Source organism: Aquabacterium olei, assembly GCF_003100395.1.
Classification (GTDB): Bacteria; Pseudomonadota; Gammaproteobacteria; order Burkholderiales; family Burkholderiaceae_C; genus Aquabacterium; species Aquabacterium olei.
The window spans coordinates 739,996-851,839 of sequence record NZ_CP029210.1 but is presented as its reverse complement, the minus strand read 5'-3'; the positions used below and the strand labels follow the sequence as shown (position 1 = coordinate 851,839).

Here is a 111,844-nt window from a genome sequence, read left to right as displayed (position 1 = left end):
GAACGTGGTGCAGCAGGGCCTGGGGGTGGACACCGGCCTGTTCCATCCGGCAAGACGCGATCCGGCCTGGCGCCAAGAGCTCGGGCTGGCCGACGACGTCCGCGTGCTGCTGTATGCAGGCCGCTTTGCACCGGAGAAGAACCTGTCGGTGCTGGCCGATGCGGTCCGCCTGCTGGGGCCATCGCACGTGCTGGTCGCCATCGGAGCCGGGCCCTGCCCTCCCCGCGGTGACCAGGTCCGGGTGCTGCCGTTCGAGCCCTCGCAACAGGCATTGGCCCGCGCACTGGCGAGCGCCGATCTCTTCGTGCACGCAGGCGACCAGGAAACGTTCGGGCTGGCGGCACTCGAAGCCATGGCGTGCGGCTGCCCGGTGGTCGTGCGGGACCGGGCCGGCCTGGCCGAGTTGGTGAGCGACGAAGCCGGTGTGCGCGTTGCCCGGGGTCGGCATGCCGATTTTGCCGAGGCGATTGCCGCCGCCCTGCGCCACGACCGCGAGAAACAAGGGCTGGCGGCCCGCCAGCAGGCCTTGCGGCACGACTGGTCGGATGCCATGCGCGGCCTGATGGGTCATTACCTCCGCCTGATGTGCACACCATGAACCTGCTTCACCCGCCCGCTCCCGGAAGACCGATGCTCAGCGTCACCATCCACGATGTGGCGCCCTCCACCTGGCCCGCGTGCGAGCGGGTGATGGACGCGGTGCGTGCGGTGGCCGACGTACCCATGACGCTGCTGGTGGTTCCGCGCTATCACCTGCGGCCGTCGAACCACGCCTTCGAACAGCGGCTCGAAGCGCTGCAGGCGCAGGGGCACGAACTGGCCCTGCACGGCTACAGCCACCTGGACGACGGCGAGCCGGCCAACTGGGTCGACCACGTGCGGCGCCGCTGGTACACGGCCGGCGAAGGCGAGTTCTCGGCGCTGTCGCAAGACGAGGCCCTGCGACGCCTGCATGCCGGCGCCCGTTGGTTTGCCCGCCGAGGCTGGCCGCTGCACGGCTTTGTCGCCCCCGCGTGGCTGATGAGCCGTGGCACCTGGCAGGCGCTCGATCAACTGCCCCTGAGCTACACGGCCACCCTGCGCGCGGTCTACAGCCTGCCGCAGGCACAGCGCATCACGAGCGCCTGCCTGGCCTTCAGCACGCGCACCGCCTGGCGCCGGGCCGTGTCGCTGCCGCGCAATGCCTGGGTGGCCGCGCGCTGGCATGCGCAGCCCCTGGTGCGCTTCGAGCTGCACCCGCACGATGCAGACCACCGTCTGATCCGTCAGTGCTGGAGCGGCCGCCTGCGCGCGCTGCTCGCCGAGCGTGAGGCCCGCACCGTCCACGCGGCAGTGGCAACGCTGAGGCAGCACGGTCGCAACGAGCCCGCATGGGGAGCCCGGCCATGAGCACCACGCCCACCCGCACCGAGCACGACGCCCTCGGCGCCGTCGAGGTCTCCACCGACGTGCTGTGGGGGGCCCAGACCCAGCGCGCGCTGCACCATTTCGCCATCTCGACCGAAACCTTGCCGCCCGAGCTCATCCGGGCGCTGGCTTTCGTCAAGCAGGCTTGCGCCCGGACGAACGCCGCCCTCGGTGAATTGCCCACGCCCGTTGCCCAAGCCATCGAGGCCGCCACGCACGAGGTGCTGGCAGGTGCCCACGACGCGCAATTCCCGCTGCGGGTCTGGCAATCCGGATCGGGCACACAGACCAACATGAACATGAACGAGGTGCTCGCGCACCGCGCCACCGCCCTGCTGCGCAGCCAGGGCAACACAGACGCCGAGGTGCACCCCAACGACCATGTGAACCGCAGCCAGTCGTCGAACGATGTGTTCCCGACGGCCTTGCACGTGGCGTGTGCCCTGGGTGTGCAACATCACCTGCTGCCTGCGCTGGGCGCGCTGCGGGGCACGCTGCACGCCAAGGCGGCGGCGTACGGCGGGCTGGTCAAGATCGGTCGCACGCACCTGCAGGACGCGGTGCCGCTGACGCTGGGTCAGGAGCTGTCGGGTTACGAGGCGCAGCTTGCCCAGGCCGAAGCGGGGATCGTGCACGCCTTGTCTGCGGTGTGCGCGCTGGCCATTGGCGGAACGGCCGTCGGCACGGGTTTGAATGCCCCAACCGGCTTCGGAGAGGGGGTTGCGCGCGATCTGGCTCATTCATTGAGCCTGCCTTTCACCACCGCCCCCAATCGCTTCGCCGTGATCGCCGCGCACGATGCCATCGTGGCCCTGCATGGCAGCCTCAAGGTGCTGGCGGTGGCCTTGATGAAACTCGCCAACGACCTGCGGTGGCTGGCCTCCGGCCCCCGATGCGGCCTGGGTGAACTGCGTCTGCCCGCCAATGAACCGGGTAGCTCCATCATGCCGGGCAAGGTCAACCCCAGCCAGTGCGAAGCCATGCTGATGCTGTGTGTGCAGGTGCTGGGCAACGACACGGTGGTCGGCTTTGCCGGGGCCAGTGGCAACTTCGAGCTCAACACATTCAAGCCGGTCATGGCGCACAACGTGCTGCAGAGCCTGCGGCTGCTGGCCGATGGCTGCGCCCGCTTCGAAGCCCACTGCCTGCGTGGCATGACGGCCGACGAGCCCCGCATTGCCGCCCTGCGCGATCGCACGCTGATGCTGGTCACGGCCCTCACCCCGCACATCGGCTACGACCGCGCGGCAGCCATTGCGCTGGACGCCCACGCGCAGGACATCACCCTGCGCGAAGCTGCGCAGGCCCACGGCGTCGACATGGCCTTGTTCGACCACTGGGTGCGTGCCGACCGGATGGTGTGAGGACCGTGTCGTAAGCCTTACCGCGGCCGGCAAGGCTTGCCAGGGTTGCCTGTTTCTGGCTCGGCATCCGCTCCGTCATCCGCATAACGGACTCGGTACGGCGATTGCCCACCCGAAGGGGCGCCCATGCAGAGCCTGCATGCCGGCAGTCCGGATCACCCGACCCATCCATCACAAGGAGCCCACCATGAACAGGACCTTTCGCTTCACCAGCCTGATCGCCTGCCTGCTGACGGCGTCCGCCCTGCTCGGCGCGTGCAACCGACGCGACGGCCAGACTTCCGGCGACATGAGCCCTGCCAGCGCGCCCGACGGCACGGCCGGCACCATGGGCACCACCCCGGGCACGACGGGCACCGACGGCGGACTGGGCACCACCCCCGGCTCGAACAGCACGACCGGCACCCCGGGATCCGGCAGTGACGGTGTGCCGCAGACTGGCACGGGTACTGGCACAGGCACGGGCGTGGATGGCGGCACCGGCACGACGACACCGGGTGCCGCACCCGGTGCCAGCACGGTGACGCCCGGCGCCAGCAGCCAGGCCCCGTTGAATGCCCAGGATCAGGCGTTTGCCCGTGCGGCCACGGAGGCCGGTCTGTATGAAGTTGCGGTGGCCCAGCTCGCCGTCGAGAAGGCAGAGCACCCCGACGTGAAGGCGATGGCAGCCACGCTGGTGGACGACCATGGCGCGGCCAACAACCGTCTGGCTCAGGTGGTGAGCACCCGCATGACGTTGCCGAAGGACATCCCCTCGTCCAAGCGCAAGGTGATCGACCAGTTGAACAAGGCCAAGGGGCTGGCGTTCGACCGGCAGTTCATCGACCAGGTCGGTATCAAGGACCATCAGCTCGACATCGACCTCTTCCAGAAGGCCGATGGTCAGCTCAGCGATTCGGCCATGAAGGAGTACGTACAGACCACCTTGCCGACCTTGCGCCATCACCTGTCGATGGCACAGGATCTGGCGCGCAAGCTGAAGCAGACCTGAATGCCGCGGGCCACGCCCGCCTGCATGGGGGTCTTGACGGGACGGCCCACCGCGGTACGCTCTCAGGTCTTTGCGTAGAGCTCGCGGTAACGAGGTAGAGCGTGTTGGAAAAAGGCGATGCGTGGTCGCGCCTGCGCTGGTCGACGGCCTCGCTTCGGGCGCATGTTCTGGCGGTGACGCTGCTTGCCACAGTGCCCATGACGATGCTGGCAACGTGGCTGGTATCGCAGCAAGCGCTGGAAGGTCAGGCACAGATGAAGGCCGACCTCGCGCGCGCCGCGCGGGCTTTCGCGCTCACGGTCGACCGCGAGCTGGCCTCCTCGGCAGAGGCCCTGCAGGTTCTGGCGCTGTCCGAGCTGCTGCAGGAGGGCGACCTCGCGGGCGTCTTCTCGTCGATGACGGCCTTGCGCACGCCGCGGCAGAGCTGGAGCAGCGTGTTTCTGGCCGAGCTCGATGGCCAGGTCGTTTTCAACACCCACCAGCCGGCCGGACGGCCATTGGGCCGGCTCAGTGACCTCGCCGCCCTCACCCGCCTGCGCCAGACCGGCGAACCCGTGGTCACCAACCTCACGACCGGCCCCGATGGCACCGCCACCACCGGCGTGCTGGTGCCCGTGCATGTTCACGGCCGTCTCGCGTTTGCACTCGGCGCCTGGATTCCGTCCTCGAGCTGGCAGCGCCTCATCACGACCTCCACGCTGCCTCAGAACGCGTTCCTGTCCATCTTCGATCGGGAGCTCAAGCTGGTGGCCCGCAACCTCGGCGGCCCCGACGTGGTGGCCCGCCCCCTGCCGGCGCTGACCCAGGCCCATGTGCAGGCGGGCCCGATCGGCACGGGCCGCATCGGGCTGCTGGAGGGCGGCGAAGCCTACGGCGCCTGGTACCGCATCGAGCCGTCGAACTGGGGCGTGGTGATCGGCGAGCCGGCCGATCCCATCGACCGCGCCCACTGGCGTTCGGTCGGCATGGCGCTGCTGCTCGGGCTCGGGTCGCTGGCTGCCGGGCTGCTGCTCGCCATGGGCGTGGCCAGCCGGGTCACGGGCCCGCTGCGGGCACTCGCCCTGCACGGGCCGCAGCGCCGGGGCGAGCCGAGCACCGTGCGCGAACTGATCCTGCTGGAGCAGGCGCTGCAGCGTGAAGAGGCACAACGCGACATCGCGCACGACCGACTGCAGCGTCAGGCCGCCGAGTTCGAGACGCTGTTTCGCAGCAGCCCGATCGGCCTGGCCATGACGCAGGAGCGTCACTGTGGCCACGTGCTGCGCAACCCGGCGCTGGCTCGCATGCTGGGCGAGCCCACGCCCCCTGCGACCGACGAGCGTGCGGCCGACCGCAGCGGCTGGCCCGACTGCCCGATCACCGCGCACGGCGAGGCCGTGGCCGCCGACGCCCTGCCGCTCCAGAAGGCCGCCCGCACCGGCTGGACACAGAAGGACGTCGAGCTGCAATTGCGCCCTCCTCATGGTGCCGTGCGGGACATCGTGGCCCATGCGGTGCCGCTGTTCGACGGCCGGGGACTGCCGCGCGGCGCCATCGCGAGCTTCACCGACATCACCGACCGTCAGCAGGCCGAAGCCTCCCTGGCGGCGGCCGAGCGCGGGCTGCGCGCCAACCAGCAGCTGGTGGAGCTGGCCCAGGCGGCCGGCCACGTCGGCTTCTTCCAGCACAGCCGGCGTGCCCGGGTGGTGCATTGGAGCACCGGCTTTTCGCGGCTGCTGGATCTGCCGCTGTCCGAACTGCGTGGGCCCGCGCGCCGCTGCCTGCGCTGCGTCCATCCCGAAGACCGGCGGCGTGTGGTGCACGCCTTGCGGGCCGCGGCCGCCGGCCGCACCAACGCACACATGCTGGAGTTCCGCCACGACACGCCCGAGCACGAGACGCGGTGGCTGGGCGCCCGCCTGCGTTTCACCTGGGACGAGCAAGGCCGCCCCGAGCAGGTCAGCGGCGTGATCGTCGACATCACCACCATGAAGGCCATGGAGTCGGCCCGCATGGCACTGGTGGAGCGCGAGACGGCGGCCCGTCGCGAAGCCGAGGAAGCCAACCGCAACAAGGACGAGTTCCTGGCCATGCTGGGGCACGAGTTGCGCAACCCGCTGGGCGCGATCTCGGCCGGATGCGAGGTGCTGAACCGCGCCGGCACACAGGAGGATCTGGCCCGGCGTGCACGCCAGATCATCGCGCGCCAGGCGGCCCACCTCGGGCGTCTCATGGACGACCTGCTGGATGTGGCCAGCGTGCTGGCCGGCCGGCACGAGCAGCAGACCGGCGCCATCCGACTTGATCTGCTGGCTCACCGGGTGCGCCACACCCTGGAGCTGGCCGGCCAGCTGGCGCAGCACGCGTTCGAAGCCCGGCTGGAGCCCGTGTGGGTGCAGGCCGACGCCAGCCGCATGGAACAGGTGCTCACCAACCTGCTGGTCAATGCCCTGAAGTACACGCCGGCCGGCGGCCGGGTGAGCCTGACGGTGGAGCCGGTGGGCGAGGAGGCGGTCATCACCGTGCAGGACACCGGCGCCGGACTCACGCCCGAGCTGCAGAGCAAGGTCTTCGACCTGTTCGTGCAAGGCGAGCGCACGCTTGACCGCCAGCAGGGCGGGCTCGGCATCGGCCTGACGCTGGTCAAGCGCCTGGTGGAGCACCACGGCGGCACGGTGTCCGTGCAGAGCGACGGCCCCGGACACGGCGCCACCTTCACCGCCCGCCTGCCCGCGTGCAAGGCCCCCGCAGCGGAAGAGCGGGCTGCCATCGAGGGACCCATCACACCGCGGCGTGTGGTGGTCGTCGAAGACAACGACGATGCGGGCGAGGCCTTGCGCTCGATGCTGGCTCTGGATCGCCACGAAGTGCGGCTGGCCACCAGCGGCGCTGAAGGCATTGCCCTGATCCACGAAACACAGCCCGATGTCGCACTGGTCGACATCGGGCTGCCTGGCCTGGGGGGCCTTGAGGTGGCCGCCACCCTGCGGGCGCAAGGCTATGGCGGCTGGCTGGTCGCGGTGTCCGGCTATGGCCGGGCCGACGACCTGGCCCGCTCACGTGCGGCCGGGTTCGACCGGCATCTGGTCAAGCCCGTCACGGCCGCACGCATCGAGCGCCTGCTGGCCATGGCGTCACGCACGCGGCCGGCCGCGGATCAGCCCCACGATGCCCAGCAGGATCACTGCACCGACCAGTGACACCAGCACGGAGCCGATGCTGAAGACGTTGTCGTTGATGCTCGGCACGCCCACGAGGGGTGAGATGAGCCAACCTGCCAGCGCGGCGCCCACGAGGCCCACCACGACGTTGAGCAGAACGCCCTGCTGGGCGTCGGTCTTCATGATCAGGCTCGCCAGCCAACCGACGATGCCTCCCACCACCAACCACACAATCAAACTGACCATGACACGTTCCTTTCTGTTGAGAAACACTGGACACATGACCTCGTCTTGACTGCAGGGCAACGAGGTCGCCCACCCCTGGAGGGCAAGCCTCATGCCGGCTTGGGGAAGCGGCCTGTGGACCGCCCGCCCCCGATGTCAGACCGAGGCGTGCGGGGCGCGGCACGTTTTGCCGGTGGCCGCTGGAATTTGCCGATGACGCCGCGCCAGGCTGGCGATCAACAGGCCCGCACCGAAGGCCCCGTAGACCAGGGCCATGCCCTGGCGCGAGGCGCGCCGCTCGAACCCCGGGCGCAGTCTGGGCGGCACGCCGCGGGTGTCCACCAGCCACGCCAGGGTGGTGACTGCAGCGGCCAGGGCCACGGGCTTCGCCAGGTCGTGCCCGGCGGAAGCCGTCTCCGGCGCCGACCCGTGCTCGGTGCGCGAAGCAGAGGATCGGTTGTCGAGCCACCGCCCCAGCAGCTCGTACAGCGCAGCCCACCACAGCGAGCTCAGATGGTGGATCAGCATCCCCCAGAACGTGAAGCGCCAGCTCGGCATGTTGGCGCGCAGGGCCCGGTCGCCATACAGCCAGTGACTGGGGGAGTTCAGCAAGGCCACACTGCTGCCGTGACGCTGGCGGCCGTGCCAGGCCAGCGCCAGGCTCGACAACAGGCTGGCAAGGGCCCCACTCCAGAGCCATTGGTTGGAAGCGAGCGGGCGAACGGTGTGTTCTCGGGACAAGTCGGTGGGTGCGAGCATGGTGAGGATTCTTCCGTTGGGGAGATCTCCCGTCGCAGCAATCGGTGTTCCGCGCCGGGGATCAGGCAGGCGTGGCCACCTGCGCACGCAGGAAGGCCAGCAGGCCCTGCTCGTCTTCGCTGAGTCCCTGAACCGGCGCCCATGCGGCCGATGCGGGCCACTGGCGGCACTCGGCGCAGCGCAGCACGTCCGGGTGAACATAGGCCTTGCGGCACACGGCCACGGTGTTGCCCAGTGCCTTCGCCACCTCGCGCAGCGCCGGCACCAGCGGCGCGTCTGGCGCCTCGGGCGAGCGCGGTACCAGCAGCGACCACGCCAGCACGCTGCCGTGCCAGGTGCGGAAGTCCTTGGCCGTGAAGTCGCCGCCCGACACCGCCCGGATGTAGGCATTGACCTCGGCCGAACCGATTGCATGCCGTGCGCCGCCGGCATCGGTGTACTGAAACAGGGTCTGGCCGGGCAGCGACTGGCACCGGCGAAGCACGCGGGCCACCCGGCGATCCTGCAAGGCCACGTCGTGCCAGACGCCCGACTTGCCGCGGAAGTGCAGCCGCACGCGGTGGCCTTCCACCTCGACGTGGCGCTGCCGCAGGGTGCTGAGGCCATACGAGCGGTTGTCGCGCGCATAGGCATCGTTGCCCACTCGCAGGCGCGTGCGATCCAGCAGCCGCACCAGCGCGGCGAGCACGGCGGTGCGCCCGGGCGCACCACCGCCGCCCGGTGCGAGGTCTTCGTCCACCCGCGCGCGCAAGCCGGGCAGCGCCTCGCCGAACGCCGCCATCCGGCCGAACTTGTCGCTGTCACGCACCTGGCGCCAGCGGGCGTGGTAGCGGTACTGTTTCCGGCCCCGTGCATCGCGGCCGGTGGCCTGCAGGTGGCCATCGGCCAGAGGGCAGATCCACACGTCTTCATAGGCGGGCGGGATGGCCAGCGACCGAATGCGCGCCAGGGTCGCCCGGTCGGCGCTGGCTCGTTCCGTGAGCCAGTGCCCGTCCGGTGCGCGGTAAGCGAAGCCGCCACCGCGACGCACGCGCCGGATGCCCTCGTCCCGGTCGTCCACGTAGACGAGGTCGGCGGCCTCGGCGACCTCACGGGCCTCGGCGGCCGTGCGCGGTGGCTCAGCCTCGCACGGGGAGTCGCTCGGCGGCACTGAGATGCGCCCGCAGGGTGGGCAAGGCGAGCAGCACGAAGCTGCGCACCTGCTGGTCGCGCGTGTCGCGCCCGGTGCGCTCGAACAGGGCCACCGTGTCTTGCTGCGCCCGTGCACCGGCCACATGCACAAACTGCCGATCAAACTCGGCATCGCTGGCCCGGGCCAGGTCATCCAGGATGCGCTGCCTTGGCTCCGACAGGCTGGTGGGCACGGGCACACCCAGCCGGCGCGCCAGCTGCTGCAGGCTCCGGTTCATCGCCGTCTGGTCGTTCACGAGCAGGGCCGCATACGAGCGCACGGCGGTGTGCCCCGCACGCTCCACACCCAGCTGCCCGACCCGCAGATCGAAAAGCCCCGCCTCGATCGCCTGCGTCACAAAGGCCAGCTCGGTGGCGGTCAACGCCGGCGCCGTGCTGGCAGGGGGTGGAACCGGAATCCCGGCCGCAGGAGGCGCATTGGCCAGGGTGGTTTCAGGCGAGGTCGTCGCAGCGGGCGGGGGATCGACATTGCCCAGCAGCGGCCGCCCCATGTCCGTGCCCGCCGCCACGGGCGCAGCAGCACCGTAGGCCGGGGCGGGCTGCACCGTCGAGGGCACGGTCGACACGACCGGATCCGATCGGGGTGGAGAGTTGGCTTCCGCGCCCACGACACCCGACACGGGCCGGGGTGGGCTCTGCTGCCGTTCGCAGGCTGTCAGTCCCCCCAACGCCACCAGCGCGGCCGGCCAGGCGCTGCGCATCAACGCTGCCTTCGTGATCATGATTGACACCTCGTTCATGCTGAATCGTCCGCACCCGACATGGCGCGGCTTTGTGCACCTTCAGGCAGGCTGCGTGCCCGCGTCGGATGCCGATCAAGCGCGCCGCGAGGGGCGTACCGTGTGCCGGGTCATCCGGCGCTCACGCGCCCTCAGCAGCATCGTCAGGCTGGGCGCGTCGCTGCGCCCGCCTTCCAGGTAATGGCAGATGTGCCGCAAGCCACGCCGCCGCTGGCACAGGCAACGAAAGCCAAGCAGGAGCGGCACCGCCACCAGCGTGCCGGCAAAGCCCCATACCCAGCCCCACAGCATCACGGACAGGAACACCGACAGCGGGCTGAGCCGCAGGCGCCGCCCCATCACCCACGGCGACACGAGGTTGGCCTCGACGGCATGGCCTGCCAGAAAGATCGACGCGGGCAGCAGCATGGTCCACGTCGCACCGAAACTCATGCTGCCCGCGAGCAGCAACAGCACGGTCACCAGCGCGGGGCCCAGGTAGGGGATGAAATTCAGCACGGCCACCACGGCGCCCCACAGCACCGGATCCGGCAGGCCGATGAAGGCCAGCGCGATGCCGGTCACCACGCCAAGGCCGATGTTGATGAGGCCCATGGTGCCAAGAAACAGCCCGATCTCGCGCCGCGCCTGCCGGATGCCGGACAGCAGCAGCGCCCGTGCGCGAGGCCGTCTCACCCCCTCCACCGTGCGGGTCAGCAACCACGATTGCGAGGCCAGCAGAAAGTACAGCAGGATGACCGTGGCCGACGCCTGCAGGGCAAAGTGCATGGCCTGACCGAAGACCACCCGGGTGAGCAGCAGCCCCTCTGTGGCCAGCTTGTCCTGGATGGAGTCGCCACCGTGCACGGTGGGAAGCGGTTGCGCGGCCCGGCGACTCGGGGGCAACATGGCCACGCGCATGCGCTCGATGGTGTCCACCACCTGTTGCACGGTGGTGGGGGCACGCTCGGCCCACTGCGCTGCCGGTCGGGCCAGCACGCTGCCGAGCCCGATGACGCCCGTCAGCATGATGGTGACGACCACCCCGGCCCCCCAGTGCGGCGGCACGCCCAGGCGGTGCAGGCGCTCCACCGGCCCGCTGAGCACGAACATCAGGGCCACGGCCACCGCAATGGGAATGAGGATGGGAGCAGCCTCCCGCAGCAGCACGAGCCCCAGCAGCGCACCCAGCAGACGCACCACGCCAGGCGGGATGTGAAACGGCGCGACCTCGCGCTCGGCCCGGGTGAAGGCCACCACCGGCGCGGAGCGCGGTGGCGAAGGCTCGGGCAGGCGGGGACGTGCAGGCTGTTCCATGGCCCGCAGGGGCAAGTGACATGCCTGCCATGGGCGCGCGCCTTGCTGTGGTGGCGCACTGCCGTCACACCGTCTCAGGAACCGCGCCATGGCCTCTCCGCCCGTTCTGCCTCCCGCTGTGCTGCGCGCCCTGCGCCATCTGCCCGCCCCCCTGCATCCACCGCTGACGCTGTTGATGCGTGCGGGCATGCGCTGGATGGACGAAGGGGCGCCGCAACTCGGCGCGGCGCTGGCCTTCTACACGATGTTCGCGATGGCACCGCTGCTGTTGATCGCCATCTCGGTGGCGGGCGCCGTCTTCGGTGTGGAAGCCGCGCGCGGCCAGATCGTGCACGAGATCCAGGGCGTGGTCGGCAAGGAGGCGGCCAAGAGCATCGAAGCCATGGTGGAGTCGGCCTGGCGCCACCCGGACGGGCTGCAGGCGGCGCTGATCGGCGGGCTCACGTTGCTGCTCGGCGCCACCGGGGTCTTCACCGAACTGCGCCGCGCGCTGAACCGCATCATGCATGTCGAGCCCGACACCTCGGCGCTCGGGGCGCTCGTGAAGGCGCGGCTGACCGGACTGGCTCTGGTGATGGGCTTCGGCTTTCTGGCCATTGTCTCGCTGCTGCTCAGTGCAGCCTTGCAGGCCTTCAGCGCGCTCATGCCGGGCGCGGTGGTGCTGGGCACGGTGCTGACGCTGCTCGAATTTGCCGTGTCCACGGCCGTGTTGGGCCTGGCCTTCGGCGCGCTGCTGCGCTGGGTACCTGACCGCGCACCCCGTTCCGGCGCCGTGTTTGCGGGGGCCCTGACGTGTGCCGTGATGTTCAACCTGGGCAAGTTCCTGATCGGGCTCTACCTGTCGCGCGCCAGCGTGGCCTCGAGCTACGGGGCAGCTGGGTCGTTCGTCGTGGTGATGCTGTGGGTGTACTACACCGGCCAGATCCTGCTGTTCGGCGCCGCGATCACCGCCGATGCCAGCGAGGCACGGGGGGCCAGCGCCCCCTCCCCGTCGGCCTGATTGCTCACGGGAACCGCCCCACGTACCAGGGGCGGCTTGCCGTGAGGATCAGTTCGTCGCGGCGCGCACCACGATGTTGTTGCGCACGTTCTTGACGTCCGGCACGTTGAGCGCGATCTGACCCGCACGGGCCTTTTCGTCCTGGTTCGAAGCGAAGCCCGACAGCTGCACTTCACCCTTCAGCGTCTCGACGTTGATGCGCATGGCGCTGACCTGCTTGTCCTCCGCAAACTTGGCCTTCACACGCGCCGTGATCGTGGCATCGTCCACGTACTGTCCCACCGTGCTCTGGCCGCTGGTGACGGCGCAGGCACCCAGAGAGAAGACGGAAGCGAGTGCAACGGTGGTGGCGGCGATGAATGTTTTCATGGTGAGCTCCTTGTTGATGAAAAAGGCGGCCCGATGGGGCCGGCCCACAGGAGAAGGCAAGCAGGGTGCCCATCCCCCTTGAACGTGGGGTCATCCCACCACAGCCTTGCCGCCCTCGCCAGACATCACCGCGCTCACGCGCCGCGCATCGCCGCCACGCTGGGCCAGCTTGCGCAACAGCTGCGCCGTGCCAGCCACACTGTGGTCCAGCGAGAACTGATGGACCACGCGCGCGCGCGCCCGCTGCCCCATGGCGGCGGCGCGCTCGGGCTCGCGCAACAGGCTCACCAACTGAGCTGCCATCGCGTCGTAATCGCCATCGCCCACCAGCCAGCCGCTCAGGCCGTGCTGAACCAGATCCGGCACCCCCCCCACGCGCGTGACGATCACGGGCACACCGCTGGACATGGCCTCCAGGACCGCCAGCGGCATGGCTTCGGAGCGCGACGCCGACACCACCACGTCGAGTTCGGCGTAGATGTTCGCCATGTCAGACTGCAGACCGGCAAAGTGCAGGCGATCCGTCAGGCCCAGGCGGGCCACCGTCTGCTCGAGCTCGGTGCGCAGGGGCCCCTCACCGATCAGCGCGAAGTGCACATCCGGCATGACCGCGTGCGCGGCCAGGGCCGCGCGAACGAAGACATCGGGACCCTTCTCGGCCGACAGGCGCCCGACCTGGCCCACCAGCGGCGCTTCGGGCGGCACACCCAGGGCCTGGCGCAGCGGGCCGTTGCGCACGCGACGCGGCACGAACAGCGTCGTGTCGGCCCCGTTCGGAATGAGGTGGAGCTGGGATGGGCTGACACCCAGCCCGAGCGCATGGAAGTAAGTCTGTCGGCACACCACACTGAGGTGCGTGGACGCCGTGCGGTGGACTTCGAGGTCGAGCGTGCTGAGCTGGCGGCCATGGATGGTGGTGATCACCGGCTTGCTGCACAAGCGACCGACCAGCGCCGACAGCAGGTGCGCGTTGGGCAGATGCGCGTGCAGCACATCAATGGCATGGGCCTTCACCAGGGCGCTCACGGTCTGAATGGCGCTCCAGGGCGGGTTGTCCGGCATCGGCGTCACGTACACCTCGGCGCCCAGCGAGCGCAGGTGGTCCGAGAGCTCACTCTCCCAGGGAAGCAGGACCGTGATGCCGAACTGGTCCGCTGGCAGCCGCTCGATCAACCGTGAGACATAGGTTTCCATGCCACCGACGATGGCGTTGCCCAGGACCTGAAGGACCTGGACGCGCTGAGATGCATTGGGCACGCTGGGCATGATGAGGCAGAGGTGGGTTGAGTCAGCAGCACCGAGGCATCAAGCGCAGGGGCCGGTCGAAGAGCGACGAATCCGGGTCATCGTCAGAGGGGGCCGCGGGCAGGCGGGCGGGCCAGGCGGTGTGCGAGGGGGCGGGCGGGCGGGCGGTAGGCTTGGGCAGATGAGGCCCCAGCCAGGCGGCGGCGGTGCCCCACCAGATGCGCTCGCGCGCGGCCGGCTCCAGCGCCAGCTGGTCCATCAGCGCCTCCACCCACCGGCGGCGCTCGATCAGCTCGGCGGCCGGACAAGGCAGGAAGCAGTCGCTGCCGAATTGCAGCAACTCGGGCCCCAGCACATCGAGCGCCCGGCGCAGCACTTCCAGCCGATAAGGCGGAGGCGGCCCGAACGAGATGTCGAAGCGGAAGGCCACCCGGTCGGGCGGCACGCCATTGATGAGGTCGATGACGCCCACGGCGATGGCCTCGTCCGTCCAGGGCCAGCTGAGGTGTGCCAGCGTCACCCGCAGGCCCGGGTGGGCCCGCAGTGCTTCGAAGAACGTTGGCCGGCAGAAGCGTCCCGATCGACCGTCGATGAAGATGCCGCTGTGACACAGCACCGGCATGTCGAGCCGGCAGGCCTCCGCAAAAACGGGTTGAACCACCTCGTCGTAGGGGTACCAGCCGGTGGGCACCAACTTCACGCCCGCCAGGCCATGGTCTTCGCGCGCGCGCCGCAGGTCGCTCGCCGCATCGACATCCCGTGGGTCGACCACGGCCAAACCCACCAGGCGGTCAGGGTGCGCCTGCACCAGGCGGCCGAGGTGGGCATTGGCGCGGCGCAAGGAGGCCGCATCGTCCAGGCTGTAGCCCGGGCTCAGAAAGGGCGCCAGCAGCACGCCGACGTCGATGTCGGCCGCATCCAGCGCCCGCACCACGCCATCGGCCGTTTCGTCGCCGGTACAGTGGATGTGGGCGTCGATCCGCATCGGGTGCCCGTCACACCGCCCGCGCCAGCATGGGCGGCAAGGCGGCCAGTGCCTGATCGGCCGCGCGACGGCCGGCGACGAAAGCGTGGTCCGAGTTGTAGTACGCCCACTCGCTGTAGCGCCCGGTCAGCACGATGCCGGCACTGGCCAGCCAGTCACGGATGCACTGCACATTGGCCGCGCGGGCGTGGTCGTACACGACATAGGCACACGGCATGTCGACCTGGTTGGCGGTGATCAACGTGTCGTCGTCGCGCAGCATGCCGACGCGTCGGCAATCGTCCACCACGCGGTCGATCAGAGCCTGGCCATCACAGGGCAAGGGCTTGCCCGGCGCGTAGGTGATCTCGCACGTCAGGCCGAAACCGCCCGGTGGATTGCAGTGCGGGCTGGCGTTGCCCTGCACGAAGATGCGGTGGAAGACGGTGTCTTCGGGGTAGTAGATCCAGTGCTTGTCGGTCAGCGCCTCGCGCGCCACGCCGAGGTTGACGCACCGCACCGACACATGGCGCAGCGCCTGGGCGGCCTCCCGCACGGCCTGCGGGGCTTCTTCGCCACACGCGGCCACCAGCTGCGGCAGCGGCATGGTGCTGATCAGGGTCTCGAAGCGGACCGTGCGGCCGTCGTCCAGGCGCACCGTGCGGTCGCGCGGCGACACGTGAACGACGCTGGTTCGCAGCGCGATCTCGGTGCCCTGCAGGTGTGGCAGGAAGCCATCCATCAGGGCCTGGAAGCCCCCGCGCAAGGGATAGCCGAAGCGTGCGTTGGGCCCCATCGGGGCAGGCGTGGGTTCGAGCGCGCCTTCGATCATCTGCGCCAGATCGGGCAGCGGCACGCGGCCACCCAGCCACGAGGTCTCCATCTCTTCGAGCGGCACGGCCCAGAGCTTCTCGTTGTACGGCGTGGCGAAGTGCCGTGCAATCCCCTCGCCCCACACGCGGTGGATGAACTCCTTGAAGTTGGCCGGCGGCTGGGACGCCGCGGGCGCCCCCTCCCCGGACAACGGGCCGAAGCGCGCCTCGATGGCGCCGATCAGGCACTCCTTGAGCACGGCCGGCGGCAGTCCATAGAGCGAACCCTGAAAGGGGTAGCGTGTGTACACGTTCTTGCTGTAGATCCACGCCTCGCGCTGCTGCCAGTGCAGGTTGTCGCCCAGCAGCTTGTCGTACAGCGCCAGCACCTCGGGCTCGTTGGAGAACATGATGTGGCCGGCGTAATCGAAGGTGAACCCCGCATCCTGGATGGAGCGGCACCAGCCTCCTACCGTGGCCTCGCGCTCGATCAACAGCGTGTCGCCACCCCGCGCATCGAGCCCCAGGTGGTAGGCGGCCGACAGCCCGGTGGGGCCCGCCCCGACCACGATGTGGCGGACCTGCAGCGGCGCCGTGCCCGTCGACGCGGTGGCCGCCGTCATGCCGGCCGGCCTGTCATCCGGGAACAGCCCGAGCTGGTCGGCGCGTCGACCCGGCAGGGCCGCGAGGGCCTGCTCCACCGTCTCCGCAGCCTGATCCCACGAGAAGCGCGACACCGTGGCCAGCCGGTCGGCATGGCGACGCGTGCGCCGGTCCTCGTCCTCGTTCAGCAGGCGCTCGCAGGCATCGATGAAACCCGCCGCATCGGCCGCCACCTCCACCACGTCGCCATACATCGAGACCACGTCGGCCACCGGCGTGCTGACCACCGGCTTGTCGGCGGCGAGGTACTCCAGCGTCTTGGTCGGGCTGATGAAGCGGGTCGCTTCGTTGAGTGCGAACGGCAGCAGGCAGACATCCCAGCCCGCCATGATCTGCGGAAGCAGGCCGTACGGCTGGGGCCCCAGCCAGTGGATGTTGGGCGCCTGCGGCAGGCTCGCAGGGTCGATCTTCACCACCGGGCCGACCATCACCACCTGCCAGTCCGGGCGCGACTCGGCCAGGCTGCGCAACAGGGCCGTGTGCAGCCGTTCGTCGATCACACCGACAAAGCCCAGGCGCGGCCGGGGAATGTGCTGCTGCAGCGCATCGGCCTCGGCCACCCGATCGGCATGTGACAGGGCAAACGCCGGCGCGTAATGCCGGGCATCCACCGCACTGGGCAGGCACTGCACATTCGGATGAAGGCCACGCCGCGCCTCGTACAGGCTGGGCCCGCCGGCCAGAACCAGGTCGGCGCACTTGAGCAAGGCCGCCTCGCGCTGCTGCATCTGACGCGGCGCCCCCAGAAAGGCCGAGAGCTCGTCCATGCAGTCGTACACGATGGCACGGGGTCGCAAGCCACTGGCCAGCGGCAGGGCCATGGGGGTGTAGAACCACAGCGTGGGCGCCTCTCCACCGGCGGCACGCAACTCGGCCTCCAGCAGGCGACGCAGCACCGGCAGCTGGTCATCGTGGAAGCCCGGGGCCTCCACGGGCGTGTGCGGCCGCCACACCTCGATGTGCTCGCCCACCGATGTCTTCTCCAGGCGCGCAGGGCCCTCGGCGCGCATCGGTTCCTCCACGTAGATGACACGCCGCGTGCGCGCCAGCCGCGTCAACAGGTGTTGCGGCCGCTGGTACACGAAGTGCCAGCGCAAGTGCGAGAAGACGATGAGCGTGTCCATGAGTTTGTCCTTGTGTCGTGTTCAATGGGGCCCGCGCAGGCGAACCTGCCAGCGGGCCAGCGCGCTGGCATAGGCCAGATCGAGCCGACGCGGCCAGGGCTCACTTCCTGAGCCAGTGACGCAGTGGTCCCACAGGCCGCTGTGGTGCCAGTGGTCCTCACGTTCCCAGTCGGGCCGGTCGAAGATCGGGTAGAGACACAGTCCGTGCACCGGAACGCCCTCGGCGAGCGCCAGCTGCACTTCGGTGGCCACTTCATCGAGCCACTCGGCGCGCCCCACCCCGATGTGGCTGGTTTCCGAGATCAGGATCGGCCGCCGGTAGCGACGCCATACGCCATACAGCAGGCGCGACAGCGGGCGCCGTCGCGGGTCACGCAGATGCCAGTGCAGGCGCCGCTCGGTGACGACCTCCCACTGGCCGTTGTGATAGTGGTTGACGCCGATGAGGTCGAGCGCAGCCGGGCTCCCGCCCAGCTCGGGCGCCAGCCGGCCGGCGATCATGTCCCAGGCCTGCCACTGGTAGCTCGCCACCTGGTCGGCCAGCGGCTGCAGTTCGGGCTGGTCGGCCGGTGGCACCACATGCACCACGGGCTCGACGTGCAGGAAGCGGGCACGCGGGTCGGCCTCCCGGATGGCGTCGATCGCCAGCAGCACGGCCTTCACAAGGCGGCGCTTGATGCTGAAGCCATCCGCCAGCGTGCTGCCGGCCAGACTGTCCCCGGTCGCCGCAGGAGGTCCGTACGGGTGCAGCATCCGGGTCTCGGCCAGCGCCCACGACAGAAAGCTGATTTCGTTGATCGGGGTGTAGACCGGGGGCGTGTCGCTGAACGGAGCCAGCGCCGCGGCCGCCTGGCCGGCAAACCGTGCAAATCGCTCGGGGAACCGGTCGTCCAGCAGGCTGATGTCGGGCGGGGTGCCGTAATGCATCAGGGTCCACAGCACCTGCACGCCGTGGCGCTGTGCGGCCTCGGCGATCTGCAGCGCGGGCCTCAGGTCCACCTGCCCGTCGCGCTCGCACAGCCGCCAGCCCACGCTTTCACGCACGGTGCGCAAGCCCCAGTGCGCCAGATGCCGGAAATCTTCGTCGAGATGTGCACGGTGCCCGCAGGACCGCGTCATGTCCAGCGGCACACCCTGGCTGTTGAGGTGGTCCGCTCCCTCGATGCCGCCCATCCAGAAACTGTTCAGCGGGGGCATGTCCGTGGGCGCCTCGGGCCACGGAGCCGGCAGGCCGGTCGCCATCCGGTCCGGCGTCACACGCTCAGAAGGTGAGCCAGGCAGTATCGCCGTCACGCGCGACCCCGCCGATCTTACTGACGCGTGCCGTTCGCGAGGTGGGCGCGCGGCACACGGACATCGTTCAGCGCCTCGCCCCCCGGACCCAGCTCATCCATCAGCTGTTCGCGCCGCACCAGCATGTCTTCCAGCAGCTGCGGCCAGTCCATGGTCGAGCGGGTCAGCTTGCGGAACAGCCGGCTTTCCTCTTCCTTGACGTGATGGCGCACATACTCGGCCAGCACATGAAAGGTGGCGGCGTACTTGTCATCGCCCGGCTGCATGCGCTGCAGTTGCCGGATGAGGACCCGCGTGCTGTCGTGCTCCACCTCGGCTTCGTCCACCAGCTCCGTGGCCGGCAGCACCTCGCGCACCGCCGGGTAGAACACTTCTTCCTCGAGCCGGGCGTGCAACTCCAGCTGCACGCAGGTCTGCGCCACGATGCGCGCGCAATATTCAACGTCCTCGGCCGCCCAGCGCTTCTCGAACTCGCGAAAAGCCGTCTGCGCCAGGCGGTGGTCTTCCTTGAGCATGTCGAGCACTTCGTGCCGCGCCTGCGTGCCGGTGCGGCTGGCACTGCGTGTGCGGGTGGCGGGCAAGGTCGCATGGGCGGTCATGGTGGCTCCTGGCTTTGGCACGCCGGCAGCGGTGTGCCGCTCGGTCGCACCGCTGGAGCAAACCACATACCTCCCCCGCCAATGGGGGGTACGGCGCTTGCCCCTCCGTTGCATGGAGGACCTCATGAGCGCAGACACCACCCCCCGCATTCAACCCACGCCGGAACCGGGCGGCTCCCGCGGCATGCCGCCCGGCGAGACCGTCCCGGTCCAGGGCGGCGAACGCGCGCCCCGCCTGCCGCACGAGCGCGACGAATCGAGCTCGAGCCAGGAACTGGGCGAATCACGCGATGTGATCGAACAGGCCGCACGGGACATCGAAGCTGGCATTCAGGACAGCAGCCTCGGGCCACCGATGGATGCGCTCTACCAGCGCCGGTTTCGCGGCCCGGACGGTCAGGAGGGACGGGGCCAGGACGATGCCACCGCCCCGTCCGAGCGGGACGCCCGGCATGCGTCCACCGAGCAGTCGCGTGGTACGCCACGGTCCTGAGAAGCCGCAAGCAGGCTTTACGGCAAGGACGGGCCGCGATGTGTAAATCGGACCGGAACGAGGCCGTTCCCTGGGGTCGTCCCACCTTGCCGGCAAACGGCGCGCCGGGGTGTCCGGTTCCACCTACAAGCGCTTACAAAGTGCTTCTGACCGGTTCCGAATGGCGCGCGCCGCCGGGGCCTCGAAGGGAGCGTGCGGATCGGATCCGGCCCTTTGGCAGATCTGACACGCGGGCCCTGTCAAGTTGACGCCTTCCCCGCTCCGTCCCTGCCGCACAGAGGCATGGATGTTGCGAAAACAGCGGGGTCTCAACCGACTTGACGAGAAGAGGACCCATGAACACACCCATGATGCGCGTGGAGCACCGCCAGCACCAGACGCTGACGCCCCGCCTGCAGCAGGCTGTGCGCCTGCTCCAACTGTCGTCGCTGGACTTTGCCCAGGAAATACGCGATGCGATGGGCAAGAACCCGTTCCTCGAAACGGAGGACGCGGAGCCCGGCGCGGAAGAAAACAGCACGTCAGGGAGCAGCGATGTCCCGACCGCAGTCACCACGGCGGCCAACGAACCCGTGATCGACAGCGCGCCTACCACGAGTGAAGCCGAGCCCGACGTCGAATGGGAGCGTGACAGCTGGCAGCAGAGCACCAGCCCCCGCAGTGGCAGCGGCGACGGCGAAACGAGCGTGATGGACATGGTGCCGGCCGACGTCGGCCTGCGTCAGCACCTGCACGCCCAGACCGGGCTGCGCCACCTCTCGCCCCGCGAGCGGATGCTGGTCAACTGCGTGATCGAATCACTGGACGACGACGGCTACCTCCGCTCGGCGCTGTGCGACGTGCCCTGCCTGGCCGAACTGGAACCGGAGGTCACCCAGGCCGAGCTCGACGAGGCCCTGGCCTTCGTGCAACGACTCGATCCGGCCGGCGTGGGCGCGCGCAACGTGGCCGAGTGCCTGCGACTGCAACTGCACCTCATCGAATGCCCGACCACCCGCGAGGTGGCCGCTGACATCATCGAGCACCACCTGGAGCGCCTGGCTCACCGCGACAGCATGAACCTGGCACGCGTGATGGACCGCCCCGTGCACGAGGTCGAAGCCGCCTGCAACCGCATCCGGCACATGGATCCGCGGCCCGGCTGGCGCCATGGTTCGGCCGACATCCAGTACGTCACGCCCGATGTGATCGCCCGCAAGATCAAGGGCCGGTGGACGGCCGTGCTGAACCCCGCCGTGGTGCCACGGGTGCGGCTCAACCAGGTCTATGCCGACCTGTTCCGCCGGCACCGCGACGGACAGCACTCGGAACTGGCCGCCCACCTGCAGGAAGCCCGCTGGACGGTGCGCAACGTGGAACAGCGCTTCGCCACCATCCTGTCGGTGGCCGAGGCCATTCTCGAGCGCCAGCATCACTTCCTCGAATACGGCCCGATGGCCATGAAGCCGTTGGGCCTGCGCGAGATCGCCGAAGAGGTCGGTCTGCACGAATCGACCGTGTCGCGCGTGACGAACAACAAGTACATGGCGACCCCCGCGGGCGTGTTCGAGCTCAAGTACTTTTTCTCGCGCTCCATGCCGACCCAGAGCGGCGGCACCTGTTCGGCCACCGCCATCCGGGGCTTGATCAAGGACATGATCGAGGCCGAGGACGGCGCCCATCCACTGTCCGACGCCGAGATCGCGCGGCAGCTGGCCCGGCAAGGTCTCACGGTGGCGCGGCGCACCGTCACCAAGTACCGGCAGTTGCTGAAGCTGCCGGCAGTGGAACAGCGCCGCCGCCACACCTGATCCGCAGCGACCGGGCGCGGGGGCCGCCCGTGCGGCCCCTGCAGCCGGATCACTTCGACTTGCTGCTGCCCGAGGCGCTGCCGGTGGTGCCGCTGCCCGACTCCTGGTCGATGGCGCTGCCCGACTGCCCCGACGCGCCGGTCTTGCCAGAGCCACCGCCGGTGGTGGAGGCCGAAGCGCCCGCACCGGTCGCACCCAGCAGACCCTGCGTGGTGCTGCCACCGGTGGCCGTCGAGGCCGTGCCCTGCTGCTGGCCGCCGAGTGCACCGGCGCTGCGAGCACCCGTTTCCTCACCCAGCATGCCGCCCGTCCCCGGGTTGCCCGACTGACGGCCCTGACGCCACTGGCTGAACTCGTCGGAGAAACGACGGAAGCGGTCCTGGCGCCATTGCCGGTAATCGTCGTCGAAAGTGCGGAGCTGCTCGGATCGCCACTGGTGGTAGTCCGGGTCGAACTGCTCGTCGTCGTGGCTGCCCCGGTGGCCCTGCCCCCAACTGCCCTGGCCCGACTGGCCCTGGCCCCAGTTGCTGCTCTGGCCCTGCCCAACGTGGCTGCTGCCCATGGTGTGGCTGATGCCACCCAGACCGGCCCCCTGCTGGCCCATCCCCTGGCCGTGCCAGTTGGCGCCCTGGCCCCCGCCCTGCCAACCTGGATGGCCCTGGCCGCCCTGATACGACCCTTGCGGACTGCCGCCAAACGGCGAATTGCCCTGATGCTGCACCGTCGGCCCGCCATACGGACTCTGGCTGCCCTGGCCGCCAAAGCGCGACTGTCCCTGGCTGTAGTTGCTGTGCTCCTGACCGATGCCCTGGTAGACGTGCTCACTGCCGCCGCCAATGCCGCTGCTGCCCCCGAGGCCACTGCTGCCACCGGCGCTGTGGAAGCCCATGCCGCTGCCCTGCCCCGCCTGCGAGGGCCCCGGGAAGCCGTAGTTGCTGCCACTGTCATGCGAGGCCCCGTGGCCACCGGACTGCCAGCCCGTGCTGCCACCATAGTCCCCGCCCTGACTGCCCATCTGACCGCCCATTTGGCCGCCCATCTGGCCGCCGCCATAGGCACCGCCCTGCTGCCCCATGTGCGTGTCGCGGGCGCTGTGCTGGCCGCCGCCAAAGCCCGATGCAGGGTTCTGCTGCCCGAACTGTCCTTGTCCAAACTGCCCTTGTCCGTACGGGCTCTGTCCTTGGCCGTATTGCCCCTGTCCGTATTGCCCTTGCTGCGTCTGCTGGTGTTCCGGACCCTGGTATTGCCCCTGGCCGGGGGTGTTCTGGCGCTGGTTCATCATGCGTCCTTTCGATGCGATGGTTGCTGTGTCCGAGGCCGGGTCCTGTCACGACACGGCAAACGAAGTTCGGCAAGCCCTGTTCCCGTGCGTCACCGCTTCGGTGCCCGCACACCCAGGTGCTGCAGTGCCTCACGGCAACCGCCGTCGGTGGGCTGGGCCGGGTCCACCAGAGGAATCAATGCGGCCAACGGCGCCACCGCGCTGAGCGCCGCGGCGGCCAGCACCTTCCAGCCCAACGGGTCGGGGTGCAAACCCACATCCGGATCGGCAAAGGTGCCCCCGATGTCCACCGGCGTGCGCAGCGACAGCAGGCTCATCTGCCGCGGACGGCTGTCGATGCGCAGCGCCAGCCGTTCCGTCGCCAGCGACACCGCCCCACTGGCGAGGATGGTCGCGGCAGGCGTGTCGACGACGGCGACATCGGGGCGCACGATGCCTTCGCGCGCCTTGAACTGCATGGCCGCGCAATGCATGGGCAGGACCTCGTCACCGCGCACCACCAGGCCCAGCGCCTCGGCCACGTGCAGGCTCATGGCCTCGACCAGCAACCGCGAGATGCGCCCCTCGCTGATCCACATGGCACCCTGACCCTGCAGCGACCCCAGCAGCGCGGCCGTGGAGCGCCCCGTCCCGTCCACCGTCGCCCGGCCCCCCAGGCGGCCACGCAAGGCCGGCGCGGCCAGCAACCCCTCGCCCTGGTTGGCCGACGCCTTGCGCACAGGCGCCTTGCCATCGCCCTTGCGTGCCACGGGGGACGGCGGCTCGGGCTGGTTGAGCCAGCGCGCCAGGTCGATGCCCGACCAGTCGAGATCGGCGTGCCACCGCAACGTGCTCTGCCGGCCGTCGAGTCGCACATCGCCGCTGACCCTGCCACCTGCGGCCTGCGCGAGCAGGTCATCGATGCGCAGCACCCCGCCCTGCAGGGTGAGCACGCCCTTGAGCGGCGAGAGCGGCTCGGCAAACAGCGCCCCCAGTTGCACCTCGCGCACGTCGATGCGCACTTTCGCGTCCATCGCCCGCAACGAGGGGACGTCGAACTCGCGCTGCGGCAGCACCGGCTCGCCCGGTGCGCGACGACGCTGTGCCGGCTCGGTCGGTGCACCGATGGCCGGTGCCAGGTCGGCCAGGGCCAGCAGGCGACCACCCAACTCGCCCTCCAGCAGCGGCACCGCACGCCGGCGGTCGAACTGGAACCGCCCGGCCAGTTCGCTGCGCCCGACGCTCAGCCGTTTCACATCAAGCGCCCACAGCTCGCCGTCCTTGCGCAGCTGCCCATCGAGGTTGAAGCGCGCCGTGGTGGGCAGCGTCACGCCGACGGCATCGCCCACGGCCGCGAGCGACCGGCCTTTCAGCGTCAGGCGCCCGTCCAGCTGACGCAGGCTCAGCACATCGTGGCTCACGCCCTCGAACGCCAGGGCGGCCCCGCCCGTGTCGGCCCGGATGCGCACGGGCACCGCCACGCTGGCGCGCCCCTCGGACAGCAGCGGCAGCACGCCACTGGCTTGCAGGCTGATCTCGAAGGGCTGCTTGCGGTAGCGCCCCTGCCCGTCCACCGCCAGGCCGGCCGCGCCGGCGCCTGCACGCCCGCCTTCCTGTGTGGTGGCATTCACTTTCAGGTTCAGATCGAGCACGGCATCGTCGAGTTGCAACTGGCCCTCGCGCACCACCAGGCGGTCGACCCGGGGCACGCCCTCCGACTGCGCCGTCGTCTGCTGCGGGGCCCGCCCGTCGGCGCTCATCCGCCAGTTGGCACGCCCCTCGCCATCGCGCATCAGCACGGCCTCCAGCCGTGATGCGCTCAGTTCGCTCACGCGCCATTGCGGCATCGGGTGCCCACGCCAGGCGGCCCACACGGTCGAATACGGCACCGACAACACCAGGTCGCGTGCATCGAGCATCGGCTTGCCCGTCTGCCCCGAGGGTGGCTTGAACCACGCTGGCTGGGGCACGACCACATGCCCGACCTCCAGCCGGATCCGGCCGATGAGCCGCAGTGCGAATGGGGCATCCAGCGTCACGGGCCGGCCCAGCTGCGTGCTCAAGGCTTTCGCGAGCGGCGCACGGGCCATCGGCCAGCCCAGCCACTCCAGAGCGCCCACCGCCGCCACCAGCAACAGCAACACCCCCGCCACCACGTGCCACCCTCGCCACCGCCGCAACCGGCGCTCGCGGGGGGATGACGGTGGAACGGCAGCAGCAAGGGGGGGGGTGTCGGGAGTCATCCGATGGAGGCTCAACGTTGAACAGGCCGGGGGCGACAGGCCACCAGGGCAAGCCGCATGCCGCGGTAAGCCTTACCGCGAACCCCGGTAATTTCTTCGGGCGAAAGACGCCAAAGCCGCACTCCTCGACGTTTTCCCCTGGTGGCGTCAGGGATGTCCCGAGCCGGTACGCTCCATGCTACGTCCGTGGCACCTTGTCACATTCACCACGAGACGATGCGCCCAGAGACCCGCCCCGGCCCTCTCCCGACACCCGCCTGTGTCGCCGTCGGGCCTGCTTGCCCGGCGTCATCCGGGATCGCCGCGTGAAGGCCGCGGCCGCCCGCGGCTGGCGTGGCCCGTTGTCCTGCTGGGCCCTGACGGCGCTGATGCTCTGCCACACCGTCGCGCTGGCCGGTGGGGCCAGCGAGCCCGCGACCGCCGTTGCCACCATCGAGCCGGTGCTCGCCTCGCTCGACGCAGCCCGCGCGGATCACCTGCTGCGCTTTCTGGGCTATGTGGTGTTCCCGGGCACCACGCTGCCGCCTCCGGGCCAGCCCCTGGTGGTGGCCGTGGCCGGCGCCGACGAGGTGTACCAGGCGCTGGGCCCCCTGGTGGCGCAACGCGTGAGCCACCAGCGGCCGGTCGTACGCCGCCAGATCAACGAAGGCGACCCGCTTCTCGGTGTGCACCTGCTCTACATCGGCCGTCGCGTCGACCTGCAGCAGAGCCCTCTCATGCGGGCGGCGCGGGCCGCGCCCCTGCTCCTGGTGACGGAGCACCCCGATGGTCTGGCTGCCGGAGCCCTGTTCAACTTCATCACCGTGCAGGAGCAGTTGCGCTTCGAGGCCTCGCTGATCGCCGCCGATCGGGCCGGCGTCACCGTCAGTTCACGGCTGCTGGCCCTGGCCGACCGTGTTCTCGGAGGACGTTGACACCATGGGTGCCCGACTGCCCTTCACACCGGCGTGCCGGCGGCTGGCCCGCTGGTGGATCACCGTGCTCGACCGCCTGGCCAACGGCCAGCAACGCGCGACCGCCACAGACGACTTCACCGGACCGACGCTGCGTGGCAAGGTCATGCTCGTCGTGCTGTCCACCACCGGCCTGGCCCTGCTGCTCAGCGCAGCGGCACTGCTGTTCTACGAGCAGCGCGCCTACCGGCACTCGCGCGAGGCCGACCTGCAGACGCAGGCCGACATCGTGGGCCAGGCCATGGCTGCCGCCCTCTCGTTCAAGGACACGCGCGCCGCGGCCGAGAACCTGCACATGCTGCGACTGCGTCCGCAGATCACGACGGCCGCCGTCTACCTCAGCAAGGGCGAACTGTTTGCGACCTACCTGCGCCCGCCCCAGCAGGCCACCGACATCCCGCTCACCACCGGCGATCCCGGCTTCGCGGTGCGTGGCGACCGGCTCGAACTCTTTCACCCCATCCGGCAGAACGACGAACTGCTGGGCTGGCTCTACCTGCGCACCGACAATGACCTGGCCGGGCGCCTGGGTGACTACGTCATCATCCTGCTGGGCGTGATGGCCGCGAGCACCGCCGCGGCGGCCCTGCTCACCACGCGACTGCAGCGCGCCGTGACCGAGCCCATCCTGCGGGTGGCCCAGGTGGCGCGCGACGTCATGGTCCAGCGCGACTTCTCGCTGCGCGCGCCCCGCACCTCGTCGGATGAAGTGGGGCAACTGGTCGATGCCTTCAACGACATGCTGGCCGAAGTGGCCGCACGCACCCAGGCGCTCGAGCAGAGCAACCATCACCTTTCGGTGGAAATGGCCGAGCGACGCAAGGCCGAAGAAGCACTGCGCACCGCAGCGCGCAAGAAGGACGAATTCCTCGCCACGCTGGCCCACGAGCTGCGCAACCCGCTGGCCCCCATCAGCAACGCCGCGGAGATCCTGCGTCGCACGGGCGACCAGGATGCCGCCTTGCGTCAGCGCGCGCTGGACATCATGGGCCGGCAGCTGCGGCAGATGGTGCGCCTCATCGACGACCTGCTGGATGTCTCCCGCATCACCACGGGCAAGTTGCTGCTGCACCGCGAGCGGGTCGACCTGCTCAGGGTGCTGAACGACGCCGTCGAGATTGCGCAGCCCATGCTGGAGACCCGGCGACATGCCTTCGAGCAGGCGCTGCCGCCCGGCCCCATCTACATCGAGGCCGACGCGACCCGCCTGGCACAGGTGTTCGCCAACCTGCTCAACAATGCCGCGAAGTACACGCCGGATGGCGGCCAGATCCGGCTGGCCCTCGACATGGATGCGGAAGAGGTGACCGTGACCGTCGAGGACAACGGCATCGGCATCCCGGCCGACATGCAGCGCGCCGTGTTCGACATGTTCGTGCAGGGCGGGCCGCCCATCGAGCACGGCCGCGCCGGTCTGGGTGTGGGCCTCACGCTTGCGCGGCAGCTCACCGCGCTGCATGGCGGGCGCATCGCGGTGCACAGCGCCGGGCCGCAGCAGGGATCGGCGTTCTCGGTGACGCTGCCGCGCTGCCCCGACCCTCAGCGCATGGCGCCCGACACCCCAGCGCGCCCCCCCACCGAGGCCCCCATGCCAGAAGGTGCCGGCCGGCTGCACGTGCTGGTGGCGGATGACAACGTGGACTTCGCGACCAGCCTCGCGCAGATCCTCGAAGGCCTGGGCCACCAGACCACGGTCGTCCACAATGGGGAGCAGGCGCTGGGCATCGCGCTGGCGCAGGCGCCGGACGTCGTCATCCTCGACATCGGCATGCCGGGCCTGAATGGCCACGAGGTGGCTCATGAACTGCGCCAGCACCCGCAGACCCGCGATACCCTGTTGGTCGCCATCACGGGCTGGAACCAGGACAGCGACCGGGATCGCAGCCGGGCCTCTGGCATCACGCACCACCTGGCCAAGCCCGTGGACGTGAACCAGTTGCTCGAGATCCTCCAACCCCTGGCCGATTCCACCGGCAAGCTGGAACGCCGCCCGGCATAAATTGCCGTTGACAGGGCCGGGATCGCGGTTTTTCCCCGGGCACGCCACGTGCCCCTTGGTGACACCTGGAACAACCCGATGAAGAGGTGAACAATGCACGCAGAAAAGCGATCACCCTGGCCGCTGACGGCCGGAGTCTGTGCCGCCGCGGCCATCCTGGCCGGATGCGGTTCGGCCCCCGTGCCGAGGGAGCAACTGGCCGTGGGACAGGCGTCCATCCAGGCCGCGCAAACGGCCGGGGCGGGCGAACTGGCCCCTGTCGAGTTGCAGCGAGCCCGAGAGAAATACGCCATGGCCGTGGCCGCGGCCAAGGAGCGCGAGTTCGCGGCAGCACGCAAGCTGGCCGACGAGGCCGATGTCGACGCCCAGGTGGCCCGCACCAAGGCGCAGGCCGAGCGCTCACGCCGGGCCGCAGACGAAGTGCGCGCTGGCGTGCGCACGCTGCAGCAGCAGATCAACAGCAACGCACCGGGCGGCGCCGGTGCAGGCGCAGGCGGCGCGGGCACCAGCCCCGGTGGCATGCCCCGCCCCTGAGCGCAGTTCCTCGCTTTTCCTTCCGACAGCGCGGCGCCGCGGGGCGCATGCCCACCGCCGTGACATCCCGACCCGCAGAGGTCGACTTGCAAGGACATCCCATGAGCACCCGACTGCCTTCCTCTCTCCCCCCCTACCGTCCGCAACGTCTCTGGGCCGTGCTGGCCGGCGTGGCCACCCTGACCCTGGCCGCCTGCCAGACGACGCCGCCGCGCAACGCCGAGCTGGAGCAGGCCCGTCAACTCGTCCAGACAGCGAGCACCAGCCCGGACGTGGCGGCAGGCGCGCCGCTCGAGCTCGAGCGCGCACGTCGCCGACTGCAGACCGCCGAAAAGAACTGGGCCGACGAACGCGACGAACGTGAGACCCGCCACCTGGCCTACCTGGCTGCCCAGCAGGCCCAGGTCGCGCTCAACGTGGGCGCGCAGTACGCCGCCGACCGCGTGGTAGCCGGGGGGGGCACCGCACGCGCCCAGGCAGAAGCCGAAGCGCAGGCTCAACGTGCCCGTCAGGCTGAAGCGCAGGCACGCTCGGCCGGCGCCTCCGCCCAATCGGCCTCCGAGCGGGCCCGCCTGCTGGAGCAGGCTCTGCGCGAGATGGCCGCCAAGCCCACCGACCGCGGCATGGTGATGGTGCTGCAGGATGTGCTGTTCGACGTCGGTCGCGCCGAGCTGCGCGAAGGCGGCAAGGCCCGCCTGGAAAAACTGGCTCAAGTCATGAGCCAGTTTCCCGAGCGCAAGATCATTGTAGAAGGCTACACCGACAGCACCGGCAGCGACGCCAGCAACCAGTCGCTTTCCGAGCGCCGCGCCGACTCGGTCAAGCAGGCCCTGGTCGGCATGGGCATCCCCGCGGAGCGCATCGAGACCAAGGGCTTCGGTGAAGCCCGCCCGGTGGCCAACAACAAGACGCCCGCGGGTCGCCAGCAGAACCGCCGCGTCGAGCTCGTCTTCTCGCAGGAAGACGGCCGCTTCGCCAACCCGAACCGCTGACGCACAAAGGGCCACCGGACGCCTGCCCGGTGGCCCTTTCACGCAAGGGGGTCAGCCGTCCTGGCCCAGCGTGCTCTGCGGCCGCACCGGAATGTCCGGCGAAAGCTGGGCGCCGGTCAGCGGCAACCCGCCCCCCTCGTCTTCCCAGGTCTGGACGGCTTCGGGCTGCGGTTGGGCCGCCGCGGCCAGTCGCAGGCTGCGCCGACGCGGCGACGCCCACTTGGTGAGCAGCGCGTATTGGCTGACGGCCAGCGCCGACATCATGAACAACGTACGGGTTCTCATCGTGTCCTCCTTGGGTCATTCCCAGTAAACGGCAGTGCCCCAATAGGACGCCACCTCCAGCCCCATGCCGTCCACCTCGGACAGGCTGGGCCAATGGTCCTTGTCGAACCCCGGGGCCTGCTCGAAGCGCTGCTTGTCTGCATCGAGCACGAAGCACTTGCGCACCGGGTCCAGCGTCAGCGCCCGCCACGGAAGGGCAAACAGCTTGTCGCCCATCCCCAGGAAGCCGCCGCTCGACATGACCGCGTAAGCGACGCGTCCGGTCGGTACATCCAGCATGATCTCGTCGATCTTGCCGAGCGTGTCGCCGGCGAGGTTGATGACCGGATCGCCCTCGAGCGTGCTGGCGGTCATCAGCCGCGGCCCTGGTCCGCTGGGGTTGGATGTCATGGGGCTGCCGTTCGAAACAGCCTGGGCACCGGATGTCATCGCGGGATTCATCTTTGACTCCTTTTCGTGAAGACCGGCCACCCCGTGCGGCCAGCGATGTCCTGATCGCGGCAATCCCGATGCCCGTCTCGCCGCATCGATTTCGCGTGGCAGAAGACCGCCCCTCGGGCACATGGTTTGCCAAGAACAGGGCATCCCGCCTGCGCGCGGGCCTTTTCAACATGCCATGCAGCGAGGACGTCATGCGGGTTCTGTATGTGGAAGACCACCCGGTCAATGTCGAAGTGATGCGCGCCCTGTTTGCCCTGAGGCCGCAGTTGACCCTGGACGTTGCCGTCGATGGCAGTTCGGGTCTGCGCGCCGCCTTGCGGACGCCCCCCGACCTGCTGCTGCTCGACCTGCGCCTGCCCGACTGCCACGGCACCGATCTGCTGGCCCGCCTGCGGACGCATCCCTCGCTGGCAGCCGTGCCGGCCATTGCGGTGACGGCCGAAGATGACCCCGACCTCAGCGCGTCGACCTTCGCCGACACGTGGTCCAAGCCGCTCGACATCCGGGGCGTGCTGGCCCGGCTGGACCAGCTCTACACCCGTCATGCGTTGAGCCAGACCCGTCAGCCCGCCGCCATGGCAGCATGACCCTGCCAGCCGGGCCATCACCATGGTGAGCATCGTCTTCGACATCACGCACACCACCACGTACCGCTATGCCAGGCCGGTGAAGCTCGGTGAGCACCGCGTGATGTTCCGGCCACGTGACAGCCACGATCTGCGGGTGCTGGCCACCGACCTGGAGGTGAGCCCGCCGGCCCAGGACATCCGCATGATCATGGATGTCTATTCGAACTCGGTGGCCATCGTGAAGCCGGCCGACGAGGCGCAGGAGCTGCGCTTCGTGTGCACCTTCACGGTCGAGCACACGGGCTCACGCGCGCTCGATCTGCCGGTCGACCCGCACGCGCGCCTCTATCCGTTCACTTACAGCGGAGAAGACCAGATCGCGCTGGCGCCCTATCTGCCCGCCTTCTACCCCGCTGAACAGGCGCGCCTGAAGACCTGGGCCCAGGGCTTTCTGGACGAAGGGGGCGGCCAGACCGACAGCCGCGAGGTGCTCGTGCGGATGAACAAGGCCATCCGCGAAAACATGAGCTACCAGGTGCGGCATGAGGAGGGCGTGCAGAGCCCGGGCGAGACGCTGGACAAGGGCAGCGGCACGTGCCGGGACTTCGCGACGCTGATGATCGAGGCCGCGCGCGCCCTGGGCTATGCCGCCCGGTTCGTGAGCGGCTATGTGTATGGCGCCGAACTCGAGCAGGCCGATTCGGCAGGCGCCACCCACGCGTGGCTCCAGGTCTACCTGCCGGGCGCAGGCTGGATTCCGTTCGACCCCACCAACGACCTCATCGGCGGACACGAACTCATCCGGGTCGGGGTGGCACGCCATGCCAGCCTCGCCTCGCCGCTGAGCGGCACCTGGACCGGGGCCCCTGCCGACTACCTCGGCATGACGGTCGACGTGCAGGTGCGCAAACGCAGCGGCTGACCCGGCCGCTGCGCGTGGACGCCCTCAGGGCGACGTGGTGGCCGAGTGGTCCTGGTCGTCCGTCTCGCTGTCCTTCAGGGGCACGGTCGCGTACTCTTTCAGGCGGTTGTAGAGCGTCTTCAGGCTCACGCCGAGCGTGGCCGCGGTGCGCTCCTTGTGCCGGCCGAGGTATTCCAGCGTGCTGAGCGTCACCTGCCGCTCCACCTCTGCCAGCGGCGTGCCCACGCGGATCTGCAGCACGGGCGCGCCCGACATCACCGGCAGCGGCGCCTCGGCCGTGGGCAGACAGTCATCCACAATGACCGACTCCGGCGCCATCACATAGGCGCGCTGCACGATGTTGCGCAGCTCGCGCACGTTGCCGGGCCAGCGGTAGCCCTGCATCCGAGCCAGCGCCTGGGGTGACCAGCGCTTGGGCTGCCCTTCGCGCCGCGAGATCTCTTCCAGGAAGTGCTCGGCAATCAGCGGCACATCCTCGGCACGGTCGCGCAGCGGCGGCAGGTGAATCGGGAACACGTTCAGGCGATACAACAGGTCTTCGCGCAGCTTGCCGCTGCGCACGGCCTGGTCCGGCGACCGGTTGGTGGCCGCAATGATGCGCACATCGGTGTCGATCGACTGGGTCGAGCCCACGCGCATGAATGTGCCGGTCTCCAGCACGCGCAGCAGCTTCACCTGCAGATCCAGCGGCATCTCCGTGATTTCGTCGAGGAACAGCGTGCCGCCACTCGCCCGCTCGAAGAAGCCCTGATGCTGCCGGTCCGCGCCCGTGAAGCTGCCCTTCTCGTGGCCGAAGATCTCGCTTTCGATGAGGTGCGGCGAGATCGCCCCGCAGTTCACCGCCAGGAAGGGCCGGTTGCGACGGCGGCTCAGGTCGTGCACCGTGCTGGCCACCACCTCCTTGCCACAGCCGCTCTCGCCCGTGATGAACACCGTGACCGCCGTGCCGGACACCCGCAGGATCTGCTCGTAGATCTTGCGCATGGGCGGCGAGCGCCCCCACAGCTGGCCGAAGTGGCCTTCCCGCTCGAGCCCATCCAGCAGCGTCGAGGCCTCGGCCTGCAGCGTGGCGGGCTTGATGAGCCGCGACAGGATGCCCGTGAGCTGCTTCATGTTCACCGGCTTGACCAGGTAGTCGGCCGCGCCCATGCGCAGCGCCTGGATCGACGTGTCGAGACTGGCATGGCCGGTGATCAGCACCACCTCGGTGTTGGCGAGGGCCTTGGCGTCTTCGAACAACTGCATGCCGCTGCCGTCGGGAAGCATCAGGTCGAGCAGGACGATGTCCGGCTCCTGCAGGGCCAGCTGCCGACGTGCGTCTCGCAACGAGCCCGCTGTGGCCACGGTGAAGCCTTCTGTGGCGATCATGGCCGCCATCATTTCGGCGGCGTCAGCCTCGTCGTCCACCACGAGTGCATGGGGCATGGGTCGCGCTCCTTGTGTGTTTGGAAAGGCATTGTGCGGTGCCGCATCGGCAGCGGCCAATGCGCACTTTTGTCATGCTTACAGTTGGACCGGCAGGAAGCGCCGGCAGCCCTGAAGCAGAAAGGGTTGTTGGGCAGGCCCGCGCCCGCGCTGCGCCCTTGTTCGCCGGTCAAAACCGCCGTGGGAGGCCGGTGCAACCGGCAAAATTTACCCACAGGGGCCGCCCGACACCGGTTCTGACCCCCCTGGTTTCGGGGGAATTCAGGGTCGACAACCTACCCGCATGGTGAATCCGGACACGCACCGCCGGAAGCGTTTGGTTTCGCCTTTTTACACATTCGGGGGCGCCATCGTCGGGTTAATCCGGACAGATCGCGCATTGCGGAAGAAGTGCGGCAAATGCAGGACCCGCAGGGCACCTGATCGCATCAAACGGGGTGCATCTCCCGAAGGCACGAAGGGAAATGACGGCATATCGCATGCCCGACCCGTCACGAAAGCAACGCCGGACGCCGCTTTCATGCACGCAACAAATTGCTGCGGGGCACAAACGTTGCCGTTTCGGTCCCGAGCCCAGACCGGGTTCTCTTTTTTCCAACCCTTCAGGAGTCACCATGCAGATCAAGCACCTTGCCGTCATTCTGGGCACCGCACTGGCCGCCCACGCAGCTGTTGCGGCGGACATCGACTGGGGCGCCCACGGGACGCTCGAACTCGTGGCCCAGACCGTCGATCCCGGAGCCTTCTCCGACACCATCTTCTTCACCCTGCCCAAGGACACCGGGCTGGCAGCCACGGCGGTGTCCAACAACCTGCTGTCCGTGCTCGGCATCGCCGACGGCACGCTGAGCCTGTACTTCGACAAGCCGGGCCCCGACACCCTGATCGGCAGCTTCGGCTTTGACGGCACGACGGGCAGCTCTTCGCTGAGCTTTGCACCGACCCTGGCAGGCGACTACTACTACCAGGTGACCGGGACGGCCACGGGTTCGTCGGGTGGTTTCTACTCGCTGAGCTCGACCACGCTGCCGGTGCCCGAGCCCCGCACCTGGTCGCTGGCCCTGAGCGGCCTGATGGCAGCCGGTCTGGTCGCCCGCCGTCGTCGCAACAGCTGACGCCCCTGCCCCTTCGCTCCGGCGGCAAGGGCCGGGGCGAGCTTCAGGGGCATGGCGCTTGCCGTGCAGCCGGCTCATGAACCGGCTCACGAAAGGAAGCGCCCATGTGTCCCGCAGATGACCCGTCGAACACCCTGCCCCCGCAACACCAGGACACCCAGCCTGGCCGGCAGGGCGACATGCAACCGCCCCCCGAGGCCGAAGCCGAACGCTACCGAGGCAATGCCCGGCTGGCCGGCAAGGTCGCGATCGTCACCGGTGGGGACAGCGGCATCGGCCGCGCCGTGGCGGCCTGCTTCGCCAAGGAAGGCGCCCACGTGGCGGTGCTCTACCTTGAAGAAGACGAAGACGCCGAAGCAACCCGTGCGCTGGTCGAAGAGGCCGGCGTGCAGTGCCTGACGTTTGCGGGCGACCTGGGTGACCCCGCCGTCGTGGCCGGAGCCGTGGAGGCCGTGCTGCAGCGATTCGGCAGCATCGACATCCTGGTCAACAACGCCGCCGAACAGCACCCGGTCAAGGACTTCACCGAACTGCCGCTGTCGCAGGTGGAGCGCACCTTCCGCACCAACGTGTTCGCGATGTTCGAGCTGACCCGCACGGTCCTGCCCCACATGAAGGAGGGCAGCTGCATCATCAACACCACCTCGGTCACGGCCTACCGCGGCAGCCCGGGCCTCGTGGACTACGCGTCCACCAAGGGCGCCATCGTGGGCTTCACGCGCTCGCTGGCGCTGCAGCTGGCCGACAAGGGCATCCGCGTGAACGCGGTGGCACCCGGTCCGGTGTGGACGCCCCTGATCCCGTCGACCTTCACCGCCGAAGAGGTCTCGCACTTCGGCAGCAAGGTGCCCATGAAGCGTCCGGGCCAGCCGGACGAGATCGCGCCCTGCTACGTGTTCCTGGCCAGCCAGGACGCCAGCTACATGAGTGGACAGGTGCTGCACCCGAACGGCGGCGAGGTCGTCAACGGCTGATGTCGTTCTGACCGACGCCGGTCACTTTGACGGGCAGCAAGGTCCCGGAAGGCGCCCGTTTTGCGCCGATCGCGACACGGCACGTTGCTTGCCCTTCCCCCACCAGGCACACGCCGTTCATTCATCAACCAACAGGAGAGAACCATGGTCACCGACACCACCACGACAACCGGTGATGCCACCCGCGTGCGGGAAGGCGTCGACCGAGCCACGCAGACTGCGCATGACACGATCGACCGCATGGCAGCCAAGGCGGCTCCGGCGATCGAGCAACTGCAGTCGGCCGCCAGCGGCGCGGCGCAGGCCCTGCGTGACAAGGCCGCCGCCCTCGGCGAGATGGAAGAAGCCTGGGTCGAATCGGCACGCAGCTGCGTGCGCCAGCACCCGCTGGCCTCGGTGCTGGTGGCGGTGGCCGTCGGCGTGCTGATCAGCCGGATGGGCAGCGACCGGGCATGAGCACAACCGGCACATCGCCCGACAGTGCGGCGGCCGGTGTGCCGCCGCCTGGGCATCCCCCGGGCTCGGGCGCGCTTCCTGGCTCATCCGATGAGCCACCAGCGACCCTTCCGATCGGCGCCCTGCTGAACGCACTGGCGCAGGAGGTGTCCCACGGTCTGCAGGAACGCCTGCACCTGATCGTGCTGGAGGCCCGGCAGGTGGGCCTGCGCGCCACGCAGATGATTCTGCTCGCCGTGCTGGCCGCATTGATGGCCTGCAGCGCCTGGGCCACCGTGCTGGTGGCGATCTACATGGCCTGCACGACGCATGGCGTCTCGTGGCCGGTGGCGCTGCTCATCGTGCTGTTCGTCAATGTGGCGGCGGCAGCCGCAGCGGTCCGTGTCGCCTACCGGCTCAACAGCCAGCTGGGATTCCCCGCCACATTGAGGATGCTGACGCACATCGGGCACAGCCATCCCGGCCCCGAGGCCGCGGCCGAACGCCCTGGCGTGACGCCGCCCACGCCCTACCCGGTCAACCCCACCGCGCCGCGGGCCTCACCGCCCGCCTGAGCGCACTGCGAGCCATCCCCATGTCCCTGAGTGAGCAGATCCATGCGACCGAGGCAGCCATCGCCGCCAGTGACGCGCGCCTGCTGGTCTGGCGCCGCGAGGCGCGCCGCACCGTGCGCGAGCGCCTGGTGCCCGGCAAGCGGACCCTGACCATCGCCGCCGCCGTGGCCGCCGTCTCCGGCGTCGTGCTGTACCGCCGGCGTGCGGGGGTGGCTCGGGCCTGGCGCCGGCTGGGGCGTCACCCGAATCTGGTCTTTCTGTTGCGCCGCCTGCCCATTGTGGGCGGCCTGCTGCCGCTGCCGCGGCGCGCTGTGCGCGGCGCGCAGGACACGGGCTCGGGGGGCGGCTGGATGGCCGCCGTGCTGCCGCTGCTGTGGCCGGTGGCCTTGCGGATGATGGCGAACCGCTCAGCACCGCAGCCCGACCCGCGTGCGCCGCGCGGTGGTGCCCCGGCCCCCTGAACGACGCACGTGGTGCACGCCCGCGCGGCTTCGCCGCCGCCCAACTGGCGCGCCAAGGTGCAGGCCCTGCTGCAGCGCCGCTTCGGCCTTCGCCAGCTGCGGCCCGGGCAGGAAGACGTCATCCGCCACGTGCTGGCCGGGGAAGACACCCTCGCGCTGATGGCCACCGGCGCAGGCAAATCACTGTGCTATCAGGTGCCGGCACTGCTGCTCCCGGGCCGCACGGTGGTCATCTCGCCGCTGATCGCGCTGATGAAGGACCAGTACGACCATCTGCGCGCGCTCGGCATTCCGGTCGTCTTGCGCCACAGTGGACAGCTGGCAGCCGAGAACGAGAAGGCTGCCCAGGCGATGGCCGACGGCAGTGCCCGCATCGTCTTCGCCACACCGGAGCGACTCGCCTCACCGGGGTTTGCACATGAGCTCGGCGCTCATCCGGTGAGCCTGCTGGTGATCGACGAAGCACACTGCATCGCCGAATGGGGCCATGACTTCCGGCCCGCGTTTCTGGAAATCGGGGCCGCGCTGCGCAAGCTCGGCCGGCCGGTGGTGCTGGCGCTCACGGCCACCGCCACGCCCGAGGATGTCGCCGATGTCATGCGGCAACTCGACCTGGCCGACATGCAGGTCGTGCACACGGGCCTGTACCGGGGCAATCTGCACTATGCGGTCGACCATGTCGAGTCTGAAGTGGCCCAGCGTGCCCGCCTGCTCACGCTGGTCCATGGCACCCCGGGGCAGGGCATTGTCTACACCAGCACCGTCAAGGCGGCCGAAGCCGTGCATGCCGAACTGCAATCGAGCGGCGAATCGGTGGCGCTGTACCACGGCCACCTGCCCCGTGGTCGACGCCATGCGGCCCAGGACGCCTTCATGGCGGGCGAGGCCCGCGTGATGGTCGCCACGCCCGCCTTCGGCATGGGCATCGACAAGGCCGACACGCGTTTCGTGATCCACCACCAGCTGCCCGCCAGCCTGGCCAGCTACTACCAGGCCTCGGGCCGCGCGGGGCGCGACGGGCTGCCCGCTCGCTGCACGCTGCTCTATCTGGCGCAGGATCGCCGCATTCAGCAGTTCTTCCTCATCGGCCGCCTGCCCAGCGTGGCCGACCTGAGAGCCGTGCACGACCAGCTGGGGGAGGCCGCCCCCGACGCCCCGGGCTGGCGCCTGCCCGAGCTGGAAGCGGCGCTGGCGCGGCCGCGCCAGAAGGTGCAACTGGCGGTGTGGTTGATGCGGCGCCACGGCCTCATTGCACGCGACCGCACCGGCGTGCTGCGCCGGCGTGGCGACACGCTGGCCGACGAGGCGCTGGCGCCATTGCTGGAAGAACACGCGCAACGCAAGCAGCACGACTTGGCCATGCTGGAGAACCTGGTTGCGTACTGTCAGTCCGGACGTTGTCGCTGGCAAATGTTGCTGCAACATTTCGACCCGGACGAGCCGTTCTCGCCTTGCGGCCACTGCGACAACTGCGAGCGTCTGGCCGCGGCCCAGCAGCAGGCCGACCAGCAGGCCGCCGATTCATCCCTCGAAGCACCGCAACCCGCCGACGACCGTCCCCGCATTCAGGTGGGGGATGCGGTGCGGGTGCCCCGATACGGCCGAGGCCGCGTCCTGGCCATCGACGACATCGGCATCACGGTCGGCTTTCCCAACGGTCCGGACCGCAGCTTTCTGCCCCGCTACGTGCGTCCCGCCTGAGGCCCCCGGTCGGCCCGCGGCTTGCCGTGATGCGGATGGAGCCAGCCCGGCTCACATCACCGGAGACCGCCATGCCCACCCCCGCACGCCCCGCCGAACCCACCCCGCCGCTCGACGACGATCAGGACACCTTCGGCCCGAGCGGCACCAGCGACGGCCCCAGCGACGTGCGCGGTCTCACGCCGCCCGACGACCGCGTCCCGGACCAGCCCGTCGAACAGAGCGGGATGCCACCGCCAGTGCCCGACCCGGACGGCCCGCAGAAGCTCTTTCCGGATCCACCGCCCATGGACCTGCCCGAAGACGCCCCCGAGCCGCCCGTGAACGACCCGGACCCCAACAACCCCACGGGGCCGCTGCTCGACGCGGGTCTTGCCGAAGACCACGACGGCGTGCGCTGAACGGCCTGGGTACGCCGCTTGCCGTACAGGCATCGGCGCCACCCATCGGGCATGGCGATTGCCCTCTGGGCGCAGCACCACAGGAGCCTTATGACCAAGCCTCTGCGCATTGCGTTGATCAGCGAACATGCCTCGCCCCTGTCTGGCGCCGGTGGCGTGGACGCGGGCGGCCAGAACGTGTACGTCGCGCAGGTGGCGCGCTGCCTGGCCCAGGCTGGCCATCAGGTTGATGTGCTGACCCGCCGGGACCACCCCGATCAGCCGGCCATGACCGTGATGCGCCCCGGTGTGCGGGTGTTCCACATCCCCGCCGGCCCGGCCTGCTTCATCCCGAAAGAGCGCCTGCTGCCGGTGATGCCAGCCTTCACGCGCGCGGCCGAGCAGCTGCTGCGCCATGGCCCGCGGTGCGACCTCGTCCACGCGAACTTCTTCATGTCGGGCCTGGTGGCCCAGCAGCTCAAGGCCTCGCTGGGCATCCCCTATGTCGTGACCTTCCATGCCCTGGGCCTGGTGCGGCGCGAACATCAGGGTGCCGCCGACGGCTTCCCGGGGATGCGGATCGACATCGAGCGCAAACTGGTGGACGACGCCGACGCCCTGATTGCCGAGTGCCCTCAGGACGAGCACGACCTCGTTCGGCTCTACAACGCCGACCCGGCGCGCATCCGCATGGTGCCGTGCGGCTTCGACGCAGGCGAATTCGGACCGCAGCACCGCCTGCGCGCCCGCGCCGAGCTGGGGCTGGACCTCGCCCCCGATGACTTCGTCATCCTGCAGCTGGGTCGGCTGGTGCCCCGCAAGGGCGTCGACAACGTCATCCGCTCGCTGGCGCATCTTCCGAGGTCCATCCCCGCGCGGCTGCTGATTGTCGGTGGCGACGGCCCCATACCCGACGCACAGCGCACACCCGAGATCGGCCGGCTGCGGGCCGTGGCCCAGGAAGTGGGCGTCGAAGACCGCGTGCACTTCATCGGGCAACGCCCGCGCGAGGCGCTGCGGCGCCACTATGCGGCCGCCAACGTGTTCGTGACCACGCCATGGTACGAGCCCTTCGGCATCACGCCGCTGGAGGCCATGGCCTGTGGCACCCCCGTGATTGCCAGTGCCGTGGGCGGCCTGCAGTACACCGTGACCGACGGGGTGACGGGACACCTGGTGCCTCCGAAAGACCCCGAGGCGGTGGCTCAGTGCCTGAGCCACCTGCATGCCAACCCGCGCCTCGCACTCGCCATGGGCCGCGCCGGCATGCGCCGGGTGCGCTCGCTGTTCACGTGGGAGCGCGTCAGCCAGATGCTGCTCGACGTGTATGGCGAGGTCCTGGACACCGGTCGCAGGGCGGAACTGGCGCATCACATCGACCTGCACGACCGTCCGACGCTGAAGGACTTCAGCGCGGTGAATTGAACCGAATTCAGCCTTATTACAAAGAAAGGGAGGACCCTTATGCCTGAGACCGTCGACCTGAAAGACAAGGTCGCCTTCGTGACCGGGGCCGCCAGCGGCCTCGGTGCGGCCATCAGCCGACGCCTGATCGAGCGCGGGGCCCGCGTGGTGCTGGCCGATCTGGCCGGCGACAAGGCGAAGATGCTGGCCGACAGCCTCGATCCGGAAGGCGAACGCACCCTGCCCATCCGTCTGGACGTGTCCAGCGAGCAGGGGGTGAGCCATGCGGTGGGCCTGTGCCTGCAGCGTTTCGGCGCGCTCGACATCCTCATCAACAACGCGGGCACCGACGTCACGGCCTCACTGGAAGAGGTGGGTGTCGAAGCGTGGACGCGCGTGCTGAACACCAACCTGCTGGGGCCCTTCCTGCTCACCAAGCTGGCCCTGCCCGCCCTGAAGGACAGCGACGGCGGCCAGGGCGGCCAGGTGGTGAACATCACCTCGACGGCCGCCGTGCGCGCCTGGCCCAACGCCAGCGCCTACCACGCCAGCAAGTGGGGGCTGCTGGGGCTGTCGCGCGCCCTGCATGCCGAGCTGCGCAGCAGCGGCGTGCGCGTGAGCGCGCTGGTGACAGGCGGCATGCGCACGCCCTTCCTGCTCGACCGCTTCCCCGAGCTCGACCCGCAGAAGCTGCAGGACCCGGCCCGGGTGGCCGAGGCCGTGTGCTTCATGCTCGACATGCCGCGCGACGCCATCGTGGCCGAACTGACCATCGTGCCGCCCGACGAGACCTCATGGCCCTGATGCGCACCACGGCCCGGCCCAGCGAGCCGGAGCCTGCCCCAGCCCGGCCGGTACCGCGCAAGCGCGCGGTGTTCCTGGACAAGGACGGCACGCTCATCGAGGACGTGCCCTACAACGTCGATCCGGCCCTGATCAAGCTCACACCCTCGGCCATCGAGGGCCTGCGGCTGCTTCAGGCCCGCGGCTTCGTGCTCGTGATCGTGACCAACCAGTCCGGCCTGGCGCGCCGGCTGTTCGATCGCCTTCAGCTGAACCAGGCCCTGGCCGCACTCCGCGGCATGCTGTCGGCCGCGGGCGTCCACATCCTTGACGTGTTTGTCTGCCCGCACGCGCCGGCTGCGGCTCTGGCCCCCGGCTGCCTTTGCCGCAAGCCGTCGCCGGGCCTGCTGTTGCAGGCGGCCGCGGTGCACCAGATCGACCTGCGGCGTTCGTGGATGGTGGGCGACATCCTCAACGACGTGGAGGCCGGCCACCGCGCCGGCTGTCGCAGCGTGTTGATGGATGTAGGCAACGAGACCGAATGGCGGCTGACGCCGATCCGCCGACCCGACCTGCGTGCGCCCAACCTGTTCGAGGCCGCGCAGGCCATCCTGGCACTGGACACCGAGCCCGCCCCTTCTGCCCCTTCGCACACGGAGAACCCATGATCACCCTGGGCATCAACGCCGCCTTCCATGATTCGGCCGCCGCACTGGTGATCGATGGCCGCGTGATCGCGGCTGCTGAGGAGGAGCGCTTCACGCGCATCAAGCACGCGAAACGGCCACTGCCCTTCACCGCCTGGGAGTTGCCCTTCCACGCAATCGACTTCTGCCTGGCCCGCGCCGGCATCACGCTGGCCGAGGTCGACCACGTGGCCTACAGCTACGACCCCAGCCGCTTCCTCAAGGAGCGACACATCGGCGACGAGATCACCCTGCCGCTGTCGCCCTCGGCCCATCCCGCCGGCGGCTGGGAAAACGTGTGGGACCCGCTGTTCGCGTCCTACATCGTCAATGCGCCCCGGCAATTGGCCAGCGGCGCGCCGCACCACCTGAAGGCGCGCTTCCGCGGTGTGCGGCATGATGGTCCCTACCGCTTCCACTTCGTGTCTCATCACCTGAGCCACCAGGCCAGCGCCTTTCTGGCCTCGCCGTTCTCGCGGTGCGCCGTGCTGACCCTGGATGGCCGCGGCGAGGACGCCACCACCACCTACGGCGTCTACCGCGACGACACCTACACGCCGCTGGGCGCAGTGTGCATGCCGCACTCGCTGGGCATGCTGTACGAGCGCGTGACCAGCCATCTGGGCTTTCTGCACTCGTCCGACGAATACAAGGTGATGGCGCTGGCGGCACTCGGCCAGCCACGCTTTGCGGATGCGCTGCAGGCCTGCGTGCATGTGGGCGACGAAGGCCAGTACACCATCGAGCCGCTGGACCTGGTGACGCTGTGCGGCGCCCCGCGCGAGAAGGGCGCCCCCCTGGAGGCACGCCACTTCGACCTCGCCGCCTCGCTGCAGAGCGTGCTGGAAGACACCGTGCGCTCGCTGGCGGGCTGGCTGCAGCAGCGCACGGGCGAACGCCAGCTGGCCATGGCCGGCGGGGTGGCGCTCAACTGCGTGATGAACGCGCGTCTGCGCGACAGCGGGCTGTTCGACGAGGTGTGGGTGCAGCCCGCAGCCGGCGATGCCGGTACGGCCCTCGGTGCCGCGCTGTGGATCGACGCCCGCGAGCGCGATGCTCAACCCGCTCCCAAGGACCGCGCTGCGCCGACCCGGCTTGCGCCCCGCGCATGGCGGATGGAAGACGCCCTGCTCGGCCCGGACTTCGACGACGACGCCATCGGCGCCCTGCTGACCTGGGCCAAGTTGCCTGCCCGTCGGCTGGATGACGTGGAAGGCGAAACCGCTCGCCTGCTGGCCGAAGGCTGCGTCATCGGTTGGTTCCAGGGGCGCATGGAATTCGGCCCGCGCGCACTGGGGGCCCGCTCCATCCTCGCCTCACCCATCGACCCGGCCATGCAGGCGCGCCTCAATGAGCTGAAAGACCGCGAGGACTTCCGCCCGGTCGCCCCCGTGGTGCCCAGGGAGAAGCTGGCCGAGTGGTTCACCCCGGCAGAGGCCAATCGGGGGGAGTCGCCCTTCATGCTCTTCATCTACGACGTGCCTCCGGAACAGGCCGACCGCATTCCCGCAGCCTGCCACGCCGACCGCACCGCCCGCGTGCAGACGGTCGACGCGCAGCGCCAGCCGCGCTTTCATCGCCTGCTGACGGCCTTCGGGGAGCGCACCGGGGTGCCGGTGCTGATCAACACCTCGTTCAACGTGCGCGGCGAGCCTGTCGTCTGCACGCCCAAGGACGCGCTGGACGCCTTCTTCAGCACGCCGCTGGACGCGCTGGTCATCGGCTCGTGGCTGATCGACAAGCGGAGGCTCACGGCATGATCCTGTCCATGGCGGTGGTGATCCCGACCTATCGGCGCCCGCAGCTGCTGGCACGCTGCCTGGACGCCCTGACGAAGCAGTCCCTGCCGAGCCACGCTTTCGAGGTCATCGTGGTCGACGACGGGTGCACCGAGGCCACACGGCAGGTGGTGGAGGACTTCAACCGCCGTTGCCAGGGCACGCCCACGTTTCACTACCTGCAACCGCGCGGCACACGGGGGCCTGCGGCCGCACGCAACCGCGGCTGGCGGGCCAGCTCTGCGCCGCTCATCGCCTTCACCGACGACGACACCGAGCCCGACCGCGACTGGCTGCTGGAAGGCTGCAAGGCCATGACCCGTGGCGGGGTGGCCGTGGGCGGCCGGGTGGTGGTGCCGACCCAGGCCCGCCCCACCGACCACGAGCGCATGACGCAGGGACTGGAGCAGGCGGAATTCGCCACCGCCAACGCCTTTGTCTGGCGGCACGCCCTGGTCGCCGTCGGGGGCTTCGACGAGCGCTTCAAGCGCGCCTGGCGAGAAGACTCGGACCTGCATTTCTCGCTCCTGCAACTCGGCCACGTCGGGTGGGCGCCGAAGGCCATGGTGGTACACCCGGTGCGGCCGGAGCGCTGGGGCGTGTCGCTGCGGCAGCAGGCCAACGTGTTCTTCGACGCACTGCTCTTCAAGAAGCACCCGCACCTCTACCGACTCAAGATCCGGCCGACACCGCCGTGGCACTACCACCTCATCGTGTTCGGCACGCTGATCGCGCTGGTGGCGCTGTGGCAGGATCTGCCTACCGTGGCCGCGGTGTCGGGCGCGGTGGCGCTGGCTGCCCTGCTGCGCTTCATCGCGCTGCGATTGAAAGGCGCCTCGCTGGCGCCGTCGCATGTGGCCGAGATGCTGGTGACCTCGCTGGTCATCCCGTTTCTGTCACTGTACTGGCGGGTGCGCGGGGCGTTGCACTTCCGCGTGCTGTTCTTCTGAGTCACACCGATGAACCGCCCCTTGCGCATCCTGACCTGGCACGTGCATGGCAACTACATGTACTACCTCAGTCAGGTGCCTCATCAGTTCTACCTGGTGGCCGATGCCGAGCGTTCGACCCACCACAGCGGCCGCAGCGGCACGCTGCCCTGGGGCGACAACGTGCACGACGCGCCCGTCGACCGGTTGCGCGACATGGCGTTCGACATCGTGCTCTTCCAGTCGCGCGAGGCCTACGAGCAGGAGCAGCACACGCTGCTGAGCGAGGCGCAGCGGCGCCTGCCGCGCATCTATCTCGAGCACGACCCGCCCCAGCAGCACCCCACCAACACGCGCCACTGGGTGCAGGATGGCGAGACGCTGCTGGTGCACTGCACGCCCTTCAACGCGCTGATGTGGGACAACGGCGACCAACCCGTACGGGTGGTGGAGCACGGTGTGAAGCTGCTGGCCCACGCCGTCCATCACGGCGAGATGGCAGCCGGCCTCGTCGTCGTCAACAACCTCGATCGACGTGGGCGGCGGCTCGGCTCGGACATCTACCGCCAGGCGAGCACGCGCCTGCCCCTGACGCTCGTCGGCATGGGCGCCGACCGCCTCGGGGGCGCGGGCGAGGTGACGCACCAGCAGTTGCCCGAGGTCATGGCGGCCCACCGCTTCTTCTTCAACCCCATCCGCTACACCAGCCTCGGTCTGGCGGTGATCGAGGCCATGATGGTCGGCATGCCCATCGTCGGGCTGGCCACCACCGAACTGGTGACCGTGATCCGCGACGGACACCATGGGTTCATCGACACCCGGCCCGAGCGCCTGATCGAGGGCATGCAGCAACTGATCCGCGACCCGAAGGAGGCCCGGCGCATGGGCGAACGCGCCCGACAGGCTGCCCACGATCGCTTCCACATCGACCGCTTCGTGGCGGACTGGCAGGATGTGCTCAGGCAGGTGGCGGGGTGAGCCGGCGCCCGGCACGCTGTTTGCCCGTCTCGCGTGAGCGCCGCGTGGCGCACCCGAGTCGAAGGTCCTCTTTCCATGCAGCCCGATGAGTCATTGTGGTCGGCCGTTGGCGAACGCGACGTCCGCCTGGCCCGTGAGATCCTGAGCGCCCTGGTGGGCGTCCCCCCCCATCCGATGACGGTGCAGCTGTGGAACGGAGAGGTGCTGCGGTTCGGCCGGGGCACGCCGCGCTTCGGGCTGGTCGTGCACCACCCCGCCCCGCTGTGCGAGGCCGCGTTGGGGGGCGGCGCGCTGCGCCTGGCCGATGCCTACTTCCGCGGCGAGATCGACATCCTGGGCGACCTGTACGCTGCGCTGAGCCTGAAGGACCACCTGGGCAGCGGCACGACCCCGCTGCAACGCGCGGGCGTGATGGCCAAAGCCCTGATGCTGCGACTGCGTGGCACGCCGACCGACCGCGGCACGAAAGGGTCTGCAGGCCTGGTGAAGGACCGCACCATCGCGTTCCACTACGACGTGTCCAATGCGTTCTACCGCCTGTGGCTGGACCGCCAGATGGTGTACTCGTGTGCCTATTTCCAGAGCCCCGATGACAACCTCGATCAGGCGCAAACGGCCAAACTCGAACACATTTGCCGCAAGTTGCGCCTGCAGCCCGGCGACCGCTTTCTCGACATCGGTTGCGGATGGGGCGCCCTCCTCATCCATGCGGCGCGCGAATACGGCGTGCGGGCGCATGGCATCACGCTGAGCCACCGCCAGCTGGAGCTGGCCCGGCAGCGGATTGCCGAAGCCGGCCTGCAGGGCCGCGTGACGGTCGAGCGCATGGACTACCGCGATCTGCCGGGCGAGGCCTGCTGGGACAAGATCGCCAGCGTCGGCATGTTCGAGCACGTCGGCCTGCGCAACCTGCCGCGCTATTTCACGATCGCACAACGGTTGCTGGTGCCCGGGGGGCTGATGCTGAACCACGGCATCACCCAGGAAGAGGACGTGTGGAATGGCACGCTCTCCACCAGCTTCATCAACCGCTACGTGTTTCCTGACGGACAGCTGGACCGCCTGAACCGCGTGATGGGGCACATGGAGGCCCAGGGTTTCGAGGTGTGGGATGTGGAAGGCCTGCGGCCGCACTATGCGATGACGCTGCGGCACTGGGTGCGCCGGCTCGAAGCGCGGCACGACGAGGCCGTTCACCATGTGAGCGAGATGGCCTACCGGGTGTGGCGCCTCTACATGGCCGCCAGCGCACTGCAGTTCGAGCAAGGCGACGTGAGCGTCTACCAGGTGCTGGCCTCGCGTCGGGTACAGGGTGTGTCGCCCCTGCCCCTGACGCGAGCAGACGTGTACGCCCCCAAGGCCGTCACGCAGCCAAAGCCGTATCGAGCAGCATCATGACCACGAAGCCCACCATCAGACCGGCCGTGGCCAGCCGCTCGTGACCCTGGCGGTGGGACTCGGGTATCACCTCGTGGCTGATGACGTACAGCATGGCACCGGCCGCAAACGCCAGCCCCCAGGGCAGCAGGATGAGCGACCAGCCCACCACCAGCGCAGCCGCCACCGCCGCGACCGGCTCGACCAAGCCTGACAGCGCGCCAATGCCGGCCGACATCACGCGCCCATAGCCGGCGCCCCGCAGGGCCACAGCGATGACCAGCCCTTCCGGCACGTCCTGAATGGCGATGCCCGTGCCCAAGGCCGACGCGGCCGCGGCATCGCCCCCGCCCCACGCCACCCCGATGGCCAGCCCCTCGGGCATGTTGTGCAGAGCCACCGCAAACACGAACAGCCACACGCGCTTGAGCCGCTGTGACAGCGCCCCCTGCGTCCCTTCAGGTCCCTTGATGAAGTGCTCGTGCGGCAGCCAGCGATCCAGCAGGACCAGGCACAGCGCCCCCACGAGGATGGCGCTGCCCACCAGCAACCCGGCCGGCCAGGGGCCGAGGCCCTGCTGCCCGGCGGCCGCCAGCGCGGGCACCACCAGCGAAAAGGCACTGGCGGCCAGCATCACGCCGGCCCCGAAGCCCATCATGGCGTCACGCGTGCGTTCCGATGTGGTCTGCGATAGCCACACGGGCAAGGTCCCAAGCGCCGTGGCGCCCGCAGCAATCAGCCCGGCCAGCGCCGCCTGCTGGGCGAGCGGCGCCCGCTGCCCGAGCATCGCCCAGAGGTCCACGCCCAGCGTCAGCAGACCGCCCGCGACGATGAGCACGCCCAGTGCCACGCGCCATGGCGCGGCGGTGCGCACGTGCAGTGCCCCCCCGGCCGTCAGGATGGATCGGCGCGGCCCGTTCATGGCTCAGATCGGCGCCGTGCTGCCCGGCGTGCCGCCGTTCAGGCTGCCATCGGCGCCCGCGCCCAGCTCGGCGCCGGTGGTCGGATTGGCCGCGCGGTCGGAGCTGGTGCGCACGGCGAGTCGGTCCACCAGGTCCAGCTCCTCGGACGTCATGCCCACTTCAGCCAGCCCGGTTCCACCGTCCACCGCCAGGTGCTCGTCACGGCTGTGGATGTACTCGAAGTTCTCGTCGCTGTTCCACGGGCCGCGGCAATCGCCGGCACCTTGCGAGGTGTTGAAGTAGGCGCGGGCAAAGCGCGGGTCACCGGGCAGCTTGCCGGGCGGGAAGTTGGGCTGGATCGCGTACAGCGCCTTCTCGAACGACTGCTGGTGCGCGATCTCACGCGTCATCAGAAAGCCGAGCGCCTCCTTCACACCCGGATCGTCCGTCGCGTTGATCAGGCGCTCGTAGATGATTTTCGCGCGCGCCTCGGCTGCAATGTTCGAGCGCAGGTCCGCGGTGGGGTCGCCGATGGTGTCGATGTAGGCGGCCGTCCATGGCACGGCGCCCGAGTTGACCAGCGGCGTGCCGCCGCCATACAGAACCTGGGTGACGTGGGAGTCGTTGCCCGGGCCGTTGATGGCGCGGAACAGATCCGCCTCTTCGTCCACGCCTTCGGCCATGCGCCCCTTGGCGCCGCGGTTCAGCATGGCCACGAGCGTGCCGATCACTTCAAGGTGACTCAGCTCCTCGGTGGCGATGTCCATCAGCATGTCCTTGCGGCCAGCGTCTTCCTCGCCCAGGGCCTGCGTGAAGTAGCGACAGGCCGCGGCCAGCTCGCCTTGTGGGCCACCGAACTGTTCCAGCAGCAGCTGGGCCAAGGCGGGATTGGTTTCCTGAACGCGTACGGTGTACTGCAAGCGCTTGTTGTGGGCAAACATGGAATCTCCTTCTGGGTTGAGGGGGGTCGCCAACCAGTCGGCGCCTGCACCGCCGCAGCAAGCGGTGATCCTGCCGGGTACCACGCGCCCGCGGCAACCGAAGCCCCGGGCACACGGCTTGCCGACAACGGCCATGTCTTCCTGCCTCTCCCGCCATGTCTGCTGTCACCGGTGCCCCGCTTTCTGACGTGGCTGCGGCTTTCGCCGGTCAGACGCCTTCGCGCTTGACAGACGGCGTCGCGCAGCGCGCCGCCTTGCGCCGGCATTACGAGACCGTGCGCCGCGAAACCACCGCCCGCACCGAGGGCCTCACGGTGGAGGACCAGGGCGCGCAAGCCATGCCCGACGCCAGCCCCACCAAGTGGCACCTGGCGCACACCACGTGGTTCTTCGAAGTGGTGGTGCTGGAGCCGGTGGGCGGCGTGCCGCCACTGCGGCCGGGATGGCATCGCCTGTTCAACTCGTACTATGAGGCACTCGGCCCGCGCCACCCGCGGCCCGAGCGTGGCCTGCTGACACGGCCCTCGCTGGCCGAGGTGCTCGTCTGGCGGCAGGAGGTCGACCGCGCGCTGATGCAGCTGATCGACGCCGCCTCGGATGCCGAATGGCCCCGTTTGCAGCAACTCGTGCAGATCGGCCTGGCGCACGAAGCACAGCATCAGGAACTGATCCTGACCGACGCCCTGGCGCTGTTCAGGCGTCACCCCGATGAGCCGGCGCTGCGCGTGTCCCGCCCGCTGCATGAGGCATCGGGCGCAGCCGCTCCCCTGGCGTGGCACACGATCGCCGCGGGCACCTACTGCATCGGGCATCAGACCGACGCGCCGGCCTTCGACAACGAAGGCCCGCCCCATGCGCAGTTGGTGGGCAACTTCGCGATGGCCGACCGACCGGTGAACGGGCGCGACATGCTGAGCTTCGTGGCCGAAGGCGGCTACCAGGACCCCCAATGGTGGTCGTCCGACGGCTGGGCGCTGGTGCAGTCCGAAGGCTGGCAGGCTCCGCTGTCATGGGCCGAGCACGCCGGGCAGTGGACCGTGTTCGGGCTGCACGGCCGCGTGCCGCTCGACCCCGACGCACCGGTGTGCCATCTGAGTTTCCACGAGGCACTGGCCGTGGCAGCCTGGGCCGGCGCCCGGCTGCCCACCGAAGGCGAGTGGGAGACCTGGGCCCGTCATCTCGGCCCACTCGACTGGTCGGCCCGGCCATTGCCACATGGCCTCGGCCAGGTGTGGGAGTGGACTCGCTCATCGTATGAGCCTTATCCCCGATATCGGCCCTGGCCAGGCAGCCTGGCGGAATACAACGGCAAGTTCATGGTGGGTCAGCAGGTGCTGCGCGGCGCCAGCGTGGCCACGCCCGCCTGGGAGACCCGCCCCAGCTACCGCAACTTCTTCCCCCCGCACGCGCGCTGGCAGTTCACCGGCGTGCGTCTGGCCCGTGACCTCTGACCCGGCCCGAAGGCCGCCTTCTCATGCAGACCTTTCCCTGGCCCTCCGGGCAGGCCGCTCGCACGCCGCCCGCCGCCCTGTACCACCCGTCTCCGGCAGAAGGCGACGAATTCGGCCCCGCCCTGCGCCGTGCCCTGGCACATCGCCCCCGCCGCATCGCGCCCGTGCACTTCTACGATGAGGCGGGCTCGGCCCTGTTCGAGGCCATCTGTCGCCAGCCCGAGTACTACGTGACACGCGTCGAGATGGGCATCCTGATGGCGCACGCCGAGGCGATCGCCGCTCGCATCGGACCGAATGCCGACATCGTGGAGTTCGGGGCCGGCTCCAGCCGCAAGTTCCGCCTGCTGCTCGAAGCGCTGCAGGCGCCGCGCCGCTACGTCCCCATCGACGTGTCCGGCGCCCACCTTCAGCGCGAGGCGCTCGCCCTGCGGCTGGACCATCCGCTGCTCGAGGTCAGCCCGGTGGTGGCCGACTTCATGCGGCCGTTCCGGCTGCCGCCGCTGGCCCCGCCCGCGGCGCGCCGTGTGGGCCTGTACCTCGGCTCGTCATTCGGCAACTTCGACATGGACCAGGCGCAGGCCTTCCTCACAATGGCAGGCCATGCGCTGGCGGGAGGCGGTCTGCTGATCGGGATCGACCTCGTGAAGGACCCGGCGGTGCTGCACGCTGCCTACAACGATGCGGCCGGCATCACCGCGGCCTTCAACCGCAACCTGCTGGCGCGCGCCAACCGCGAGCTGCAGACGGACTTCCTGCCCGACCAGTTCCACCACCACGCCTGCTATCACCCGGCACACCAGCGCATCGAGATGCACCTGGTGAGCAAGACCCGGCAGACGGTGCACCTCGACGGCGAGACCTACGACTTCCTCGAGGGCGAATCGCTGCACACCGAGTGCGCCCACAAGTTCACGCTGACCGGCTTTCGCGCGCTGGCTGAATCGGTCGGCTTGCAACCGGGCCCGGTGTGGCTGGACCCGCAACGCTGGTTTGCCCTGCAATGGCTGGATTGCCCGGCACACTTCGAGCGCCCCCGGGGGTGAGCCCCTGTGCTGCAGTGCCCGAGCCCGCGCCCGTGCGGGTGTCCGGTCCCGCCGACAGCAGCGCATCGAAATAGGCAATCGTCCGCCGCAGCCCTTCCTCCAGGCCCACGCGCGGCGCCCAGCCCAGGGTGTCGCGCGCCAGCGTGATGTCGGGGCAGCGCTGCATGGGGTCGTCCACCGGCAGGGGTCGCACGACGATCGGCGACGACGACCCCGTCAGGCGCACCACCAGCTCGGCGAGTTCACCGATGGTCGACTCCCGCGGGTTGCCCAGGTTCATCGGCCCGGTCACGTCGTCCGGTGTGGCCATCAGGCCGATGCAGGCCTCGATCAGGTCGTCGCGGTAGCAGAAGGAACGGGTCTGGTTGCCGTCCCCATGCACGGTGATGGGACGGCCCTGCAGCGCCTGGACGATGAAGTTGGACACCACCCGCCCGTCATTCGGGTGCATGCCGGGCCCATACGTGTTGAAGATGCGGGCCACCTTGATCTTCACGCCATGCTGACGGTGGTAATCGAAGAAGAGCGTTTCGGCGCAGCGCTTGCCTTCGTCGTAGCAGGCGCGTGGGCCCGTGGTGTTGACGTGGCCACGGTAATCCTCAGGCTGCGGGTGCACGGTGGGGTCGCCGTACACCTCGCTGGTCGACGCCTGGAAGATGCGCGCCCGCACCCGCTTGGCCAGGCCCAGCATGTTGATGGCGCCATGCACGCTGGTCTTGGTGGTGCTCACCGGGTCATGCTGGTAATGCACCGGTGAAGCCGGGCAGGCGAGGTTGTAGATTTCATCGACCTCGACGTACAGCGGAAAGGTCACGTCGTGGCGCATCAGCTCGAAGCGCGGGTGGTCCAGCAGGTGTGCCACCTGGCCGCGCCGCCCCGTGAAGAAGTTGTCCACGCACAGCACATCGTGGCCCTGCTCGAGCAGGCGCTCGCACAGCGCCGCCCCCAGAAAGCCGGCACCGCCGGTCACGAGAATGGATCGGGTCACAGCAGTGTCCATGGGGTCTCCGAATCGACGGTCGCTGGGTAGAAACTTCGTTCAGGGCTGGGTGTGGGGCTTGCGTCGGCCTTCTCCGTCCGACGCAACAGGCTCAGAGCGTGATCCACCACATCACAAGGGCCGACCGCCATGGCGCACTCGTGGCCGGTGGGGCAACGCGCGTGGGTGCAGGGCCGGCAGGGCACTTCGGCCCACAGCACGCGGTGCAGTTCGGGCCTGCCCGGCGCCCAGCGCGCCACTTCGGCACCACAACTGATGACCACGCTGGGTGTGCCCACCGCCGCTGCCACGTGCGACACCCCGGTGTCGTTGCTGACCAGCAGGCGCGCGCCTTCGATCAGGGCCCCGACCGTCCAGAGCGGAGTCAGGCCCACGAGGTTGACGCATCGCCCGGGCGCCAGCCCCTGCAGCGCGGCTTCCAGCGCGGCCACCACCGGCCCTTCGGAGGCCACACCGGTCAGCACCAGCGTGAGGTCGTGGGCCGTGGCCAGCGCCCGGCCCACCTGGGCAAACCGGGCAGGCGGCCAGCGCCGAGAGGGCCACTGCGCGCCGGCATGCAGGCACACCCAGGGCCGTCCCGGCGGTGCACCCCGGGCGCGCAGCAGGCCGCGCGCGGCCTCGCGGTCGGCATCCCGCACGGGAAACGCATCGGCCGGGCGAGCCGGGCCCTCGTGCAAGGCCGGCCCGCCCAGCACGGCGATCAGGCGCATGAGCCGCTGGGCCTCGCTGCCCGCCTCGGGCCAGGGCACCGACAACCCCGGCTCGGGCGCCGCGCGATCGGGCTCGTGGAAGGCCGCCACATGGCGCGCGCTCCACGCCGCCACCAGGCTGTTGGTGAGCCGCCCGCTGCCATGCAACTGCACCGCCAGATCAAGCCGGCGCGCCTGCATGTCGGCCACAAAAGCAGGCCAGGCCGTCTCATCGGGCACCCGTTCGGGCAAGCCCGGGTGGCCCGGAAACTCGATGAACTCGTCGATGCAGGCCAGGCGGCCGACCCACTCGCGGGCCCAGGGCAGGCCCACCAGCGCGATGTGTGCGTCCGGGAAGCGCCGTCGCAAGGCCTGCAGCGCCGGGACCGCGCACAACATGTCGCCCAGCACCAGCGCACGCAGCACCGCAATGCGGCGCACCGGGCCAAGGCCCGGGTCGGAACCGGGTTCAGCAGGTGGCGCGTGCATGCACAGGCTCCACGGGGGCCAGCGGCTGCGCCAGCAAGGTCCTGGCTGCGATGGCCACGTCGTGTGGCGCCACGTTGCGCAGGCAGGGATGCCCGGGCTGGGGGCACACGCTCTGCAGACAATCCCGGCAGGGCACGTCGTGGCTCATCACACGAGCCGGCACCTGCCAGGGGGTGTGCTGCGGGTTGGTCAGCGCATACAGGCACACCACGGGCGTGCCCAGCGCGGCCGCCATGTGGGCCGGCCCGCTGTTGTTGCCGATGAGCAGCGAGGCACCTTCGATCAGCGCAGCCAGCTCACCCAGGGTCAGCTGCGCGCAAAGGTCGGCGGTGGGGCCGGCGATCGCCTCGCGCGCGGTGCGGACCGCTTCCCGCTCGTCCTCGCTGCCGCAGAACACGCAGGTCCAGCCCTCGGCCACCAGGCCGCGCACAGCCTCGCCCATCATGGCAGCGGGGTAGCGGCGCGAAGGCGCGGTGGCGCCCGGGTGGACGACGATGTAGGGCCCGCCGGGCATCACGCCGGCCGCCAGCAGCGCGTTGCGCGCGGCCAGCCGATCCGCATCCCGGACGGTGAGGCCCAGCCGCAGCGAGTCGGGCCGCGGCACGCCCAGCGTGCCGACCAGGTCCAGTTGTCGCTCGACCTCATGCCGCATGCCGGGCCCGAGCTTGTCGACGTCCCGGCGCCAGTGCGACAGCAGCGCGTAGGGGTTCTCGCGCGCGTGGGCGACGCGCACCGGGATGCCGGCCATGCGGCACAGCATGGCCATGGGCAAGGGGCTTTGCGTCGCCGACGTCATGACCACGGCCACATCCACACGCTCGCTGCGCAGCCAGTTCACCAGGTCGGCCTCGTCGTCGACCACCCCGGTGTGCCCGGGCTTGACCCACGATGCCCGAAACACCGTCACGCCATCGACCATGTCGAGATGAGGGGCCAGGCGGGCCCCGGAGGGAGAGGTCAGCAGGGTCAGCTTTGCCTGGGGCGCCGCCTGCTTCAACGCGCGCATGGCCGGCGTGCACATCAGCACATCGCCCATGTTGTCCAGCCGCACGACCAGCACGTGCCGCCAGGCCGAGGGCACCGGCGCGGGGCTCATGCGTCGGCTCCCGCCGGCACGGCCAGGCGGGGCAGGCAGCGCACCAGGGTCAGCGGCCGGCATTCATCGCGGGTGGCGGCCGGACGACGCGCCGCCTCGTACGCTGCGAGCGTCTGCTCGGCGGCTCGTGCCCACGTGAAGAAGGTGCGGGCGCGCAGCAGGCAGCCCATGTCCATGGTGGCGGCCGCACGCGGGTGCTCGGGCCAATCCGCGAGCTCGTCACGCAATGCATCGGGGTGGGCGCGGTGCAGCACGCGGCCGGCTGCGCCATCGGCCACCAGAGTGCGCAACTCCTCGTCCTCGCGCGAGGGCAGCACCAGCACCGGGGTGCCGCAGGCCATCGACTCCCGCGGGCACACATGGGCCGGATCCCAGTCGGCCGCCGGCAGCACCGTCACATCGGCCGCCGCACAGGCCGCACTGCGCAAGGCCGCCCCCTGCAGGCCGGCGTGCTGCGCACCCAGCCAGTGCAAGGGCTCGTCCGGCATCCTCAAGGGCGCCATGCCCAGCGGCAACAGGCTCAATGCATGCGCCGGCAATTTCTGCAGGGCCCGCAAAAAGGGCGCGTAAGCGCGCCGGCTGGCACTCCCCGCCCCCCCTGGCTGGCCCCACAGCACCAGCAGGCCGTCTTCCGGCAAGCCCATGGCGCGCCGCAACGGCCCGCGCGCCCGCGGGCGAAACAGGCCCGTGTCCACCCCGTGGGGCACGGCGCGCACGCGACCACGCAGCGCACTGAAACGCTCGATGACGGTCTCCCGATGGTGCTCGCTGCGGCACAGCACCGCGTCCGCACGGCGGGCCAGCAGGCGCTCGATGGCCAGGACCGCGTCACTGCACTGGGTGGGGTCGCCCTGCAGGCTGACCGAATCCGGCGACCACACCAGCGGCAGCACCCGGCCCGCGGTCAGCCGCAGCCCGGCCAGACCCGCCAGGGCCCCCCAGGCGTGCACCACGTCACAAGGCCACACCCCGAGTGCCGTGCGTTTCACCGCGTCGGCAAAGGCCATCACCGTTCGGCTCAGGCTTCCCTGATCGTCCAGCGGCCAGGCGGTGCTCAGGCCCACGCGGTAGATCCGCACGCCGGTCTGCACGTCTTCACAAGCCGGTTCAGCGGCATCGTGACGGCAGCGGTAGATGTCGACGGCATGCCCTTGTCGCGCCATCGCGATGGCCAGGGGCAGCACCGCCTCATGTCCACCCGGCTCCGGGGGCACCCGGCCGCCCGGTAAAGGGTCGGGGATGTCGATCATCGCCACGCGCCGGGCGGGCATCTTGCGGGCACTGGAGGTGGACATGGCGAGCTCGGGCAGAAGGTGGCTTCGGGGTGGCCGGCTTCGGCAAGTGGCATGCCCGGGACGAGCGCACGTCGCGCTGCGGCAGCGGGAACAGCACTTGCCCGTGACGGGCCCCTCGCCGGAGACCCCAAGGACCGACCGTGCGCCTCGTCTACCTCACCGAAACGTATCCGCCCGAGATCAACGGCGTGTCGCTCACCGTGGAGCGCACTGTCGCGTTCCTGCGGCGACAGGGTCACCAGGTGAGCCTGTTCCGACCTCGTCAGCGGGACGAAGCCCCACAGGACTCCCGCGACGAGTGGCGCACGGCCGGCCTGCCCATTCCCATGTACCCCGATCTGCGCTTCGGCCTGGCCTGGCCTGCCGCCGTGCGTGCCCGCCTGCAGCAGCTGCGGCCAGCCCTGGTGCACCTGGCAACGCCCGGCCCGCTTGCGTGGGCCGCGATGCGCGCCGCGCGGCAACTCGACATCCCGGTGACCACGGACTTCCGCACCAACTTCCACCTCTACAGCGCGCACTACGGGCTGTCGTGGCTATCGCCGGTGGTGCTGCGCGGCCTGCGCGCCTTTCACGATGGCGCACAGCGCAACCACGTGCCCACCGAGCTGGCCCGACGTGAACTGGCGCGCGCCGGCTTTGGCCAGCTGGAGGTGATCGGACGGGGCGTCGACACGGAGCGGTTTCATCCGCGCCACCACTGCGAATCCCTGCGGGCCCAGTTTGCACCGCCCGATGCGCCGCTGCTGCTGTATGTGGGACGGCTGGCCGCCGAGAAGAACGTCGACCTCGCGTTGCAGGCCTTCGAGGTGGTGCGCGCCGGCATGCCGCGCGCCAGCATGGTGGTCGTGGGTGACGGCCCCGCGCGGCGCACGCTGCAGGCCCGCTACCCCGCTGCGCACTTCGTCGGCATGCAGTCGGGCATGGCGCTGTCGCGGTTCTATGCCACCGCCGACCTGTTCCTCTTCCCGTCGCTGAGCGACACCTTCGGCAACGTCGTGCTCGAGGCGCTGGCCAGCAGCCTGCCCGTGATCGCCTTCGACCTCGGTGCAGCAGCCGAACTCGTCCAGGGCAGTGGGGCCGGCCGGGTCATTCCCGTGGGGCACCCCGAACAGTTCATCACGGCAGCGTGTGCGCTGGCCTGGCAGCACCGCCATGCCGCCGCCCAGCGCCAGCGCGCACGGTCCGTGGCCTTGAAGGCCCGCTGGGATCACGTGCTGAGCCAGTTCGAACACAGCCTCCTGGAGGTCGCCCATGGCAGCCACGCCCCCGGAACAAGACAAGCCCGCGCCGCCTGAACTGACACTCTGGGCCGCCGCCCGCACGGTGTGGCCCTGGCTGTGCCGTGGCAGCCTCACCTGTCTGGAATGGGAACGGACCTGCGCGCGCTGGCTGCATCGGGCCACGGTGTGGCCCTCGGTGCTGATCGCCATGCGGGCCGTCAGCGGCCTGTCAGACGGGCTGGTGTGGTATCTCGCCTTTCCCGCGTTGCTGTTGTGGGGCGGGCCCTCCGGCCTGCACTGCGCCCTGCGGCTCGCCGGCATGAGCGGCGTGAACCTGCTGATCTACAAGGCACTGAAGCAGGGCACGGGCCGCCCTCGCCCGTTCAAGACCTGCCCGGGCATCCGCGTGTGCGCGCGGCCACTCGACGAATACAGCTTTCCCAGCGGGCACACGCTGCATGCCGTGGCCTTCGGTGTGATCCTGTCGACCTACTACCCGGTGCTCGCGTGGCCACTGGGTGTGTTTGCCGCGCTGGTGGCGCTCTCGCGCGTGGTGCTCGGGCTGCACTACCCCAGCGATGTGCTGATCGGCGCGCTCATCGGTGCGGTGTCGGCCTGGGCCACGCTCAATCTGTTCTGACGCGATCGGGCGTGCGCGCGGCGCGCAGACTGGCCTTCACGCGACGGTGCCGACGCAGCCGCGTGCGCAGCCACCACCCCCACGACACGAGGAAGTAGGTCAGCAACCCCAGGCCGCACGCCATGACGAGCAGGCCCAGCAGCAGCGGCTTGCCGACCCCCGCGAGTTGAACCCGGGTGCGCTCCCACCAGCTGGCGGACGGCTCGGCGGCGGGCTCGCCATCCCGGGCCGCGGCCACGGCGGGAGGCGCCTCGCCGGAGGCGACCTCTTCACCCAGCATCGTCTTGCCCAGGTGCCAGGCCCCGTAATACAGCGGTCCGAACGTCACCGGGTTCGAGACCAGCGTGCTGCCCACGGCCGCCGGCAGGTTCGCGCGCAGCACCACGGCCGCGGCTGCGCTGGCCGGAATCTGGGCCACCGGAATCAGCAGCCCGAAGAACATGCCGACCGCCATCCCCATGGCCAGCCCACGGCGGCTCATGTGCCACAGCCGGGGATGCTGCAGCGTGGGCCCGAGCCACCGCAACCAGCGGTGGCCTTGCAGGGCCTCGGGAGAAGGCAGATAGCGGGTCAGCAATGACATGGCAGCGGGTGGACGGGCGGCAAAGGGCAGCGGAAAAACAGCATAGCGCCGAGGGCCACACCCTGTTGCGAACGGGCCCAATCTTTCACACAGCTTCACATGCCATGGAGCGGCCCCGCGGCTTTCAGGCATTGCGCTTGCCGCCCATGGGTGTTGCCACCTCTTCAAGGAGCCGCCATGCCCGATCCCGCAGAACAAGCCGCCGACGACCCGAACTCGCGTGCCATCGTCGACACCCACGATGCGGCCTCGATCGCCCACTGGGCCGAGGCGCTCGGCCTTACCACCGAAGCGCTGGAAAGTGCCGTGAAGGCCGTAGGCCCCCGCGTCGACCGCATCAAGGACCACCTGACCGGCGGGATGGCCGGCACACAGCAGGGAGGATGAACGCGGTACGAATCCGTACAGATTCCGCGTTCATCCGCCCCGGGTGCGCGCAAACGGCGTCGACCTGTGCTATCAATGCTGCATTGCAGCACTTTCATCAGCCATGCCGGTCACCGCCGCACGGCGCATTCAGGTCGCACAGCAGTTCGTCCGCTTTGGCTTTGGCGAACATGTCGACGAGAACGCGCCCTTCTACGCCAACGATTTCCTCACCCAGGAACTGACGACCACCGAAGTTCAGGCCGTCCTGTCCATCGTGCCCCGCTTCAACGCGTTTGTCGGGGTGGCGGTGGCCGGGGGCACCGAGCGATTCCGGGGGCGCATCCGGGGCTGGAAGTTCGGGCGCGAGGCGTCGGTGCCCATTCTGGTGGTCACCCTGCCTGACTGGAGCCACCAGGTGGAAGAGCAGCCGCTGGGCGCGCCACTGGGCCGTCCGGTGGACGAAGCCGAACACGCCGCTCTGGTGGCCGAGTTGAAGGAAACCTTCGAACACCAGCTCGACGCACAGCGCTTCGGCCCGCACCCCAGCTGGGGCAACGCCTACGCGGCCTGGTGGCGCTGAGCGGGCGCCGCGGTGCGGGCGCTCTCAACCGGTCGGCTCGTGGGCTGCGCACAGCTCGGCCATGAACGCCTCGGCCACGCGCGAAGGTTGGGCCGCACGCCGCCGGATGGCCACAAAGTGGACCTCGTACCTGCATTCCGGGTGGGCAATGCGCTGGATCAGGCCGTGCTGCTCGAACGTGGCCGCGTAGTGGTCGGGCAGAAAGCCCAGGTAGCAGCCTGACAGGATCAGCGTGGCAATCGCCTCCTGGTCGCTCGCCACCGCACGCCGCCGCAACTGGAAACGGTGGGTGGCGTCCATGTTGGGCGAGTGGAAGGTCAGGCCGGCGTAGTCGTAGTCCTGCAGCTCGCGCCAGTCCAGGGTCGCATGGTCGACGCCGAACAACGGGTGCTGCCGGCCGCAGTAGAGGTACATGTGCTCGCCGAACAGGCGCTCGTAGCGCAGGCTGTCCGATCGCCGGTGATCGGGCACCACGCCCACCTGCAGGCGGCCGTCCATCACGGCGGCTTCGATCTCGCTGAGCGTCGACACCGTCAGCGCGAGCGACACCGCCGGCGCTCGTCGCCGGAAGGCGCGGATGGCCTGGCCGATGCGCGCCTGCGGGTTGGTCACGGTCTTGTCGAACAGGCCCACGTGCAGCTCGCCGACCAGCTCGGCGTGCATGTCGCGCACGTCTTCGCGAAACGCGTCCAGCGCGCCCAGCAGGCGCAACGCCCCATCGTAGACGCGCTGGCCATCGGCCGTGAGCGCAAAACCGGCCCGCCCCCGACGGCACAGCACCAAGTCGAGCCGCGCCTCCAGGTCCTTCAGATGCCGGCTGATCGTCGAGCGCCCGATGTTGAGCTCGAGCTCGGCCGCAGCCAGCCCGCCGCACTCGACCACCGAGCGGAAGATGCGCAGCAGACGCAGTTCGGTGTCCCCCACCTGACCCAGCAAGGCCTTCTTCACCATGAAAGTTTCAATCCTCTGCACGCGAACATCGACACATGGCAGTTTATTGGAACTGGCGATCTCTTCAGAATCAGCGGCAGACCATCCCCTTCCGGACCTGCCGCCATGGACCTCAGCGACCTGCCCTCCTCCGCCACCGCGCTGCCCACCGAGGCCCAGCTTCGCGCGCACTGGATGCCCTACACCGCCAACCGCCAGTTCCGCGAAGACCCGCGGCTGCTGGTCGCCGCCCAGGGCTGCCACTACACCGACGCCACCGGCCGCGCGGTGTTCGACGGCCTGTCGGGCCTGTGGACCTGCGGCCTCGGCCACGGCCGCCGCGAGATCGCGGATGCGGTGACGCGTCAACTGGCCACGCTCGACTACGCGCCGGCCTTCCAGTTCGGCCACCCGCTGTCCTTCCAGCTGGCCGAGCGCATCGTGGGCCGGATGCCCGAGGGCCTGAACCACGTCTTCTTTGTCGGTTCGGGCTCGGAGGCCGCCGACACCTCGCTGAAGATGGCGCGGGCCTACTGGCGCCTCAAGGGCCAGCCCGGCAAGACGCGCTTCATCGGCCGGCTCAAGGGCTACCACGGCGTCAACTTCGGTGGCATCAGCGTGGGCGGCATCGGCGGCAACCGCAAGCTGTATGGCGAGGCCCTGCACTGCGACCACCTTCCCCACACCCAGCTGCCCCGCAACGCCTTCACCCGCGGCATGCCGGACGACGGCGCCCACCTGGCCGACGAGCTGCTGAACCTGATCGCGCTGCACGATGCGTCCAACATCGCGGCCGTCATCGTCGAGCCGTTCTCGGGTTCGGCCGGCGTCATCGTGCCGCCCAAGGGCTACCTGCAGCGCCTGCGCGAGCTCTGCACGCAGCACAACATCCTGCTGATCTTCGACGAGGTCATCACGGGCTTCGGGCGCACGGGCGCCTGGACGGGCGCCGAGGCCTTCGGCGTCACGCCCGACATCCTGAACTTCGCCAAACAGGTCACCAACGGCGTGGTGCCGATGGGCGGCGTGGCCGTGCGCAGCGAGGTGCACGACACCTTCATGGCCGCGGGCGGAGCATCCCACGCCATCGAGTTCCCACACGGCTACACCTACTCTGCCCACCCGGTGGCGTGCGCAGCCGCGCTGGCCACGCTCGACCTGCTGGAGCAGGAAGACGGCCCCGGCCGCGTGCGCGCCCTGGCCCCGCACTTCGAGCAGACCGTGCACAGCCTGAGGGGCAGCCCGCACGTGACCGACATCCGCAACATCGGCCTGGCTGCCGGCTTCACCATCGCCCCGCGCGACGGCGACCCGACGCGCCGCCCGTACGAGATCGCCATGCACTGCTGGCGCCAGGGCTTTTATGTGCGCTTCGGTGGCGACACAATCCAGCTGGCCCCGCCGTTCGTGAGCACGCCGGCCCAGATCGACGACCTGGTGAACGCCCTGGGCGATGCCCTGGCCGCCACCGCCTGACCCGCCTGCCTTCCACCTTGCCCTCAGGACCGAACCCCACCATGCACACCGTCGGACACTTCATCAACGGCCAGCACGTCAACGACCCCAACGCCCGCACCCAGCCGGTCTTCGATCCGGCCCTGGGCGTGGCCACGCGGCAGGTGGCGCTGGCCTCCACGGCCACCGTGCAATCGGCCATCGCTGCCGCCGAAGCCGCCTTCCCGGCCTGGCGCGAAACGCCGCCGTCCAAGCGCGCGCGCATCATGTTCCGCTTCAAGCAACTGCTGGAAGAGCGCGCCGAGCAGCTGTGCGCGCTGATCACCGCCGAACACGGCAAGGTGCTGAGCGACGCGCTGGGTGAGCTGCAGCGCGGCATCGAGAACGTCGAGTTCGCCTGTTATGCGCCCGAGCTGCTCAAGGGCGAGCACAGCAAGAACGTCGGCCCGGCCATCGACTCGTGGAGCGAGTTCCAGCCGCTGGGCGTGGTGGCCGGCATCACGCCGTTCAACTTCCCCGCCATGGTGCCGCTGTGGATGTGGCCGCTGGCCGTCGTGTGCGGCAACACCTTCGTGCTGAAGCCGTCCGAGAAGACCCCCTCGTCCACGCTGTTCCTGGTCGAGCTGGCCAAGGAAGCCGGCCTGCCGGACGGCGTGCTGAACATCGTGAACGGCGACAAGGAAGCAGTCGATGCCCTGATCGACAGCCCCGTGGTGCAGGCCATCAGCTTCGTGGGCTCCACGCCGATCGCCGAATCGATCTACACCCGCGGCTGCGCCACCGGCAAGCGCGTGCAGGCCCTGGGCGGCGCCAAGAACCACGCCGTGGTCATGCCCGATGCCGACCTGGACAACGCCGTGTCGGCGCTGATGGGTGCGGCCTATGGCTCATGTGGTGAGCGATGCATGGCCATCCCGGTGGTGGTGGCCGTGGGCGATGCCGTGGGCGACGCGCTGGCCGAGCGCCTGGCCGCGGCCCTGAAGCAGATGAAGGTCGGCCCCGGCACCGAGCCGGGCAACGACATGGGCCCGCTCGTCACGCCGGCCCACTTCGAGAAGGTCAAGGGCTACGTCGACGCGGGCGTGGCCGAAGGCGCCACGCTGGTGGTCGACGGCCGCCAGACCCGCATCGCCAGCGCACCGGAAGGCTTCTTCCTGGGCGGCTGCCTGTTCGACCACGTCAAGCCCGGCATGACGATCTACCGCGACGAGATCTTCGGCCCGGTGCTGAGCATCGTGCGCGTGGGCTCGCTGGACGAGGCCATGGCCCTGATCGACGCCCACGAATACGGCAACGGCACCTGCCTGTTCACGCGCGACGGCGAGGCCGCCCGCTACTTCACCGACCGCATCAAGGTCGGCATGGTGGGCGTGAACGTGCCGCTGCCGGTGCCCGTGTCCTTCCACAGCTTCGGCGGCTGGAAGCGCTCGCTCTTCGGCGACCTGAGTGCCTACGGCCCCGATGGCGTGCGCTTCTACACCCGCCGCAAGACCATCACGCAGCGTTGGCCCTCGTCGGGCGTGCGCGAGAAGGCCGTCTTCACCTTCCCGAGCAACCAGTAAGGGCCGCGGCGCGGCACACCCGGGGGCGGCTATGCTTGCGGCCCAGCCCGCCCCGTTGCCATGCCCCTGACCCTTGCCGCCCCCGTCCACAGCGAACTGCTGATCAAGAAGAGCCGCTTCATCGGCTGCGTGCAGGCGGTGCCCGACCGCGCCGCGGCGCAGGCCATCGTGGCCGCCCTGTGGGCCGAGCACCCCACCGCCACCCATGTGTGCTGGGCGCTGCTGGCCGGTGGCCAGTCGGCCGCGGTGGACGACGGTGAACCCAGTGGCACGGCAGGGCGCCCCATGCTGGAGGTGCTGCGCCGCCAGGACCTCGAAGGCGTGCTGGCCACGGTGGTGCGCTACTACGGCGGCATCCAGCTGGGCGCGGGCGGCCTGGTGCGCGCCTACACCGACAGCGTGGCCCAGGCGCTGCTGCAGGCCGAGAAGGTGCCGATCCGCCGGCTCACTGCGCTGTGCTGCGAGGCGCCGTATGCGCTGGAAGGCCTGGTGCGCCGCGAGCTGGACGCAGCCGGCGCGCAGCTGCACGACGTGGCCCACGGCGAGGCGGTCGTCTTCCAGTTCAGCGTGACCGAAGAAGCCGCAGCGGCCCTGCAGGCCCGCCTGAACGAGGCCGGGCACGGTCGCTTGCGCTGGCCTGACCCCCAGCACTGACCCCCCGCACGCACGGCCCTCACGCCGAGCGCCTGGCCGCTGCAACCCCCATCGCGCGCGCCTGGTCCAGCCAGCCGGCCACCTTCTGCGGCGAAGCCGTCTTGACCGGCCCCCACTGCACCACGCTGCGGCAGCGGATGCCACAAAAGCCCAGCACCTGGTTCTTCAGCACGCGGCGCCCGGGCAGGCCGAACACCAGCCTGTCCCACAGCGGCGGCGTGTCGGACGTGATGATGACGTCGGCCGTGCGGCCGCTCAGCAGCTTGTCCCACATGAGGCCCTGCGCGCGGTACTTGAAACCGAAGCCCGGCGTGAGCGCCCGGTCCAGCACGGCCTTGGCCTGAGCCGGCATGGCGCCCCACCAGTAGGGATGAACCCACAGCATGTGGTCACACCAGGTCATGGCCTCTTGCCAGCGCTGCAGGTCGGGCTCGAGGGGGGCGTTGGCATGCCCGTAGCCGGCGAAGCCGCCCTTGTCGAACGCCATCTCGGACAGTTTGAGCACGCGCACCTCGGCGCCCGCTTCCTGCGCACCGCCCGCATAGGCTTCAGCCAACCCTTCCGACAACGAGCCCGCCCGTGGATGGGCCGCCCAGACGAAGACACGCTGTGCCATGGTCACTCCCTTTTCTTCTTTGCGCCGAGATGTGGCAACGCCACGCCCGTTATACCGCGTGACCCCACACCGGCCGGCCAGGGCGGAAAATGGCGGTCTGCCTCCCTGCTCTCCCCCTTCTGCCATGCACGTTTCCCGTCGCGCCCAGTCCATCCAGCCCTTTCTTGCCATGGAGTTCGGCAAGCACGCCGCCGCACTCGAGGCGGCCGGCCACCGCGTGATCAAGCTCAATCTGGGCGAGCCCGATTTCGGCGCCCCGCCGGCCGTGCTGGCTGCGCTGCGCAACGTGGCCGACGGCACCCCGCTGCCCTACACCGGCGCCCTGGGTCTGCCCGCCCTGCGTGAGGCCATTGCCGGTTTCTACCAGACCGCCCACGGCGTGACCGTGGCGCCCGAACGCATCGTGGTCACAGCTGGCGCCTCGGCGGCACTGCTGCTGGCCACCGCCGCGCTGGTCGACCCGGGCGACGAGGTGCTGGTGGGGGATCCGTCCTACCCGTGCAACCGCCAGTTCCTCAGCGGTTTCGGGGCCGATGTGCGGCTGGTGCCCACGGACGCCAGCACGCGCTTCCAGCTGGATCTGGCGGCGGTGCAGCGCCACTGGAGCGCCCGCACCCGCGGCCTGATGGTGGCAACGCCGTCGAACCCCACGGGCACCTCGGTGCCGCCTGCCGAACTGGCCGCGATGTGCCAGTGGGCGCGTCAGCACGGCGCCTGGCGCCTGGTCGACGAGATCTACCTGAACCTCAGCGACGCCGATGCCGAAGGCCGCCCGGCGCAGACCGTGCTGGCCGCCGACCCCGATGCCATCGTCATCAACAGCTTCTCGAAGTACTTCGGCATGACGGGCTGGCGCCTGGGCTGGGCCGTCGTGCCCACCGAGCTGGTTCCGGTGATGGAGCGCCTGGCGCAGAACTACTACATCTGCGCCTCGACCCCGGCGCAACTGGCCGCGCTGGCCTGCTTCACGCCGGAATCGTTGGCGGTGTGCGAAGCGCGCCGTGCCGAGTTCGCTGCGCGTCGCACGCTGGTGCTCGAAGGCCTCGCCACCGCGGGCCTGCGCGTGCCCGTGCAGCCGGACGGCGCCTTCTACGTCTACATCGACGTCAGCGAGACCGGTCTGGACGCCATGCAGTTCTGCGAACGCGCCCTGCACGAGGCCCATGTGGCGCTGACGCCGGGACACGACTTCGGCCACTGCAGCGCCGCCTCGCACGTGCGCCTGTCGTATGCGGCCTCGCGCGCCGATCTGGAAGAAGGCGTGCAGCGGCTGGCGCGCTTCGTCGCCACGCTGCGCTGAGGCGTCAGTCGGCCACGCGGAAGACGCTGACCGCGGCCACCAGCTGCGAGGCCTGCTGGCTGAGGCTCTCGGCCGCCGCGGCGCTTTCCTCCACCAGGGCCGCGTTCTGCTGCGTGACCTGATCGAGCTGGCTCATGGCCTGCCCCACCTGGCCGATGCCGGTGTTCTGCTCCTGCGTGGCCGAGCTGATCTCACCAATCAGGTCACTCACCTGGCGAACCTGGGCCATGACCTCGGCCATGGTGCGGCCAGCCGCTTCCACCAGGCCACTGCCCGACTCGACCTTCTCCACGCTCGAGTGGATCAGCGTGCGGATCTCGCGGGCGGCCTGGGCGCTGCGCTGTGCCAGGCTGCGCACCTCGCCGGCCACCACCGCAAAACCTCGGCCCTGCTCGCCGGCCCGCGCGGCTTCCACCGCCGCGTTCAGCGCAAGAATATTGGTCTGGAAGGCGATGCCATCGATCACGCCGATGATCTCGGCGATCTGTCGGCTTGAGGCCGTGATGTCCGCCATGGTGCTCACCACACGCTGCACGGCCTCGCCGCCTTCGGCCGCCACCCCGCTGGCCGCCGTGGCCAGGGCCGAGGCCTGACGGGCGGTTTCCGCATTGGTGGCCACCGTGCCGGTCAGCTGCTCCATCGAGGCCGCGGTCTGCTGCAGATTGCTGGCCTGCTCTTCGGTGCGTTGGCTCAGATCCAGGTTGCCCGTGGCGATCTGGCCGGAGGCGGTCGCAATGCTGTCGCTGCTGGTGCGCACCTGGCCCACCAGGCGCCGCAGCGACTGCTGCATCTCGGCCATGCCCGCCACCACGCTGCCCGGCTGGGCGCGCCGGGTGTCGATCCGGGTGCTCAGGTCGCCCGCCGCAATTGCCCCCGCCAGGGCCGCCACGTCGCCCGGCTCGCCGCCGAGCTGGCGCGTCAGGCCGCGCGTCATCAGCACACCAATGCCCACGCCGATCACGGCGGAGGCGCCCGTGAGCAACAGCATCGTCCACATGACCGAGCGGTACACCGCATTGCCCTCTTCGGCCGCTTCCTGCCCTTGCTTTTCCTTCACCCGCGTCAGCTCCGTCAGCCGATCGTCGAGCTGACGGTTGGCCGCCTGCACCTCGCCGTCCAACCGGATCAGTTCGGCGTCACGCTGTGCCAGACGCTCGGGCGTGGCCGCCACCAGATAGGCCTGGGTGGCCGTCTGCCAGGTCGAGACGAGGCCATCAAGCTGGCGCAACATGGCCTGCCCCTCGAGGGTATAGAACTTGGGCCTGGCCTGACCCAGCCACTGCATCAGGTCGGCCGTGGCCTTGTCGATCGTGGCCCGCGCTGCGGCGCGTTCGGCCTCGTTGCTCGCCAGCGCGAGCCGTGCCCGCGCGCGGCCCACGTAAATCAGGTTGATGTTGGCTTCCTTGACATACGAGATGCCGAGCAACTCCTTGTCATACAGGCGATGACTGTGCTCATTGAGGCGACCCAGTGCGTGGATGCCCACCGCGGACCCGATGGCCCCCAGCAGCACCACCGTCAGAAAACCGGCGATCAGCCGGGTGCCGAGACGGGAATTCGAGAACAGGCCCACGGGCGCTCCTTCCAACTTGAGGTGTGATCGCCGCGCATCCAGTACGGGGCTGAGCTGTTTTCGGCATGTGAACTTGCAGGCACTTGTCCGGCGGGCCCACGGCCTTTGCCTGCGCGCAACGTGTCAAAACGTTGTCGAACCGTTCAGTCTGCCGGGGCGGTGTCGTCGAGTGCCAGGCCGGCCCGCCGCCATTGCTGGGGCGTCATGCCGAAACGCGCGCGGAAAGCACGGCTGAAGTGCGAGGAACTGCCGAAGCCGTGTCGCACCGCGATCTCGGTGATGGTGCGCAGGCGATGCTGTTGCGCGCTCAGGTCGGATGCACAGGCCTGCAGGCGTCGCTCGAGGATGTAGCGCGCCGCCGTGGTGGCCTCGGCCTTGAACACCCTGTGCAGGTGGGTGGCCGAAATGCCGAGATCGCGCGCCAGGATGCCCACGTTCAGCGCGGGGTCGTGAAGCCTTTGGTCGATGGCGTGCTTGATGCGATGCAGGTGATAGACGGCCAGCGGTCTGCGGGCCGGTGCGGCGCTCGCCATGCACACGCCCAGCCCCTCCACGATCAGGTCGAAGGCCGTGTGCATCAGCGCTTCTTCGGCCGACTTGTCGAGGTCGCCGTGCACGCCGCACACCTCGTCGACCAGGGGCAGCAGACAACGCCGCATCCAGGCCAGCGGCTCGCCCAGCGGCCGGCACAGCAGCCGGTCGATGTCCGGCATGACGCGGCGTGTGCGGTGTCCCGGCAACTTGAACTGGGCAGAGCAGAAGGGCCCGTCGCTGTGAAACGCGAACGACCGCGCGTTGGTCCAGACCGTCACATCGCCGGGGTGCAGCGCCAGTTCGCGGTCCAGCTGGCGGATCGTGGTGACGCCCTCGAGCTGCATGGCCACGTAATACGCCACCTGTTCGTCGTGGGCTGTGTGCCCCTCCACACTGCTGGCCTGCATGGGCGCGCTGCGAATCACCGACGCCTCCAGCCCGGGCACGACGCAGTGTCGCACCGTGCCCCGATAGGTCTCCGGGTCTTCCGGGCTGATGCGGCATTGGGCGTACAGCGAGCACAGCACGTCTGCCCAGAACGCAGGGCGGCTTTCCGGCGGCACGCTGGCGGTGTCGAACACGATCCTCACGGTCGGCATCCTCTTGTTGTGGTCGGGTTCGCACGCCATGTGCGGCGTCGCCCGGCGTCACCGGCAAGTGCGCAGCCTGAGGATAGCCGGCGTACCGCTGCCTTTGAACAGCAGGGTCATCGCGGACTGCTTCGCTGAGGCTCATGAATTGAGCCACTCCATGAGGGCATGGAAATTCGGTCATTCGGGCACGGCGATTGCCGGCTGATTCTCTGGCCGCGGCACGCGCAACGTGTGTCCGCAAGTAGCATACGCAACGGTCTCTGTCCACGCCATGTTTGCAGCGTGCTGGGCCATTCCAGCCGGGGTGAGGCTCCCTATACTGGGTTCTCGTTCACTCTCAGCACCACGCGGCACGCCGTCGTCAGGATGCTGCCCCCTCATGCCCCTGACCAGCAGTCCCTGGACCGTGGTGGCACCGGCCCTCGTCGTGGCGCTGGTGTGCTTGGCCGCACCGGTGACGCTGCTGCGTCGCCCCGACCCGCACGGTCACGCCGAGCCACGGCGGCTGACACGCCACGTCGCGGCGGGCAGCTTCGCGCTCGGGTCCGCCGTGCTGGCCGGCGCAGCCGCGTACTGGTTGCACAGCGACGCCCGCACCGGCTACTTTGGCCCGCTGTTGGGACTGGCGCACCTGCTGGTGGCCCTGGTGGTGTGGCGCCTGCTGGCCAGCGCCCACGAAGCCCGGCATGCGCTGCGCACGGTGCATCGGCAGCTGGAAGCCGAACAGGCCGCACGTCGGGAAGGCGATGCCGAATCCGCTCGCCGCCTTGCCGAACTCGAGCGCCGTGCGCAGGACGAGCGCGCCGAGCTGGAGGTGATCTACAGCACCGCCCCCGTCGGCCTGTGCGTGCTCGACCGCGAGCTGCGCTGGCGGCGCATCAACCGCCATCTGGCCGACATCAATGGCCTGCCCGCCGAGGTGCACATCGGCCGGAGCGTGCGCGAACTGCTGCCCTCCGTGGCCGACCAGGCCGAGAAGATCCTGCGTCGCGTCATCGAGACCGGCGAGCCCATGCAGAACGTGCCGATCCAGGGCGAAACCCCGGCCGGCCCGGGACGCGCCCGGCAGTGGGTGGAACATTTCACCCCACTGCGGGACACCGCGGGTGAGGTCGTCGGCGTCAACGTGGTGTGTCAGGAGATCACCGACCAGGCCAACACCGAAGTCGCCCTGCGCGAAGCCGATCGCCGCAAGGACGAGTTCCTGGCCATGCTGGCGCACGAGCTACGCAACCCGCTGGCGCCGATGCGCAATGGCCTCGAGATCCTTCAGCGCGTGCCGGGTGACAGCCCGATCGCCGCCCGCACGCGCGACATGATGGGCCGCCAGATCACGCACATGGTGCGGCTGATCGACGACCTGCTCGACGTGTCGCGCATTCGGCAGGGCAAGCTGAGCCTGCAACGCCGGCCGGTGCCGGTGCGCGAGGTGATCGACGCCGCGCTCGAGGCCAGCCAGCCCTTGATGGACGGGGCACAGCACCGCCTGACCGTCAGCCTGCCGGACGAGCCGCTCGTGGTCGATGCCGATCCCACCCGCCTGGCGCAGGTGCTGTCCAACCTGCTGAACAACGCCGCGAAGTACACACCGGATGGCGGGCAGATCCACCTTTCGGCCGATGCGCAAGGCGACGAGGTCCGCGTGCGCATCGCCGACAACGGCGTGGGCATCCCGCCCGGCATGCTGCCCCACGTGTTCGACCTCTTCACGCAGGTCGGGCACCACGCGCAGCGGGCTCAGGGCGGGCTGGGCATCGGGCTGTCGCTGGCACGGCGACTGGTGACGCTCCACGGTGGCTGCCTTCGGGCCGAGAGCGCAGGGCCCGATCAGGGCAGCACCTTCACCATCACCCTGCCGCGCTTGACGGACGCTGCCCGGGCGGCGGGTTGAAGGCAGGCAGCAAGGTTTACACGGCCGGCAAAAAGCTGCCCACCTGCAGAGAAGTGTGCCGCCCGCTGCGCCGGGCACAGCCTTTGCCGGCCCACCGGAACTCCACCCAGACCGGTTTGTTCCACATGGCCTTGCCCCACGCCCAACTGCTCGACACCGTCGACGTCTCGCCCCTGGGTGACCAGCTCGCCGAGGCGCGCAGCACCAGCCTGATCAAGACCTCGCGCGTGCAACTGCTGCACCTCGTGTTCGACGAGCGGCAGGATCAGCCGACGCACCACGTGGCCGACGAGAGCATCGTGCACTGCCTTGAGGGTCACGTGGAACTTGTCTACCCCGGCGGCGTGCGCGCACTCACTGCGGGCCAGCTGGTGGTGCTGCCGGCCGGGCAGGCGCATGGCCTGCGCGCCCGCAGCCGCAGTGCCGTGCTGGTGACGCTGCTGCTCCAGGATGGCGATGCCAGCAACCTGGGGGGCCCCGAAGCCCCCGCCACACCGTGAGGTCCGCCATGACGACGCCCTGCAAGATCGCCGTGCTGATCGGCAGCCTCCGTCAGGCTTCCTGGAGCCGGCGGGTGTCCCATGCCATTGCCGCCCTCGCCCCACCCTCCCTTCAGTTCGACGAACTCGACATCGGGCAGCTGGCCTTCTACAACGAAGACAGCGAAGCCAAGCCGCCGCCCGAATGGGTGCGCTTTCGCGAGCAGGTGCGCGCCAGCCAGGCGGTGCTCTTCGTCACCCCGGAATACAACCGCTCGGTGCCCGCGGTGCTGAAGAACGCCCTGGACGTGGGCTCGCGCCCTTATGGCCACAGCGTCTGGGCCCATCGGCCGGCCGCGGTCATCAGCGCCTCACCCGGGGCCGTCGGCGGCTTCGGCGCTCACCATCACCTGCGGCAGGTGCTCACGGCGCTCGACATGCCCACCCTGGCTCACCCCGAGCTGTACATCGGCGGCGTACACCGCCTGTTCGACGAGGCAGGCGCCTTGAACAACGACGACACCCGCACCCTGTTGCAGCGCTTTCTGGACCGGTTCGAGGCCTGGATCGAGGCCAACGCCCCCCGACACAACGCGGAGCCCCACGCATGACCCCACTGGATGACACCCCCCTGACGGCGGCCGAGCTGCAGGCCTTCGAGGTGAAACTGGACGACCGCCAGACCGCGCTGCACGACGAGGTGCGCACGGTTCAGGAGGCCAACGAGGCAGACCGGGACGGCTTTGCCGGCATTCCGCCCGACATGGTGGACCTGGCCGAGCACCGCCGGGGCGAAGACATGCGGCATGCCGAGCGTGAGCGTGACGAGCTCGAGTTGGTCGAAATTGCGCAGGCCCGACAGCGCCTGGCCGATGGACGCTTTGGTGACTGCGTGGATTGCGGCGAGGCGATCGGGCGGGCACGGCTGGACGCCCAGCCCTGGGCGGCCCGCTGCATTCCCTGCCAGGAGCGCCATGAACGCACCCACGGCTCGGCCGTGCCCACGGTGGCCACCGGCGCGGACAATCGCTGAGTCCGGCTCCGCCCCGCCCTGACACGGCGGGCGCCCGCCGGCAAGCCACCGGCGCCGGATCAGGTGAGGAAAACGTGCACTTCTCCGCGGACAGGGCTGGCGCGACAGGCCTATCCTTGCAGGATCACCCACCTACCGTGATCCAACCCGCCCCGGCCTGCCGAGGCACGCGCCTCTCCGATGACCCAGCGGCATGCCATTCTCGTGATTGACGACAGCCCGGAGGACCGCGCGCTGATCCAGGCGGCGCTGAGGCCCCACCACGATGTCGTCTGCGCAGACACCGGTGAACGTGGCCTGGCGCTCGCCACCACGGCGCCGCCACCCGATCTGATCCTGCTCGACATCCTGATGCCCGGGCTGGACGGCCATGCCGTGTGCCGGCGCCTGAAGACCGACGCGCGCACACGGGACGTGCCGGTGATCCTGCTGTCCACCGGCAGCACAGCGGAAGACGAAGGCGTCGGGCTGGAACAGGGCGCGGCAGACCATCTTGCCAAGCCGCTGAATCCGCCCACCCTGCTGGCCCGCGTGCGCACCCACCTGGCGCTGCACGCCGCCGCCACCTTCCTGCGAGACCGCGAGGCCTACCTGGAACAGGAGGTGGCCCGCCGAACCCGCTCGCTGTCACTCGCCCAGGACGTCGCGATCATGTCGCTGACCTCACTGGCCGAGACCCGCGATGCCGACACCGGCAACCACATCCGTCGCACCCAGAACTACGTGCGCGCGCTGGCCCGCAAGCTGTCGTCGCACCCACGGTTTGCGGCCGAACTCGGCTCGGCCCGCGTCGAGCTGATCTTCAAGGCCGCCCCGCTGCACGACATCGGCAAGGTTGCCATCCCCGACCGCATTCTGCTCAAACGCGGCAAGCTCGAGCCCGACGAGTTCGAGATCATGAAACGCCACGCCGTGCTCGGCCGCGATGCCATTGCCCAGGCGGCCAGCCTGCTCGGCAGCGACGCCCCCTTTCTGGAAGTGGCACAGCAGATCGCCCACGCGCACCATGAAAAATGGGACGGCAGCGGCTATCCGCAGGGTCTGCGCGGCGACGCCATCCCCTTGCCCGCGCGGCTCATGGCCGTGGCCGATGTGTACGACGCGCTGATCAGCCGCCGCGTCTACAAGGAAGCGATGCCGCACGAACAGGCGCTCGAGATCCTGCGCATGTCCGCCGGGCGCCACTTCGATCCCGACGTGGTGCAGGCCTTCCTCGACATCGAGGACACCATCCACACGATCGCGCTGACCTACGCCGACTCGGATGCCGACCTGGCCCGCAAGCGCGCCTACCTCAGCGAGGCCCAGCCCGAGAGCTGAACGCCTGCGGGCTTGCGCCACTCAGCGGCGCGCGTAGATGCTGTCGACGTCGGCCTGGTGGTGCCGCATCAGCGCCGGGCGCTTGAGCTTGAGCGTGGGCGTCATCAGGCCCGCGTCGATCGTCCATGGGTCGATGAAGAGCCGCACCTGCTTGGGCACGGCGTACGACGGGAAGCTGCTCACCTGCCTCACGATGCGGCGCAACGCCAGCTGGCGTGCGGCATCCGAATCCAGCGCATCGGGCGGGATGCCGGCGGCGCGGGCGGCCTGCTGCCACACCGTCGGCTCGACCACGGCCAGCACGCCCAGGAAGGGCCGCTGCTCGCCGATCACCAGCACCTGCGCGAACAGCGGATCCCCCTGGATGGCCAGCTCCAGGTCCGACGGGGCGATCTTCTCGCCGGTCGAGGTGACGATGATGTCCTTGATACGGCCCACGATGTAGAGCCGGCCATCGGTGAGGCGCGCCTGGTCACCCGTGTGCAGCCAGCCATCGGCCTCCAGCACGCGCTGCGTGTCTTCCGGGCGCTTCCAGTAGCCCTGCATCACGGTGGGGCCGGCCACCAGCAGCTCATTGTTCTCGCCGATGCGCACCTGCACGCCTGGCAGCGGGCGCCCCACCGAGGCCGGGTCGTTGTCATCGGGCGTGTTGCAGCTCACCACCGGCGAGGTTTCGGTCATGCCGTAACCCTGCAGCAGCGTCATCCCCAGGCCGAGGTAGAAACGCGCCACCGAATCCCCCAGCGGCGCGCCCCCGGCGATGGCCATGCGCAGCCGCCCACCAAAGGCGCCCAGCACCTTCTGCGCCACCAGCGGCTGCAGCACCTGCCACGCCAGCCCGTCCAGCAGGCGGGCCTGGCCGCGGCCCTGCGATGCCAGGAAACGCCGCCAGCCGACACGCTCGGCGGCCTTCATCAGGCCCTGCTTCCAGCCCGGCTGCTGGTGCATCGTCTCCTGCACTTTCGTGTGGATGCGCTCGTAGATGCGCGGCACCGACACCAGCACCGTGGGCCGCACCTGCAACAGGTCTTCCTGCAGCAACGCAACCGAACGCGCGTACACCACCGTGGCCCCGGCCGCGATGGGCAGGTAGTAGCCCACCGTGCGCTCGAAGGTGTGCGAAAGGGGCAGGAAGGACAGCAGCACATCCTGGCTCGTGACGACAAAGCGCTGCAGCACGGCCTTGATGTTGGCCACCACATTGCCATGCGTGAGCATCACGCCCTTGGGCTTGCCGGTGGTGCCCGAGGTGTAGACGATGGCTGCCAGCGTGTCGGCCGTCGGGGCGGGCGCATCGGCCTGAGCGGCACCTGCACCCGCGGTCAGCCAGGTCTCGCGGGGCACCACCGCAGCGGGTTGCTGTGCGGCCGTGGCTTCGGCGGGGGCATCGGCCTGCTGCACCACCACTTGCTTCAGCGCCCCCAGGTGCAGTCCCGCACCGGCAATCGACTGCCAGCGCGACGTCGTGTCCACCAACAGCAGTTCGGCATCGCTGTCGCTCAGGATGTAGGCCACGCTCTGCGGGTTGTCCACCGCGTGCATGGGCACGGGCACCATGCCGAGCGACAGCGCAGCCAGATCCATGCAGACGTGGTCCAGGCCATTGGGCACGAGGATGCCGACGCGGGCCCCGGCCGACAGGCCGCTCGCGGCCAGCGCCGCACGCCAGCGGCTCACCTGCCGGCGGGTTTCGCCCCAGCTCCAGCTCATCCAGCCACCCGCCTGGGCATCATGCTGCCGGTAGGCCTCGGCATCGGGGGTGACGGCGGCGCGCCAGGCAAGCAGGTCGGCCAGCGTGTGAACGTGAGCCAGGTCGGACAGGGTGATCGGTGCAGAAGACATCAGCGTGGGCGTTCAAAGCGCAACCCGCAAGCCTACACAGTCGCCGCGCGCCAAAACGACGGGAAGTTGACGATCACGGCGTCTGCTGAACACGTTGCAGTACATCGGGCGTCGGATGGCCATCGGCCGGCAAGCCCTGCCGGCGCTGAAACGCCCGCAGCGCGGCCCGCGTGGCCGGGCCGAACTGCCCGTCGGGCGTGCCGCTGTCGTGGCCCAGCCGGTTCAGCGCCGTCTGCAGGGCCAGGATCTCGGTGCGCGTGAGCGCGCGCTGCGCGCGCGGCCAGGCCGCCTGCACGCCCGGCCCGCCGGCAATGCGCTGCGACAGCAGGGCCACGGCCAGCGCATAGCTGGTGGCATTGTTGTAGCGCAGCAGGGCGCGGTAGTTGCGCCCCACCAGAAACGCCGGCCCCTGCGCCCCGGCCGGCAGCAGGATGGCGGCATCGGCCATGTCGGGCAGCGGCGCGCCATTCACCCCCTGCACGCCCTCGGCAGCCCATTGCGCGGCGCCCTGGCGCACGGCCATGTCGGCACGGGCCGGATCGAAGCCCTCGGGCAGCCGCACCTCGGCCCCCCACGGCTCGTCGGCGCGCCAGCCCGCACGCGCCAGGAAGTTCGCGGTCGAGGCCAGCACATCCGGCATGCTGCCCCAGATGTCGCGCCGGCCATCGCCATCCGCGTCGACGGCAAAGGCCAGGAACGAAGACGGCATGAACTGCGTCTGCCCCATGGCGCCCGCCCACGAGCCCACCATGTGAGCGCGGTCGATGTCGCGGTTCTGCAGGATCTTCAAGGCCGCCATCAGTTCGGCGCGGGCCCATGCCTCACGCCGCCCCTCGAAGCCCAAGGTGGCCAGCGCGTCCACCACCGGCACATCGCCGTAGTTCCGGCCATAGTTGCTCTCGATGCCCCACACCGCGGTCAGCACCGGCGCAGGCACGCCATGGCGAGTGGCCGCCGCCTCGGCCTCGGTGCGCAGCTCGGCCAACTTCTGCTGCCCGGTGGCCACGCGCTGGGGCGACACGGCCGCATCCAGGTAGTCCCATAGCGTGCGCGTGAACTCGGGCTGGCTGCGGTCGGCCTCGACCGCACGCGGCCGCAGACGCACGGTGTCGAACGCGGCACTCAGCGTGGCCTCGTCGATGCCAGCGGCGCGGGCCGATTCACGAAAGCGGGCCACCCACTCGGCAAAGCGCTGCTCGGTCGATGGCGGCATGACGGGCTGCGTGGCGTTCGGTACGGCCACGGCCGGCACAGGCGCCGGATCCGGCGTCGCCGGAGGGATGGGTGCACGCGAGGCACAGCCCACCAGCGCCAGCAAGGCGCCAACCAGCAGGGTGAGCCGGCGAACCGGGAGGAAGGAAGGAAAGCGCATGGGTAAACGGTTGATCGATGTCAGACGCGGGCAAGCACGATACCTGCAGATGGCCGAGGGGGCTCATCGGCGTGCGCCACCGCCCCTTGGCTGCCCTATATTGATGACTGCCTCTTGCGGTGCTCACCGCCCTACCTTCATCACCATGAACCCCATCACCCTGCGCGATGAAACGCCGGCCGACGTCGGCGCCATCCACGACATCACGGTGGCCGCCTTTGCGCCGCTGGAGCTCAGCGGCCACACCGAGCAGTTCGTGGTGCAGGCGCTGCGCGCCGCCCACGCCCTCACCGTCTCGCTGGTGGCCGAGGTCGACGGCCAGCCGGTCGGGCACATCGCGTTCTCGCCTGTCACGCTGTCGGACGGCACGCCCGACTGGTACGGCCTGGGGCCCGTGTCCGTGCTGCCAGCGCATCAGCGTCAGGGCATCGGCAAGGCCTTGATTCACGAAGGGCTCGCGCGACTGAAGGCGCTGCACGCGCGTGGCTGCTGCCTGGTCGGCCACCCCGCCTATTACCGGCGATTCGGTTTCGAAAACACGCCAGACCTGTCGCTCGACGGGGTGCCGCCGGACGTCTTCTTCGCGTTGTCTTTCGATGGGCGCATGCCGTGCGGCACCGTCAGCTTTCACCCGGCCTTCATGGCCACGGGCCCTGCTTCGGAAAGCAGCCAGGACGGGAGGGCCGGATCTTGAACGTTCGCCCCTTTCGCCCCGGTGACGAAGTCGCCATTTGCGACATCTACAACCCCTACATCACCGGCAGCACCGCGACCTTCGAAGAGGTGCCGCTGCAACCCCCAGGCATGCGCGAGCGCATCGACCACTACCGGGCGCTCCACCCCTGGCTGGTGTGCGAGGACGATGGCCTGATCGTGGGCTACAGCTACGCCCGGCCTTACCACGAGCGCGCGGCCTACCGGCACACCGTGGAAGTGTCCGTCTACATCCGGCAGGGACACGGGCGGCGGGGCATCGGCCGGCTGCTCTACGCACCGTTGATCGACCAGCTCCGGGCCAGCGGCTGCCATGCCTTGCTGGCGGTGATCTCGCTGCCCAACGAGGCCAGCGTGGCCCTGCACGAATCGCTCGGCTTCGTGAAAGTCGGGCACCTGCGCGAAGTGGGCCGCAAGTTCGATCGCTGGCTCGACATCGGGCACTGGCAGCGTCTGCTCTGAGCCTGCGGCATGCCCGCACTCGCGGCGATGCAGCTCACCCGCCTGCGGGACGTTCATGTCCAGCACCTCGGCCCGCTCGACGGCCGAGCGGTACTCGTGGTGGTGGGCCGCCAGAACCAGCTGCGCCGCTCGGAGCCCATCGACCTGATCGCCGCGCGGCTGCACGGCCCGGACCTGACCGTGTGCTGGTACGAGCGCCCCGGCATCCTGCACGCCCGCCTGCGTGATCAGGCCCTGACCGTCGCCGAACGCGCCTGGCTCGACGACCTGACCGCGCGCCAGCCCCTGGCCGGCTGGGTGGCTCGCAAGGCCCTGCGCCTCGCGCTCAAGCTGCGCTACCCCAAGCGCCACGGCTGGGTGTTCCGGCGCCATGCGCTCGACACCCTGCCCACGCCCGCCGAACTGGCCAACTTCGTGCGCCACCTGCCTGCGCGCCGCGTGTTCCTGCTCGGGCACTCCGCCGGCGGGCGCGTCGCCACACTGGCGCAGGCCGGGCCTGCCGTGCAGGGGCTGGTGTGCCTCGGCTACCCATTCAAGCACCCCGAGATGCCGGAGGAGCCCCACCGCACGGCGCACCTCGCCTCGCTCACCAAGCCCTGCCTGATCCTGCAGGGCGAGCGGGATGACTATGGCAACGCCACCGATGCCACACGCTATCCACTGTCGCCCGCCATCGTCATCGAGTCGGTGGACACCGACCACGAATGGGCGCCGATGACAGCCGAGCAGATCAGCCTGATGGCCCAGCGCGTGCAGCGATTTCTCGGGTTGGATTGAGCCCCCCGCCGGGCGTGCGGCTTGCTGGCGTGCAGAGAAAAAAACCGCCAACCGAAGGGGAACTTTCCACGCTTAGCACTCTCTCACCGGGAGTGCTAATATCGATCCGAGAAGGAGCCGAAAGGAACCATCGATGACCATGACCACCGCCCTTGCCCCCCGTGACCCCTGGAGTGTGGTGCCCTCGCTGGGCAATCTGGACGCGTACATCCGCTCGGTCCAGAGCATCCCCATGCTGGAGGCCGAGGAGGAGCAGGCGTTGGCCCGACGCCTGCGGGATCAGCAAGACCTGCAGGCCGCCTCGCGCCTGGTGCTCTCGCACCTGCGTCTGGTGGTCTCCATCTCGCGTCAGTATCTGGGCTACGGCCTGCCCCAGGGTGACCTCATCCAGGAAGGCAACGTCGGCCTGATGAAGGCCGTCAAGCGCTTCGACCCGGATCAGGGCGTGCGCCTGGTCAGCTACGCCATGCACTGGATCAAGGCCGAGATCCATGAATACATCCTGAAGAACTGGCGTCTGGTCAAGGTGGCCACCACCAAGGCCCAGCGCAAGCTGTTCTTCAACCTGCGCTCGCTCAAGCACCAGTTCAAGGGCGAAGCCGACGACGCCCACGTGGGTCGCGCGGCCCTGTCCGAAGCCGACATCCACCGGGTGGCCGCCGAGCTCGATGTGCGTCCGGAAGACGTGATCGAGATGGAGACCCGCATGGCCGGCGGCGACGTGGCGCTCGAATCGCCCACCAACGACGACGGCGATGCCCCCATGGCCCCGATGGCCTACCTGGCCGACGAGGTGCACGAGCCGACCCGCGTGATCGAAGCCGCCCGCCGCGACTGGCTGGCCTCCGATGGCATCACCCACGCCCTCGGCACGCTCGATGACCGCAGCCGCCGCATCGTCGAAGAGCGCTGGCTGAAGGTCAACGACGATGGCTCGGGCGGCATGACGCTGCACGAACTGGCGGCCGACTACGGTGTCAGCGCCGAGCGCATCCGCCAGATCGAGGTGGCCGCCATGAAGAAGATGCGCAAGGCCCTGGCCGAGGTCGTCGAGGCCTGAAACAGAGCCGCCACTGACGCGCAAACGGCGCCTCAGGGCAACCTGGGCGCCGTTTTCTGTTTCACCCGCCGCCGTACGAGCCGCTTCAGAGCCAGCCGCGCGCCTTCAGATCGGCCTCGGCCTGTGCCGCCTGCTCGAAACGCACCGCGCGCCAGCCCAGTTCGAGGGCCATGCGGATGTTGTGCACGTTGTCGTCAATGAAAACGGTGCGACTCGGTTCGATGCCGAACGTCTCGATGGCCGTGTGAAAGATGTCGGCGTTGGGCTTGATCTGCTTGACGTCACACGAGAACACGCCGGACTGGAAGTGCTTCAGAAAGGCATGCTCGCGCTGCAGAAAGGCCGCATACGGCGCCGGCATGTTCGACAGGAAGTGCAGCCGCGTGCCGGCCGCCGCCAGGCGCTCGAGCCACGCCACCGTGTCGGCCAGCGGCGCCAGGTGGGGCGGGATGGCGTGCATCAGCCGGTCCAGGTCAACCTCGGGCAGGCCGGTGCGCCGGGCGATCCGCCCCCGTACCTCGCCCCACTCCGCCGTGCCCCGGTCAAAGGCGGCCCAGTCCCCGTCGGGCATGAAGGACTGGAACACGGTGTGCGCCAGGGCCAGCGCCTCTTCGGCATTGCGGGCGCGGTCGGGCATCACCTGCTGCAGCAGCACCACGGGCTGCCAGTTGAACAGCACCCCTCCAAAATCGAACACCACCGCCTCAGGCGGCGGCAGGGGCACCGCAGCGCCGGCTTGCATCAAAGTCATCGATCGTCGATCTCAGGCGCGCAGTTGCTGGATCAGCGAGGCCGTCGCGGCGTCCAGACCACTGACGTCGCCACTGCTCAGGCGGGGCAGCAGTTCCTTGCACAGGGCCTTGCCCAGCTCGACGCCCCACTGGTCGAACGAGTTGATGCCCCACAGCGCGCCGCTCACGAAGGTGCGGTGCTCGTGCAGCGCGACCAGCGCGCCCAGCGTGGACGGGGTCACCTCATCGAGCAACAGCGTCAGGCTCGGTCGGTTGCCCGGGAAGGTGCGATGGCGGGCGATCACCTCGGGCGCCAGATCCTTCGATGCCGTGGGCGCCTGTTCACCCGCGGCCTCGGCCGTGGTCTTGCCCCACATCAGCGCCTGCGCCTGCGCCAGGCCATTGGCCAGCAGCATGCGATGCTGATCGTCGAACAACGCGCGCAATGCGGGCGACATCGCCTCGGGGTGGCGGAAGCTGGGGCGCTTGACCAGGATGAACTCCACCGGGATCACGTCGGTGCCCTGGTGCAGCATCTGGTAGAACGCGTGCTGTCCGTTGGTGCCGGGCTCACCCCACACCACCTCGCTGGTGGCGTACGGCAGTGGCTGCCCGTCGGCGTCCACACACTTGCCGTTGCTTTCCATCACCAGCTGCTGCAGGTAGGCCGGCAGGCGGCGCAGCCCGTTGTGGTACGGCGAGATGCACCGGCTGGTGTAGCCCATGAAGTTGCGGTACCAGACGTCGAGCAGGCCCAGCTGGATCGGCACGTTGGCCGCCAGCCGCGCGGTCGCGAAGTGCTGGTCCATGGCGTGCGCGCCGGCCAGCAGCGCGCGGAAGTGTTCGCTGCCGAGCGCCAGGGCGATGGGCAGGCCGATGGCCGACCACAGCGAATAACGCCCGCCCACCCAGTCCCAGAACCCGAAGGTGGTCGTCACGCCGAACTGCGCCGCAGCCTCGACATGGGTCGTCGTGGCCACGAAGTGCGTGGCGATGTCCGTGCCGCCCGCATCCACGAACCATTGCCGCGCTGCCTGGGCGTTGGCCATGGTTTCCTGCGTGGTGAAGGTCTTGGAGGCGATGATGAACAGCGTCGTGGCCGGCTTCACCTGCGACAGCACCGATGCCAGGTCCTGGCCGTCGACGTTGCTGACGAAATGGAAGCGCACGCGCGCGTCGACAAAAGCCTCGAGCGCCGGCACGACCATCTGCGGCCCCAGGTCCGAGCCGCCGATGCCGATGTTGACGATGTCGGTGAAACGGCCCTCGGTCCGCACGGCGTCCACATAGGCCAGCATGCAGTCGAGTACCCCGTGCACCAATTCACTGTGCGGGCCCTGCCCCTTCGGTGCGCGCAAGGCCGTGTGCAGCACGGCGCGACCTTCCGTGGCGTTGATCGGGTCACCCGCCAGCATCGCATCCCGGCGGGCCTCGATGCCACATTCGCGCGCGAGACCCATCAGGTGCTCGCGGGTGGCCACGTCCCAGTGGCAGCGCGACAGGTCGGCCACCAGCCCGGGGGCCGGCATCGTCAGGCGGCGCACGCGGTCGGGGTCGTCTGCAAACAGCGCACGCAGGTCGATCTCGCGCCCGTGCGCCTGGTGGTGGCCGGCCAGCGCCTGCCACGCCACGGTCTGGTCACAGCGTGGATGGGACATCGAAGAGGGCTCCTGAAGAGGGGGCGACGGGTTCAGGCCTTCAGAGCCTGGATCATGGCGTCCAGCTTGCCGGCATCGACCGCGAACGCGCGGATGCCTTCAGCGAGTTTTTCCGTGGCCATGGCGTCTTCGTTGAGGGCGTAACGGAAGGCGGCTTCCGTCAGCGGGGCTTCCGGTTCGCCGGCCTGGGCAGGCGGCGTCAGCTGGCGCTCGACCGGAGCCTCGCTGGCCTGCAGCTGGGCCAGCAGGTCCGGGCTGATGGTCAGCAGATCACAGCCGGCCAGGGCAATGATCTGGCCCACGTTGCGGAAGCTGGCCCCCATGACCTCGGTCGCAATGCCATGGTCCTTGTAGTAGGCGTAGATGCGCGCCACCGACTTCACACCTGGATCGTTGTCGCCGGCGTTCGCGGCCTCGTCCCAGGCAGCGCCGGCCTGTTTCTTGTACCAGTCGTAGATGCGGCCGACGAAGGGGCTGATCAGCTGCACCTTGGCATCGCCGCAGGCCTGCGCCTGGCAGAAGGCGAACAGCAGCGTCAGGTTGCAGCGGATGCCTTCCTGCTCCAGCACGCGGGCAGCCTGGATGCCCTCCCAGGTGGAGGCGATCTTGATCAGCACGCGGCTGCGCGGGATGCCGGCCGCCTCGTACAGGCCCATGATGCGGCGCGCACGCGCCACGGTGGCCTCGGTGTCGAAGCTCAGGCGTGCGTCCACCTCGGTCGACACACGGCCCGGCACCACCTTCAGGATCTCCAGCCCGAAGCGCACCAGCACGTTGTCGACGATCACGTCGAGCGCCTCACCCTTGTGGGCTTTCACCGTGTCCGCCAGCAGCGGGGCATAGTCGGGCTTCTGCACGGCCTTCAAGATCAGCGACGGGTTGGTCGTGGCATCCTGGGGCGTGAACTGGGCAAGCTGCTTGAAGTCGCCGGTGTCGGCGACCACGGTGGTGAATTGCTTGAGCTGGTCGAGTTGGCTGGGCATGTGCGTACAGTGGCTGCAGACTGACAGGCCACCACGCAGATTGCACAGCGGGCTCCCGTCAGAAGTATTATCGTTAGATTAACACCGCGAGGACGACACCCCCGGTGTAAACCCTCCACCACTATCGCACAGGCTGCAGCCATGTCCTTTGACCTCGTTTTCTTCGGTGGCACCGGTGACCTCACGTGGCGCAAGCTGATGCCCGCCCTCTTCCAGGCGTGGCGGCACGGCAAGCTGCCGGCCGGGGGGCGCATCCTCGCCGTGGCGCGCGACCAGCGTGACGACGCCAGCTACCGTGACTGGCTGAAGGACCGCCTGCAGGCCGCCGACACCGCCAAGCGCCCCACCGACGAGGAGTTCGAGCAGTTCTCGCAGCTGGTGCACTACCGGCCCATGGACCTGTCCAAGCCGGACGACTACCAGCGGCTCAAGCGCTGGCTGGACGAGCGCAACGCCGACACGGCCGTCATCTACCTGGCCACCAGCCCGCACCTGTTCCCGGTGATCTGCACCCAGCTGGGCGCCGCCGGCCTCAACCACGACCGCGTGCGCGTGGTGCTGGAAAAGCCGCTGGGCCACGATCTGGCCAGCGCCCAGGAAATCAACCGCGTGGTGCGCTCGGTGTTCAGCGAGCGCCAGGCCTTCCGCATCGACCACTACCTGGGCAAGCCCTCGGTGCAGAACCTCATGGCGCTGCGCTTCGGCAACGTGCTGTTCGAGCCGCTGTGGCGCCGCGAAAGCATCGCCAACATCCAGATCACGCTGGCCGAGAGCCTGGGCGTCGGCACCCGCGGCGACTTCTACGACCGCACCGGCGCGCTGCGCGACATGATCCAGAACCATGCGCTGCAGCTGCTGACCATGGTGGCGATGGAGCCGCCGTCCAGCGCCGATGCCGACGCCATCCGCGACGAGAAGCTCAAGGTGCTGCGCTCGCTCAAGCCCTTCGATGCGGTTTCGGTGGCGCGCGACGTGGTGCGCGGCCAGTACCGCGCCGGCACCGTCGAGGGCCAGCCGGTCAAGGGCTATCTGGAAGAGGACAAGGTGCCGGCCGGCAGTGCCACCGAAACGTTCGTGGCTTTGCGCTGCGAGGTGCAGAACTGGCGCTGGGCCGGCGTGCCTTTCTACCTGCGCACCGGCAAGCGCCTGGCCAGCCGCCATGCCGAGATCGTTGTCAACTTCCGCCCGACGCCGCACTCGATCTTTCCCGGTGCCGCGCGTCCCAACAAGCTGGTGATCAAGCTGCAGCCGGAAGACGGGCTGGAGTTGCACCTGCTGGCGGCCAAGGGCTCGGTGGGCTCGACGGATGCGAGCGGCGCCGAAAAGCTGTCGCCCGTGTCACTCGACCTGGACTTCGACAAGGCCTTCCCGACCGACCGGGTGGGCGCCTACGAGCGCATGCTGCTGGATGCGCTGGCCGGCCGACTGAACCTGTTCGTGCGCTCGGACGAGCAGGAACAGGCCTGGCGATGGGTGGAGCCAATTCTGGAAGCGTGGCAGCAGGACCCGCACGGCGTGCGGACCTATACCGCGGGCACCTGGGGCCCGCCGGCCGCCAGCGCCCTGGTGGCCCGTGACGGCTTCACCTGGCCGGAAGAGGCCTGAAATGCGGGGGTCGGGCCTCAGCCCGACTGCAGCAGCCCGTCGACCCCGTACAGCCCCGCCAGCTCGGTGAGCTTGGTGGGCAGCGACTGCACCGAGAACGCACGCCCGCGTGCACGCGCCATGCGCTGGCATTCCAGCAGCACGGCCAGCGCGCTGGAGTCGAACTGCTGCAGCGCCGAGCCGTCCACCGTCAGCATGACGACCTCGCCCGGCTTGCCGGCCGCTGCCTGCTCCAGCGTCTGCTTGAACAGGCTCAGCACATGCGGTACTTCCGCGTGCGTGATGACGGCGGGCAACAGCAACATCGCGCTCATCAGCCGGTCGTCTTCTTGTTGGCCAGCTGCTTGTTGCGCTCGACCAGCTTGGCGATCAGGCCGTCGATGCCGGAGGCGTTGACCTCCTGCGCAAAGCTGCTCTGGTAGGTCTGCACCAGCCACGCGCCCAGCACGTTGACGTCGTAGATCTTCCAGCCGCTGGCAGCCTTCTCCAGGCGGTAGTCGATCTGGATCGGCTCGCCCTGGCCCTTGACCACGGTGCGCACCACCACCTCGGTGTCTTCCGGGCGGCTGCGCATCGGGCGGAACTCCACCGTCTGGTCCTTGATCTGGGCCACGGCGCCAGCGTAGGTGTAGACCAGCAGCGTCTTGAACTCCTCCTGCAGGCGCTTCTGCTGATCGGGCGTGGCCTGGCGCCACGCGCGGCCCACGGCCGATGCCGTCATGCGATGGAAGTTCACGTGCGGCAGGATCTTGGTGTCGACCACGGCGATCAGCTTGCGCACATCGCCCGACTGGATGGCCTTGTCGCCCTTGACGGTGGCGAACACGTCGGCGGTGATGGCCTTGACGAACGCATCGGGCGCCTGCGCCGCAGCGGCGGCCACGGCCGGGTTGGGCGCCACGGCGTCCTTGGCGACCTGGGCCAGCGCCGGGGTGGCCAGCGACAGGGCCAGCAGCGAGGCGGCCAGCGTACGGAGGGATGAGGGTTGCTTCAGCATGATGTCAATGTCCTATGGGGGCCATCTGGCCATTCAACGCACGGGCGGCCTGCCGGGACGACAAGCGCAGCAGCGCCCGTGCCTGCTCAACGGCTTGCGCCCGACGCACCGGAAGCCGGCGCAGAGGCGGCGGCAGGTGCCTGAGGCGCGGGCTCGGATGCCGGGGCCTCCGGCTCGGACGGCGCATACAGCACGTCGTCATCCTCGTCGCCCTCCTCGTCATCCAGGTTGCTTTCCGGCGGGTTGCCTTCGTAGATCAGGTTCTGGCGCCGCTGCAGGTAGGCGTCGCGAACGAAACTGTACTTGTCCAGCGCCACGTCATCGAGCAGGTTCGTGGCCTCCAGAATGTTGGCGCGCACGCTCACCAGACGCAGTCCGGTGATCGCCAGCCCCTGCGCGGCCGTCTCACCCAGCGAGGACGGCGACGCGTACAGGTCACCCGGCAGCGCCACCGAATCGCGCGCCGTCGACGAACCGAGGAAGGGCCAGACGACATACGGTCCGGGGCCCATGCCCCACACGCCGAAGGTCTGCCCCAGGTCCTCGTTCTGACGTTCGAGCTGCATCGGCGTGGCCACGTCCAGCACGCCCAGCAGGCCGAAGGTCGTGTTCACCGACACGCGGATCACGCCGAGCGTGCCATCGGCGAAGCGGCCCTGCAGGAACAGGTTGACCGTCGACCAGGCATCGCCGATGTTGCCCATGAAGTTGCGCACGCCGGTACGCACCGGGCTCGGCACCACGGCGTTGTACCCGCGGGCCACCGGCTGCAGCACCGTGCGGTCCACGGCTTCGTTGAAGGAGAAGACCTGCCGGTTCCAGGGCTCCATCGGATCCCGCTCGAGCGGGCCCGTGGCACAGCCCTGGAGCAACGCCGCCCCGCCCAGCGCCAGTGCGCCCGACATCCGCCGCCAATCGGGCATCGACACGACGCGCATCACTTGGCGCCTCCCTTGCTGTCGCCCTCGGCCGCCTTGCTGTAGAGGAACTGGCTGATGAGGTTCTCCAGCACGATGGCCGACTGCGTGCTCTTGATCGTGTCGCCCTGGGCCAGGTTGGTTTCGCCGTAGCCCGGCTCCAGGCCGATGTACTGCTCGCCCAACAGGCCGGCGGTCAGGATCTTGGCCGAGCTGTCCTTCGGAAAGGTCACGCCCTTGTCGAGTGCGATGTCGACCCGGGCCTGGAAGTTCTCGCTGTCGAACGAGATCGACTTGACGCGGCCCACCACCACGCCAGCGCTCTTGACTGCCGCCTGGGGCTTGAGCCCGCCGATGTTGTCGAAGCGGGCCGTCACGGTGTAGCCCGCGTCGAAGTTGAGCGTCAGCAGGTTGCCTGCCTTCAGCGCCAGAAACAGGATGGCCGCCGCGCCGATCAGCACGAACAGACCCACCCACACATCATGTTTTGATTTCTGCATCTTGTCGTCCTTCCAGCCTGCGTCTCGTCAGATCGAGAACATCATGGCTGTCAACACAAAGTCGAGTCCGAGCACGGCCAGCGAGGCCATGACGACGGTGCGGGTCGTCGCAAGCGACACCCCTTCGGCGGTGGGCTTGCACTCGTGGCCTTGCAGCAAGGCGATGAAGGTCACAGTGAAGCCGAACACCACGCTCTTGATCAGGCCGTTGCCCACGTCCTGGAAGACGTCGACGCCGCTCTGCATCTGAGACCAGAAAGCGCCGGGGTCGACCCCGATCATCACCACGCCCACCAGCCAGCCGCCCAGGATGCCGACCGCCGAAAATACGGCAGCCAGCAGCGGCATGGCAATCACGCCCCCCCAGAATCGCGGTGCCAGCACGCGCTGGATGGGGTCGACCGCCATCATTTCCATGGCGGCAAGCTGTTCGCCCGCCTTCATCAGGCCGATGCCGGCGGTGAGCGCCGTGCCGGCGCGTCCGGCAAACAGCAACGCCGCCACCACCGGGCCCAGTTCACGCGCCAGCGACAGCGCCACCATCAGGCCGAGCGCCTCGCTGGAGCCGTAGCGCTGCAGGATGTAGTAGCCCTGCAGGCCCAGCACGAAGCCCACGAACAGCCCCGAGACCAGAATGATGGCCAGCGAGTAGTTGCCGAGGAAGAAGATCTGCTCGGACAGCAGGCGCGGACGCCGGAACGTGGCGGCCAGCGTGCCGAGCAGCTTGAAGAACAGTCGCGTGGCGTAGCCGATGTCGGTGACCTTCAGGCGCACCGCCTGGCCCACCACGCTGGGTTGCAACCAACGGATCATCCGCGCACCCCGAAATCATGGCCCGCATCCTGGGCGGGATAGTGGAAGCGCACCGGCCCATCCGGCGCCGCGTGCACGAACTGCCGGACCAGCGGGTCTTCGCTGGCGCGCATCTCAGCCGGCGAGCCCTGGGCGACGATGCGGCCATTGGCCAGCAGCACCACGTGGTCGGCGATCAGGAATGTTTCCTCCACGTCGTGCGACACCAGGATACTGGTCAGCCCCATGGTGTCGTTCAGCTCGCGGATCAGCCGGGCGGCGACGCCCATCGAAATGGGATCCAGGCCCGCGAACGGCTCGTCGTACAGCATCAGCGCCGGGTCGAGCGCCATGGCGCGTGCCAGGGCCACCCGTCGTGCCATGCCACCCGAGATCTCGCTGGGCATCAGGTCACGCGCGCCGCGCAGGCCCACCGCATTCAGCTTCATCAGCACCAGATCGCGGATGATGGACTCGGGCAGGCGCGTGTGCTCACGCAGCGGGAAGGCCACGTTCTCGAACACGCTCAGGTCGGTGAACAGCGCACCGAACTGGAACAGCATGCCCATGCGGCGGCGCGCGGCCATCAGCCCGGCGGCATCCAGCGTGGCCATGTCCTGACCGTCGACCAGCACCTGCCCCGCCATCACCCCGATCTGCCGCCCGATCAGGCGCAGCACGGTCGTCTTGCCGCCGCCCGAGGTGCCCATCAGGGCCACGAGCTTGCCGCGCGGCACCACCAGGTCGATGTTCTCGAGGATGATGCGGTCGCCATAGCCGCACGTCACGCCCCGGAGTTCGACCAGGGCATCCGGCACGGAGGCGGCGCTTTCAGAGGCTGGGTTGGGGGTAACTGGCGTTGACATGAAAATGGTTGCCGGTGCAATGAACACCAATCCCCGATCATAGGGCATGGTCTTGGTGCCCGCCGGGCACGGCCGAATCCCCAAGCGAGGCTTGCAGGTAAAGAAGCAGCAAGCCCCTTCAGAGCAGATGCACGGGGCGTCACGAAACACAAAGGCCGCCCGGGAAGGCGGCCTTCTTGCAGCCGGCCCCTGCGGGGGCCAGCGCCGTGTCGCTCAGCGCGGCAGCGTGGTCGAGCCCATCAGGAAGGCGTCGACCTCGCGGGCGGCCTGACGGCCCTCACGGATCGCCCACACCACCAGGGACTGGCCACGGCGCACGTCGCCGGCCGCGAACACGCCCGACACGTTGGTCTTGTAGCCGCCGACGTCGGTCGAGGCCTTGGCGTTGCCGCGTGCGTCCTTCTCGACACCGAAGCCTTCCAGCATCGTGTTGACCGGGTTCACGAAGCCCATGGCCAGCAGCACCAGGTCGGCCTTGAGCGTCTGCTCGGAGCCGGCCACCTCGACGAACTTGCCGTCCTTCAACTCGACGCGCACGGTCTTGACGCCCGTGACCTTGCCGTTCTCGCCGATGAATTCCTTCGTGGCGATGGCGAACTCGCGCTCGCAGCCCTCTTCGTGGCTCGACGAGGTGCGCAGCTTGATCGGCCAGTACGGCCAGGTCAGTTCCTTGTTCTCCTGCTCGGGAGGCTGGGGCATCAGCTCGAACTGGATCACGCTCTTGGCGCCATGGCGGTTCGACGTGCCCACGCAGTCGGAGCCGGTGTCGCCGCCGCCGATCACGATCACGTTCTTGCCCGTGGCCATGATCTGGTCCTTGACCTTGCCGCCAGCGTTCACGCGGTTCTGCTGGGGCAGGAACTCCATCGCGAAGTGGATGCCGGCCAGGTCACGGCCCGGCACCGGCAGGTCACGCGACTGCTCGGAACCACCGGCCAGCAGCACGGCGTCGAAGTCCTGCTTCAGCTGCTCGGGGCTGACGGTTTCCTTGGCCCAGTTCGTGACCTTGGAACCCTTGGGCAGTTCGCCGACGATGGTGTTGGTCTTGAAGACCACGCCTTCGGCTTCCATCTGCTTCACGCGACGGTCGATGTGCGACTTGTCGAACTTGAAGTCAGGGATGCCGAAACGCAGCAGGCCGCCGATGGTGTCGTTCTTCTCGAACACCGTCACGTCGTGGCCGACGCGGGCCAGCTGCTGGGCCGCGGCCATGCCGGCGGGGCCGGAGCCCACGATGGCGACCTTCTTGCCGGTCTTGACCTTGGCCGGCTGGGGCTTGACCCAGCCCTCCTGCCAGGCGCGGTCGATGATGGCGTGCTCGATCGACTTGATCCCGACGGGATCGTTGTTGATGTTGAGCACGCAGGCGGCCTCGCAAGGCGCCGGGCACACGCGACCGGTGAAGTCGGGGAAGTTGTTGGTCGAGTGCAGAACCTCGATCGCGTTCTTCCAGTCCTGGTGATAGACCAGGTCATTGAAGTCCGGGATGATGTTGTTGACCGGGCAGCCGTTGTTGCAGAACGGGGTGCCGCAGTCCATGCATCGCGCGCCCTGGATCTTGGCCTGCTCGTTGGTCAGGCCAATGACGAACTCCTTGTAGTTCTTGACGCGCTTCTCGACGGGCTCATAGCCCTCTTCCAGACGCTCGAATTCCAGAAAGCCAGTGACTTTTCCCATTTCAAACTCCTAACGTCCCGATCAGGCCTTGGCCTTGGCGGTCTTGGCCTTCGTGATCGTGGCCGTTGCTTCTTGCTTGGCGCCCATTTCGGTCAGCGCGCGGCGGTACTCGTGCGGGAACACCTTGACGAACTTGGCCATGGAGGCAGACCAGTTGTCGAGGATCTCGCGGGCACGCAGCGAACCGGTCCAGCGGTGGTGGTCTTCCACCAGCTTCTTGAGCAGCGCTTCGTCGGCCTGGCCCTTGTGCAGCGGGATGCCGGCGTCGGCCTGCTCGGCGGCCGGCAGCACCTTCTCGAGCGACACCTGGGCGGTGTTGACGCGCTTGGCGAACTGGCCGTCCTCGTCGTAGACGTAGGCCACGCCACCCGACATGCCGGCGGCGAAGTTGCGGCCGGTGCGACCCAGCACGACGACGGTGCCGCCGGTCATGTACTCGCAACCGTGGTCACCCGTGCCTTCGACCACCGCGGTGGCACCCGACAGGCGCACGCCGAAGCGCTCGCCGCCCACGCCACGGAAGAAGGCTTCGCCTTCGGTGGCGCCGTACAGCACGGTGTTGCCGACGATGATGTTGTCGTTGGCGTTGCCGCGGAACTCGATGCTCGGACGCACGACCACGCGGCCGCCGCTCAGGCCCTTGCCGGTGTAGTCGTTGGCTTCACCGATCAGGTACAGCGTGATGCCCTTGGCCAGGAAGGCGCCGAAGGACTGGCCGCCCGTGCCTTCCATCTGGATGAACACGGTCTGGTCGGGCAGGCCGTCCGGATGGTGCTTGATCAGCTCGCCCGACAGCATGGCGCCGACGGTGCGGTTGACGTTGCGGGCCTGCTCCATGAACTGGACCTTCTCGCCGCGCTCGATGGCCGGCTTGGCCTTCTCGATGAGGCGCACGTCCAGGGCCTTGTCGAGGCCGTGGTCCTGAGTCGACACATGCAGGCGCGGCACATCGGCCGGCACCGGGGGCAGTGCGAAGACGCGGCTGAAGTCCAGACCCTGGGCCTTCCAGTGCTCGATGCCCTTGCGGGTGTCGAGCAGGTCGGCACGGCCGATCAGCTCGTCGAACTTGCGGATGCCCAGCTGGGCCATGATCTGACGTGCTTCTTCGGCCACGAAGAAGAAGTAGTTCACGACATGCTCGGGCTTGCCGGAGAACTTCTGGCGCAGCACCGGATCCTGCGTGGCCACACCCACCGGGCAGGTGTTCAGGTGGCACTTGCGCATCATGATGCAGCCCTCGACCACCAGCGGGGCGGTCGCGAAGCCGAATTCATCCGCGCCCAGCAGGCCGCCGATCACGACGTCACGGCCGGTCTTGATCTGACCGTCGGTCTGCACGCGCACACGGCCACGCAGGCGGTTCAGCACCAGGGTCTGCTGCGTTTCAGCCAGACCCAGTTCCCACGGCGTGCCGCAGTGCTTGATCGACGACCAGGGCGAGGCGCCCGTGCCGCCGTCGTGACCGGCGATCACGATGTGGTCGGCCTTGGCCTTGGCCACACCGGTGGCCACCGTGCCCACGCCCACTTCCGACACCAGCTTGACCGAGATGTCGGCCTTCGGGTTGACGTTCTTCAGGTCGTGGATGAGCTGGGCCAGGTCTTCGATGGAGTAGATGTCGTGGTGCGGCGGGGGCGAGATCAGGCCCACACCCGGCACCGAGTGACGCAGCTTGCCGATGTAGTCGGAGACCTTGCCGCCTGGCAGCTGGCCGCCTTCACCGGGCTTGGCGCCCTGCGCCATCTTGATCTGGATCTGGTCGGCCGACACGAGGTACTCGGTGGTCACGCCGAAACGGCCCGAGGCCACCTGCTTGATCTTCGAGCGCAGGCTGTCGCCATCCTGCATCTCGTAGTCGGCTTCGATGCGCGAGGCGCCGACCACGTCGGACACCTTGGTGCCCTTGACGATCTTGATGCCCTTGAGCTCGTTGCGATAACGGTTCTCGTCTTCGCCGCCTTCACCGGTGTTCGACTTGCCGCCGATGCGGTTCATGGCCAGCGCCAGGGTCGAGTGGGCTTCGGTGGAGATCGAGCCCAGCGACATGGCGCCGGTGGCGAAGCGCTTGACGATCTCGGACGCAGGTTCGACTTCCTCGACGGGAATGGCCTTGGCCGGATCGATCTTGAACTCGAACAGGCCACGCAGGGTCAGGTGGCGCTTGCTCTGGTCGTTGATGATCTGGGCGTATTCCTTGTAGGTGTCGAACTTGCCCGAGCGCGTGGAGTGCTGCAGCTTGGCAATCGCATCCGGCGTCCACATGTGCTCTTCACCACGGGCACGCCAGGCGTACTCACCACCGGTTTCCAGCATGCTGGCCAGCACGGGGTCGGTGCCGAAGGCCGCCTTGTGGTTGCGGATGGCTTCTTCGGCCACTTCGAACACGCCGATGCCGCCGACCTGCGTGGGGGTGCCACGGAAGTACTTGTCGACCAGTTCCTTGTTCAGGCCGATGGCTTCGAAGATCTGGGCGCCGCAGTACGACATGTACGTGCTGATGCCCATCTTCGACATGATCTTCGAGAGACCCTTGCCGATGGCCTTGATGTAGTTGTAGATGGCCTTGTCGGCCGACAGCTCGCCCGGCAGGTCCTTGGCCATGTTGGCCAGGGTTTCCATCGCCAGGTAGGGGTGGACGGCTTCGGCGCCGTAGCCAGCCAGCACGGCAAAGTGGTGCACTTCGCGGGCGGTGCCGGTTTCCACGACCAGACCGGTCGAGGTGCGCAGGCCCTTGCGGACGAGGTGGTGGTGGATGGCCGACAGGGCCAGCAGCGCCGGGATGGCGATGTTGGCGCGGTCCATCTTGCGATCGGTGATGATCAGGATGTTGTGGCCGCTCTGGATGGCTTCCACGGCTTCGGCGCACAGCGAGGCCAGACGGGCTTCGACACCTTCATGGCCCCAGGCGGCCGGGTAGGTGATGTCGACTTCGTACGGCTTGAACTTGCCGCCGGTGTGCTTCTCGATGTTGCGCAGGCGGGCCATGTCGTCGAAGTCCAGCACGGGCTGGGAGACTTCGAGGCGCATCGGCGGGTTCACCGCGTTGATGTCGAGCAGGTTGGGCTTCGGGCCGATGAACGACACGAGCGACATCACCACCGCTTCGCGGATCGGGTCGATCGGGGGGTTCGTGACCTGGGCGAACAGCTGCTTGAAGTAGTTGTACAGCGGCTTGTTCTTGTCCGACAGCACGGCCAGGGGCGAGTCGTTGCCCATGGAGCCGGTGGCTTCCTCGCCGTTGGTGGCCATCGGGGCCATCAGGAACTTGACGTCTTCCTGCGTGAAGCCGAAGGCTTGCTGGCGGTCGAGCAGCGACTCACCAAATTCACCGGCGGCGCCCTCGGCATCGATGGTGTCGAGCTTGATGCGGACGTTCTCGATCCACTGGCGATAGGGCTTGGCCGAGGCGTACTGGGCCTTGAGCTCTTCGTCCTCGATGATGCGGCCCTGTTCGAAGTCGATCAGGAACATCTTGCCCGGCTGCAGGCGCCACTTCTTGACGATCTTGTTCTCGGGAATGGGCAGCACGCCCGATTCCGAGGCCAGCACGACGAGGTCGTCGTCGGTGATCAGGTAGCGGGCCGGGCGCAGGCCGTTGCGGTCCAGCGTGGCGCCGATCTGGCGGCCGTCGGTGAACACCATGGCGGCGGGACCGTCCCACGGCTCCATCATGGCGGCGTGGTATTCATAGAAGGCGCGGCGGCGCTCGTCCATGGTCGCGTGCTGTTCCCAGGCTTCCGGGATCATCATCATCGCGGCCTGGGCCAGCGGGTAGCCGGCCATCACCAGCAGTTCGAGCGCGTTGTCGAACGTGGCGGTGTCGGACTGGCCGTCGAGGCTGATCGGGTACAACTTCTTCAGGTCGTCGCCCAGCACGGGCGACTTCATCACGCCTTCGCGGGCGCGCATCCAGTTGAAGTTGCCCTTGACGGTGTTGATTTCACCGTTGTGGGCGACCATGCGGTACGGGTGAGCCAGCGGCCACTCGGGGAAGGTGTTGGTGGAGAAGCGCTGGTGCACCAGAGCCAGGGCCGACACCACGCGCTCGTCGCGCAGGTCGATGTAGTACTTGCCGACCTGGTCGGCCAGCAGCAGGCCCTTGTAGATGATGGTGCGGCACGACATGCTGGGCACGTAGTACTCGCTGCCGTGCGTCAGGTTCAGGCTCTGGATCTTGGCCGACGCCGTCTTGCGGATGACGTACAGCTTGCGCTCGAGCGCGTCGGGCACCAGGATGTCCGGGCCGCGGCCGATGAAGACCTGGCGGATGACCGGCTCTTTTTCGCGCACGGTGGGCGACATGGGCATGTCGCGGTCGACCGGCACGTCACGCCAGCCCAGCAGCACCTGGCCTTCGGCCTTGATGGCACGCTCGAGCTCCTGCTCACAGGCCTGGCGCGAGGCGCTTTCCTTGGGCAGGAAGATCATGCCGACGCCGTACTCGCCCGGCGGGGGCAGCTCGACGCCCTGCTTGGCCATCTCGGCACGGTAGAACTCGTCGGGGATCTGGATCAGCAGACCGGCACCGTCGCCCATCAGCGGGTCGGCACCCACGGCACCACGGTGGTCGATGTTTTCCAGGATCTGCAGACCTTGCTGCACGATGCTGTGCGCCTTCAGGCCCTTGATGTGCGCCACAAAGCCGACGCCACATGCGTCGTGCTCGGCATTGGCATACATGCCATGCTCGGCGGCTGCCTGGATTTCTTCGGCGGTGGCCGTGAGGTTCACGGCAGCGTCAGTGGGGAACATCGTTCCCGAAGTCGCCTGAGACATGGGGGCGCTCCAGAGTGAGTGTGACAAAACAACACGGGGAATGTGGAGGATAACCCGAAGCGCCCCTGGTCACAAGCAGTAATAAATAGGGTCAGATGCTAATTAAAAAGCGCGCATCGACTTGGCTGGCCAAAATTGGGGACAGATCATTGATCGATCGAAACGGCGGACGACACCGTCTTTTTCGGCCGCCCCCGTGGACGCGGCCGCACCGGCCGCCCGGCAAGCTGCTGCAGTGCGGCCTGCTTTGCGTCGTCCACCAGCGCCCATCCCTTGTGCATGGCATCGGCGAGGCGCTGACGCTCCGCCTCCGAGAGCCCTTCTTCAAGGCGCCGCCGCCAAGCCGCCTCGCGCTCGAAAGGCGTGTTGCCCAGCGCCCAGAACAGGGCGTGGTCGGCAATCAGCGGGTCCGTCATGAGGCCCAGATGATGACGGGCGCTCGACCACCGCTCGTCCTCCTCGCGGTGCACCAGCCCGGCGCGCACACCGTGCTGCTCGACAAAGACCATCGCGGGCAGCAAGAACTGCACCGGATCCAACACCGCAGCCCGGAAGCGCCCTGACCACAGACCGCCATGGCGCCCGTGACGCCGGTTGTAGCCCGCGACATACCGGCGCCCCAGCGCCTGCATCGTCAGGCTCAGACTGTCCTCCTGCGCCGGGGTGGCCAGCAGATGCAGGTGGTCGGGGCACAGCGCGTACGCATGCACGGCCAGCCCGTGGAGGCGCGCGGCCTCGCGCAGCGCGCCGAGCAGCGCAGCACGGTCGGTGTCGTCCCGGGCCAGCAACTGGCCCTCGTGCACGCGTTGCACCACGAGGTGGGGCCAGCCGGGCACGCCGAGCCGAGGCAATCGGGCCATGAGAACGCTTTCGGAAGTGGATCTGTCCCCATTATCAATGGTGACGTCTTCCATGCACAGGGCCCCCATTCACGGGGCTCATACGGCCGTTTGAGGACTTCCCCGCCTGTGCAGCCTTGGTCAGGCTCTCTACCCTTCGCCACGTCGGGCGTTGCACAGCCCGCGTCCAAACGGCTTTTTGATCAATCGGAGTTCTGCCCGCATGGCCACCTTGTCTTCGCCCCCCTTGAGCGTGGTGGCCGCCACACACCTGTCATCCTGGCTGGGGCACCTCGGGGTCAGCCCCGCCGCATTCGACGACACGCTGGGGTGGCTCAACCCACTGTGGACCGTGCACCGGCTGCATGCCCGCGTGGTGCACCGCCGGGCCGAAACGGCCACCGCCACGACCTTCGAGTTGCAGGCCGGACCCGGCTTTCACGGCCTCAGGGCGGGGCACCATGTGATGGTGGGCGTCGAGATCGCAGGCGCACTGCACCGGAGGGCCTACTCGCCGCGCGCGGTGCCGGGACACCCTCAGCGTTTCGCCATCACCGTGCAGCGGCAGGCCGGCGGCCTGGTGTCCAACCACCTGCATGACCGCGTTCAGGTGGGGCACCACGTGACCATCAGCCCGCCGGACGGCGCATTCACGCTGCCCGCGGCCACGCCGCCGCGACTCTTGCTGTTGGGTGGCGGCAGCGGCATCACGCCGCTGATGGCGATGCTGCAGCACCTGCACCGTGAAGCGCCGGCCACCCGTGTGACGCTGGTTTACTTTGCGCGCAGCCGAGCGGAGCGCATCTTTGCCGAGGCGCTCGACGAGCTGACCCGGCAATGGCCCGCCTTCCGCTATGTGCCCGTGGACTCCACCGCGCACACCGCAGCCGGTGCGGGCGAGCCCGCACCGGCCCTGCTGGACGAAGCCCTGTTGTCGCGCGTGGCGCCAGACTGGGCCCGCACCCCCACCTGGTGTTGTGGCCCTGCCCCGCTGATGGCGGCGGCCCGCACGCTGTGGCAGCAGGCGGGGCAAGCCGGGCAGCTGCATCTCGAGGCTTTCGGGCCCGTCCGTGCCGAGGGCGACGCGACCACGCGCCACGCCGTGCACATCCGGCGTGCGCCACACACCCATCGGTTCGAGGCCCCCGGCCACACCACGCTGCTGGAAGCCAGCGAGCAGGCCGGCCTGCGGCTCAAGCACGGCTGCCGGCAGGGGCTGTGCCACGAATGCACATGCCGCCTGCACAGCGGCGCCGTGCGCGACCTGCACAGCGGAGCCCGGATCGACGGCGAAGGCCAGGCGATCCGGCTGTGCGTCAGCAGCGCCCTCACCGACCTCCAGCTTGAATCGCTGGGTTGAGAGACCCGACCCCACACCATGACCTACTCTCCTTCCTCCACCGTGCAGATCGGCCCGCGGACCCCGGCCGAAATGGCCGCCTTCCAGCGTGACCTGGACGCGATCGGCGACGACACCCGGCGCACGCTGGGTGAGCGCGATGCGCGCTACATCCGCGGCATCCTGACGCTGGTGCGCGTCACGGAACTGCTGGGCCGCGCGCTGCTGGCGTTCGGCCCCTTCCCGCCCACCTGGCTGCTCGGCACCGCCCTGCTGGGCATCAGCAAGGTCATCGACAACATGGAGCTGGGCCACAACGTGATGCACGGCCAGTTCAACTTCATGAACGACCCGCGCTTCCAGGGCGACACCTTCGACTGGGACAACACCTGCCCGAAGGAGGAGTGGCGCCACTCGCACAACTACACCCACCACACGTGGACCAACGTGATCGGCAAGGACCGTGACTTCGGCTACGGGCTGCTGCGCCTGTCGAGCGACCTGCGCTGGAGCTGGCTCCACCCCTTCCAGCTGCTGCTGACCCTGCTGCTGGCGGCCTTCTTCCAGTGGTTCGTGGCCATTCATGATCTGCAGATGGACAAGGTCGTCATCGGGCGCAAGAAGTGGTCGGAATGTCGGCCACAGTGGCTGCTGGTGCGGGCCAAGATGTGGCGCATCGTCAAGCGGGACTACGTGGTGTGGCCACTGGTGGGCGCGGCCATTGGTGCCGTCACGACGGGCGACGCGCTCGGTTTCGGGCTGGCCGTCATGGCCGGCAATGCGGGCGCCAACCTGATCCGCAATCTGTGGGCGTGGGCCATCATCTTCTGCGGGCACTTCACGGAAGAGATCTACACCTTCACCCGTGAATCGGTGGAGGGCGAAAGCCGCGGGCAGTGGTACCTGCGTCAGATCCTCGGGTCCAGCAACATCAGCGGCAGCCCCCTGCTGCACCTGATGAGCGGCAACCTGTCGCACCAGGTGGAACACCACCTGTTCCCCGACATCCCCGCCAACCGTTACGCCGAGATCGCCCCGCGCGTGCAGGCCGTGTGTGCCCGCTACGGCGTGCCGTACCACACCGGCAGCTTCGCGCGGCAGTTGTGGACGGTGCTCAAGCGCATCGCCCGTTACAGCCTGCCGGGCGGGCCGCAACGGGCTGTGCACATCGCCCTCAAACCAATCGCAGCGGAGTAGTTCACCCCGCCCGGGCGCCCGGTACCGCGCGCCCGATGCAAGCAGGAAAAGGCGTGGCCATTGGCCCGCCTTTTCGCCTTTCGGGCCCGCACCGACGGGAAATGGCCCTGCATCACCCCCCTTCAAATCGCTTTTGTCAGGTTTTTTCTGACACGGCATGCAGTCCTCAGCCGACGCGGCTTACAGCGCCGCTCCTATTCAGAAATCCGGCCCCGGTCACCAGAATCCATCCCATGCCGACACCCATCGGCGAAACAAGACCGACAAGCCCGCCTTCCAGAACCTTTAGGAGTTCAAGATGACCAACGATCAAGTCCTGATGGAGATCCGCGAAGCCAACCTGCAGTACCTGATGCTGGCACAGAGCCTCATCCGCGCAGACCGCGAGCAGGCGCTGTTCCGCCTGGGCATCTCGGACGAGACCGCGTCGCTGCTGAACCTGCTGACCCCGGCCCAGGTGCTCAAGATCGCGTCGAGCAACACGCTGATCTGCCGCATGCGTGTCGACGATGACCTGGTGTGGGCCCTGCTGACCAACCATGGCAAGGGCACGGCCAACGATGCCGTCAGCCGTCTGCATGCTTCGATCCTGATGGCCGGCCGCCACCAGGAAGCCGCCTGAGATTCGGCCCCCATCGTCACCCGCCCACCGCCTGCAAGGAACCGCCATGCGCAACAAGAGCCTGCTGACCGAAGCCAAGCAGATCGAACGGGCCGTCACCCTCATCAAACTGGGTGCCCGCCTGCAGGTGCTGGAATCGGAAACCGACATGTCGTACGAGCGCCTGTTGCGGCTGTACAAGGAAGTGGCGGGCAAGTCCCCCTCGAAGGGGCAACTGCCCTTCTCGACCGACTGGTTCATGACCTGGCAGCCCAACATCCACGCCAGCCTGTTCCTGAACATCCACGAATACCTGAACAAGGCCGCCGAGATCGATGACATCGACGCCATCATCAAGGCCTACCAGCTCTACCTGGAGCAGACCGAGGTGCAGGGCCTGGAGCCGCTGCTGTCGGTGACCCGCGCATGGCGCCTGGTCAAATTCATCGACACCGGCATGCTGAGCCTGACGCGTTGCACCCAATGCGGTGGGCACTTTGTCACGCATCCCCACGAGATGGCCCGCCACTTCGTGTGCGGCCTGTGCAACCCGCCGGCGCGCGCCGGCAAGGGCAAGGCCGTGGGCGGCATCCAGTTGCACTGACCTGCCCGGGGCGGCCAGGCCTCAAGTCTGCCGTCCACGCGCCGATAACCACCCAGGCGGTTCGACAGCGAATCGCGCTTTGCTTGTCTCCTCTGGGCACGACCGAGGACGGACGTGCTCTTGGCGGGCCCGCTTCGGGCCCGCCTTTTTGCTTGGTGCAAACGCGGTGCGCTTGCCACCAGGTGAAACCTGAGCGGGATAAGCAGCGGGAGTGCGGCGCTGTTCCCGGCATCGGCCGCCACCCTGCTGACTGAAGATGCCGACATGATCAGTACCTGACCCACCACCATGTTCGTCGCGATCGGATACATCGTCTGCCTGGGCTGCATCTTCGGCGCCTACATCATTCACGGCGGGAACATGAGTGTGATCATTCACGCCCTGCCCACCGAAATGATGGCCATCGCCGGGGGCGCTCTGGGCGCGTTCCTGGTGAACAACCAGCCCAAGACCGTGAAAGCCGTGCTCGGGCAGTTCGGCCCGCTGTTCAAGGGCTCGAAGTACACCAAGGACCGCTACATGGAGCTCATGGCGATGCTCTATGAGGTCCTCCAGAAGATCCGCAAGGAAGGCCTGATGTCCATTGAAAAGGACGTCGAGGACCCGCACAACTCCGCGCTGTTCGGCAAGTACCCCACCGTGGGCCACGACCACCACGTGATCGAGTTCGTGACCGACTACCTGCGCATGATGGTCTCGGGCAACCTGAACGCCCACGAGATCGAGACCCTGATGGACAACGAGATCGACACCCACCACCACGAGGGCCACGCGGCCTGCGCGGCGGTGGCGCGTCTGGCCGGTGCGCTGCCGGCCTTCGGCATCGTGGCCGCCGTGCTGGGGGTGGTGAACACCATGGGCTCGGTGGGCCAGCCGCCGGCCGTGCTGGGCGGCATGATCGGATCCGCGCTGGTCGGCACCTTCCTGGGGATTCTGCTGGCCTACGGCGTGGTGGAGCCCCTGGGCGGTCTGATGGAGCAGAAGCTCGACGAAGGCACCAAGGAATTCCAGGTGGTCAAGACCGTGCTGCTGGCCTCGATGCAGGGCTACGCGCCCCAGGTGGCCATCGAGTTCGGCCGCAAGGTGCTGTACTCGACCGAGCGCCCCACCTTCGTCGAACTCGAAACACACGTGAAGAAGAAGTGATCCCGATCACGCTGCCTGCCCCGCACACGCTGAAAGCACACCATGGCCGGTGATTCCAAGAAGGTCCAGCCGATCATCATCAAGCGCATCAAGAAGGGCGGCCATGCCGCCCATGGTGGCGCCTGGAAGATCGCCTATGCCGACTTCGTGACCGCCATGATGGCCTTCTTCCTGCTGATGTGGCTGCTGGGCTCGACCACCGAGGGTGACAAGAAGGGCATTGCGGACTACTTCAACAGCCCGTTGAAGGTGGCCTTCTTCGGCGGCAGCGGTGCGGGCGATGCCACGTCGATCGTCAAGGGTGGCGGCAACAACCTCAGCGAAACCGTGGGCCAGGTCAAGAAGGGCAGCTCGGACGCGGCCGAGGAAAAGCGCCGCCGCCGCGCCATCCGCGCCGAGCAGGCGCGTGCCGAGACCGAGCGCCTGCGCGTGCTCAAGCAGAAGGTCGAGGAGGTGATTGCCAACGACGACCGCCTGGCCAAGTACCAGAGCCAGATCCGGCTGGACCTGACGGCCGAGGGCCTGCGCATCCAGATCGTGGACGACCAGAACCGCGCGATGTTCGACAGCGGCTCCAGCGACGTGCAGGGGTATATGCGCGACATCCTGCGCGCCATCGGCGGGGTGCTGGACGAGGTGCCCAACCGGCTGACCATCGAGGGCCACACCGACGCCAAACCCTTCAGCGGCGGCGAGCGCGGCTACAGCAACTGGGAGCTGTCGGCCGACCGGGCCAACGCCTCGCGGCGCGAGCTGATCGTGGGCGGCCTGAGCGGCACCAAGGTGCTGCGCGTGCAGGGTCTGGCCGCCAGCATGCTGTACGAAAAGGACAGCCCGGAGAGCCCGCTGAACCGCCGCATCAGCATCATCGTGATGAACCGCGAAGCCGAAGACCGGTTCTTTGGCGCCGCACGTGCCGAATCGGTCACGGCCGAGGACGATGAGGCGCCCCCCGCCCCGCCCGAGTCGGACATCCGCCCCTCAAGACCCGACCTCACAGGCCGATAAGCCTGCAATGAGCCCGGCGGCCACGCCGGCACCAGACCCAAGGACGACCCCATGAGCCAACCCGCTGACATGAAATTCCTGATCGTGGACGACTTCTCCACGATGCGACGGATCGTGCGAGGCCTCCTCAAGGAGATCGGCTACATCAACGCCGAAGAAGCCGAGGACGGTGCGGTCGCACTCAACATGCTGAAGAACGGTCGCTTCGACTTTGTCGTCAGCGACATCAACATGCCGAACATGAACGGCTTCGAGTTGCTCAAGGCGATCAAGGCCGACGACGGCCTCAAGCACCTGCCCGTGCTGATGGTGACCGCCGAAGCGAAGAAGGAAGACATCGTGCTGGCGGCCCAATCGGGTGCTGCGGGTTACATCGTCAAGCCCTTCACCAAGGCGACGCTGGAAGAAAAAGTACAAAAGATCATGCAAAAGCTCGCCACCACGGCCTGAGCAACAAGGGAGCCGACGATGAAAGTGGACCTGCCAGACAACATGCAGATGCCGGCGGCCTCGCCGGAGATCTTCCAGCAACTGGGCACGCTGACCCGCCAGTTGCACGACACGATGAACATGCTGGGGGTCCTGCCGGGGCTGAAGAACAACGTCGACGATCTGCCCGACGCCCGCAGCCGGCTGAACTACATCGCCAACAAGACGGCCGAGGCCGCCGAGAAGGTGCTCAACCTGGTCGACACCGCCAAGGCGGACCAGGAGCACATCGCCAACGAGACGCGCAAGCTGGCCTCGCTGATCACAGCCGACCCGGTCAAGGCCGTGGCGAGCGGCGCGGTGTTCAACTTCGTGCAGGACGTCGAGAAGGTGACGCACCGGGTCGACGGCCACCTGACCGACATCATGATGGCGCAGGACTTCCATGACCTGACGGGTCAGGTCGTGGCCAAGGTGGTGCGCCTCGCCTCCGACCTCGAGGCCCAACTGGTCAAGCTGCTGGTGCAGGCTGCGCCCCCCGAGCAGGCCCACAAGGTCGAAGCGGCCCTGACGGCGCATCTGGAGCCCAAGCTCGAAGGCCCCGTGGTCAACCCCGAAGGCCGCACCGACGTGGTCGCCAACCAGAGCGAGGTCGACGACCTGCTGGCCAGCCTGGGCTTCTGACCCCGAACCCCGGCGCCATGCGACAAGGCCACCTTCGGGTGGCCTTCTGCTTTTCAGGGCTTGCTCAAGTCTGCATCGCCATCGCATCCCGCACGGCACTCACCTGCCGCCGCGACACCGCCAGCCACTCCATCGTCGGGCGCACCTGCACGGCCCAGCCTTCACCGCCCTCTTCCTCGTCAGGGCGACGCTCCAGCGCGCGCATCGCCTGGCGCGCCACCAGTGCATTGCGGTGGACGCGGATGAACCGCTCACCCACCTGGGCCTCCAGTTCGGTCAGCGACTCGGCCAGCGTGTGGCTGTCATGCAAGGTGCGCAACACCACGAGCTTCTGCTCGGCCTTGAAGTACAGGATGTCGGCGAGCGGAATGCGCACCACGCGCCCGCGATCCTGCACGACGAACACCTCGCCATCCTCCATCGCCCCGGCCTCGCGCGGCGGCGTGGGCGGTCGCAGTGCGCGCACCCGCTGCAGCGACGCGGTGAGACGATCCAGACGCACGGGCTTGGTGAGGTAGTCCACCGCCGCCAGGTCGAACGCCCGCAGCGCGTGCTCGGCGTGGGCCGTCACGAACACCACCGCCGGCGGCTGCCGCAGATGCCGCAGCCGCGCCGCCAGCGTCATGCCGTCCAGCCCGGGCATCTGGATGTCGAGCAGCACCAGGTCGACCGGCGTGCCCTGATCGTCCTGCTCCTGCAGCCACATCAGGGCCGTGACGGGCTCGCCGAACTCGGCAGCCACCTCGGCCGCCTGGCCACTCTGCCCGACCAACGCGCGAATGCGCATGCGCGCCAGCGGCTCGTCGTCGACCAGGGCGATGCGCAAGGGAAAGGTGTCCTGACTCATGGTGACAAGGGAATCTGACCGGATCACGGGCGCGTGCGCCGAAGCGGCACGCTGAGGCGAACCACATAGACACCGGGTTGGCGGTCGCCATCACCGCGCTGCAGGCCGGCCTCGAACTCGGCTTCGACATCGTGCATCAGCTTGAGGCGCTGCCGCACGTTGCGCAAGGCCATGCCGTGCCCCGGCCGTGCCACCCCGGGCACGGTCAGCGCAGCGGGCACGGAGTTGCGCACGGTGAGCACCACGCGGCCCGCCTGCACCTGGCTGCGCACCACGATCCAGCCGGGCTCAGGCGCCGGCTCGACGCCATGGCGCACGGCGTTCTCCACCAGCGGTTGCAGGATGAGCGCCGGCAATTCGGCCTCGGCTGCGGCCTCGTCCAGCTCCCAGCGCACCGTCATGCGGTCGCCGAACCGCAACTGCTCGATGCTCAGGTAGCGGCGGGCGAGATCCACCTCGTCCCGCAGCGTCGAACGCATCGTGGGCGACACGAGTGCCTGGCGAAACAGCTCGGCCAGGTCTTCCAGCACCGACTCGGCCCGCTGAGGGTCGATCTGTACCAGCGCGATCGCCGTGTTGAGCGTGTTGAACAGGAAATGCGGCCGGATGCGCGCCTGCAACTCCGCCAGGCGGGCTGCCGCATGCGCGGGCAACTCGCTGCGGCTGCGGTGCCGCAACCACGCCAGCCCCGCACAGGCCAGCGCCGCCCCTGTACCCATGGCAGGCAGCAGAGACCACACCAGCGTTCGGGGCACACCCAGCAACCAGTCCAGCCAAAGCCCTTGCGCGGCCCCCACCAGCCCGCTGACGGCCCCCAATGACCCGGCCACCAGCCACTGCACCGGTTCGCTGCGCTGGTCCAGCCAGCGCCGACTCGCACAGGCCACCACCAGCCACAGCAGGCTGCCCGGCAGCGCCACCACCGACCCCTGCATCCAGCGATTGAGCGCGTCCGGCAGGCTGGTGGAACCGAAGGATGTGCCCAGCGCCACCACCAGCTGCACGCCCAGCACCACGCGCAGCACCACCCCGACGTGACAGACGTCGAAGGGCGACGGGGGTTGCGGCCGCGGGGCCGTCTCGGTCGACCCGAACTGCGTCAGCGCGAACTGCGTGGACACCGCCCAGGCCGGTGGCTCGCCCGCCGCGCTGGCGCCGGGGGCGGCATGCTCCGTAGAATCCATGGTTTGCACATTTTGCGCGAAGCGCGCGTCCGGATCACGCCCCATGAGCACCAACCAACTCGACAAGAAGTCCCAGGCCTGGTCGGCCCTGTTTTCCGAGCCCATGAGCGAGCTGGTCAAGCGCTACACCGCCAGCGTGTTTTTCGACAAGCGCCTGTGGTCGGCCGACATCCAGGGCTCGCTGGCCCACGCGGACATGCTGGCCGCGCAAGGCCTGATCTCGGCCGACGACCTGGCCGCCATCCAGAAGGGCATGGCCCAGATCACCCAGGAGATCGAGTCGGGCGCCTTCGAGTGGAAGCTCGACCTGGAAGACGTGCACCTGAACATCGAGGCGCGCCTGACCCAGCTCGTGGGCGACGCCGGCAAGCGCCTGCACACCGGCCGCTCGCGCAATGACCAGGTGGCCACCGACGTGCGCCTGTGGCTGCGCGGCGAAATCGACGAGATCGGCGTGCTGCTCACCGAATTGCAGAAGGCCCTGGTGGACGTGGCCGAGCAGAACGCCGACGTGATCCTGCCCGGCTTCACGCACCTGCAGGTGGCCCAGCCCGTGGCCTTCGGCCATCACCTGCTGGCCTATGTGGAAATGTTCGCCCGCGACGCCGAGCGCATGGTCGACCTGCGCAAGCGCGTCAACCGCCTGCCGCTGGGCTCGGCCGCCCTGGCCGGCACCAGCTACCCGCTCGACCGCGAACGCGTGGCCCGCACGCTGGGCTTCGAAGCCGTCTGCCAGAACAGCCTCGACGGCGTCTCCGACCGGGACTTCGCGATCGAATTCACCGCGGCCGCCTCGCTGCTGATGGTGCACGTATCGCGCCTGTCGGAAGAGCTGATCCTGTGGATGAGCCAGTCCTTCGGCTTCATCGACCTGGCTGACCGCTTCTGCACCGGCTCGTCGATCATGCCGCAGAAGAAGAACCCCGACGTGCCCGAACTGGCGCGCGGCAAAACCGGTCGCGTGGTCGGCCACCTGATGGGCCTGATCACCCTGATGAAGGGCCAGCCGCTGGCTTACAACAAGGACAATCAGGAAGACAAGGAGCCCCTGTTCGACACGGTCGACACCTTGAAGGACACGCTGCGCATCTTCGCCGAGATGGCCGCTGGCATCACCGTCAAGCCGGAAGCCATGGAGCGCGCCGCGAAAAAAGGCTACGCCACCGCCACCGACCTGGCCGACTACCTGGTGAAGAAGGGCCTGCCCTTCCGCGATGCCCACGAAGTCGTGGCCCATGCCGTGAAGGAGGCGATTGCCGCCGGGGTGGACCTGTCGGAACTGCCGCTGGACAAGCTCCAGGCCTACAACCCGGCGATCGAACAGGACGTGTACGAGGTACTGAGCCTGCGTGGCTCGCTCAACGCCCGCAACATCCTGGGCGGCACCGCACCGGAACAGGTGCGGGCCCAGGTCGCACGCCACCGCGCGCGACTGGGATGAATCCAGACCCCCTCGCGCGGCGAGGCCGCGCGAGGGGAGCGCGCTCAGTGGACGCGACGGCGACGCGCCACAGCGACCGCCAGAAGCCCAGCCAGGGCCAGGGCGTAGGTTTCAGGCTCGGGCACGGGCGGCGTGGCCAGTGCAGCCGTCCAGGTCATGCGTGTTGCACCCGGGGTGAAGTCGAGGAGCAGCGGCAGCGCCGAGCCGAACCCCGGCGATTCGACATCCAGCGACAGCCCACGGATGCGGAACGCGGCATGCATGCCCGCGCTGAAGGTGAAGGTCTCACCGGCATCGAAGTCCGCGTCCAGCACGGTGCCATCCTCAGCCAGGATGATCATGTCGGAGAAGCTGCTCGGTGCCGTCACGCTGATGAAGGTGCTGCCGCCTTCGAGGGCAATGTCGAAGCCTTCGGCGACAGGCGGGTCGTACCAGCGCTGAGCGACTGGCGCATCGAAGACGAACTGACCTTCGGCCGGCATGAACGGCAGGATGGGCACGCTTTCACTGCTGCCCACCTCGACACCGCCCACGCCGCCAAAGCCGAACAGGAAGGTGGCCGCAGCACCCGGATCCGCCACGCTGGGCTGTCCCAGCGAGTACAGGTTGGCCCCCAGCGCTGCGAGCTTGGAGACCGCAGCAGCCTCATTGGCGGCACTGCCGTAGTAGATGTTGAAGATCCGGCTGGCACCGGCTTCGAGTGGGCCGAAGGCGAAGTCGAACACCGAGCCATGGTCGTCGGGGCCGGAGCGCGTGAAATCGGTGTTCACCGTGGTGCCGTCGATGTAGCCGGCTGCCCAGGATGGATTCGATGAAGCAAAGCCGTTGTCGCTTGCGTAGCGCACGTTGCCACCGTTCGTCGTCAGGTTGGCGGTGACGCCGGTGTGGCTGACGTACTCGGAGAACTGTGTCGGGGGCACATCCCAGTCCATCACCCGGCGGTAGACCAGACTCTCGATCCGGGAGCCGGTGTTGTTGGTGATGGTCACCTGGTTCTGGAAGACATCGGCAGCGAGCGACGGACCATAGGCCTGGCGCACGGAGACCCCGATGCCCGCCATGTTGATCTGCGATGTGGCTGTCGAGCCAGTGGCGCCGAAGGTGTTGCCCGAGCCGAACCCACCCGAGCCGCTGCTCTGGTTGGCCCAGGTCGAGAAGTTGCCGCCGGCCGTCTCGACGGAGACGCCCCAACCTTCACAGAAGCAACCCGGGGAAATGGCATCGCCCACCCCATCGCGGTAGACACCATAGGTGGCGAACCCGCCCGGCCCGTTGCCGGAGAAATTCAGCTCGCCCGTGTCATTGACGCCCAGCGTCGTATTGCCATAGGTGATCAGTGCACCCGCATGCGCGGCATGGCCGGCTGCGAGCAACGAGGCGGCAACGGCCAACGCCGTGACAGCATGGCTCAAGTTCTTCATGGACAAACCCTCCTCTTTGGATCGTGTAAAAGTCACAGACTTGTCAGAATAGACACAAACGTCAAGTACGGGGAAGCTCCGCGAGCCTGCCCCCCCCACTCCGAGGGGGCAGAGTGGCGCCGAGGTGTGACGAGCCGTTTCAAGTCCGTGGCCGGACCGCCAAAGCGCCGGACCTTGCGCTGCCGCAAGCCGGCGGAGGAGGCCCCTGGTTAAGCTGCCTTTCCCAGCGCGGCGCCTGTCTGCTCGCGCCCCCTGAGAAAGCCGCTCATGTCCAGCCTTGTTTGGTCCGATGCCCTGTCCCTCGCCATGCCCGTCATGGACGACACGCACCGCGAGTTCGTCGACCTGCTTGCCGAAGTGCAGGCGGCCGATGACGCCGCGCTGCTGGCCCGCTGGCAGACTCTGATCGACCACACGATCGACCACTTCGGCCAGGAAGACCGCTGGATGGAAGCCACCGGGTTCGCCCCCGGCAGCTGCCACATGACCCAGCACGCGGTGGTCTTGAAGGTGCTGAAGGAAGGCGCCGAGCTGGGCGCCCAGGGCAATCTGGCCCCCATTCGCCAGATGGCGCATGAGCTGACCATCTGGTTCCCCCACCACGCGCAGACCATGGACGCCGGGCTCGCCCTGCATCTGAAGAGCGTGGGCTATGACCCGGTCACGGGCCAGATCGCCCAACCTGAAGCCTTGCCCGAGCAAGCCATTTCCGGTTGTGGCGGCAGCTGTGGTGGCCATGGCAGCAACGACGCCGAAGCCGCCAAGGAAGAAGAAAGCCAGCAGGCGGCCTGAGCCCCCACCTGCCTTGACACAAGCTCGCGCACCTCGACGTGCGCGGCTTCAAAGACAAACGCTCAGGGAGAGACGGCCGAAGTCGGGCCGCAGGCCCCGCAGGATCAGGCTCGGTCGGTCGCCGCCAGCCTGGTCCGCACGGCCTGTTCAATGCCGGCGGCATCCAGGCCGCACAGGCTCAACAAGCGCGCGGGTTCACCGTGCTCGACGAACTCGTCGGGCAGGCCCAGCATCAACACAGGCTTCGCGATGCCGGCCGCCGCCAGCGCCTCGGCCACCGCCGAGCCTGCACCGCCCTGCACGCAACCTTCTTCCACCGCCACGATCAGGTCGTGCTCGGCGGCCAGCTGCTTCACCAGCTCGACATCGAGCGGCTTGACGAAGCGCATGTTGGCCACGGTGGCGTCCAGTGCCTCGCCGGCCTGGAGAGCCGGATACAGCAGCGTGCCGAACGCCAGGATGGCGACGCGCTGGCCGGCCGCCGGCGCCGCCTGGCGGCGCACCTCTCCCTTGCCCCACGGCATGGGCGTCAGGTCGGTGGGCACGGGCACGCCGGCCCCTGCGCCCCGCGGGTAGCGCACAGCCACCGGGTGGTTCTGCGCATACGCTGCACTGAGCGCCTGCCGGCACTCGGCCTCGTCGGCCGGGGTCAGCATGCTCATGTTGGGAACGCAGCGCACGAAGGCGATGTCGAACGCGCCCATGTGCGTGGCGCCGTCGGCCCCCACGATGCCCGCACGGTCGAGTGCGAACACCACCGGCAGGTTCTGCAAGGCCACGTCGTGGATCAGCTGGTCGTAGGCGCGCTGCAGGAAGGTCGAATAGATGGCCACCACCGGCTTGAGCCCTTCGCAGGCCAGGCCGCCGGCAAACGTCACCGCGTGCTGCTCGGCAATGCCCACGTCGAAATAGCGGCCCGGGTACTTCTGGTGGAACTCGACCATGCCGGAGCCTTCGCGCATGGCTGGCGTGATGCCGACCAGGCGGCTGTCGGCGGCGGCCATGTCGCACAGCCACTGGCCAAAGACCTGCGTGAAGGTGGGCTTGGGCGGCTCGACCGGCACCGGCTTGACCAGGCCCACCGCCGGGTCGAACTTGCCCGGGCCGTGATACGCAATCGGGTCGGCCTCGGCCAGCTTGTAACCATAGCCCTTCTTCGTCACCACGTGCAGGAACTGCGGGCCTTCCAGCTCGCGCAGGTTTTCCAGCGTGGGAATCAGGCTGTCGAGGTCATGGCCGTCGATCGGGCCGACGTAGTTGAAGCCGAATTCTTCGAAGATGGTGCCGGGCACGACCATGCCCTTGGCGTGCTCTTCCAGGCGCTTGGCCAGCTCGAACAGCGGCGGCGCGTTCTTCAGCACCTGCTTGGCGCTCTCGCGGGCGGCGGTGTAGAAGCGGCCGGACATCAGGCGCGCCAGGTGGCGGTTCAACGCCCCCACCGGCGGCGAGATCGACATGTCGTTGTCGTTGAGCACCACCAGCAGGTTGGGCATCTTGCCGGCGTGCGGCACCCCGGCGTTGTTGAGCGCCTCGAAAGCCATGCCGGCGGTCATCGCGCCGTCGCCGATGATGGCCACGGCCTTGCGCGCCTCACCGCGCAGCTGCGCGCCCAGCGCCATGCCCAGCGCCGCCGAGATCGACGTGGACGAGTGGGCGGTGCCAAAGGTGTCGTACTCGCTCTCATCGCGGCGCGGGAAGCCGCTCATGCCGCCGAACTGGCGCAGCGTCGGCATGCGGTCGCGGCGGCCGGTCAGGATCTTGTGCGGATAGGTCTGGTGGCCCACGTCCCACACCAGCCGGTCGTGCGGCGTCTGGAAGACATGGTGCAGCGCGATGGTGAGCTCGACGGTGCCCAGGTTGGACGACAGATGCCCCCCGGTGCGCGACACGCTCTGCAGCAGGTATTCGCGCAGTTCGGTGGCCAGCTGCCGCAGCTCGGACCGCGACAGGTGGCGCAGGTCGGCGGGCTGGTCGATCTTCGACAGCAGGGGGTAGGTCATGGTCGTCATCCTAGGGGGGATTGCTTGTTCTTGGTACGAGCGAGCCAGGGGCACTCAGTGGTCACGGCGCACGATGCGCTCGGCAAGGGCGGCCAGCGGCGCGGTGGCGTCGGCACCCAGCCCGCTGCGGGCCAGCGCATCGAGCGCCTGCTGCAGCAAGGCGTCCGCTTCGGCGCGAGCGCCTTCCAGACCCAGCAGGCTCACGTAGGTGGGCTTGTTGGCCCCGGCATCCTTGCCCGCGGTCTTGCCCAGCTTGTCGGATCCCTGGGTGGCATCGAGCACGTCGTCCACGATCTGGAAGGCCAGCCCCATGGCATGGCCGTAGTCGGTCAGGGCGGCCCACGCCGGGGCGTCGGGGGCGACCCCGCCACAGGCCGCGCCCATCTGCACACTGGCACGCAGCAGGGCGCCGGTCTTGCGCTGGTGCATGTCGCGCAGGGTGGCCTCGTCGAGTGCCTGACCCACACTGGCCAGGTCGATGGCCTGGCCGCCGGCCATGCCGGACTCGCCCGAGGCCCGCGCCAGCAGGCGCACCAGGCGGGCCTGCAGCGCGGGATCGACACCGGCGCCCTCGCCTTCATCGGGCGTGAGCACCTCGAAGGCCAGCGCCTGCATGGCGTCGCCGGCCAGCATGGCGCACGCCTCGCCGTAGGCCACGTGCACCGTGGGCTTGCCCCGACGCAGCACGTCGTTGTCCATGCACGGCATGTCGTCATGCACCAAGGAATAGGCGTGAATCAGCTCGACCGCGCAGGCTGCACGCAACGCGGCCTCGGCCCCAGCGGGTGTGCCGCAGGCACCCACCGCCTCGGCCGCCGCCTGCACCAGCAGCGCGCGCAGGCGCTTGCCACCATCCAGCACGCCGTAGCGCATGGCCTCTCCGAGGCGGGCGGGCGCGCGGGCCGGCACCCAGGTGTCCAGTGCGGCCTCGACAAGGGCGAGCACATCGGCCGACCAGCGGCCCCACACGGCAGATCCGGTCATGCGTCGTCCCAGGGCTTGAGCTGGCCGTCTTCCAGCAGCTTCACCTGTGCCTCGACGGCCTCCAGGCGGGTGCGGCAGAACTGCAGCAACTGCGCGCCCCGCTGGTAGCTGCCCAGCAGTTGCTCCAGGGGCAAGGCGCCGCTTTCCATCTGGCCCACGAGCTGCTCGAGCTCGGCCAGTGCCGCTTCGTAGGTCGCGGGCAGTGCGACTTCGGCAGGGAGGGAACCGGCGCCGCCGGCGGAGGACTTGGCCATGGTCTTGCCTGAGGTGAGGCCCGGCTTGCGGGCAAACGCGTATTCTATTTCGACGCGCCCGGGCCCTGTGCGTTCCCTCGGTACTGTCGCGCGCCGCTGCCCGCTTGCGCACGGGGCCGGCGCCACCCCTTCGGCTTGACCGGGATCAGGCAACGGCTTTGCCTCGGGGAAAGCCCGCAGGTACAATGTACGGTTCCCCGGAATGGTCCTCTTCGATGGCATTTCGGGTTTTTTGTGGCCCCTCGCGCCCGGCGCCGTCCAGACGGCTCACCGCGGGCCTGAGGGATTTTTCAAACCTCTGGATGCCGCATGGGCCCCGTCCCACCAGCAGCCAGAGGGGGTTGACATTGGTTTTTGGAGATCCTGGGGATCATGTCCGACCTGAGTCCTGCGCTCAACGCCCTTCGCCGCAGCCGCACGCAGCTGCCCGTGTCCGTCT

105 protein-coding genes and 1 pseudogene (2 of these 106 running past the window's edge) are annotated in these 111,844 nt (G+C 68.9%); 59 read left to right on the top strand and 47 right to left on the bottom strand.

Annotated elements, in window-relative coordinates; all coding sequences use genetic code 11:
• From DEH84_RS03835 to DEH84_RS03815, 5 genes are all read left to right on the top strand, one after another.
• Nucleotides 1-598, top strand: partial view of a glycosyltransferase family 4 protein gene (locus tag DEH84_RS03835; RefSeq protein ID WP_109034915.1) — the 3' portion only. The gene continues 485 nt to the left of window position 1, outside the view; only the last 598 of its 1,083 coding nucleotides appear in the window; its start codon lies off the left edge, out of view; the stop codon is at nt 596-598.
• The gene (locus tag DEH84_RS03830; RefSeq protein ID WP_109034913.1) at nt 595-1,389 is read left to right on the top strand and encodes a DUF2334 domain-containing protein; all 795 of its coding nucleotides are present in this window, start codon (nt 595-597) and stop codon (nt 1,387-1,389) included. The genes DEH84_RS03835 and DEH84_RS03830 overlap by 4 nt, the downstream gene beginning before the upstream one ends.
• Nucleotides 1,386-2,771, top strand: a complete 1,386-nt coding sequence (locus DEH84_RS03825; RefSeq protein WP_109038207.1) for a class II fumarate hydratase — start codon at nt 1,386-1,388, stop codon at nt 2,769-2,771. Before DEH84_RS03830 ends, DEH84_RS03825 begins: the two co-directional genes overlap by 4 nt.
• Before the next feature lie 187 nt (nt 2,772-2,958).
• Nucleotides 2,959-3,762, top strand: a complete 804-nt coding sequence (locus DEH84_RS03820) for a DUF4142 domain-containing protein (protein WP_109034911.1) — start codon at nt 2,959-2,961, stop codon at nt 3,760-3,762.
• Nucleotides 3,763-3,863: 101 nt separating this feature from the next.
• Nucleotides 3,864-6,941, top strand: a complete 3,078-nt coding sequence (locus tag DEH84_RS03815) for an ATP-binding protein (protein ID WP_159098843.1) — start codon at nt 3,864-3,866, stop codon at nt 6,939-6,941.
• Here the strand turns inward: DEH84_RS03815 and DEH84_RS03810 are convergent.
• The 5 genes from DEH84_RS03810 to DEH84_RS03790 form a co-directional block, all read right to left on the bottom strand.
• Nucleotides 6,876-7,148 (bottom strand): GlsB/YeaQ/YmgE family stress response membrane protein, encoded by a 273-nt coding sequence (locus DEH84_RS03810; protein ID WP_109034907.1) that lies wholly within the window; start codon nt 7,146-7,148, stop codon nt 6,876-6,878. The genes DEH84_RS03815 and DEH84_RS03810 overlap by 66 nt on opposite strands.
• 135 nt (nt 7,149-7,283) lie before the next feature.
• Nucleotides 7,284-7,886: a hypothetical protein gene (locus DEH84_RS03805; RefSeq protein ID WP_109034905.1), complete on the bottom strand. Its 603-nt coding sequence runs from the start codon at nt 7,884-7,886 to the stop codon at nt 7,284-7,286.
• Nucleotides 7,887-7,947: 61 nt separating this feature from the next.
• A complete protein-coding gene (locus tag DEH84_RS03800) occupies nt 7,948-9,036 on the bottom strand; it encodes a DNA topoisomerase IB (protein ID WP_109034903.1) in 1,089 nt (362 codons plus the stop codon).
• The gene (locus DEH84_RS19390) at nt 9,005-9,799 is read right to left on the bottom strand and encodes a DUF4142 domain-containing protein (RefSeq protein WP_159098842.1); all 795 of its coding nucleotides are present in this window, start codon (nt 9,797-9,799) and stop codon (nt 9,005-9,007) included. The genes DEH84_RS03800 and DEH84_RS19390 overlap by 32 nt, the downstream gene beginning before the upstream one ends.
• A 93-nt stretch (nt 9,800-9,892) precedes the next feature.
• A complete protein-coding gene (locus DEH84_RS03790; RefSeq protein WP_159098841.1) occupies nt 9,893-11,113 on the bottom strand; it encodes an AI-2E family transporter in 1,221 nt (406 codons plus the stop codon).
• Between the two features lie 88 nt (nt 11,114-11,201).
• Here DEH84_RS03790 and DEH84_RS03785 point away from each other — a divergent pair, with 88 nt between their 5' ends.
• Entirely contained in the window at nt 11,202-12,113 is a 912-nt protein-coding gene (locus tag DEH84_RS03785; RefSeq protein ID WP_109038206.1) for a YihY/virulence factor BrkB family protein, read from the top strand.
• A gap of 48 nt (nt 12,114-12,161) precedes the next feature.
• Here DEH84_RS03785 and DEH84_RS03780 read toward each other — a convergent pair whose 3' ends face one another.
• From DEH84_RS03780 to DEH84_RS03760, 6 genes are all read right to left on the bottom strand, one after another.
• A complete protein-coding gene (locus DEH84_RS03780) occupies nt 12,162-12,482 on the bottom strand; it encodes a BON domain-containing protein (RefSeq protein ID WP_109038205.1) in 321 nt (106 codons plus the stop codon).
• Nucleotides 12,483-12,572: 90 nt separating this feature from the next.
• Nucleotides 12,573-13,748, bottom strand: coding sequence for a glycosyltransferase family 4 protein (locus tag DEH84_RS03775; RefSeq protein WP_109034898.1), 1,176 nt, complete (start codon nt 13,746-13,748; stop codon nt 12,573-12,575).
• A 22-nt stretch (nt 13,749-13,770) separates the two neighbouring features.
• The gene (locus DEH84_RS03770; RefSeq protein ID WP_109034896.1) at nt 13,771-14,712 is read right to left on the bottom strand and encodes an amidohydrolase family protein; all 942 of its coding nucleotides are present in this window, start codon (nt 14,710-14,712) and stop codon (nt 13,771-13,773) included.
• 10 nt (nt 14,713-14,722) lie between these two features.
• Complete coding sequence (locus DEH84_RS03765; protein WP_218929755.1) at nt 14,723-17,290, bottom strand: FAD-dependent oxidoreductase; 2,568 nt, start codon at nt 17,288-17,290, stop codon at nt 14,723-14,725.
• A 21-nt stretch (nt 17,291-17,311) separates the two neighbouring features.
• Nucleotides 17,312-18,487: a beta-glucosidase gene (locus DEH84_RS19295; RefSeq protein ID WP_218929754.1), complete on the bottom strand. Its 1,176-nt coding sequence runs from the start codon at nt 18,485-18,487 to the stop codon at nt 17,312-17,314.
• A 113-nt stretch (nt 18,488-18,600) separates the two neighbouring features.
• Nucleotides 18,601-19,182, bottom strand: coding sequence for a hemerythrin domain-containing protein (locus DEH84_RS03760; RefSeq protein ID WP_159098840.1), 582 nt, complete (start codon nt 19,180-19,182; stop codon nt 18,601-18,603).
• Between the two features lie 124 nt (nt 19,183-19,306).
• On the opposite strand from DEH84_RS03760, the gene DEH84_RS03755 reads away from it, so the two are divergent.
• Both DEH84_RS03755 and rpoN read left to right on the top strand, forming a co-directional pair.
• The gene (locus DEH84_RS03755) at nt 19,307-19,675 is read left to right on the top strand and encodes a hypothetical protein (protein ID WP_159098839.1); all 369 of its coding nucleotides are present in this window, start codon (nt 19,307-19,309) and stop codon (nt 19,673-19,675) included.
• Nucleotides 19,676-20,010: 335 nt separating this feature from the next.
• Nucleotides 20,011-21,465, top strand: coding sequence for an RNA polymerase factor sigma-54 (gene rpoN / locus DEH84_RS03750; protein ID WP_109034890.1), 1,455 nt, complete (start codon nt 20,011-20,013; stop codon nt 21,463-21,465).
• A 49-nt stretch (nt 21,466-21,514) separates the two neighbouring features.
• Here the strand turns inward: rpoN and DEH84_RS03745 are convergent, their stop codons facing one another.
• Both DEH84_RS03745 and DEH84_RS03740 read right to left on the bottom strand, forming a co-directional pair.
• Entirely contained in the window at nt 21,515-22,747 is a 1,233-nt protein-coding gene (locus DEH84_RS03745; protein ID WP_109034888.1) for a hypothetical protein, read from the bottom strand.
• 89 nt (nt 22,748-22,836) lie between these two features.
• Complete coding sequence (locus tag DEH84_RS03740) at nt 22,837-24,870, bottom strand: AsmA family protein (RefSeq protein WP_159098838.1); 2,034 nt, start codon at nt 24,868-24,870, stop codon at nt 22,837-22,839.
• 404 nt (nt 24,871-25,274) lie between these two features.
• Here DEH84_RS03740 and DEH84_RS19055 point away from each other — a divergent pair, with 404 nt between their 5' ends.
• From DEH84_RS19055 to DEH84_RS03720, 4 genes are all read left to right on the top strand, one after another.
• Nucleotides 25,275-25,883 (top strand): TOL_0243 family YfiR-like periplasmic protein, encoded by a 609-nt coding sequence (locus DEH84_RS19055; RefSeq protein ID WP_159098837.1) that lies wholly within the window; start codon nt 25,275-25,277, stop codon nt 25,881-25,883.
• Nucleotides 25,884-25,887: 4 nt separating this feature from the next.
• Nucleotides 25,888-27,921 (top strand): sensor histidine kinase, YfiR-like protein-associated, encoded by a 2,034-nt coding sequence (locus DEH84_RS03730; RefSeq protein ID WP_109034882.1) that lies wholly within the window; start codon nt 25,888-25,890, stop codon nt 27,919-27,921.
• A gap of 93 nt (nt 27,922-28,014) precedes the next feature.
• Nucleotides 28,015-28,455 carry a DUF4398 domain-containing protein gene (locus DEH84_RS03725; RefSeq protein ID WP_109034880.1) on the top strand — a complete coding sequence of 147 codons (441 nt, stop codon included), beginning with the start codon at nt 28,015-28,017 and terminating at the stop codon, nt 28,453-28,455.
• Nucleotides 28,456-28,556: 101 nt separating this feature from the next.
• Nucleotides 28,557-29,447 (top strand): OmpA family protein, encoded by an 891-nt coding sequence (locus DEH84_RS03720; RefSeq protein WP_109034878.1) that lies wholly within the window; start codon nt 28,557-28,559, stop codon nt 29,445-29,447.
• Between the two features lie 51 nt (nt 29,448-29,498).
• Here DEH84_RS03720 and DEH84_RS03715 read toward each other — a convergent pair whose 3' ends face one another.
• Nucleotides 29,499-29,732 carry a hypothetical protein gene (locus DEH84_RS03715; protein WP_159098836.1) on the bottom strand — a complete coding sequence of 78 codons (234 nt, stop codon included), beginning with the start codon at nt 29,730-29,732 and terminating at the stop codon, nt 29,499-29,501.
• Between the two features lie 15 nt (nt 29,733-29,747).
• Nucleotides 29,748-30,173: a PRC-barrel domain-containing protein gene (locus tag DEH84_RS03710; RefSeq protein WP_109034874.1), complete on the bottom strand. Its 426-nt coding sequence runs from the start codon at nt 30,171-30,173 to the stop codon at nt 29,748-29,750.
• Nucleotides 30,174-30,343: 170 nt separating this feature from the next.
• Between DEH84_RS03710 and DEH84_RS19050 the strand changes: the two genes are divergently transcribed.
• Nucleotides 30,344-30,760 carry a response regulator gene (locus DEH84_RS19050; protein WP_159098835.1) on the top strand — a complete coding sequence of 139 codons (417 nt, stop codon included), beginning with the start codon at nt 30,344-30,346 and terminating at the stop codon, nt 30,758-30,760.
• Between the two features lie 22 nt (nt 30,761-30,782).
• Nucleotides 30,783-31,664, top strand: a complete 882-nt coding sequence (locus tag DEH84_RS03700) for a transglutaminase family protein (RefSeq protein ID WP_179950610.1) — start codon at nt 30,783-30,785, stop codon at nt 31,662-31,664.
• A 24-nt stretch (nt 31,665-31,688) separates the two neighbouring features.
• Here DEH84_RS03700 and DEH84_RS03695 read toward each other — a convergent pair whose 3' ends face one another.
• Complete coding sequence (locus tag DEH84_RS03695; RefSeq protein ID WP_109034868.1) at nt 31,689-33,089, bottom strand: sigma-54-dependent transcriptional regulator; 1,401 nt, start codon at nt 33,087-33,089, stop codon at nt 31,689-31,691.
• Between the two features lie 614 nt (nt 33,090-33,703).
• Here DEH84_RS03695 and DEH84_RS03690 point away from each other — a divergent pair.
• The 14 genes from DEH84_RS03690 (at nt 33,704) to DEH84_RS03625 (ending at nt 46,686) form a co-directional block, all read left to right on the top strand.
• On the top strand, nt 33,704-34,204 hold the full coding sequence (locus tag DEH84_RS03690; protein ID WP_109034866.1) for an FxDxF family PEP-CTERM protein: 501 nt from the start codon (nt 33,704-33,706) through the stop codon (nt 34,202-34,204).
• A gap of 104 nt (nt 34,205-34,308) precedes the next feature.
• Nucleotides 34,309-35,178: an SDR family oxidoreductase gene (locus DEH84_RS03685; protein WP_109034864.1), complete on the top strand. Its 870-nt coding sequence runs from the start codon at nt 34,309-34,311 to the stop codon at nt 35,176-35,178.
• A 144-nt stretch (nt 35,179-35,322) separates the two neighbouring features.
• Nucleotides 35,323-35,634, top strand: a complete 312-nt coding sequence (locus DEH84_RS03680) for a hypothetical protein (protein WP_109034862.1) — start codon at nt 35,323-35,325, stop codon at nt 35,632-35,634.
• Nucleotides 35,631-36,188: a phage holin family protein gene (locus DEH84_RS03675; protein ID WP_109034860.1), complete on the top strand. Its 558-nt coding sequence runs from the start codon at nt 35,631-35,633 to the stop codon at nt 36,186-36,188. The genes DEH84_RS03680 and DEH84_RS03675 overlap by 4 nt, the downstream gene beginning before the upstream one ends.
• Nucleotides 36,189-36,208: 20 nt before the next feature.
• Nucleotides 36,209-36,649, top strand: a complete 441-nt coding sequence (locus tag DEH84_RS03670; protein ID WP_109034858.1) for a hypothetical protein — start codon at nt 36,209-36,211, stop codon at nt 36,647-36,649.
• 9 nt (nt 36,650-36,658) lie between these two features.
• A complete protein-coding gene (locus DEH84_RS03665; RefSeq protein ID WP_245932677.1) occupies nt 36,659-38,350 on the top strand; it encodes a RecQ family ATP-dependent DNA helicase in 1,692 nt (563 codons plus the stop codon).
• A gap of 71 nt (nt 38,351-38,421) precedes the next feature.
• Nucleotides 38,422-38,751, top strand: a complete 330-nt coding sequence (locus DEH84_RS03660; RefSeq protein WP_109034856.1) for a hypothetical protein — start codon at nt 38,422-38,424, stop codon at nt 38,749-38,751.
• Nucleotides 38,752-38,841: 90 nt separating this feature from the next.
• The gene (locus DEH84_RS03655) at nt 38,842-40,155 is read left to right on the top strand and encodes a glycosyltransferase family 4 protein (RefSeq protein ID WP_245932676.1); all 1,314 of its coding nucleotides are present in this window, start codon (nt 38,842-38,844) and stop codon (nt 40,153-40,155) included.
• Between the two features lie 39 nt (nt 40,156-40,194).
• Nucleotides 40,195-40,938: an SDR family oxidoreductase gene (locus DEH84_RS03650; RefSeq protein WP_109034854.1), complete on the top strand. Its 744-nt coding sequence runs from the start codon at nt 40,195-40,197 to the stop codon at nt 40,936-40,938.
• The gene (locus DEH84_RS03645; protein ID WP_245932675.1) at nt 40,929-41,585 is read left to right on the top strand and encodes a D-glycero-alpha-D-manno-heptose-1,7-bisphosphate 7-phosphatase; all 657 of its coding nucleotides are present in this window, start codon (nt 40,929-40,931) and stop codon (nt 41,583-41,585) included. Before DEH84_RS03650 ends, DEH84_RS03645 begins: the two co-directional genes overlap by 10 nt.
• Complete coding sequence (locus tag DEH84_RS03640) at nt 41,582-43,363, top strand: carbamoyltransferase family protein (protein ID WP_109034852.1); 1,782 nt, start codon at nt 41,582-41,584, stop codon at nt 43,361-43,363. Before DEH84_RS03645 ends, DEH84_RS03640 begins: the two co-directional genes overlap by 4 nt.
• Complete coding sequence (locus DEH84_RS03635) at nt 43,360-44,331, top strand: glycosyltransferase family 2 protein (RefSeq protein WP_245932674.1); 972 nt, start codon at nt 43,360-43,362, stop codon at nt 44,329-44,331. The genes DEH84_RS03640 and DEH84_RS03635 overlap by 4 nt, the downstream gene beginning before the upstream one ends.
• A gap of 9 nt (nt 44,332-44,340) precedes the next feature.
• Nucleotides 44,341-45,288, top strand: a complete 948-nt coding sequence (locus DEH84_RS03630) for a glycosyltransferase family 4 protein (RefSeq protein ID WP_109034850.1) — start codon at nt 44,341-44,343, stop codon at nt 45,286-45,288.
• Between the two features lie 75 nt (nt 45,289-45,363).
• Entirely contained in the window at nt 45,364-46,686 is a 1,323-nt protein-coding gene (locus tag DEH84_RS03625) for a class I SAM-dependent methyltransferase (RefSeq protein ID WP_109034848.1), read from the top strand.
• Here the strand turns inward: DEH84_RS03625 and DEH84_RS03620 are convergent.
• Both DEH84_RS03620 and DEH84_RS03615 read right to left on the bottom strand, forming a co-directional pair.
• Nucleotides 46,652-47,587: a ZIP family metal transporter gene (locus tag DEH84_RS03620; RefSeq protein ID WP_245932673.1), complete on the bottom strand. Its 936-nt coding sequence runs from the start codon at nt 47,585-47,587 to the stop codon at nt 46,652-46,654. The two genes, DEH84_RS03625 and DEH84_RS03620, sit on opposite strands and share 35 nt — an antisense overlap.
• A 3-nt stretch (nt 47,588-47,590) precedes the next feature.
• Nucleotides 47,591-48,508: a manganese catalase family protein gene (locus DEH84_RS03615; protein WP_109034846.1), complete on the bottom strand. Its 918-nt coding sequence runs from the start codon at nt 48,506-48,508 to the stop codon at nt 47,591-47,593.
• A 155-nt stretch (nt 48,509-48,663) separates the two neighbouring features.
• Between DEH84_RS03615 and egtB the strand changes: the two genes are divergently transcribed.
• Nucleotides 48,664-49,959: an ergothioneine biosynthesis protein EgtB gene (egtB, locus tag DEH84_RS03610; protein WP_109034844.1), complete on the top strand. Its 1,296-nt coding sequence runs from the start codon at nt 48,664-48,666 to the stop codon at nt 49,957-49,959.
• 23 nt (nt 49,960-49,982) lie between these two features.
• Complete coding sequence (egtD, locus tag DEH84_RS03605) at nt 49,983-51,005, top strand: L-histidine N(alpha)-methyltransferase (protein ID WP_109034843.1); 1,023 nt, start codon at nt 49,983-49,985, stop codon at nt 51,003-51,005.
• A gap of 139 nt (nt 51,006-51,144) precedes the next feature.
• Here egtD and DEH84_RS03600 read toward each other — a convergent pair.
• The 4 genes and pseudogenes from DEH84_RS03600 to DEH84_RS03585 form a co-directional block, all read right to left on the bottom strand.
• A pseudogene (locus DEH84_RS03600) lies at nt 51,145-52,005 on the bottom strand (UDP-glucuronic acid decarboxylase family protein); the annotation flags it as partial.
• Entirely contained in the window at nt 51,990-53,183 is a 1,194-nt protein-coding gene (locus DEH84_RS03595) for a glycosyltransferase family 9 protein (RefSeq protein ID WP_109034841.1), read from the bottom strand. The gene DEH84_RS03595 and the pseudogene DEH84_RS03600, both read right to left, overlap by 16 nt.
• Nucleotides 53,164-54,279 carry a glycosyltransferase family 9 protein gene (locus tag DEH84_RS03590; protein WP_109034839.1) on the bottom strand — a complete coding sequence of 372 codons (1,116 nt, stop codon included), beginning with the start codon at nt 54,277-54,279 and terminating at the stop codon, nt 53,164-53,166. Before DEH84_RS03590 ends, DEH84_RS03595 begins: the two co-directional genes overlap by 20 nt.
• Entirely contained in the window at nt 54,276-55,574 is a 1,299-nt protein-coding gene (locus DEH84_RS03585; RefSeq protein ID WP_109034837.1) for a glycosyltransferase, read from the bottom strand. Before DEH84_RS03585 ends, DEH84_RS03590 begins: the two co-directional genes overlap by 4 nt.
• A 140-nt stretch (nt 55,575-55,714) precedes the next feature.
• Between DEH84_RS03585 and DEH84_RS03580 the strand changes: the two genes are divergently transcribed.
• Together DEH84_RS03580 and DEH84_RS03575 are read left to right on the top strand one after the other, a co-directional pair.
• Nucleotides 55,715-56,869, top strand: a complete 1,155-nt coding sequence (locus tag DEH84_RS03580) for a glycosyltransferase family 4 protein (protein ID WP_109034835.1) — start codon at nt 55,715-55,717, stop codon at nt 56,867-56,869.
• Nucleotides 56,826-57,434, top strand: coding sequence for a phosphatase PAP2 family protein (locus DEH84_RS03575; protein WP_218929753.1), 609 nt, complete (start codon nt 56,826-56,828; stop codon nt 57,432-57,434). The genes DEH84_RS03580 and DEH84_RS03575 overlap by 44 nt, the downstream gene beginning before the upstream one ends.
• On the opposite strand, the gene DEH84_RS03570 is transcribed toward DEH84_RS03575, so the two are convergent.
• Nucleotides 57,421-58,017, bottom strand: coding sequence for a DUF2062 domain-containing protein (locus DEH84_RS03570; protein WP_109034833.1), 597 nt, complete (start codon nt 58,015-58,017; stop codon nt 57,421-57,423). The two genes, DEH84_RS03575 and DEH84_RS03570, sit on opposite strands and share 14 nt — an antisense overlap.
• Before the next feature lie 177 nt (nt 58,018-58,194).
• On the opposite strand from DEH84_RS03570, the gene DEH84_RS03565 reads away from it, so the two are divergent.
• Both DEH84_RS03565 and DEH84_RS03560 read left to right on the top strand, forming a co-directional pair.
• Nucleotides 58,195-58,404, top strand: a complete 210-nt coding sequence (locus tag DEH84_RS03565; RefSeq protein ID WP_109034831.1) for a DUF3606 domain-containing protein — start codon at nt 58,195-58,197, stop codon at nt 58,402-58,404.
• A 103-nt stretch (nt 58,405-58,507) separates the two neighbouring features.
• Nucleotides 58,508-58,966: a hypothetical protein gene (locus DEH84_RS03560; protein WP_109034829.1), complete on the top strand. Its 459-nt coding sequence runs from the start codon at nt 58,508-58,510 to the stop codon at nt 58,964-58,966.
• A 24-nt stretch (nt 58,967-58,990) separates the two neighbouring features.
• Here the strand turns inward: DEH84_RS03560 and DEH84_RS03555 are convergent, their stop codons facing one another.
• Entirely contained in the window at nt 58,991-59,917 is a 927-nt protein-coding gene (locus tag DEH84_RS03555) for a LysR family transcriptional regulator (RefSeq protein ID WP_109034827.1), read from the bottom strand.
• Between the two features lie 105 nt (nt 59,918-60,022).
• Between DEH84_RS03555 and aptA the strand changes: the two genes are divergently transcribed.
• From aptA to DEH84_RS03540, 3 genes are read left to right on the top strand one after another with little or no spacing between them, the layout of a single operon-like run.
• Entirely contained in the window at nt 60,023-61,372 is a 1,350-nt protein-coding gene (gene aptA, locus DEH84_RS03550; protein WP_109034825.1) for an omega-aminotransferase AptA, read from the top strand.
• A 41-nt stretch (nt 61,373-61,413) separates the two neighbouring features.
• Complete coding sequence (locus tag DEH84_RS03545; RefSeq protein WP_109034823.1) at nt 61,414-62,913, top strand: CoA-acylating methylmalonate-semialdehyde dehydrogenase; 1,500 nt, start codon at nt 61,414-61,416, stop codon at nt 62,911-62,913.
• Nucleotides 62,914-62,973: 60 nt separating this feature from the next.
• Nucleotides 62,974-63,567, top strand: coding sequence for an IMPACT family protein (locus DEH84_RS03540; RefSeq protein WP_109034821.1), 594 nt, complete (start codon nt 62,974-62,976; stop codon nt 63,565-63,567).
• Between the two features lie 19 nt (nt 63,568-63,586).
• On the opposite strand, the gene DEH84_RS03535 is transcribed toward DEH84_RS03540, so the two are convergent.
• The gene (locus DEH84_RS03535) at nt 63,587-64,183 is read right to left on the bottom strand and encodes an NAD(P)H-dependent oxidoreductase (RefSeq protein WP_159098834.1); all 597 of its coding nucleotides are present in this window, start codon (nt 64,181-64,183) and stop codon (nt 63,587-63,589) included.
• Nucleotides 64,184-64,307: 124 nt separating this feature from the next.
• On the opposite strand from DEH84_RS03535, the gene DEH84_RS03530 reads away from it, so the two are divergent.
• Nucleotides 64,308-65,483: a pyridoxal phosphate-dependent aminotransferase gene (locus tag DEH84_RS03530; protein ID WP_109034817.1), complete on the top strand. Its 1,176-nt coding sequence runs from the start codon at nt 64,308-64,310 to the stop codon at nt 65,481-65,483.
• Between the two features lie 4 nt (nt 65,484-65,487).
• Here DEH84_RS03530 and DEH84_RS19605 read toward each other — a convergent pair whose 3' ends face one another.
• Together DEH84_RS19605 and DEH84_RS03520 are read right to left on the bottom strand one after the other, a co-directional pair.
• Entirely contained in the window at nt 65,488-67,056 is a 1,569-nt protein-coding gene (locus tag DEH84_RS19605) for a methyl-accepting chemotaxis protein (RefSeq protein ID WP_159098833.1), read from the bottom strand.
• A gap of 143 nt (nt 67,057-67,199) precedes the next feature.
• Complete coding sequence (locus DEH84_RS03520; protein ID WP_159098832.1) at nt 67,200-68,189, bottom strand: helix-turn-helix domain-containing protein; 990 nt, start codon at nt 68,187-68,189, stop codon at nt 67,200-67,202.
• A gap of 373 nt (nt 68,190-68,562) precedes the next feature.
• On the opposite strand from DEH84_RS03520, the gene DEH84_RS03515 reads away from it, so the two are divergent.
• The 5 genes from DEH84_RS03515 (at nt 68,563) to DEH84_RS03495 (ending at nt 72,906) form a co-directional block, all read left to right on the top strand.
• Nucleotides 68,563-70,074: a sensor histidine kinase gene (locus DEH84_RS03515; RefSeq protein ID WP_159098831.1), complete on the top strand. Its 1,512-nt coding sequence runs from the start codon at nt 68,563-68,565 to the stop codon at nt 70,072-70,074.
• A 125-nt stretch (nt 70,075-70,199) separates the two neighbouring features.
• Nucleotides 70,200-70,574 carry a cupin domain-containing protein gene (locus DEH84_RS03510; protein ID WP_159098830.1) on the top strand — a complete coding sequence of 125 codons (375 nt, stop codon included), beginning with the start codon at nt 70,200-70,202 and terminating at the stop codon, nt 70,572-70,574.
• Nucleotides 70,575-70,582: 8 nt separating this feature from the next.
• The gene (locus tag DEH84_RS03505) at nt 70,583-71,164 is read left to right on the top strand and encodes an NADPH-dependent FMN reductase (RefSeq protein ID WP_109034808.1); all 582 of its coding nucleotides are present in this window, start codon (nt 70,583-70,585) and stop codon (nt 71,162-71,164) included.
• Nucleotides 71,161-71,586, top strand: a complete 426-nt coding sequence (locus tag DEH84_RS19375; RefSeq protein ID WP_109034806.1) for a TraR/DksA family transcriptional regulator — start codon at nt 71,161-71,163, stop codon at nt 71,584-71,586. Before DEH84_RS03505 ends, DEH84_RS19375 begins: the two co-directional genes overlap by 4 nt.
• A gap of 180 nt (nt 71,587-71,766) precedes the next feature.
• The gene (locus DEH84_RS03495) at nt 71,767-72,906 is read left to right on the top strand and encodes an HD-GYP domain-containing protein (RefSeq protein ID WP_109034804.1); all 1,140 of its coding nucleotides are present in this window, start codon (nt 71,767-71,769) and stop codon (nt 72,904-72,906) included.
• A 21-nt stretch (nt 72,907-72,927) separates the two neighbouring features.
• Here the strand turns inward: DEH84_RS03495 and DEH84_RS03490 are convergent, their stop codons facing one another.
• Both DEH84_RS03490 and DEH84_RS03485 read right to left on the bottom strand, forming a co-directional pair.
• Nucleotides 72,928-74,748, bottom strand: a complete 1,821-nt coding sequence (locus DEH84_RS03490; RefSeq protein WP_109034802.1) for an AMP-dependent synthetase/ligase — start codon at nt 74,746-74,748, stop codon at nt 72,928-72,930.
• 73 nt (nt 74,749-74,821) lie between these two features.
• Nucleotides 74,822-76,120: a lytic murein transglycosylase gene (locus DEH84_RS03485; protein WP_109034800.1), complete on the bottom strand. Its 1,299-nt coding sequence runs from the start codon at nt 76,118-76,120 to the stop codon at nt 74,822-74,824.
• A 145-nt stretch (nt 76,121-76,265) separates the two neighbouring features.
• Here DEH84_RS03485 and DEH84_RS03480 point away from each other — a divergent pair, with 145 nt between their 5' ends.
• From DEH84_RS03480 to rpoH, 4 genes are all read left to right on the top strand, one after another.
• Nucleotides 76,266-76,814, top strand: coding sequence for a GNAT family N-acetyltransferase (locus DEH84_RS03480; RefSeq protein ID WP_109034798.1), 549 nt, complete (start codon nt 76,266-76,268; stop codon nt 76,812-76,814).
• Nucleotides 76,811-77,296, top strand: coding sequence for a GNAT family N-acetyltransferase (locus DEH84_RS03475; RefSeq protein ID WP_109034796.1), 486 nt, complete (start codon nt 76,811-76,813; stop codon nt 77,294-77,296). The genes DEH84_RS03480 and DEH84_RS03475 overlap by 4 nt, the downstream gene beginning before the upstream one ends.
• A 9-nt stretch (nt 77,297-77,305) precedes the next feature.
• Nucleotides 77,306-78,073, top strand: coding sequence for an alpha/beta hydrolase family protein (locus DEH84_RS03470; RefSeq protein ID WP_109034794.1), 768 nt, complete (start codon nt 77,306-77,308; stop codon nt 78,071-78,073).
• Between the two features lie 133 nt (nt 78,074-78,206).
• A complete protein-coding gene (rpoH, locus tag DEH84_RS03465) occupies nt 78,207-79,133 on the top strand; it encodes an RNA polymerase sigma factor RpoH (RefSeq protein WP_109034792.1) in 927 nt (308 codons plus the stop codon).
• Between the two features lie 85 nt (nt 79,134-79,218).
• Here the strand turns inward: rpoH and DEH84_RS03460 are convergent, their stop codons facing one another.
• From DEH84_RS03460 to tal, 3 genes are read right to left on the bottom strand one after another with little or no spacing between them, the layout of a single operon-like run.
• Entirely contained in the window at nt 79,219-79,884 is a 666-nt protein-coding gene (locus tag DEH84_RS03460) for an HAD family hydrolase (RefSeq protein ID WP_109034790.1), read from the bottom strand.
• Nucleotides 79,885-79,896: 12 nt separating this feature from the next.
• A complete protein-coding gene (gene pgi / locus DEH84_RS03455) occupies nt 79,897-81,522 on the bottom strand; it encodes a glucose-6-phosphate isomerase (RefSeq protein WP_109034788.1) in 1,626 nt (541 codons plus the stop codon).
• Between the two features lie 32 nt (nt 81,523-81,554).
• Nucleotides 81,555-82,505: a transaldolase gene (gene tal / locus DEH84_RS03450; protein ID WP_109034786.1), complete on the bottom strand. Its 951-nt coding sequence runs from the start codon at nt 82,503-82,505 to the stop codon at nt 81,555-81,557.
• A gap of 141 nt (nt 82,506-82,646) precedes the next feature.
• Between tal and zwf the strand changes: the two genes are divergently transcribed.
• Nucleotides 82,647-84,110 carry a glucose-6-phosphate dehydrogenase gene (zwf, locus tag DEH84_RS03445; RefSeq protein ID WP_109034784.1) on the top strand — a complete coding sequence of 488 codons (1,464 nt, stop codon included), beginning with the start codon at nt 82,647-82,649 and terminating at the stop codon, nt 84,108-84,110.
• Between the two features lie 17 nt (nt 84,111-84,127).
• Here zwf and DEH84_RS03440 read toward each other — a convergent pair whose 3' ends face one another.
• From DEH84_RS03440 to DEH84_RS03400, 9 genes are all read right to left on the bottom strand, one after another.
• Nucleotides 84,128-84,415 carry an STAS domain-containing protein gene (locus tag DEH84_RS03440; RefSeq protein ID WP_109038198.1) on the bottom strand — a complete coding sequence of 96 codons (288 nt, stop codon included), beginning with the start codon at nt 84,413-84,415 and terminating at the stop codon, nt 84,128-84,130.
• A gap of 8 nt (nt 84,416-84,423) precedes the next feature.
• Complete coding sequence (locus DEH84_RS03435; protein WP_109034782.1) at nt 84,424-85,107, bottom strand: MlaC/ttg2D family ABC transporter substrate-binding protein; 684 nt, start codon at nt 85,105-85,107, stop codon at nt 84,424-84,426.
• An 86-nt stretch (nt 85,108-85,193) separates the two neighbouring features.
• Nucleotides 85,194-86,045 carry an MlaA family lipoprotein gene (locus DEH84_RS03430; protein ID WP_245932671.1) on the bottom strand — a complete coding sequence of 284 codons (852 nt, stop codon included), beginning with the start codon at nt 86,043-86,045 and terminating at the stop codon, nt 85,194-85,196.
• Nucleotides 86,045-86,524, bottom strand: coding sequence for an outer membrane lipid asymmetry maintenance protein MlaD (mlaD, locus tag DEH84_RS03425; protein WP_109034780.1), 480 nt, complete (start codon nt 86,522-86,524; stop codon nt 86,045-86,047). The genes DEH84_RS03430 and mlaD overlap by 1 nt, the downstream gene beginning before the upstream one ends.
• A 27-nt stretch (nt 86,525-86,551) precedes the next feature.
• Complete coding sequence (gene mlaE, locus DEH84_RS03420; RefSeq protein ID WP_425428987.1) at nt 86,552-87,337, bottom strand: lipid asymmetry maintenance ABC transporter permease subunit MlaE; 786 nt, start codon at nt 87,335-87,337, stop codon at nt 86,552-86,554.
• The gene (locus DEH84_RS03415; RefSeq protein WP_109038195.1) at nt 87,334-88,182 is read right to left on the bottom strand and encodes an ABC transporter ATP-binding protein; all 849 of its coding nucleotides are present in this window, start codon (nt 88,180-88,182) and stop codon (nt 87,334-87,336) included. The genes mlaE and DEH84_RS03415 overlap by 4 nt, the downstream gene beginning before the upstream one ends.
• A gap of 213 nt (nt 88,183-88,395) precedes the next feature.
• The gene (locus tag DEH84_RS03410) at nt 88,396-89,859 is read right to left on the bottom strand and encodes a glutamate synthase subunit beta (RefSeq protein ID WP_109034779.1); all 1,464 of its coding nucleotides are present in this window, start codon (nt 89,857-89,859) and stop codon (nt 88,396-88,398) included.
• A 21-nt stretch (nt 89,860-89,880) separates the two neighbouring features.
• Nucleotides 89,881-94,635, bottom strand: a complete 4,755-nt coding sequence (locus DEH84_RS03405; RefSeq protein WP_109034777.1) for a glutamate synthase-related protein — start codon at nt 94,633-94,635, stop codon at nt 89,881-89,883.
• Between the two features lie 146 nt (nt 94,636-94,781).
• Entirely contained in the window at nt 94,782-95,495 is a 714-nt protein-coding gene (locus tag DEH84_RS03400; RefSeq protein WP_109034775.1) for a transposase, read from the bottom strand.
• A gap of 202 nt (nt 95,496-95,697) precedes the next feature.
• On the opposite strand from DEH84_RS03400, the gene DEH84_RS03395 reads away from it, so the two are divergent.
• From DEH84_RS03395 to DEH84_RS03360, 8 genes are all read left to right on the top strand, one after another.
• Nucleotides 95,698-96,834: a flavin reductase family protein gene (locus tag DEH84_RS03395; protein ID WP_109034773.1), complete on the top strand. Its 1,137-nt coding sequence runs from the start codon at nt 95,698-95,700 to the stop codon at nt 96,832-96,834.
• Nucleotides 96,835-96,852: 18 nt separating this feature from the next.
• Entirely contained in the window at nt 96,853-98,010 is a 1,158-nt protein-coding gene (locus tag DEH84_RS03390) for a fatty acid desaturase family protein (protein WP_218929752.1), read from the top strand.
• 298 nt (nt 98,011-98,308) lie between these two features.
• A complete protein-coding gene (flhD, locus tag DEH84_RS03385) occupies nt 98,309-98,632 on the top strand; it encodes a flagellar transcriptional regulator FlhD (protein WP_109034771.1) in 324 nt (107 codons plus the stop codon).
• A 46-nt stretch (nt 98,633-98,678) separates the two neighbouring features.
• Entirely contained in the window at nt 98,679-99,215 is a 537-nt protein-coding gene (flhC, locus tag DEH84_RS03380) for a flagellar transcriptional regulator FlhC (RefSeq protein ID WP_109034769.1), read from the top strand.
• A 288-nt stretch (nt 99,216-99,503) separates the two neighbouring features.
• Nucleotides 99,504-100,361 carry a flagellar motor stator protein MotA gene (gene motA / locus DEH84_RS03375; RefSeq protein WP_109034767.1) on the top strand — a complete coding sequence of 286 codons (858 nt, stop codon included), beginning with the start codon at nt 99,504-99,506 and terminating at the stop codon, nt 100,359-100,361.
• A 42-nt stretch (nt 100,362-100,403) separates the two neighbouring features.
• Nucleotides 100,404-101,369 (top strand): flagellar motor protein MotB, encoded by a 966-nt coding sequence (gene motB / locus DEH84_RS03370; protein WP_109034765.1) that lies wholly within the window; start codon nt 100,404-100,406, stop codon nt 101,367-101,369.
• A gap of 51 nt (nt 101,370-101,420) precedes the next feature.
• The gene (cheY, locus tag DEH84_RS03365; protein WP_109034763.1) at nt 101,421-101,819 is read left to right on the top strand and encodes a chemotaxis response regulator CheY; all 399 of its coding nucleotides are present in this window, start codon (nt 101,421-101,423) and stop codon (nt 101,817-101,819) included.
• Between the two features lie 18 nt (nt 101,820-101,837).
• Nucleotides 101,838-102,482, top strand: coding sequence for a protein phosphatase CheZ (locus tag DEH84_RS03360; protein WP_109034761.1), 645 nt, complete (start codon nt 101,838-101,840; stop codon nt 102,480-102,482).
• 64 nt (nt 102,483-102,546) lie between these two features.
• Here the strand turns inward: DEH84_RS03360 and DEH84_RS03355 are convergent, their stop codons facing one another.
• Complete coding sequence (locus tag DEH84_RS03355; RefSeq protein WP_179950609.1) at nt 102,547-103,329, bottom strand: LytR/AlgR family response regulator transcription factor; 783 nt, start codon at nt 103,327-103,329, stop codon at nt 102,547-102,549.
• Nucleotides 103,330-103,352: 23 nt separating this feature from the next.
• Nucleotides 103,353-104,513, bottom strand: a complete 1,161-nt coding sequence (locus tag DEH84_RS03350; protein ID WP_109038192.1) for a sensor histidine kinase — start codon at nt 104,511-104,513, stop codon at nt 103,353-103,355.
• A gap of 43 nt (nt 104,514-104,556) precedes the next feature.
• Here DEH84_RS03350 and argH point away from each other — a divergent pair, with 43 nt between their 5' ends.
• Complete coding sequence (gene argH / locus DEH84_RS03345) at nt 104,557-105,954, top strand: argininosuccinate lyase (protein WP_109034759.1); 1,398 nt, start codon at nt 104,557-104,559, stop codon at nt 105,952-105,954.
• 44 nt (nt 105,955-105,998) lie between these two features.
• On the opposite strand, the gene DEH84_RS19370 is transcribed toward argH, so the two are convergent.
• Entirely contained in the window at nt 105,999-107,375 is a 1,377-nt protein-coding gene (locus DEH84_RS19370; RefSeq protein ID WP_245932670.1) for a PEP-CTERM sorting domain-containing protein, read from the bottom strand.
• A gap of 267 nt (nt 107,376-107,642) precedes the next feature.
• On the opposite strand from DEH84_RS19370, the gene DEH84_RS03335 reads away from it, so the two are divergent.
• Nucleotides 107,643-108,167: a hemerythrin domain-containing protein gene (locus DEH84_RS03335; RefSeq protein ID WP_109034757.1), complete on the top strand. Its 525-nt coding sequence runs from the start codon at nt 107,643-107,645 to the stop codon at nt 108,165-108,167.
• A gap of 104 nt (nt 108,168-108,271) precedes the next feature.
• Here DEH84_RS03335 and dxs read toward each other — a convergent pair whose 3' ends face one another.
• The 3 genes from dxs to DEH84_RS03320 are packed head-to-tail and all read right to left on the bottom strand — an operon-like array spanning nt 108,272 to nt 111,405.
• Nucleotides 108,272-110,176, bottom strand: coding sequence for a 1-deoxy-D-xylulose-5-phosphate synthase (gene dxs / locus DEH84_RS03330; protein WP_109034755.1), 1,905 nt, complete (start codon nt 110,174-110,176; stop codon nt 108,272-108,274).
• A gap of 45 nt (nt 110,177-110,221) precedes the next feature.
• The gene (locus DEH84_RS03325) at nt 110,222-111,151 is read right to left on the bottom strand and encodes a polyprenyl synthetase family protein (protein WP_109034753.1); all 930 of its coding nucleotides are present in this window, start codon (nt 111,149-111,151) and stop codon (nt 110,222-110,224) included.
• Nucleotides 111,148-111,405, bottom strand: coding sequence for an exodeoxyribonuclease VII small subunit (locus tag DEH84_RS03320; protein ID WP_109034751.1), 258 nt, complete (start codon nt 111,403-111,405; stop codon nt 111,148-111,150). The genes DEH84_RS03325 and DEH84_RS03320 overlap by 4 nt, the downstream gene beginning before the upstream one ends.
• Nucleotides 111,406-111,777: 372 nt before the next feature.
• Between DEH84_RS03320 and DEH84_RS03315 the strand changes: the two genes are divergently transcribed.
• A protein-coding gene (locus DEH84_RS03315) for an aromatic ring-hydroxylating oxygenase subunit alpha (RefSeq protein WP_109038190.1) crosses the window boundary here: on the top strand, nt 111,778-111,844 show its 5' end (the start). Its footprint extends 1,076 nt past the window's final position; only the first 67 of its 1,143 coding nucleotides appear in the window; its start codon is at nt 111,778-111,780; its stop codon lies beyond the right edge, outside the window.

Bases quoted from the DNA above. Each gene is read 5' to 3' on its own strand.
- DEH84_RS03650 (WP_109034854.1), top strand. From the start codon at position 40,195: ATGCCTGAGACCGTCGACCTGAAAGACAAGGTCGCCTTCGTGACCGGG.
- DEH84_RS03510 (WP_159098830.1), top strand. From the start codon at position 70,200: ATGGCCTTGCCCCACGCCCAACTGCTCGACACCGTCGACGTCTCGCCC.
- DEH84_RS03560 (WP_109034829.1), top strand. From the start codon at position 58,508: ATGCCGGTCACCGCCGCACGGCGCATTCAGGTCGCACAGCAGTTCGTC.
- DEH84_RS03785 (WP_109038206.1), top strand. From the start codon at position 11,202: ATGGCCTCTCCGCCCGTTCTGCCTCCCGCTGTGCTGCGCGCCCTGCGC.
- DEH84_RS03520 (WP_159098832.1), bottom strand. From the start codon at position 68,189: ATGCCGACCGTGAGGATCGTGTTCGACACCGCCAGCGTGCCGCCGGAA.
- DEH84_RS03640 (WP_109034852.1), top strand. From the start codon at position 41,582: ATGATCACCCTGGGCATCAACGCCGCCTTCCATGATTCGGCCGCCGCA.
- DEH84_RS03415 (WP_109038195.1), bottom strand. From the start codon at position 88,182: ATGTCAACGCCAGTTACCCCCAACCCAGCCTCTGAAAGCGCCGCCTCC.
- DEH84_RS03515 (WP_159098831.1), top strand. From the start codon at position 68,563: ATGCCCCTGACCAGCAGTCCCTGGACCGTGGTGGCACCGGCCCTCGTC.
- DEH84_RS03485 (WP_109034800.1), bottom strand. From the start codon at position 76,120: ATGCGCTTTCCTTCCTTCCTCCCGGTTCGCCGGCTCACCCTGCTGGTT.
- DEH84_RS03320 (WP_109034751.1), bottom strand. From the start codon at position 111,405: ATGGCCAAGTCCTCCGCCGGCGGCGCCGGTTCCCTCCCTGCCGAAGTC.
- DEH84_RS03745 (WP_109034888.1), bottom strand. From the start codon at position 22,747: ATGATGAACCAGCGCCAGAACACCCCCGGCCAGGGGCAATACCAGGGT.
- DEH84_RS03615 (WP_109034846.1), bottom strand. From the start codon at position 48,508: ATGTTTGCCCACAACAAGCGCTTGCAGTACACCGTACGCGTTCAGGAA.
- DEH84_RS19375 (WP_109034806.1), top strand. From the start codon at position 71,161: ATGACCCCACTGGATGACACCCCCCTGACGGCGGCCGAGCTGCAGGCC.
- DEH84_RS03685 (WP_109034864.1), top strand. From the start codon at position 34,309: ATGTGTCCCGCAGATGACCCGTCGAACACCCTGCCCCCGCAACACCAG.
- DEH84_RS03395 (WP_109034773.1), top strand. From the start codon at position 95,698: ATGGCCACCTTGTCTTCGCCCCCCTTGAGCGTGGTGGCCGCCACACAC.
- DEH84_RS03635 (WP_245932674.1), top strand. From the start codon at position 43,360: ATGATCCTGTCCATGGCGGTGGTGATCCCGACCTATCGGCGCCCGCAG.
- DEH84_RS03670 (WP_109034858.1), top strand. From the start codon at position 36,209: ATGTCCCTGAGTGAGCAGATCCATGCGACCGAGGCAGCCATCGCCGCC.
- DEH84_RS03720 (WP_109034878.1), top strand. From the start codon at position 28,557: ATGAGCACCCGACTGCCTTCCTCTCTCCCCCCCTACCGTCCGCAACGT.
- DEH84_RS03770 (WP_109034896.1), bottom strand. From the start codon at position 14,712: ATGCGGATCGACGCCCACATCCACTGTACCGGCGACGAAACGGCCGAT.
- DEH84_RS03645 (WP_245932675.1), top strand. From the start codon at position 40,929: ATGGCCCTGATGCGCACCACGGCCCGGCCCAGCGAGCCGGAGCCTGCC.
- DEH84_RS03555 (WP_109034827.1), bottom strand. From the start codon at position 59,917: ATGGTGAAGAAGGCCTTGCTGGGTCAGGTGGGGGACACCGAACTGCGT.
- DEH84_RS03620 (WP_245932673.1), bottom strand. From the start codon at position 47,587: ATGAACGGGCCGCGCCGATCCATCCTGACGGCCGGGGGGGCACTGCAC.
- rpoN (WP_109034890.1), top strand. From the start codon at position 20,011: ATGAACACACCCATGATGCGCGTGGAGCACCGCCAGCACCAGACGCTG.
- DEH84_RS03655 (WP_245932676.1), top strand. From the start codon at position 38,842: ATGACCAAGCCTCTGCGCATTGCGTTGATCAGCGAACATGCCTCGCCC.
- DEH84_RS03460 (WP_109034790.1), bottom strand. From the start codon at position 79,884: ATGACTTTGATGCAAGCCGGCGCTGCGGTGCCCCTGCCGCCGCCTGAG.
- DEH84_RS03715 (WP_159098836.1), bottom strand. From the start codon at position 29,732: ATGAGAACCCGTACGTTGTTCATGATGTCGGCGCTGGCCGTCAGCCAA.
- DEH84_RS03660 (WP_109034856.1), top strand. From the start codon at position 38,422: ATGCCCACCCCCGCACGCCCCGCCGAACCCACCCCGCCGCTCGACGAC.
- DEH84_RS03490 (WP_109034802.1), bottom strand. From the start codon at position 74,748: ATGTCTTCTGCACCGATCACCCTGTCCGACCTGGCTCACGTTCACACG.
- mlaD (WP_109034780.1), bottom strand. From the start codon at position 86,524: ATGCAGAAATCAAAACATGATGTGTGGGTGGGTCTGTTCGTGCTGATC.
- dxs (WP_109034755.1), bottom strand. From the start codon at position 110,176: ATGACGACCATGACCTACCCCCTGCTGTCGAAGATCGACCAGCCCGCC.
- DEH84_RS03675 (WP_109034860.1), top strand. From the start codon at position 35,631: ATGAGCACAACCGGCACATCGCCCGACAGTGCGGCGGCCGGTGTGCCG.
- DEH84_RS03625 (WP_109034848.1), top strand. From the start codon at position 45,364: ATGCAGCCCGATGAGTCATTGTGGTCGGCCGTTGGCGAACGCGACGTC.
- DEH84_RS03710 (WP_109034874.1), bottom strand. From the start codon at position 30,173: ATGAATCCCGCGATGACATCCGGTGCCCAGGCTGTTTCGAACGGCAGC.
- DEH84_RS03695 (WP_109034868.1), bottom strand. From the start codon at position 33,089: ATGCCCCATGCACTCGTGGTGGACGACGAGGCTGACGCCGCCGAAATG.
- DEH84_RS03585 (WP_109034837.1), bottom strand. From the start codon at position 55,574: ATGTCCACCTCCAGTGCCCGCAAGATGCCCGCCCGGCGCGTGGCGATG.
- motB (WP_109034765.1), top strand. From the start codon at position 100,404: ATGGCCGGTGATTCCAAGAAGGTCCAGCCGATCATCATCAAGCGCATC.
- DEH84_RS03440 (WP_109038198.1), bottom strand. From the start codon at position 84,415: ATGTTGCTGTTGCCCGCCGTCATCACGCACGCGGAAGTACCGCATGTG.
- DEH84_RS03810 (WP_109034907.1), bottom strand. From the start codon at position 7,148: ATGGTCAGTTTGATTGTGTGGTTGGTGGTGGGAGGCATCGTCGGTTGG.
- DEH84_RS19050 (WP_159098835.1), top strand. From the start codon at position 30,344: ATGCCATGCAGCGAGGACGTCATGCGGGTTCTGTATGTGGAAGACCAC.
- DEH84_RS03430 (WP_245932671.1), bottom strand. From the start codon at position 86,045: ATGCGCGTCGTGTCGATGCCCGATTGGCGGCGGATGTCGGGCGCACTG.
- DEH84_RS03355 (WP_179950609.1), bottom strand. From the start codon at position 103,329: ATGAGTCAGGACACCTTTCCCTTGCGCATCGCCCTGGTCGACGACGAG.
- DEH84_RS03545 (WP_109034823.1), top strand. From the start codon at position 61,414: ATGCACACCGTCGGACACTTCATCAACGGCCAGCACGTCAACGACCCC.
- flhD (WP_109034771.1), top strand. From the start codon at position 98,309: ATGACCAACGATCAAGTCCTGATGGAGATCCGCGAAGCCAACCTGCAG.
- DEH84_RS03755 (WP_159098839.1), top strand. From the start codon at position 19,307: ATGAGCGCAGACACCACCCCCCGCATTCAACCCACGCCGGAACCGGGC.
- DEH84_RS03775 (WP_109034898.1), bottom strand. From the start codon at position 13,748: ATGCCCAGCGTGCCCAATGCATCTCAGCGCGTCCAGGTCCTTCAGGTC.
- egtB (WP_109034844.1), top strand. From the start codon at position 48,664: ATGTCTGCTGTCACCGGTGCCCCGCTTTCTGACGTGGCTGCGGCTTTC.
- DEH84_RS03360 (WP_109034761.1), top strand. From the start codon at position 101,838: ATGAAAGTGGACCTGCCAGACAACATGCAGATGCCGGCGGCCTCGCCG.
- DEH84_RS03480 (WP_109034798.1), top strand. From the start codon at position 76,266: ATGAACCCCATCACCCTGCGCGATGAAACGCCGGCCGACGTCGGCGCC.
- DEH84_RS03570 (WP_109034833.1), bottom strand. From the start codon at position 58,017: ATGTCATTGCTGACCCGCTATCTGCCTTCTCCCGAGGCCCTGCAAGGC.
- DEH84_RS03505 (WP_109034808.1), top strand. From the start codon at position 70,583: ATGACGACGCCCTGCAAGATCGCCGTGCTGATCGGCAGCCTCCGTCAG.
- flhC (WP_109034769.1), top strand. From the start codon at position 98,679: ATGCGCAACAAGAGCCTGCTGACCGAAGCCAAGCAGATCGAACGGGCC.
- DEH84_RS03575 (WP_218929753.1), top strand. From the start codon at position 56,826: ATGGCAGCCACGCCCCCGGAACAAGACAAGCCCGCGCCGCCTGAACTG.
- DEH84_RS03405 (WP_109034777.1), bottom strand. From the start codon at position 94,635: ATGTCTCAGGCGACTTCGGGAACGATGTTCCCCACTGACGCTGCCGTG.
- DEH84_RS03790 (WP_159098841.1), bottom strand. From the start codon at position 11,113: ATGGAACAGCCTGCACGTCCCCGCCTGCCCGAGCCTTCGCCACCGCGC.
- egtD (WP_109034843.1), top strand. From the start codon at position 49,983: ATGCAGACCTTTCCCTGGCCCTCCGGGCAGGCCGCTCGCACGCCGCCC.
- DEH84_RS03400 (WP_109034775.1), bottom strand. From the start codon at position 95,495: ATGGCCCGATTGCCTCGGCTCGGCGTGCCCGGCTGGCCCCACCTCGTG.
- DEH84_RS03335 (WP_109034757.1), top strand. From the start codon at position 107,643: ATGTCCAGCCTTGTTTGGTCCGATGCCCTGTCCCTCGCCATGCCCGTC.
- DEH84_RS03390 (WP_218929752.1), top strand. From the start codon at position 96,853: ATGACCTACTCTCCTTCCTCCACCGTGCAGATCGGCCCGCGGACCCCG.
- DEH84_RS03700 (WP_179950610.1), top strand. From the start codon at position 30,783: ATGGTGAGCATCGTCTTCGACATCACGCACACCACCACGTACCGCTAT.
- rpoH (WP_109034792.1), top strand. From the start codon at position 78,207: ATGACCATGACCACCGCCCTTGCCCCCCGTGACCCCTGGAGTGTGGTG.
- tal (WP_109034786.1), bottom strand. From the start codon at position 82,505: ATGCCCAGCCAACTCGACCAGCTCAAGCAATTCACCACCGTGGTCGCC.
- DEH84_RS03830 (WP_109034913.1), top strand. From the start codon at position 595: ATGAACCTGCTTCACCCGCCCGCTCCCGGAAGACCGATGCTCAGCGTC.
- cheY (WP_109034763.1), top strand. From the start codon at position 101,421: ATGAGCCAACCCGCTGACATGAAATTCCTGATCGTGGACGACTTCTCC.
- DEH84_RS19295 (WP_218929754.1), bottom strand. From the start codon at position 18,487: ATGCCCCCGCTGAACAGTTTCTGGATGGGCGGCATCGAGGGAGCGGAC.
- aptA (WP_109034825.1), top strand. From the start codon at position 60,023: ATGGACCTCAGCGACCTGCCCTCCTCCGCCACCGCGCTGCCCACCGAG.
- DEH84_RS03730 (WP_109034882.1), top strand. From the start codon at position 25,888: ATGGGTGCCCGACTGCCCTTCACACCGGCGTGCCGGCGGCTGGCCCGC.
- DEH84_RS03765 (WP_218929755.1), bottom strand. From the start codon at position 17,290: ATGGACACGCTCATCGTCTTCTCGCACTTGCGCTGGCACTTCGTGTAC.
- zwf (WP_109034784.1), top strand. From the start codon at position 82,647: ATGTCCTTTGACCTCGTTTTCTTCGGTGGCACCGGTGACCTCACGTGG.
- DEH84_RS03595 (WP_109034841.1), bottom strand. From the start codon at position 53,183: ATGCACGCGCCACCTGCTGAACCCGGTTCCGACCCGGGCCTTGGCCCG.
- DEH84_RS03495 (WP_109034804.1), top strand. From the start codon at position 71,767: ATGACCCAGCGGCATGCCATTCTCGTGATTGACGACAGCCCGGAGGAC.
- DEH84_RS03825 (WP_109038207.1), top strand. From the start codon at position 1,386: ATGAGCACCACGCCCACCCGCACCGAGCACGACGCCCTCGGCGCCGTC.
- DEH84_RS03760 (WP_159098840.1), bottom strand. From the start codon at position 19,182: ATGACCGCCCATGCGACCTTGCCCGCCACCCGCACACGCAGTGCCAGC.
- DEH84_RS03410 (WP_109034779.1), bottom strand. From the start codon at position 89,859: ATGGGAAAAGTCACTGGCTTTCTGGAATTCGAGCGTCTGGAAGAGGGC.
- mlaE (WP_425428987.1), bottom strand. From the start codon at position 87,337: ATGATCCGTTGGTTGCAACCCAGCGTGGTGGGCCAGGCGGTGCGCCTG.
- motA (WP_109034767.1), top strand. From the start codon at position 99,504: ATGTTCGTCGCGATCGGATACATCGTCTGCCTGGGCTGCATCTTCGGC.
- DEH84_RS03805 (WP_109034905.1), bottom strand. From the start codon at position 7,886: ATGCTCGCACCCACCGACTTGTCCCGAGAACACACCGTTCGCCCGCTC.
- DEH84_RS03530 (WP_109034817.1), top strand. From the start codon at position 64,308: ATGCACGTTTCCCGTCGCGCCCAGTCCATCCAGCCCTTTCTTGCCATG.
- DEH84_RS03590 (WP_109034839.1), bottom strand. From the start codon at position 54,279: ATGAGCCCCGCGCCGGTGCCCTCGGCCTGGCGGCACGTGCTGGTCGTG.
- DEH84_RS03725 (WP_109034880.1), top strand. From the start codon at position 28,015: ATGCACGCAGAAAAGCGATCACCCTGGCCGCTGACGGCCGGAGTCTGT.
- DEH84_RS19390 (WP_159098842.1), bottom strand. From the start codon at position 9,799: ATGATCACGAAGGCAGCGTTGATGCGCAGCGCCTGGCCGGCCGCGCTG.
- DEH84_RS03680 (WP_109034862.1), top strand. From the start codon at position 35,323: ATGGTCACCGACACCACCACGACAACCGGTGATGCCACCCGCGTGCGG.
- DEH84_RS03820 (WP_109034911.1), top strand. From the start codon at position 2,959: ATGAACAGGACCTTTCGCTTCACCAGCCTGATCGCCTGCCTGCTGACG.
- DEH84_RS03435 (WP_109034782.1), bottom strand. From the start codon at position 85,107: ATGCTGAAGCAACCCTCATCCCTCCGTACGCTGGCCGCCTCGCTGCTG.
- pgi (WP_109034788.1), bottom strand. From the start codon at position 81,522: ATGTCCCATCCACGCTGTGACCAGACCGTGGCGTGGCAGGCGCTGGCC.
- DEH84_RS03565 (WP_109034831.1), top strand. From the start codon at position 58,195: ATGCCCGATCCCGCAGAACAAGCCGCCGACGACCCGAACTCGCGTGCC.
- argH (WP_109034759.1), top strand. From the start codon at position 104,557: ATGAGCACCAACCAACTCGACAAGAAGTCCCAGGCCTGGTCGGCCCTG.
- DEH84_RS03630 (WP_109034850.1), top strand. From the start codon at position 44,341: ATGAACCGCCCCTTGCGCATCCTGACCTGGCACGTGCATGGCAACTAC.
- DEH84_RS03780 (WP_109038205.1), bottom strand. From the start codon at position 12,482: ATGAAAACATTCATCGCCGCCACCACCGTTGCACTCGCTTCCGTCTTC.
- DEH84_RS03325 (WP_109034753.1), bottom strand. From the start codon at position 111,151: ATGACCGGATCTGCCGTGTGGGGCCGCTGGTCGGCCGATGTGCTCGCC.
- DEH84_RS03535 (WP_159098834.1), bottom strand. From the start codon at position 64,183: ATGGCACAGCGTGTCTTCGTCTGGGCGGCCCATCCACGGGCGGGCTCG.
- DEH84_RS03470 (WP_109034794.1), top strand. From the start codon at position 77,306: ATGCCCGCACTCGCGGCGATGCAGCTCACCCGCCTGCGGGACGTTCAT.
- DEH84_RS03690 (WP_109034866.1), top strand. From the start codon at position 33,704: ATGCAGATCAAGCACCTTGCCGTCATTCTGGGCACCGCACTGGCCGCC.
- DEH84_RS03540 (WP_109034821.1), top strand. From the start codon at position 62,974: ATGCCCCTGACCCTTGCCGCCCCCGTCCACAGCGAACTGCTGATCAAG.
- DEH84_RS19370 (WP_245932670.1), bottom strand. From the start codon at position 107,375: ATGAAGAACTTGAGCCATGCTGTCACGGCGTTGGCCGTTGCCGCCTCG.
- DEH84_RS03350 (WP_109038192.1), bottom strand. From the start codon at position 104,513: ATGGATTCTACGGAGCATGCCGCCCCCGGCGCCAGCGCGGCGGGCGAG.